Source organism: Chryseobacterium sp. MYb328 (assembly GCF_037572595.1).
GTDB lineage: Bacteria > Bacteroidota > Bacteroidia > Flavobacteriales > Weeksellaceae > Chryseobacterium > Chryseobacterium pennae.
In genome coordinates this window covers 57,672-173,014 of sequence record NZ_JBBGZQ010000007.1, presented here as the reverse complement: position 1 = coordinate 173,014, position 115,343 = coordinate 57,672, and the positions used below count along the sequence as shown (strand labels likewise).

108 protein-coding genes and 2 tRNA genes (1 of these 110 only partly in view) are annotated in these 115,343 nt (G+C 35.3%); 71 read left to right on the top strand and 39 right to left on the bottom strand.

What is annotated here, in order from left to right:
- From WH267_RS09695 to WH267_RS25135, 3 genes are all read left to right on the top strand, one after another.
- A protein-coding gene (locus WH267_RS09695) for a UxaA family hydrolase (RefSeq protein WP_340007764.1) crosses the window boundary here: on the top strand, positions 1-1,540 show its 3' portion. Its footprint begins 74 nt before the window's first position; 1,540 of the gene's 1,614 nt are visible here — the last part of the coding sequence; its start codon lies off the left edge, out of view; the stop codon is at positions 1,538-1,540.
- 214 nt (positions 1,541-1,754) lie between these two features.
- The gene (locus WH267_RS09690) at positions 1,755-1,898 is read left to right on the top strand and encodes a bacteriocin-like protein (RefSeq protein ID WP_340007762.1); all 144 of its coding nucleotides are present in this window, start codon (positions 1,755-1,757) and stop codon (positions 1,896-1,898) included.
- Between the two features lie 16 nt (positions 1,899-1,914).
- Positions 1,915-2,073: a bacteriocin-like protein gene (locus tag WH267_RS25135; protein WP_445223265.1), complete on the top strand. Its 159-nt coding sequence runs from the start codon at positions 1,915-1,917 to the stop codon at positions 2,071-2,073.
- Positions 2,074-2,136: 63 nt separating this feature from the next.
- On the opposite strand, the gene WH267_RS09685 is transcribed toward WH267_RS25135, so the two are convergent.
- Positions 2,137-3,165 carry a LacI family DNA-binding transcriptional regulator gene (locus WH267_RS09685; RefSeq protein WP_123319284.1) on the bottom strand — a complete coding sequence of 343 codons (1,029 nt, stop codon included), beginning with the start codon at positions 3,163-3,165 and terminating at the stop codon, positions 2,137-2,139.
- A gap of 574 nt (positions 3,166-3,739) precedes the next feature.
- Here WH267_RS09685 and WH267_RS09680 point away from each other — a divergent pair.
- From WH267_RS09680 to WH267_RS09665, 4 genes are all read left to right on the top strand, one after another.
- The gene (locus tag WH267_RS09680; protein WP_340007760.1) at positions 3,740-6,529 is read left to right on the top strand and encodes a SusC/RagA family TonB-linked outer membrane protein; all 2,790 of its coding nucleotides are present in this window, start codon (positions 3,740-3,742) and stop codon (positions 6,527-6,529) included.
- A gap of 10 nt (positions 6,530-6,539) precedes the next feature.
- A complete protein-coding gene (locus WH267_RS09675; RefSeq protein ID WP_340007758.1) occupies positions 6,540-7,955 on the top strand; it encodes a RagB/SusD family nutrient uptake outer membrane protein in 1,416 nt (471 codons plus the stop codon).
- Positions 7,956-8,027: 72 nt separating this feature from the next.
- On the top strand, positions 8,028-9,194 hold the full coding sequence (locus tag WH267_RS09670; RefSeq protein ID WP_340007756.1) for a cytochrome-c peroxidase: 1,167 nt from the start codon (positions 8,028-8,030) through the stop codon (positions 9,192-9,194).
- A gap of 93 nt (positions 9,195-9,287) precedes the next feature.
- Positions 9,288-9,533, top strand: coding sequence for an Lrp/AsnC ligand binding domain-containing protein (locus WH267_RS09665; RefSeq protein WP_340007754.1), 246 nt, complete (start codon positions 9,288-9,290; stop codon positions 9,531-9,533).
- A 123-nt stretch (positions 9,534-9,656) separates the two neighbouring features.
- Here WH267_RS09665 and WH267_RS09660 read toward each other — a convergent pair whose 3' ends face one another.
- Complete coding sequence (locus WH267_RS09660) at positions 9,657-10,409, bottom strand: SDR family NAD(P)-dependent oxidoreductase (RefSeq protein ID WP_340007752.1); 753 nt, start codon at positions 10,407-10,409, stop codon at positions 9,657-9,659.
- 190 nt (positions 10,410-10,599) lie between these two features.
- Positions 10,600-11,511 (bottom strand): helix-turn-helix domain-containing protein, encoded by a 912-nt coding sequence (locus WH267_RS09655; RefSeq protein WP_340007750.1) that lies wholly within the window; start codon positions 11,509-11,511, stop codon positions 10,600-10,602.
- Between the two features lie 974 nt (positions 11,512-12,485).
- Between WH267_RS09655 and WH267_RS09650 the strand changes: the two genes are divergently transcribed.
- The 6 genes from WH267_RS09650 to WH267_RS09625 are packed head-to-tail and all read left to right on the top strand — an operon-like array spanning position 12,486 to position 19,753.
- Positions 12,486-13,862, top strand: coding sequence for a TolC family protein (locus WH267_RS09650; protein WP_340007748.1), 1,377 nt, complete (start codon positions 12,486-12,488; stop codon positions 13,860-13,862).
- Positions 13,863-13,871: 9 nt separating this feature from the next.
- Positions 13,872-17,042 carry an efflux RND transporter permease subunit gene (locus WH267_RS09645; protein ID WP_340007746.1) on the top strand — a complete coding sequence of 1,057 codons (3,171 nt, stop codon included), beginning with the start codon at positions 13,872-13,874 and terminating at the stop codon, positions 17,040-17,042.
- 2 nt (positions 17,043-17,044) lie between these two features.
- Positions 17,045-18,142 carry an efflux RND transporter periplasmic adaptor subunit gene (locus WH267_RS09640; protein ID WP_123319276.1) on the top strand — a complete coding sequence of 366 codons (1,098 nt, stop codon included), beginning with the start codon at positions 17,045-17,047 and terminating at the stop codon, positions 18,140-18,142.
- A gap of 15 nt (positions 18,143-18,157) precedes the next feature.
- The gene (locus WH267_RS09635) at positions 18,158-18,694 is read left to right on the top strand and encodes a TlpA family protein disulfide reductase (protein ID WP_340007744.1); all 537 of its coding nucleotides are present in this window, start codon (positions 18,158-18,160) and stop codon (positions 18,692-18,694) included.
- 5 nt (positions 18,695-18,699) lie between these two features.
- The gene (locus WH267_RS09630) at positions 18,700-19,296 is read left to right on the top strand and encodes a TlpA family protein disulfide reductase (protein WP_340007742.1); all 597 of its coding nucleotides are present in this window, start codon (positions 18,700-18,702) and stop codon (positions 19,294-19,296) included.
- Between the two features lies 1 nt (position 19,297).
- The gene (locus WH267_RS09625; protein WP_340007740.1) at positions 19,298-19,753 is read left to right on the top strand and encodes a DsrE family protein; all 456 of its coding nucleotides are present in this window, start codon (positions 19,298-19,300) and stop codon (positions 19,751-19,753) included.
- Positions 19,754-19,860: 107 nt separating this feature from the next.
- On the opposite strand, the gene WH267_RS09620 is transcribed toward WH267_RS09625, so the two are convergent.
- Together WH267_RS09620 and WH267_RS09615 are read right to left on the bottom strand one after the other, a co-directional pair.
- A complete protein-coding gene (locus WH267_RS09620; RefSeq protein WP_340007811.1) occupies positions 19,861-20,472 on the bottom strand; it encodes a flavin monoamine oxidase family protein in 612 nt (203 codons plus the stop codon).
- 41 nt (positions 20,473-20,513) lie between these two features.
- A complete protein-coding gene (locus tag WH267_RS09615; RefSeq protein WP_340007738.1) occupies positions 20,514-20,918 on the bottom strand; it encodes an FAD-dependent oxidoreductase in 405 nt (134 codons plus the stop codon).
- Between the two features lie 164 nt (positions 20,919-21,082).
- On the opposite strand from WH267_RS09615, the gene WH267_RS09610 reads away from it, so the two are divergent.
- From WH267_RS09610 to WH267_RS09580, 7 genes are all read left to right on the top strand, one after another.
- On the top strand, positions 21,083-21,979 hold the full coding sequence (locus tag WH267_RS09610; protein WP_340007736.1) for an AraC family transcriptional regulator: 897 nt from the start codon (positions 21,083-21,085) through the stop codon (positions 21,977-21,979).
- Between the two features lie 79 nt (positions 21,980-22,058).
- Positions 22,059-22,346 (top strand): hypothetical protein, encoded by a 288-nt coding sequence (locus WH267_RS09605; protein WP_340007734.1) that lies wholly within the window; start codon positions 22,059-22,061, stop codon positions 22,344-22,346.
- A gap of 54 nt (positions 22,347-22,400) precedes the next feature.
- Complete coding sequence (locus tag WH267_RS09600; protein ID WP_340007732.1) at positions 22,401-23,441, top strand: NAD(P)-dependent alcohol dehydrogenase; 1,041 nt, start codon at positions 22,401-22,403, stop codon at positions 23,439-23,441.
- A 2-nt stretch (positions 23,442-23,443) separates the two neighbouring features.
- Positions 23,444-24,007 (top strand): thioredoxin family protein, encoded by a 564-nt coding sequence (locus tag WH267_RS09595; protein ID WP_340007730.1) that lies wholly within the window; start codon positions 23,444-23,446, stop codon positions 24,005-24,007.
- 15 nt (positions 24,008-24,022) lie between these two features.
- Positions 24,023-24,415, top strand: coding sequence for an OsmC family protein (locus tag WH267_RS09590; protein WP_340007728.1), 393 nt, complete (start codon positions 24,023-24,025; stop codon positions 24,413-24,415).
- Positions 24,416-24,443: 28 nt separating this feature from the next.
- A complete protein-coding gene (locus WH267_RS09585) occupies positions 24,444-24,746 on the top strand; it encodes a thioredoxin family protein (protein WP_340007726.1) in 303 nt (100 codons plus the stop codon).
- A gap of 238 nt (positions 24,747-24,984) precedes the next feature.
- A complete protein-coding gene (locus WH267_RS09580; protein WP_340007724.1) occupies positions 24,985-25,266 on the top strand; it encodes a hypothetical protein in 282 nt (93 codons plus the stop codon).
- A gap of 116 nt (positions 25,267-25,382) precedes the next feature.
- On the opposite strand, the gene WH267_RS09575 is transcribed toward WH267_RS09580, so the two are convergent.
- Positions 25,383-25,751 (bottom strand): hypothetical protein, encoded by a 369-nt coding sequence (locus WH267_RS09575; RefSeq protein ID WP_340007722.1) that lies wholly within the window; start codon positions 25,749-25,751, stop codon positions 25,383-25,385.
- Between the two features lie 417 nt (positions 25,752-26,168).
- Between WH267_RS09575 and WH267_RS09570 the strand changes: the two genes are divergently transcribed.
- The 3 genes from WH267_RS09570 to WH267_RS09560 all read left to right on the top strand — a co-directional run bounded on the left by WH267_RS09570 (position 26,169) and on the right by WH267_RS09560 (position 28,868).
- Positions 26,169-27,047, top strand: a complete 879-nt coding sequence (locus WH267_RS09570; RefSeq protein ID WP_340007720.1) for a phosphatidylserine decarboxylase — start codon at positions 26,169-26,171, stop codon at positions 27,045-27,047.
- Between the two features lie 436 nt (positions 27,048-27,483).
- Entirely contained in the window at positions 27,484-28,050 is a 567-nt protein-coding gene (locus tag WH267_RS09565) for a Crp/Fnr family transcriptional regulator (RefSeq protein ID WP_340007718.1), read from the top strand.
- 77 nt (positions 28,051-28,127) lie between these two features.
- A complete protein-coding gene (locus tag WH267_RS09560; protein WP_340007716.1) occupies positions 28,128-28,868 on the top strand; it encodes an SDR family oxidoreductase in 741 nt (246 codons plus the stop codon).
- A 90-nt stretch (positions 28,869-28,958) separates the two neighbouring features.
- Here WH267_RS09560 and WH267_RS09555 read toward each other — a convergent pair whose 3' ends face one another.
- From WH267_RS09555 to WH267_RS09530, 6 genes are all read right to left on the bottom strand, one after another.
- On the bottom strand, positions 28,959-29,141 hold the full coding sequence (locus tag WH267_RS09555) for a hypothetical protein (protein WP_340007714.1): 183 nt from the start codon (positions 29,139-29,141) through the stop codon (positions 28,959-28,961).
- Between the two features lie 70 nt (positions 29,142-29,211).
- Positions 29,212-30,267, bottom strand: coding sequence for an ATP-grasp domain-containing protein (locus WH267_RS09550; protein WP_340007712.1), 1,056 nt, complete (start codon positions 30,265-30,267; stop codon positions 29,212-29,214).
- Positions 30,268-30,527: 260 nt separating this feature from the next.
- Positions 30,528-30,602: transfer RNA gene (locus tag WH267_RS09545), tRNA-Arg, on the bottom strand.
- A gap of 462 nt (positions 30,603-31,064) precedes the next feature.
- A complete protein-coding gene (locus tag WH267_RS09540; RefSeq protein ID WP_340007710.1) occupies positions 31,065-31,838 on the bottom strand; it encodes an alpha/beta hydrolase family protein in 774 nt (257 codons plus the stop codon).
- A gap of 394 nt (positions 31,839-32,232) precedes the next feature.
- A complete protein-coding gene (uvrA, locus tag WH267_RS09535) occupies positions 32,233-35,025 on the bottom strand; it encodes an excinuclease ABC subunit UvrA (protein ID WP_340007708.1) in 2,793 nt (930 codons plus the stop codon).
- A 7-nt stretch (positions 35,026-35,032) separates the two neighbouring features.
- A complete protein-coding gene (locus WH267_RS09530) occupies positions 35,033-35,173 on the bottom strand; it encodes a hypothetical protein (RefSeq protein ID WP_340007707.1) in 141 nt (46 codons plus the stop codon).
- Between the two features lie 488 nt (positions 35,174-35,661).
- Between WH267_RS09530 and WH267_RS09525 the strand changes: the two genes are divergently transcribed.
- Together WH267_RS09525 and WH267_RS09520 are read left to right on the top strand one after the other, a co-directional pair.
- Positions 35,662-37,473, top strand: coding sequence for a TonB-dependent receptor plug domain-containing protein (locus WH267_RS09525; protein WP_340007705.1), 1,812 nt, complete (start codon positions 35,662-35,664; stop codon positions 37,471-37,473).
- A gap of 71 nt (positions 37,474-37,544) precedes the next feature.
- Entirely contained in the window at positions 37,545-38,261 is a 717-nt protein-coding gene (locus WH267_RS09520; RefSeq protein WP_115968804.1) for a DUF2490 domain-containing protein, read from the top strand.
- Here the strand turns inward: WH267_RS09520 and WH267_RS09515 are convergent.
- The 11 genes from WH267_RS09515 to WH267_RS09465 form a co-directional block, all read right to left on the bottom strand.
- Positions 38,258-38,704: a phosphohydrolase gene (locus tag WH267_RS09515; protein WP_165852161.1), complete on the bottom strand. Its 447-nt coding sequence runs from the start codon at positions 38,702-38,704 to the stop codon at positions 38,258-38,260. The two genes, WH267_RS09520 and WH267_RS09515, sit on opposite strands and share 4 nt — an antisense overlap.
- 81 nt (positions 38,705-38,785) lie before the next feature.
- Positions 38,786-39,121 (bottom strand): YegP family protein, encoded by a 336-nt coding sequence (locus WH267_RS09510; protein ID WP_340007701.1) that lies wholly within the window; start codon positions 39,119-39,121, stop codon positions 38,786-38,788.
- Between the two features lie 167 nt (positions 39,122-39,288).
- Positions 39,289-39,744, bottom strand: coding sequence for a hypothetical protein (locus tag WH267_RS09505; protein WP_340007699.1), 456 nt, complete (start codon positions 39,742-39,744; stop codon positions 39,289-39,291).
- Between the two features lie 198 nt (positions 39,745-39,942).
- The gene (locus tag WH267_RS09500; protein WP_115968800.1) at positions 39,943-41,718 is read right to left on the bottom strand and encodes an acyl-CoA dehydrogenase family protein; all 1,776 of its coding nucleotides are present in this window, start codon (positions 41,716-41,718) and stop codon (positions 39,943-39,945) included.
- A gap of 44 nt (positions 41,719-41,762) precedes the next feature.
- On the bottom strand, positions 41,763-42,941 hold the full coding sequence (locus WH267_RS09495) for an acetyl-CoA C-acyltransferase (RefSeq protein ID WP_340007694.1): 1,179 nt from the start codon (positions 42,939-42,941) through the stop codon (positions 41,763-41,765).
- Positions 42,942-43,053: 112 nt separating this feature from the next.
- A complete protein-coding gene (gene tnpA / locus WH267_RS09490) occupies positions 43,054-43,518 on the bottom strand; it encodes an IS200/IS605 family transposase (protein ID WP_340007692.1) in 465 nt (154 codons plus the stop codon).
- Positions 43,519-43,606: 88 nt separating this feature from the next.
- Positions 43,607-46,000, bottom strand: a complete 2,394-nt coding sequence (locus WH267_RS09485) for a 3-hydroxyacyl-CoA dehydrogenase/enoyl-CoA hydratase family protein (RefSeq protein ID WP_115968798.1) — start codon at positions 45,998-46,000, stop codon at positions 43,607-43,609.
- A 53-nt stretch (positions 46,001-46,053) separates the two neighbouring features.
- Entirely contained in the window at positions 46,054-46,506 is a 453-nt protein-coding gene (locus tag WH267_RS09480; RefSeq protein WP_045502437.1) for a MarR family winged helix-turn-helix transcriptional regulator, read from the bottom strand.
- 165 nt (positions 46,507-46,671) lie between these two features.
- Positions 46,672-47,595, bottom strand: coding sequence for an ABC transporter ATP-binding protein (locus tag WH267_RS09475; RefSeq protein WP_340007688.1), 924 nt, complete (start codon positions 47,593-47,595; stop codon positions 46,672-46,674).
- Positions 47,596-48,121: 526 nt separating this feature from the next.
- The gene (locus tag WH267_RS09470) at positions 48,122-49,093 is read right to left on the bottom strand and encodes an iron ABC transporter permease (protein WP_340007685.1); all 972 of its coding nucleotides are present in this window, start codon (positions 49,091-49,093) and stop codon (positions 48,122-48,124) included.
- A 20-nt stretch (positions 49,094-49,113) separates the two neighbouring features.
- Positions 49,114-49,677 carry a TlpA family protein disulfide reductase gene (locus tag WH267_RS09465; RefSeq protein WP_340007682.1) on the bottom strand — a complete coding sequence of 188 codons (564 nt, stop codon included), beginning with the start codon at positions 49,675-49,677 and terminating at the stop codon, positions 49,114-49,116.
- A gap of 32 nt (positions 49,678-49,709) precedes the next feature.
- Here WH267_RS09465 and WH267_RS09460 point away from each other — a divergent pair, with 32 nt between their 5' ends.
- Positions 49,710-50,834, top strand: coding sequence for a ferredoxin--NADP reductase (locus WH267_RS09460; protein ID WP_340007680.1), 1,125 nt, complete (start codon positions 49,710-49,712; stop codon positions 50,832-50,834).
- A gap of 56 nt (positions 50,835-50,890) precedes the next feature.
- The gene (locus WH267_RS09455; RefSeq protein WP_394337811.1) at positions 50,891-51,448 is read left to right on the top strand and encodes a SanA/YdcF family protein; all 558 of its coding nucleotides are present in this window, start codon (positions 50,891-50,893) and stop codon (positions 51,446-51,448) included.
- Here the strand turns inward: WH267_RS09455 and tamL are convergent.
- On the bottom strand, positions 51,445-54,045 hold the full coding sequence (gene tamL, locus WH267_RS09450; protein WP_340007676.1) for a translocation and assembly module lipoprotein TamL: 2,601 nt from the start codon (positions 54,043-54,045) through the stop codon (positions 51,445-51,447). The two genes, WH267_RS09455 and tamL, sit on opposite strands and share 4 nt — an antisense overlap.
- Here tamL and WH267_RS09445 point away from each other — a divergent pair.
- Positions 54,031-54,756, top strand: coding sequence for a TrmH family RNA methyltransferase (locus WH267_RS09445; RefSeq protein ID WP_123319261.1), 726 nt, complete (start codon positions 54,031-54,033; stop codon positions 54,754-54,756). The two genes, tamL and WH267_RS09445, sit on opposite strands and share 15 nt — an antisense overlap.
- A 69-nt stretch (positions 54,757-54,825) precedes the next feature.
- On the opposite strand, the gene WH267_RS09440 is transcribed toward WH267_RS09445, so the two are convergent.
- The 5 genes from WH267_RS09440 to porQ form a co-directional block, all read right to left on the bottom strand.
- A complete protein-coding gene (locus WH267_RS09440) occupies positions 54,826-55,323 on the bottom strand; it encodes a phosphoribosyl-ATP pyrophosphatase (protein WP_115968789.1) in 498 nt (165 codons plus the stop codon).
- Positions 55,316-55,636, bottom strand: coding sequence for a phage holin family protein (locus WH267_RS09435; RefSeq protein ID WP_045496351.1), 321 nt, complete (start codon positions 55,634-55,636; stop codon positions 55,316-55,318). Before WH267_RS09435 ends, WH267_RS09440 begins: the two co-directional genes overlap by 8 nt.
- Positions 55,637-55,716: 80 nt before the next feature.
- Positions 55,717-56,067 carry a YtxH domain-containing protein gene (locus WH267_RS09430; RefSeq protein WP_115968788.1) on the bottom strand — a complete coding sequence of 117 codons (351 nt, stop codon included), beginning with the start codon at positions 56,065-56,067 and terminating at the stop codon, positions 55,717-55,719.
- A gap of 95 nt (positions 56,068-56,162) precedes the next feature.
- The gene (cmk, locus tag WH267_RS09425) at positions 56,163-56,837 is read right to left on the bottom strand and encodes a (d)CMP kinase (RefSeq protein ID WP_115968787.1); all 675 of its coding nucleotides are present in this window, start codon (positions 56,835-56,837) and stop codon (positions 56,163-56,165) included.
- 73 nt (positions 56,838-56,910) lie between these two features.
- The gene (gene porQ, locus WH267_RS09420; protein WP_115968786.1) at positions 56,911-57,903 is read right to left on the bottom strand and encodes a type IX secretion system protein PorQ; all 993 of its coding nucleotides are present in this window, start codon (positions 57,901-57,903) and stop codon (positions 56,911-56,913) included.
- Between the two features lie 168 nt (positions 57,904-58,071).
- On the opposite strand from porQ, the gene pyrH reads away from it, so the two are divergent.
- From pyrH to WH267_RS09405, 3 genes are all read left to right on the top strand, one after another.
- On the top strand, positions 58,072-58,779 hold the full coding sequence (gene pyrH / locus WH267_RS09415) for a UMP kinase (RefSeq protein ID WP_045496358.1): 708 nt from the start codon (positions 58,072-58,074) through the stop codon (positions 58,777-58,779).
- Between the two features lie 135 nt (positions 58,780-58,914).
- Positions 58,915-59,469: a ribosome recycling factor gene (gene frr / locus WH267_RS09410; RefSeq protein WP_115968785.1), complete on the top strand. Its 555-nt coding sequence runs from the start codon at positions 58,915-58,917 to the stop codon at positions 59,467-59,469.
- A gap of 195 nt (positions 59,470-59,664) precedes the next feature.
- The gene (locus WH267_RS09405; protein WP_340007661.1) at positions 59,665-60,726 is read left to right on the top strand and encodes a 3-oxoacyl-ACP synthase III family protein; all 1,062 of its coding nucleotides are present in this window, start codon (positions 59,665-59,667) and stop codon (positions 60,724-60,726) included.
- Between the two features lie 50 nt (positions 60,727-60,776).
- Here the strand turns inward: WH267_RS09405 and WH267_RS09400 are convergent, their stop codons facing one another.
- From WH267_RS09400 to WH267_RS09385, 4 genes are all read right to left on the bottom strand, one after another.
- The gene (locus tag WH267_RS09400; RefSeq protein ID WP_340007659.1) at positions 60,777-61,574 is read right to left on the bottom strand and encodes a hypothetical protein; all 798 of its coding nucleotides are present in this window, start codon (positions 61,572-61,574) and stop codon (positions 60,777-60,779) included.
- Between the two features lie 343 nt (positions 61,575-61,917).
- Positions 61,918-63,375, bottom strand: coding sequence for an LptF/LptG family permease (locus WH267_RS09395; protein WP_123319256.1), 1,458 nt, complete (start codon positions 63,373-63,375; stop codon positions 61,918-61,920).
- 108 nt (positions 63,376-63,483) lie between these two features.
- The gene (locus WH267_RS09390) at positions 63,484-64,131 is read right to left on the bottom strand and encodes a LolA family protein (protein ID WP_115968781.1); all 648 of its coding nucleotides are present in this window, start codon (positions 64,129-64,131) and stop codon (positions 63,484-63,486) included.
- Positions 64,132-64,198: 67 nt separating this feature from the next.
- The gene (locus WH267_RS09385) at positions 64,199-66,787 is read right to left on the bottom strand and encodes an FtsK/SpoIIIE family DNA translocase (protein WP_340007655.1); all 2,589 of its coding nucleotides are present in this window, start codon (positions 66,785-66,787) and stop codon (positions 64,199-64,201) included.
- 659 nt (positions 66,788-67,446) lie between these two features.
- Between WH267_RS09385 and WH267_RS09380 the strand changes: the two genes are divergently transcribed.
- The 16 genes from WH267_RS09380 (at position 67,447) to WH267_RS09305 (ending at position 87,782) form a co-directional block, all read left to right on the top strand.
- On the top strand, positions 67,447-68,091 hold the full coding sequence (locus WH267_RS09380) for a cysteine hydrolase family protein (protein ID WP_340007654.1): 645 nt from the start codon (positions 67,447-67,449) through the stop codon (positions 68,089-68,091).
- A gap of 64 nt (positions 68,092-68,155) precedes the next feature.
- Positions 68,156-68,743, top strand: coding sequence for a Crp/Fnr family transcriptional regulator (locus WH267_RS09375; RefSeq protein WP_340007652.1), 588 nt, complete (start codon positions 68,156-68,158; stop codon positions 68,741-68,743).
- 396 nt (positions 68,744-69,139) lie between these two features.
- The gene (ccsA, locus tag WH267_RS09370) at positions 69,140-72,421 is read left to right on the top strand and encodes a cytochrome c biogenesis protein CcsA (RefSeq protein WP_340007650.1); all 3,282 of its coding nucleotides are present in this window, start codon (positions 69,140-69,142) and stop codon (positions 72,419-72,421) included.
- 440 nt (positions 72,422-72,861) lie between these two features.
- Positions 72,862-73,728, top strand: coding sequence for an SPFH domain-containing protein (locus WH267_RS09365; protein WP_123319251.1), 867 nt, complete (start codon positions 72,862-72,864; stop codon positions 73,726-73,728).
- An 83-nt stretch (positions 73,729-73,811) separates the two neighbouring features.
- Positions 73,812-74,000, top strand: a complete 189-nt coding sequence (locus tag WH267_RS09360) for an Arc family DNA binding domain-containing protein (RefSeq protein WP_340007647.1) — start codon at positions 73,812-73,814, stop codon at positions 73,998-74,000.
- 165 nt (positions 74,001-74,165) lie between these two features.
- Entirely contained in the window at positions 74,166-75,548 is a 1,383-nt protein-coding gene (locus WH267_RS09355; protein ID WP_340007644.1) for a T9SS type A sorting domain-containing protein, read from the top strand.
- A 339-nt stretch (positions 75,549-75,887) separates the two neighbouring features.
- Entirely contained in the window at positions 75,888-77,438 is a 1,551-nt protein-coding gene (gene amaB, locus WH267_RS09350) for an L-piperidine-6-carboxylate dehydrogenase (protein WP_115968772.1), read from the top strand.
- A 112-nt stretch (positions 77,439-77,550) separates the two neighbouring features.
- Positions 77,551-78,876: an L-lysine 6-transaminase gene (gene lat / locus WH267_RS09345; RefSeq protein WP_340007642.1), complete on the top strand. Its 1,326-nt coding sequence runs from the start codon at positions 77,551-77,553 to the stop codon at positions 78,874-78,876.
- A gap of 63 nt (positions 78,877-78,939) precedes the next feature.
- Positions 78,940-79,167, top strand: a complete 228-nt coding sequence (locus WH267_RS09340; protein WP_123319247.1) for a DUF2007 domain-containing protein — start codon at positions 78,940-78,942, stop codon at positions 79,165-79,167.
- Positions 79,168-79,605: 438 nt separating this feature from the next.
- Entirely contained in the window at positions 79,606-80,118 is a 513-nt protein-coding gene (locus WH267_RS09335) for a GNAT family N-acetyltransferase (RefSeq protein ID WP_115968770.1), read from the top strand.
- Between the two features lie 116 nt (positions 80,119-80,234).
- The gene (locus tag WH267_RS09330; protein WP_115968769.1) at positions 80,235-80,690 is read left to right on the top strand and encodes a transcriptional regulator; all 456 of its coding nucleotides are present in this window, start codon (positions 80,235-80,237) and stop codon (positions 80,688-80,690) included.
- A 1-nt stretch (position 80,691) separates the two neighbouring features.
- Positions 80,692-81,879 carry an efflux RND transporter periplasmic adaptor subunit gene (locus WH267_RS09325; protein WP_115968768.1) on the top strand — a complete coding sequence of 396 codons (1,188 nt, stop codon included), beginning with the start codon at positions 80,692-80,694 and terminating at the stop codon, positions 81,877-81,879.
- Complete coding sequence (locus WH267_RS09320; RefSeq protein ID WP_340007637.1) at positions 81,879-85,025, top strand: efflux RND transporter permease subunit; 3,147 nt, start codon at positions 81,879-81,881, stop codon at positions 85,023-85,025. The genes WH267_RS09325 and WH267_RS09320 overlap by 1 nt, the downstream gene beginning before the upstream one ends.
- 75 nt (positions 85,026-85,100) lie before the next feature.
- Positions 85,101-86,516, top strand: a complete 1,416-nt coding sequence (locus tag WH267_RS09315; protein ID WP_340007635.1) for an efflux transporter outer membrane subunit — start codon at positions 85,101-85,103, stop codon at positions 86,514-86,516.
- A 295-nt stretch (positions 86,517-86,811) separates the two neighbouring features.
- Complete coding sequence (locus tag WH267_RS09310; protein ID WP_340007632.1) at positions 86,812-87,300, top strand: GNAT family N-acetyltransferase; 489 nt, start codon at positions 86,812-86,814, stop codon at positions 87,298-87,300.
- Positions 87,301-87,302: 2 nt separating this feature from the next.
- Positions 87,303-87,782 (top strand): MarR family winged helix-turn-helix transcriptional regulator, encoded by a 480-nt coding sequence (locus tag WH267_RS09305; protein ID WP_340007630.1) that lies wholly within the window; start codon positions 87,303-87,305, stop codon positions 87,780-87,782.
- A gap of 137 nt (positions 87,783-87,919) precedes the next feature.
- Here WH267_RS09305 and WH267_RS09300 read toward each other — a convergent pair whose 3' ends face one another.
- A complete protein-coding gene (locus WH267_RS09300) occupies positions 87,920-88,891 on the bottom strand; it encodes a hypothetical protein (RefSeq protein ID WP_340007628.1) in 972 nt (323 codons plus the stop codon).
- Between the two features lie 250 nt (positions 88,892-89,141).
- Between WH267_RS09300 and WH267_RS09295 the strand changes: the two genes are divergently transcribed.
- Positions 89,142-89,504 (top strand): hypothetical protein, encoded by a 363-nt coding sequence (locus tag WH267_RS09295; RefSeq protein WP_340007626.1) that lies wholly within the window; start codon positions 89,142-89,144, stop codon positions 89,502-89,504.
- A gap of 126 nt (positions 89,505-89,630) precedes the next feature.
- On the opposite strand, the gene WH267_RS09290 is transcribed toward WH267_RS09295, so the two are convergent.
- On the bottom strand, positions 89,631-92,240 hold the full coding sequence (locus WH267_RS09290; RefSeq protein WP_340007624.1) for a TonB-dependent receptor: 2,610 nt from the start codon (positions 92,238-92,240) through the stop codon (positions 89,631-89,633).
- 505 nt (positions 92,241-92,745) lie between these two features.
- Here WH267_RS09290 and WH267_RS09285 point away from each other — a divergent pair.
- The 9 genes from WH267_RS09285 (at position 92,746) to WH267_RS25130 (ending at position 100,743) form a co-directional block, all read left to right on the top strand.
- Positions 92,746-93,567, top strand: a complete 822-nt coding sequence (locus tag WH267_RS09285; RefSeq protein ID WP_340007622.1) for a hypothetical protein — start codon at positions 92,746-92,748, stop codon at positions 93,565-93,567.
- A 105-nt stretch (positions 93,568-93,672) separates the two neighbouring features.
- Positions 93,673-93,746 (top strand) — tRNA-Ala (locus tag WH267_RS09280).
- Between the two features lie 534 nt (positions 93,747-94,280).
- Positions 94,281-95,354: a hypothetical protein gene (locus WH267_RS09275; protein ID WP_340007620.1), complete on the top strand. Its 1,074-nt coding sequence runs from the start codon at positions 94,281-94,283 to the stop codon at positions 95,352-95,354.
- A 30-nt stretch (positions 95,355-95,384) separates the two neighbouring features.
- Positions 95,385-95,888 (top strand): DUF4280 domain-containing protein, encoded by a 504-nt coding sequence (locus tag WH267_RS09270; RefSeq protein WP_340007618.1) that lies wholly within the window; start codon positions 95,385-95,387, stop codon positions 95,886-95,888.
- Between the two features lie 10 nt (positions 95,889-95,898).
- Complete coding sequence (locus WH267_RS09265; protein WP_340007615.1) at positions 95,899-98,688, top strand: hypothetical protein; 2,790 nt, start codon at positions 95,899-95,901, stop codon at positions 98,686-98,688.
- Positions 98,688-99,671 (top strand): hypothetical protein, encoded by a 984-nt coding sequence (locus WH267_RS09260; RefSeq protein WP_340007613.1) that lies wholly within the window; start codon positions 98,688-98,690, stop codon positions 99,669-99,671. Before WH267_RS09265 ends, WH267_RS09260 begins: the two co-directional genes overlap by 1 nt.
- 34 nt (positions 99,672-99,705) lie before the next feature.
- A complete protein-coding gene (locus WH267_RS09255; protein WP_340007611.1) occupies positions 99,706-100,227 on the top strand; it encodes a hypothetical protein in 522 nt (173 codons plus the stop codon).
- A 22-nt stretch (positions 100,228-100,249) separates the two neighbouring features.
- Positions 100,250-100,513 (top strand): DUF6882 domain-containing protein, encoded by a 264-nt coding sequence (locus tag WH267_RS09250; protein ID WP_115968753.1) that lies wholly within the window; start codon positions 100,250-100,252, stop codon positions 100,511-100,513.
- Positions 100,477-100,743 (top strand): SH3 domain-containing protein, encoded by a 267-nt coding sequence (locus tag WH267_RS25130; RefSeq protein ID WP_115969160.1) that lies wholly within the window; start codon positions 100,477-100,479, stop codon positions 100,741-100,743. The genes WH267_RS09250 and WH267_RS25130 overlap by 37 nt, the downstream gene beginning before the upstream one ends.
- A 32-nt stretch (positions 100,744-100,775) precedes the next feature.
- Here the strand turns inward: WH267_RS25130 and WH267_RS09245 are convergent, their stop codons facing one another.
- Positions 100,776-100,994: a glyceraldehyde-3-phosphate dehydrogenase gene (locus WH267_RS09245; protein ID WP_115968752.1), complete on the bottom strand. Its 219-nt coding sequence runs from the start codon at positions 100,992-100,994 to the stop codon at positions 100,776-100,778.
- Positions 100,995-101,272: 278 nt separating this feature from the next.
- Between WH267_RS09245 and yddG the strand changes: the two genes are divergently transcribed.
- Both yddG and WH267_RS09235 read left to right on the top strand, forming a co-directional pair.
- A complete protein-coding gene (gene yddG, locus WH267_RS09240) occupies positions 101,273-101,773 on the top strand; it encodes an aromatic amino acid DMT transporter YddG (protein ID WP_340007608.1) in 501 nt (166 codons plus the stop codon).
- Positions 101,767-102,156, top strand: coding sequence for an EamA family transporter (locus tag WH267_RS09235; protein ID WP_340007606.1), 390 nt, complete (start codon positions 101,767-101,769; stop codon positions 102,154-102,156). The genes yddG and WH267_RS09235 overlap by 7 nt, the downstream gene beginning before the upstream one ends.
- A 232-nt stretch (positions 102,157-102,388) precedes the next feature.
- Here the strand turns inward: WH267_RS09235 and WH267_RS09230 are convergent, their stop codons facing one another.
- Entirely contained in the window at positions 102,389-103,072 is a 684-nt protein-coding gene (locus WH267_RS09230) for a hypothetical protein (RefSeq protein ID WP_340007604.1), read from the bottom strand.
- Positions 103,073-103,461: 389 nt separating this feature from the next.
- Here WH267_RS09230 and WH267_RS09225 point away from each other — a divergent pair, with 389 nt between their 5' ends.
- On the top strand, positions 103,462-103,830 hold the full coding sequence (locus WH267_RS09225; protein WP_115968748.1) for a hypothetical protein: 369 nt from the start codon (positions 103,462-103,464) through the stop codon (positions 103,828-103,830).
- A 35-nt stretch (positions 103,831-103,865) separates the two neighbouring features.
- Here WH267_RS09225 and WH267_RS09220 read toward each other — a convergent pair whose 3' ends face one another.
- A complete protein-coding gene (locus WH267_RS09220; protein ID WP_340007597.1) occupies positions 103,866-104,501 on the bottom strand; it encodes a hypothetical protein in 636 nt (211 codons plus the stop codon).
- Between the two features lie 152 nt (positions 104,502-104,653).
- Between WH267_RS09220 and WH267_RS09215 the strand changes: the two genes are divergently transcribed.
- The 3 genes from WH267_RS09215 to WH267_RS09205 all read left to right on the top strand — a co-directional run bounded on the left by WH267_RS09215 (position 104,654) and on the right by WH267_RS09205 (position 106,051).
- Positions 104,654-105,226 carry a C40 family peptidase gene (locus WH267_RS09215; protein WP_340007595.1) on the top strand — a complete coding sequence of 191 codons (573 nt, stop codon included), beginning with the start codon at positions 104,654-104,656 and terminating at the stop codon, positions 105,224-105,226.
- An 8-nt stretch (positions 105,227-105,234) separates the two neighbouring features.
- Positions 105,235-105,561: a LytR/AlgR family response regulator transcription factor gene (locus WH267_RS09210; protein ID WP_340007593.1), complete on the top strand. Its 327-nt coding sequence runs from the start codon at positions 105,235-105,237 to the stop codon at positions 105,559-105,561.
- Positions 105,562-105,673: 112 nt separating this feature from the next.
- Positions 105,674-106,051, top strand: coding sequence for a DUF2255 family protein (locus WH267_RS09205; RefSeq protein ID WP_340007591.1), 378 nt, complete (start codon positions 105,674-105,676; stop codon positions 106,049-106,051).
- 236 nt (positions 106,052-106,287) lie between these two features.
- Here WH267_RS09205 and WH267_RS09200 read toward each other — a convergent pair whose 3' ends face one another.
- Positions 106,288-107,475: an MFS transporter gene (locus WH267_RS09200; protein WP_340007589.1), complete on the bottom strand. Its 1,188-nt coding sequence runs from the start codon at positions 107,473-107,475 to the stop codon at positions 106,288-106,290.
- An 88-nt stretch (positions 107,476-107,563) separates the two neighbouring features.
- Here WH267_RS09200 and WH267_RS09195 point away from each other — a divergent pair, with 88 nt between their 5' ends.
- From WH267_RS09195 to hisG, 8 genes are all read left to right on the top strand, one after another.
- Entirely contained in the window at positions 107,564-108,412 is an 849-nt protein-coding gene (locus tag WH267_RS09195; protein ID WP_340007587.1) for an AraC family transcriptional regulator, read from the top strand.
- A gap of 203 nt (positions 108,413-108,615) precedes the next feature.
- A complete protein-coding gene (locus tag WH267_RS09190; RefSeq protein ID WP_115968742.1) occupies positions 108,616-109,227 on the top strand; it encodes a methyltransferase family protein in 612 nt (203 codons plus the stop codon).
- A gap of 83 nt (positions 109,228-109,310) precedes the next feature.
- Complete coding sequence (locus tag WH267_RS09185) at positions 109,311-110,123, top strand: 2,3,4,5-tetrahydropyridine-2,6-dicarboxylate N-succinyltransferase (RefSeq protein ID WP_340007583.1); 813 nt, start codon at positions 109,311-109,313, stop codon at positions 110,121-110,123.
- A 31-nt stretch (positions 110,124-110,154) separates the two neighbouring features.
- Complete coding sequence (locus WH267_RS09180) at positions 110,155-111,324, top strand: glycosyltransferase family 87 protein (RefSeq protein ID WP_340007581.1); 1,170 nt, start codon at positions 110,155-110,157, stop codon at positions 111,322-111,324.
- 3 nt (positions 111,325-111,327) lie between these two features.
- A complete protein-coding gene (locus WH267_RS09175) occupies positions 111,328-112,257 on the top strand; it encodes a glycosyltransferase family 2 protein (protein WP_123319228.1) in 930 nt (309 codons plus the stop codon).
- The gene (locus WH267_RS09170) at positions 112,258-113,034 is read left to right on the top strand and encodes a polysaccharide deacetylase family protein (protein ID WP_340007578.1); all 777 of its coding nucleotides are present in this window, start codon (positions 112,258-112,260) and stop codon (positions 113,032-113,034) included.
- Positions 113,031-114,128 carry a glycosyltransferase family 4 protein gene (locus WH267_RS09165; protein ID WP_340007576.1) on the top strand — a complete coding sequence of 366 codons (1,098 nt, stop codon included), beginning with the start codon at positions 113,031-113,033 and terminating at the stop codon, positions 114,126-114,128. The genes WH267_RS09170 and WH267_RS09165 overlap by 4 nt, the downstream gene beginning before the upstream one ends.
- Before the next feature lie 249 nt (positions 114,129-114,377).
- Complete coding sequence (gene hisG, locus WH267_RS09160) at positions 114,378-115,235, top strand: ATP phosphoribosyltransferase (protein WP_123319225.1); 858 nt, start codon at positions 114,378-114,380, stop codon at positions 115,233-115,235.
- Positions 115,236-115,343 lie beyond the last annotated feature (108 nt).

The following is a 115,343-nucleotide window of genomic DNA, read 5'->3' as shown; positions in this document are numbered from 1 at the left end:
AACGGTTATGCTGGGTGATCTTACCTATGAGATGATAAAAGATACAAAGGCCAAGCATAAGTTCGTTACAGAAGATCTTTCAACAGGAGATTCCATTATTATGTATGGTGTTTTGGTTGGAAAAGCCAGTCAATCCATCCAAAAAGGAGAGGTGATTACCACTGAGAATGTAAAACACCAAAGCGCAAAAGTTGAAGGTAAAACAGGAACTATTTCCTGGGTTGCTCCCAATGTAGATCAGTGGAAAGACAGAACTTTCATGGGCTATCACAGAGAAGACGGACAGGTGGGAACAGAAAATGTATGGTTGTTTTTTCCTTTGGTTTTTTGCGAAAACAGAAATGTAGAGATTTTAAAAGAGGTTTTTGAGAAAGAACTTTTATTTGAAAAAGTAACAAAACATCAGCTGTTGCTGAGATCTCTGATCAATAACGCAGAGGAAGAAGTTGTAACTGAAGAAGATCAAAACTCAAGAGTTTTCAAAAATATTGATGTTAAGTTCATTACCCACCAGGGAGGTTGTGGCGGCATTCGTCAGGATGCTGAAGCCTTGGGGCGTTTATTGGCAGGATATGTTAATAACCCGAATGTTGCCGGAGCGACCGTTTTAAGCCTTGGATGTCAGAATCTGCAGGTTCAGATTTTTAAAGATGCCCTTGAAAAGATCAGTCCCAACCACAAAAAACCGATTATCGTTTATGAACAGCAGAAGTCGGGAACAGTGGACGAAATGCTGAGCGGAATCATTAAGGATTCCTATGAAGCCATTAAAAAAGCCAATGAAATTCAAAGAAAACCGGCATCCATTTCAAAGCTTGTATTAGGATTGGAATGCGGCGGTTCAGATGGGTTTTCAGGAATTTCTGCCAATCCTGTTTTAGGCCGTTTGTCAGATCTAGTGGCAGGAATCGGAGGAGCAACTATTCTTTCAGAATTCCCGGAATTGTGTGGGGTAGAGCAGGAATTGGTAAACCGTTGTGTCAATGAAAAAGATGCAGAACGATTTTTACAGTTGATGAAAGACTTTGAAGAATCAGTCGTTGCTTCAGGATCTGGTTTTGATATGAATCCGTCACCGGGGAATATTAAAGATGGATTAATTACCGATGCCATGAAGTCTGCAGGAGCGGCTAAAAAAGGAGGTTCATCGCCCATCAATGATGTCCTTGATTTTACGGAATACATTCAGAAACATGGATTGAATTTATTATGCACACCAGGAAACGATGTAGAATGTACCACTGCTTTGGTAGGTTCAGGCTCCAATGTTGTGTTATTTACAACAGGTCTTGGAACGCCTACCGGAAATCCTGTAGTTCCTGTAGTAAAAATATCATCAAATACTTCTCTTTCTGAGAAAATGCCGGATATTATTGATTTTAATACGGGAGATATCATCACCGGAGAAAAAACGATTGATCAAAAAGCAGAAGAACTGCTGGAATTTATTATCAAAATAGCCAGCGGAGAAATAAAAACCAAAGCTGCTATTTTAAAACAAAATGATTTTATCCCCTGGAGAAGAGGAGTGAGCTTATAAGAACATGTTTTTTTAATTATAATTTTAATTAGGATTGAAAATGCTTTCTGCGTAATGTAGGAAGCATTTTCTTTTAATTTTACATTTGTTTGTTTTTCTAATAATAAAGATTACTTTCCTGTAATTTCACAGATGTAAAATAAATATTTTATAATAGTTGTATAAATTTTGATGATAATTTATTAATTTCGAATACATCTAAATCTAAATTATTATGAAAAATTTAAAGAAAATCGAAAAACAGGAATTAAAAACAATCAAAGGTGGTATCGACTGTAGAGGCGGCCAATTATGCCTGATTGGAGGAAAATGGCAATGTATGCCTTATGACGGATGTGGTGGTGGAAACCAACCTTAAGTTTTAACTCTAATACATGAACTTGACAATGAAAAATTCCAAAAAAATTTTAAGAGATCAGCTAAAGAGTATTAACGGAGGAGCGTTAAGCTGTTCTGAAGCATGTTGCCCACCTCCGGGGATCAAAAAATGCCCTTGGGTAATTTGTATAATACCTTGTGAGATATTAAGTTAAAGGACTTAATTTTATTAATAAAGCCCTGTAATTCAAATGATTTACAGGGTTGTGTATTAATGGTTATTTTCTTTTCGAAGACTTTCTGATATGAAGTTGTGGGGTAAGCACCACTTTTTTCTCGATGGAAACTCCTGACCCATTTTCCTTTACACTTTCCAGAAATACCTGCCCCGCCATTTTTCCCATCAAAACCGGAGTCTGATCTACCGAACTGATTGGAAGCTCCATAAACTGGGTAAAGGGTTCATTGGAAAAACCGATAATAGCAACTTCCTGAGGAATCTTAATATTTCTTTTTTTCAATTCCTGACAAGCACCTAAGGCGGCAAAATCACTCGAAGAGAAGATGGCGTCGGGAACAGATTTTTTACTCCAAAGTTTTTTGATTGCTTCCGTTCCTTCCTCAATGGAACTGCCTGTAGAAATGATATTATCTTCTTTTACAGAAAGATGGTGATCTGCTAAGGCTTGTTTATAGCCATTAAGACGATTCTGATAAATTTCAAGATTAAGATCTCCCGCAAAATGACAGATATTCTTATATCCTTCTTTGATCAGGTGTTCCGTAGCCATATAGCCGGCACGATAATCATCAATAGTCACTGTGCTGACACCTGCAATATCTTTTTTACGGTCAAAAAAGATAATAGGAGTATTGGAGGTATCAAGAATACTTTGGATATGACTGATATCTGTGGTGGTTTTGGATACCGACATGAAAATACCATCTACCTGAGCATTCAGTAAAGTATTAAGCTGTCGTTTTTCAATGTTGACATCTTCGTGGCTCTGGCAAATGATAACATGATAACCAAGGGAGGAGAGTTCTTCTTCAATTCCCCGTATGACCGATGAAAAGAAGTTGGTATTGATGTAAGGAACAATAATCCCAACGTTTTTAGTTTCACCACTTTTCAAGGCTTTAGCAAGGTTATTTTGCTTATAGTTCATTTCCTTGGCCGTTTTGCGGACCAGCTCTTTGGTAGCCTCACTTATTCTCGGATGGTCATTCAATGCTCTCGAAACAGTTGCCACACTTACGTTGAGCTTATTGGAAATATCATAAATGGTGGCATTTTTTTTATTCATACCTTTTTTTCTGAGCGTTTTTAAGATGTCTGAATAAGCAGACGTTATTGACGTAAATTTAATCAAATTATGGCTATTTGAAAGGAAAATAGATGTATTTTATATCATTTCCATAGATATTAATTCAATAGGTTGCTTTGAATGCTCTCAAATGATTGTTTTTATAGTGATTGGCTCTTTTTGGAAGTACTGATTACTTTAAATGAATACTATAAATGGGATTTTCTGTTATTCTTATTTGAATGTAAATATCTTATTTTTCAAACTGAAACTGAGAGTTAAAACAAATACAAAATAGGGATGATTTTTACAAGGAATTCATTGAAAATTCAACAATCGTTGAATTATGTTGATTATTTTTTCAGTAAAAATTAAAAATGGATTCTTTTCTTTTGTTTTAATTATTTAAATTTGCAATTATTTTTATTAATTCTAATTAAGGTTTTTATGAAGGTGGGTATTAAATGATGCATTTATCAGCTAGCTATTCCTGCGGTATGAACCAGGTTTTCTGTTAAATAATAGTGTTTGTAAACCTTTTTTCTCTAATCTAAATTATTCTATTTCAACAATAATGAATAAATCTGTCGCAAGTATTCTGATGATTTGCGGGGCTATTCTTGTCAATGCCCAAACTTTATCAGAGGCCAAAAAAGATTCACTGGAAGCGCAATCGATTGCAGAAGTTATCGTAACCTCCTCTTACGGAACTAAAAAGCTTAAGGAAGAAGTTGTAGGGTCTATTGTTACCCTCACAGAAAAGGATATCAGTACTTCCCAATCTTATGAAAGTATTGATAAGATGATTGCCGGAATGGCTCCGGGAGTACAGATTGTTAATAATACGGAGCTGGCAAAGCCCGTTAATATTAATATCCGGGGTTTGGGGTCTTTGGTTCCGCTTTCGGCTGTATTCGGAACTTCTACACAACCCCTTATCGTGATAGATGGTGTGATCATGAGGGAAGACAATCCTTTTGCCCAGACTTACTTTAATGGTGCTGAGTCTAATTCTGAAATGAATATCAATCCTCTGGCCAGGCTTAATACGGATAATATTGAAAGTATTAATATCCTGAAAGATGCTGCTGCAGTAGCGCTTTACGGGGCTGAATCTGCTAATGGAGTAATATTAATTACTACCAAAAAAGGGAGAAGAGGAAAACCGGTTTATTCATTTACTACCCAATATGGAGTTTCTCAGAGTATCAACAAAATCAAATACCTGAGCGGACAGCAATATGCTCAGCTTTATAATGATTATACAAAAAATCTTCCCAAACCCGTAGCCTATCCATGGAATGGAGTAGATGTCAACTGGTTTGATGTAATGAACCGCAATGGTGATTTTTACAGGACAAATTTTACTACCAGCGGAGGCGGACAATATTTCACTTACCGTGTGGGATTGGATTATTCAAATAATAATGAATCCAAGGTCATGAATTCATTGGAGAAAAAAGGGATAGATGCTACCATTGGTTTTAATTATAAAAAATTAAACATCAGCCTTTATGCGGCTTATAATAATTTATATAAGGAGCAGCCTAATACTTATTTTAATTTTATTCTGGCTCCTGATAAAGCCATCTATGATGAAGATGGAAGCTTCAGGCCTACAGGTACTTCAGGGATTGCCAATCCTCTTGCTGCAGCTACCCAAAATGTGATCAATGTCAAAAATAATTCTTTGCTTTCAAGTTTAAATATCAGCTATGAAATTGTAAAAGGATTAAAGCTGAGCACCCTTTTCGGAATTGATATCTCGGATAAAAAAAATACAGATTGGAAATCCGGGTTGAATGAAAGCGGATCTACTAAAACAAGCTTTGGAAAAAGCCGTATCAATACTTCTGACAGTAAAAAATGGAACTGGAGCAGCCATTTGTACTACGAAAAGACTTTCTGGGAAAAACATCATGCAGACTTGCTGGTGGGAATGGAGCTTCGTCATACAAAAGATTATAAAGAAGCGATCCTCGGAAGTAATTTTAAGGAGTATGCTACATACCAGGATCCTTATAATGCTTTGGGCGGAACTACTTTCAGAGCCCTCACCCAGGAAGATAGCGGAAGAAGTTTCTTTTCTCAACTGAATTATGATTTTAATAAAAAATATTTTCTTTCTGCCAGTGTAAGGAGAGATGAAAGTTCTGCTTTTGGAAAAGATGTAAATGCTTCTATAAATGGAGGGATTGGTGCTTCATGGCTTATTTCTAAAGAGCGTTTTTTAGAGAATAGCTCGATAGTAAGTTTTCTGAGGCTTAGAGCATCTTGGGGAATTACAGGAAATTCCAGAATTGGAAGTTACCGCTCATCAGGGCTTTATACCGTTGCAGGAAACGGGTTTACTTATGACTATGATTATGCATATCCTGAAGTGACTTCGCCGCAGAACCGCGAGCTAACCTGGGAAAAAAACGAAAAATATAACCTGGGAATTGATTTTAGTTTATTTAAAAAAATAGATTTCACTATAGAACTTTTCAGGAATAATATTTCAGATATGATAGTATCCAGAGATGTTCCTATTGAAACCGGCTATAAGTCTGCAGAAATTAATGGTGCTGAAATGTATAATCAGGGTGTTGAAGTGTCTATGCGGGGAAACTGGTTTAATAAAAAGAATTTTACATGGAACAGCAGTTTCAATATTGCTACTGTAAAAAACAGAGTAACCGCTCTTTTTGGACTGGAAGAAAAATTTTCAACCGCTGCCTATGCCCGTGCCCAGAAAATTGGAACTCCAACTTCAGCGATATGGGGATATGAATGGCTGGGAGTAAATCCCGCAAATGGTCTTGATCAATTTATGGTAAAAGGAGTTCCTATGGATTCAGGAGAGTTTACTCCTCTGGATGCCACCAATTATACCATCATAGGTGATACCCAGCCTGACTTTACCGGTGGTTTAAGTAATACCATCCGATACAAAAATCTGAGTCTTTCATTCTTAGTGAATTTTGAATGGGGTGGAAATGTGCTGATTAACAGTGATCTGATTGATAAATATACTATTCTTATTAACCGTAATGTAAGTGTTAATGCGTTGGACTACTGGCAGGCTCCAGGAGATATGGCCTCCAACAGAAAGCCTACGAATAAACCTTCGATGTCGAATAATAGCAAATATGTGTATGACAACAGCTATATCAAGCTTCAGAATATTAACCTTAATTATAAACTGCCTTTACATAAGATCAAAAACAGTTTTATCAAAAGTGCAAGTATATTTTTAGACTGTACCAATGTATTGTACTGGTATAAAGAAAAATCTCCGACCGGGAAAAACGGGATCAGGGAGTTCAGATATATGTATCCTGAAATGAGAACTTTCAGCTTTGGTTTTAAAGCAAATTTTTAAAAGTAAGCAAATGAAAAAAGTAATTATACTATCAATAGCACTGTTTTCTGTGGTTTCATGCAGAGACTTTCTTGAACACGAACCGGTAGAGGCTATTTCTATCAACACACAGCTCGCCACAAAAAAAGGAGTTCTGGAAGCTTTGAATGGAGCTTACAATAAACTTCGAGATAATCACTTTTCAGAAGTGGCATATACTTACGGAGACCTTCAGTCCGGTAATCTAAAGTATCCTCCTAATACATCAGGTGCGATCTCGATCCCAACGAGAGTTGATAATCTTTATCAGTTTGATGATCAGCCTTCAGCGAGTAAACTGAAGGACTATTATACCAATTCTTATCAGATCATTAATAATCTTAACCTTATATTAGAATATGTGGACAGGCTTACCGATGCTACTTCTTCAGAAATTAACGGGATTAAAGCTGAGGCACTGGCTTTAAGAGCTTTTGTCCATTTCCAGTTATTAAAATATTACGCACAAAATTATACTTATACTTCTGATGCTTCTCATCTGGGAATTGTTTACAATATTGCTCCTCTGAAAGTTGGAGTTGATTTTCCAGGCCGAAGAACTACTGCGGAAACTTTTGATTTACTGGAAAAAGATATCACAAATGCTTTATCATTAATACAGAATCAGCATGCTATTCCGGCAGGGGAGAATGTCAATTTTATGAATCCGCTTGCTGTAAAAACTCTTGCTGCTGAAATCGCATTGTGGAAAAATGATTGGTCTGGAGCTTATAAGTATGCGGGCGAAATTATTACAGGGTCTGGGCTGGCTCTTACTCCACAGAACGAACTGGTTTCAAAATGGGCCCTTCCCGAATCCATCTGGTATTTTGCAAATACAGCTGAAAATGAAACTCCGGTAGCGAATTTATACAATTTTAAAAAAGCTACTAACAGATCTTCGTATGTGACTTCTGAAGATGTTTATACACTTTATGCTTCCAATGATCTGAGAAAGCAGCTTTTCGAAATCCAAAATCTAAAAACATCCATAACAGGGGGAACACAGCCCAATCTTCCTTACTATTTTACGAAAAAGTATAAAATTCAAAACTTTAGTCTCGTCTATCGTTTGAGTCTCCTGTATTTTATCCGTGCAGAAGCCGCTCTTCATTTAGGAAATACACAACAGGCCTTACAAGATATAAATGCCATCAGGAACAGAGCAGGATTAGCGTCATTAACTCAGGTCTCCATGGATATTGTACTGGAAGAAAAAAGAAAAGAATTTGTTTTTGAAAATCAATACTTTTTTGATCTGATGAGAAACCATAAAAATATTATACGGAATAATGGATGTATTTCAAATAACTGCAGTCCGTCATATCCCAACAATAAATTTGTTCTTCCCATTCCTCAGGAGTCGGTGGTCATCAATAGTAATATGAAGCAGAATCCTGGATATTAAAATCTGAATCGTTTCTAAGTAAATATAAACCCTTTTAAAAATAATGATTGTATATCATAACAGTACGGAGTAATGAAGAATGTAATAAGTTGGATTTTTGTTTTTTTTGTGACCGTTTTTTTGTTCAATAACTGTCTGAGTACGGGAGTTAATAAGGAAATCAATGATAAGACTTCTCTGATGGCGAAACTCAGAAAGCTATACTCATCAGGGGATATTTCGAGATGGCCCAAACCGCAATTGAGTTCTGAAGCAGTTCCTTATTTTATGGAAATAGGCCATTTACCCGAAGTACAGTTCCCGGAAGATAACCCTTATTCTACAGAAAAAGTACTTTTAGGAAAAACACTATTCTATGATCCCCGTCTTTCAGGATCTAACCAGATTGCCTGTGCATCGTGCCATGATCCTGAATTGGGTTGGTCGGATAACCGTACTTTTTCTTTTGGTCATGATCGCCAGCTGGGTTCAAGAAATGCCATGAGTATCTTAAATATTGCCTATGCTAAAACTTTATTTTGGGATGGGCGTGCAGGGTCTTTAGAGGAACAGTCACATATGCCGATTCAGGATAAGAAAGAAATGAATGAACATATTGATCTTGCTACAGAAAAGATTGCCAATATCAAAGGATATGCCAGCCTTTTCGAAAAAGCTTTTGGTGATAAAGCAGTGACAAAGGATAAAATAGCAAAAGCAATAGCAACATTTGAGAGAACGGTTAAAAGTCCCTCAAGTAAATTTGATCAGTTTATTGAGGGGAAATCAGATGTTTTTACAGATAATGAAGTAATGGGTTTACATCTTTTCAGAACCAAAGCCCAATGTATAAACTGTCATAATTCTGGATATTTTTCAAATAATCGATTTGAAAATATTGGAACATCACTCCTGGGTTCCAAGCAGGAAGATCTTGGAAGATATTTGATAACAAAGGATGTTACAGATGCCGGAAAATTCAGAGTGCAGTCATTAAGAGAAGTTACCAGAACAGGTCCATGGATGCACAACGGTGCTTTTATGACAATGGCCGATGTGATTCATTTCTATAATAAGGGAAACCCGGAGCCTCCTAAAAAGCGTTCCACAATACATGAAAATGTGCCATTAAATTCTCAGAAATCCCCAATGCTGAAACCATTGAATCTTACCAATGAAGAAGTGGCTCAGCTGGAAGCATTTCTGGGAACACTCAATACTAAAAATCAAAGGATAACTCCCCCTAAATTACCTGAATAATCATTCATATGTTCTATCAATAATAAAAAATACACTGCGATTATTGGTGCAAAACTGATTAATAAACAGCTGACTGTTTTTGCACAGATTCAGTTGAAAGAACATCAGCAGAAAGCTCTGTTTTCATTCATGAATGAAGCTTCAAAAATTTCTGAAGTGATGGAATGCTACCATATGACTGGAGCTTTTGATATTCTGTTGAAAGTTTGCGTGAAAGATATGGAAGAATATACGGCTGTCATTTCGAATAAACTTTCAAATCTTCCTTTCGTTGGAACCATTCAAAGTGTTTTTGTACTTACAGAGGCGAAGCGTGAACTGGGATATGATATACAGTGATATAAGTGTAGATTTTACTGATTCCAAAGCAGAGCTTTTTATTGTAATAGGTAAAATTAGAAATAGAAAAAGTTACTGACTCAAAAGATCAGTAACTTTAATGAATAATTTAGAATACAACAATTAGTTCCTTCCGGCCATTACACCTCCATCAATATCCCAAATTGCGCCAGTAACCCAGCTTGATTCATCGGAAAGTAAGAAAGTAATTGTTTTTGCAATATCTTCAGCAGTTCCCACACGACCGATAGGGTGGAAGTCATTAAATCCTTGTAGTGATTCTGTAATTTTATCTTTTTCAATAAATGATCCATAAATTGGAGTTACTACTACGGCAGGAGACACAGCATTTACACGAATTTTAGAATCTGCCAATTCCATTGCCAAATGCTGAGTCAGACTGTGCAAACCCGCTTTTGCCATTGAATAAGCGGATGAAGGGGTAGCCTTGATAGCCTGCTTAGCCCACATTGATCCAATATTCACAATAGAACCACCACCGTTTTCTTTCATCACTTGAGCCGCAGCTTGCGTAATAAAGAAAAATGCTTTGTTAAAATCATGGTAAATGTCATAATCTTCTTCAGTATGCTCTAGGAATGATTTAGGCTTGAAATAACCCGCAGCATTCACCAAATATTCTAAATTTGGTAGTTCAGTTGCAAGAATTGTAGTGAATTTTCTAACTTCTTCCAACTTAGAAAGGTCAACAGGATAAACTTTTACACTTCCTTTTACACTTAGTTCTTTGGCTACTTCATCAAGATTATCACCACCTCTTGCAATAATTGCAACCTCTACACCTTGTTCTAATAAACGTTCTGCAGTTGCTTTACCCATACCTGTAGAACCTCCTACGATTAATGCTTGTTTCATTTTTTATATGTATTTAGTTAATATAACTGACGAGAATCTATAAATTTTAGATTGTCATTATTTACATTGCAAAATTGCTACAATAGGGTAAGCTAAAAAATGGGCGGATTGGAAAAAGATTGGTAGAAATAGGAAGCGGTTATTTCTTTTGAGTAAGGTCGTTTGTTAATTATATTGTATAAGGGGAATGTTAGAGAATCGATTTCTTAAAGTCAGAAGGAGATTGATGAACATGTTTTTTAAAATATTTTACGAAATAAGAAGGATCCTCAAATCCTAAATGATCAGCAATCTGACTGACGTTGAGATCAGAATGTAAAAGCATACGTTGTGCTTCGAGTATCATCCTTTCTTGTATCATTTGAGATGGTGTTTTATTCAAAAAATTATTTGTTAAATCAGACAGGGTTCTGGATGAAAAATTCATTATCGAGGCATATTCGGAAACAGGTAATCCCTTTTTGTAATTTTCGTCGATCAAGTTGATGAAACGCATGAGCTGCATCCTTTTTTCATCTGTATGAAAAGGGAAGTCAGAATTATTGAGCTCAAATTCATTTTTTCTTCGCTGCACCTGTATCAGGAAAGATTTGAGATATAATCTCAGTAATTCTTCACGTCCGAAATAGTCACCATTTTCTTCATTATTTGCAAGTTCTTGTTGCATCAGGCTTAAATACAAATCTAATGTAACTACGATGTGATCTCCAATACAACAAGACGGTATTTGATAGGGATTATTAAATAAACTGCATTTCAGGAAAAACTCTACTTCACTGTCTTTCTGTATTATAAATGATTCATTGAAATGGAGTAAAATGCCTTCATAATCCGTGCATTCATCAAAATAATGCACCTGATCCCGTGCAATAAAGAAAATTGAATTGTCAATAACATCATATTCCTTAAAATCCACAAAATGCCTTCCGTTACCTTTTTTAAACCAAATAATTTGGTAATAGCTGTGAATATGTGCCTTACTTGCATGTTCGCCGTGTTTTTGCAGGTAATTTTGCAGGTCATACATAGCAAACTGAGGTTTAGTAGGTTGATGGGCATTCAGATGATACTCCTTGATAGCATTGATACCTTTTCTTGACATGATAACTTTCTAAATTTTTTATGATCAAAAATAAGCTTAAATATAAACAGATTTGCGTAAAAAACGTAATCTTAAATTTACCATAAAAATTCAGAATAATGAAGTTTGCAATTGCTAAATATTAATGAAATTACAATCTTAAAAATAATAATATAATGGATACAGTTCGAGTGTTGATAATAGGAATAGGGGGGGTATTTTGGAGGGCATCTGGTTGATAATCAGGAGAAAAGTATTATAGAGAATGCTGCTAAAGAATTGTGTCATGTGGGAAACAGCATTGACCAATCCATTGCTAGAAGATATGAGTTCTTTTACAGTACAGAATAATATGCTGACGATTGGTCTGTTGTAACTCATGCAATTTACAATATTATATATAAAAGCTAGTAGAAAAAACTTTCTATAGGAATAGATTTATAAATTCTGTTAACATCTTTGATATTGTTATTTAAAAATTATACTTTTGTTCGATGAGTCTTAAGAATTTGAATACAGATCAATTCACGAAAAACCTGCTTGCAGTTTTTTTTGCATTCTGTATTATTATTTCTTCCTGTGCGATTAAGAATAGTATCAAACAATTTTTAAATTTCGATACACCGACTCACTCTCATATAAATTCAGCTTCCAAAGGTAAATTTTACTCACTTTCTTCATCTTTAAAATGTAAATTTTGTAAAGAGAAAGAGGTTTTAGTTAAAGACCATAGCATAAAGGATTTTTCTTTATCAGATGCACAGGAGCTGATAGCCTTTACTTTTATTGTTCTGTGTGGTGCTTTTTTATTAGTAAAAGTCTCAGAACATCCTTTTTACAATACTTCTAAAATACGGGGAAGACTACCTATTTTCCTACAATACCGAAAACTTATCATTTGATTCAGCAGTACACGTATTGAGTTACGTGATCTACTGATTTTACAAAAGAAATATTAATACTACCAATGTCTTTGGTAGTCAATAATCTATATAATGATAAGAAAAACATTTTTAGTCATCCTGTACGGATGGCTAATGCTGAGCTGTCTAAATTTATATGGACAGCAGGTATCATTGCTCCGTGATATCTGGTCAGAAACAGAGAAAAACTATTCCGGAGTTCTGGCTTCCAAATCTGCGGTTGAGTCTTCTGAAATCAATGAAGCGGTTGTTAAAAGTAATGCTTTACCACAGATCAAAGCTCAATTTCAGAATACTTATGGAACGTTCGAAGGAAGTAATGGAGCTTCCTTTCCGCAGCAGGGATTTTTTACTGTAAGCGGAAGCAGAGTAGGCTCTGATGGTTCCGCGTTATCAGCAAACACTTTTGCTTCGATGGTCACAGAATATGAGATTTATAATTTTGGCAGACAAAAAACTGATGAAAAAGCAGCTTCTTTATTAACTTCAAAGGCGAAGACCAATCAAAGTGCCTACTTGCTTCGTCTTAAAAAAACAGTTTTCGAAAAATACCTGGATGCTGTATTTGCCGTTTCAAAACTTCATTGGGCAGATAAAAATACAATCAGAATACAGAAAATTCATAGACTCAACAGTGCGCTTTCCCGTTCAGGTTTAAGACCGGAAGCGGACAGCGTTTTAACCTATTCTTCATACCTTCAGGCTGCTGCGGTGCGGGATAATACTGGTGGGCTGATGCTATCTGCAGTAGAAAAACTAAAAGAGTTTTATCCAGAGAAGATAGATGGAGCACAATTAGCAGCGACTCATTTCCTTGATCCTGTTCTTTTATCTGAAATAAAACTTGGTGGAAATTTATCTCATCCCTTTATCGAAACACTTCAATTTGAAGCTGACTATTTTGAGAAGAAGGCAGAGAGTCAAAGAAGGTCTTCACTGCCATCCATTAAAGCTTTGGCAGGCTATGCCTATCGAGGATCAGGTATCAATAATCAAGGATATTCCTCAGGCAATTGGATCGACGGATTTTCAAATCCCGCCAATAACTTTTTGGTAGGTTTAGGGGTTACTTGGAATTTGACCAGTGTATACACCAATAATAAGAAAGCTGATGCTTTAAGAAAAGAATCTCAACGGTTCGCTTATCTGGAAGAACAATCTAAAAGGGCTATCCAGGTTGAAACCAGTGCTCTGGAGAAAACTATTTCTGCACAATTTGATGAGCTTGGCAAGCAGGCTGAAGCCGTTAAAAAAGCAGAGTCAGCTTACGAAATGTATTTCGCCAGATACAAAAGTGGACTAATAGGTTTAACTGAACTTCTTCAGATCCAGCAGATATTGGAAACAGCAGAAAATAATCAGATCAATGCTGCTAAAGACTATTGGAAGCAGGTGATTAACCTTGCCGAGATGACTACTGATTTCGATTATCTATTTAATAATCTCTAAAAAATAAATATGAATCTTATACGGTTTGCTTTAAGAAAACCGATAGCGATAATGGTATTAGTACTGGCTATTGGAATTATTTCTTTCAGCGCAATAAAAAAAATAAAAGTTGATATTTTCCCTGAGGTCGAATTGCCTTCAATGTATATTGCAATGCCTTACGGAGGATTATCACCCCAATATATGGATGGCTTTATGGCCAATGAATTTCAGAAAGTTCTTTTATTCGTTGGAGGTGTTAAAAATATAGACTTCAAAAGTGTTCAGGGATTAACCCTGATGAAACTTACTTTTTATCCCGGAACAGATATGGCGCAGGCTGCTGGAGAAGTATCGACGCAGGTTTCCAGAGCGATGGGGTTTCTGCCTTCAGGAGCGGTTCCTCCGATGGTGGTGCGTTTTGATGGAAATTCACTTCCTGTCGGTCAACTCGTATTTGAGAGTGATAATCATTCCGTTACAGAACTGCAGACAATGGTCTTAACTAAAATCAGGCCTATGTTCGTAGAAATTCCGGGGATCACTGCTCCTGCACCTTTTGGAGGAAATATCAGATCCATAGTAATCAATATTGATCCTCAAACAATGCAGAGTAACGGTTTGAGTCCTGAAGAAATTACAATGGCAATCACAAAAAACAATCATCCTTCACCAGCTGGAAATATAAGAATTGGAGAGACTAATTATATGGCGCCAGTCAATTCTATAGCAAAAGATCCTTCTGAGTTTTTAAATATTCCTATTAAAACTGAAAATGGAAGAACTTTATACGTGGGTGATGTTGCCAATGTGCAGGATGCAGCGGATCAGACTGTAGGTTATGCTTTGATTAATGGAAAGCGTTCTGTATATCTGCCAATTATCAAAAAATCAGATGCATCGACTTTATCCGCTGTTGAAAATCTTAAAAAAGCACTCCCTAAATTGAAAGATCAGCTTCCTGATGATGTGAATGTAAGATATGAATTTGACCAGTCAAAGTATATCGAAAGGTCTCTATCTAATCTAATTCACGAAGGGGTTTTAGGAGCATTGTTCACAGGATTGGTCATTATTCTGTTTCTTGGTGACTTAAGAGGTGCTTTAATTGTTGTATTTACTATTCCGATTGCTGTGCTGGCTGCTGTAAGTGTACTTTATTTTTCAGGCTATACCATCAATATTATGACATTAAGTGGGTTAGCCTTGTCGATTGGGATTCTTGTGGATGAAGCAACAGTTACCATCGAAAATATTCACCAGCATATGGAAATGCGGAAAACTAAACCACAGGCTATTTTAGATGCTGTTCTGGAAATATCCGTTCCTAAGTTATTGATTCTGCTTTGTATTTTGGCGGTGCTGACCCCAGCATTTATAATGACCGGAATTCCGAAAGATATGTTTCTGCCTCTTTCATTAGCAGTTGCTTTTGCAATGATTGCTTCATTTTTGGCTTCACAGACCTTCGTACCTATCCTGGCTAATTGGATGATGAAAAATACACATTTAAAAAAGCACGCTGGCAAGGACAGAAGCTTTTTTTACAAATTCAGAACAGGTTATACTCACTCAATGAGAAGATGGTCTGCAAAAAGTTTAATGCTGTTCTCAGGCTATATTTTGGTGAGTGGATTGGTAATTTTTTTATTAATGAAATCAACAGGAACGGATATAATGCCTGTTTCTGAGTCGGGAGATTTTCAAATCAGAATTGATGCTCCTGAAGGAAGCAGGCTTGAGAAAACTGAAGATCTGATTAAAAATATATTAGCTGATATCACAGAAATAGTCCCTAAAGATGCCATCGATATCAGTTCGGCTTATGTCGGTTTACAACCTGCAGGTTCTCCCATTAACCCTATCTTTTTGTTTACCAATGCAACGCATCAGGCTGTTTTACAGGTGGCTATTAAAAGGGAATTGTATGATGGCTCTATGGAAGATCTCAAAGAAAAGATCCGTAGAAATATTGCAAAAAAATATCCTGAAGCTAAAATTAATTTTGAACCAATGGAACTGACGGAGAAAATCATAGGGCAGGGCTCCATGACTCCACTGGAAATAAAAGTGGGTGCGGCTAATCTAAAACTCGCAGTCCAGCATGCCAATAAAATAAAACAAAATCTTAGTGATGTTCCTTTTTTGAGAGATGTAAGAATTGCTGAACCGCTTCAATATCCAACCTTACAAATCAATGTAGATCGAAATTTAGCAGCTCAATTTGGAATCACTATGCAGGATGTTACCAGAAGTCTTGTGACAGCAACGTCATCGACCAGATATACCGATAAAAATCTGTGGGTTGATCCAAAGTCAGGTTTGGTATTTCAGACTCAGGTTCAGATTCCTGAGGGGATTATGAATTCTGAAGAAATGCTTAAATCACTGCCTCTAAAAAAAGACAGTCCAAGACCGGTGCTTGAGGATATTGCGACCATCAAGAAAGTTACGGCCCCTGCGCAGGTAAATAGAAAAGGTCCGATGAGGTATGTTACGATTTTGGGAAACACCTATAAGAAAGATTTTGGATCGGCTTCCAAGGCTGTCAAACAGGCTATTGAAAAAGCGGGGAAACCGCAGAAAGGTGTTTCTGTATGGACAGAAGGAAATCTTCAGCTGCTTGACGATACCTTATCAAGCTTAGGTATTGGTTTGGTCGCAGCAGTATTGGCTATTTATCTGATGCTGGCTGCATTTTACCAGTCGTTTAAAGTTCCTTTGGTGATTTTGTCTGTGATTCCTTCTGTACTTGCGGGAAGTATGATTTTGATATTTATAACGGGAAGTACTTTAAATCTTCAGTCTTATATGGGAATTATTATGTCTATCGGAGTGTCGGTTTCCAATGCCGTTTTGCTGGTCAATCAAGCTGAATTCTATAGAAAACATTACAAATTAAACTCAGTACATTCTGCACGAATGGCAGCAGCATCAAGACTTAGACCTGTTCTGATGACTGCATTGGCTATGCTGGCAGGAATGATTCCGATGGCAATTGGTCTTGGTGAAGGTTCTGAACAGGTGGCACCGTTAGGTAGAGCGGTAATTGGGGGAATCATTGCTTCAACCATTACTATTTTGATGTTTATTCCTCACTTCTTCTCAGGCGTAATGTCAAAAACAACGCTTATCAGTCCTTCACTTGATCCTGAAGATAAGGAAAGCAAATATTATGTACAATCAAACTCCTCATTATAATTATGAATACAAACGAAATCAAATATTTAAAGTATATAAAATTAAGTCTTTTTGCCTCTGTTTTTTTAGTATCTGTCGGATGCTCAAAACAGGAAATAGAAAAACAGGCTAAGTCATCAGATAAACCAAAAGTCTCCTATGAAACTGTAAATGTCAAAGAAATGAATCCTGATTTTACGATTTCAGTTCCGGGCGAACTGAAACCTTATGAATCAGCTCAGCTATTTGCAAAAGTTCAAGGTTTTATAAAGAAAATCTATGTGGATAGAGGATCAATGGTAAAGAAAGGACAGTTATTAGCGATCCTTGAAGCTCCTGAAATGAATCAGGATTATCTTGCTGATAAATCTTCTCAACAGAAGATGTACACGGACTTTCTTTATAACAAACAGGCTTATGAGAGATTAATGGATGCGGCAAAAACCAAAGGGGCAGTTGCTGATATTGAATTGGATCGTGCTAAAAGCCTAATGGAAAGTTCCAGATCAGCTTATGAATCGTCTAAAGCAGGAGCGGGAAGGAGTTCTCAAATGAACGAATACTTGCGTATTACAGCGCCATTTAATGGAGTGATCACGGAAAGAAATCTTTCAGCTGGAGCTTTAACAGGACCGAATACAGGCATTCCTATTTTTAAAATTGCACAAAAAGAAAAGCTTCGTTTGACCGTCTCTGTACCGGAAAAGTATGCTTCTTCAATCAGTCAGTCAACAAAAATAAATTTTACAGTTAATTCGATTCCGGGGCAATCTTTTGCGGCAAATCTTTCTCGTGATTCTCACCTTATCGACGCTGAGAACAGGGCATTAACGGTAGAATTTGATGTTGAAAATAATCCACTGCTTAAAGGAGGAGAATATGCGCAGGTAAAGTTGAATCTTAAAAGAAATATTCAGACACTTTTTGTACCTGAAAAGAGTATTATTCAGTCACAGCAGGGCGTTTTTGTTTTGTCATTAAATGATAATGAAATCAAAAAGATTCCAGTAAAAGAAGGAATTACGTCCGAAAATATGACAGAAGTTTTCGGTGATCTGTCGGTTAATGATAAAGTACTTAAAAAACCTTCAGAAGAAATTAAAGAAGGAAAAATTAATTAATAAAAATATTTCACAATGAAACAAACAATAAAATTAAATACATTCTTAATCTTTGGTTTTATATTCTTTCAAAATTTCGTTTTTGCGAATGAAAACGAATTGAAAAATAATGATGGAAGTTCAGAAACAGTATCATCCATAACAGGTGATGATCTTATTTTTGTTAATGAAAAAAGAGAAAAAATAGCGTTAAGCGATCTGAAAGGTAAAGTCGTTTTTGTCAATTTTTGGGCGACTTGGTGTCGGCCTTGTGTAGAAGAAATGGGATCTATTAACGAGCTTAAGAAAAAACTTAAAGATAAAGACATCGTTTTTGTAATGCTGAATATTGAAGGCGATTTGGAAAAAGCCAAAAATTTTATAGCGCAACGAAAATTGGATCTATCTGTGTATGTTGTTGGAAAAACTATTTCGCCAGACTTGTTTAAAAATGTAGTGCCTACAACTTTGATTTATAATAAAAAAGGTCAATTGGAGGGAAATATTCAGGGAATGACAGATTTTAATGATCCTAAAATTTATGAAGCCTTAAAACAATTATTAGAAAAGTAGAACTTATGGAAAATTTGAAAAACTGGATCAAGAAAAATTGGTCTATTTCTTTACTGGTTTTGATATTTGTTGTACTTCTTGTGAATAAAGATGCAAAAGCCTGGCTAATGCGTCAGGTAGCTTCTACCGGAGTGCTGAATTCGAAATTTACTGAAACTAAAGAAGAGAATTCAATCTTTAGCGAGGAGGAAAACATCAGTTTTACAGTAAGAAAAGAAGATGGAACAGTTGTTAATACTACAGATTTGAAGGGTAAAGTTGTGTTTATCAATTTCTGGGCATCGTGGTGTCCGCCTTGTCGGGCAGAGTTTCCATCTATTCAGTCTTTTTATGAAAAGTATAAGACAAATCCTGATATTGTATTTCTAACAGTGAATTTGGATGATAATCCTGAACTAGGTAAAATCTACCTTCAAGATAAAGGTTTTACCGTTCCTTTTTTAGTTCCCAATGGTGAAATACCCAATCAGTACTTTAGTGGATCACTTCCAACAACAGTAGTATTGGATAAAAGCGGACAAATCCAACTTCATCATCAGGGATTGGCTGATTACAGTAAGGAGTCTTTTTATGAAAAGATTGATGAACTTTTAAAAAAGTAATATGAGAAAGGGTATCAAAATAGCAATGCTGATTTTAGCATTGGTTGCGGTTAAAATCAATGCACAAAAATCAAGTATGGAAGAATTTAAAATCGCTAAAGCAAATCGAAAATCATATCAGGCAATGTATGTGATCAACGAATCAGATAAGACTAAAATGTATGCTGTCATCAGAAACATTGGAAACGTTCTTGAAGATCCACGCCTGAAAGGTAAACTTAAAATCGTCTTACTGGCTTTTGGGGGCGGAGTAGAAATTTTCAAAAAAAATAACGCTTACTCATCTCAGTTGTTGTCCCTTAAAGAGAAAGGTGTCATTTTTTTACAATGTGAGAATACCTTACAAGAAAGGCATATTTCCAAAGAGGAATTGTATGATTTTATACATTATACACCCTCCGGAAACGGTGAAATTATTCTTAGGAAGTATGAAGGCTGGGCTATTGTGAAGCCATAATATATTGTATCATAAGAAAAGCCTTTCACTCGAAAGGCTTTCTTTTGTAATATTAGATACTGTCATTTTAATTTTATTGCAAGTATTTCGCTTAATCATACATTAGTCTACTTTATCAAATTGTTTTTGGTGTTTTTTGCAGAAATCACAGCTCCCTCCATGTATCCCGAAAATTCAGGAGATGTTTCTGTATTAGAAAAGAAAAGTTTGTCATTTAGATATCCGAACTGAAGGAGCGGGTGTCCATTGTTTTGGTGCGGTCTGGTGATCATCTGTTTACTGCCCAAGATATATTCATCAGTCCATACTTTATCATAATAGCTGACAGGTTGTAATGCTTTTTCACCCAAAAGGTCGGCCAGTTGTTTTAAGGCAAATTCTTTTCTTACTTCTTGAGAATATGAGGCTGATCCACCATTTAGAAACCCTGTAAAACCGAACTTGCTCTCTTCAAAATTGGTATGGTCATACATTTCAACAATTATTCCGGCATGGCTGTAAAGCATTCCTGAAAATCCTTCCTGACGCCAAAATGGTTCAGAATATTCTATTGCAAATTTGATGGCTCCTGACATCCATGTCTGAACAGTAGGTAACAGGGTCTGTATCTCATGAGGCAGGTGAGGAGGGAAAGAAATTGAGTTGCCAGCAAGCTGTGGAGGTATAGAAATGATGACCTGATCGGCAATAAATTGATCGTTATTTTCTGTTTTAACCAGGAGCTGGTCTCCGTCTTCTTCAATATCAGTAACCTTGCAATTCAGATGTATTTGGTCCTATGTAAAGTTTCTTCTAAAGTCTCAATCAGTTTTTGTGTTCCGCCCACAATTCTATAAGAAGGTGTTTGAGATTCCGGAACAAAAAATTTCTGAGGAGGTTCAAAAGATTTTGTTTGAAATAATGAAATTCCATTAGAAAATTGCGGATACTTCTTTAATCCCAACTCTTCAATCAATGAAAAAAGATGGGTGTGCATCTCGGAAAACCAAGTGGCTCCAAGTTCCAACGGAGTTTCAAGCTGTCCTTTAACCGTTTGGATTCTTCCACCTAATCTTGGTGAAGCTTCCAAAATTACCGAATCTATATTGTGCTTTGATAAATAGTAAGCTGTCGTTAATGCGGATAAACCACCGCCGATAATAACAATTTTTTTGTCTTTTTGCATGATTACAAAATTCGAAATATCCTCTTTTTTAATGAAGGTACAAATGTGAAAAAAAATGGTAATATTAGGAACGTGCTTACTTTTATTTATTTTAAATACTTATTTTTAATAGTTGAAACTATTATGTTAGATCATTGTGTTTTACACAAAATATCAACGATCATATGAGGACAAAAGCAAAGGAAATTAATGAATATCATTTGAGTGAATTAGAGAATGGAAAACCACAATTTAATGTATATGATTTGAATGAATATCAGAAAAAAAACAATTGCCAAAATACCAAGCCGCACATCCATAGTTTTTACCAGATTATTTGGTTTAAGAAAGGGGTCGGAAAACATTTTGTTGATTTTAAAGCTTATGATGTTCATGATAATGCTATATTTTTTATTGCCAAAAATCAGGTACATTATTTTGATGAAAATCCCAATTATGAGGGTGTGCTTTTACACTTTAATGAATCTTTTCTTGTACAGAATGATGATGAAGTGGAATTTTTTTTAAAATGCAATATGTTTAACAGTCCCTTTCAGCAGCCTTCCTGTTGTATTGGAAATAACATCACTCCTGATCTGGAAGTTTATCTTTCTATTATAAAAAAAGAACTACAGAATATTAATCCATTCGGAAAAAATGAACTGCTAAGATCTGTTCTTAAAATGTTTCTCATACAGGTTCAGCGTTGTAAGAATGAATTTGGTAAGGACAAGCAGGACATTGATCCTACGCAAAATGAAAAAAGATTGCAACTGTTAAAATTTGTGACCATATTGGATGAAAACTTCAAAAAAGGTTTTACTGTTGCAGAATATGCCGACCTTATGTCTGTTTCTACCCGAACTTTATTAGACATCACCAATCATTTTTTAGGTAAAACCCCATCACAGATGATACAGGAGAAAATTATACTTGAAGCAAAAAGGCTATTGTTACATTCCACTTTAAATGTAGCACAGGTAGGTTATCGTCTCGGATTTGAAGATCCTTCCTATTTTGTAAAATACTTCAAAAGGCACAGTCAGCAGTCTCCTTTAGAATTCAGAAAATCAATTTCGTAAAATTACCATTTCTATTCCTATACTGCCATTTTTTACAAACGTTATTATAGAGACCTTTGTCCTACCAATACAATTAATTATGGCAAACGCTTATTTAGAGATCACATTAAAGATCGATGATGCAGACAGACCAAGTGCTGCAGGAGTTTATAATCAGTACAAAGCTCCCTTTTTAGATACAGTAATAGGAGCGAAATCAAAAGAACTTTTGATAAGTGAAGAAAAGGTTCAGGTTCTTCATGGGTTTGATTCGGTGGAAGATGCCAAAGGCTATCTGTCTACTGATCTTTTCAACAATGATGTGGTGGTTGCTTTAAAACCATATTTAAAAGCAGATCCTATCATTGACATTTACAGTGTTCTTTAACCATTTGTTTTACACGTGCTGTCTTTTAAGGCAGCACTTTTAAAATAACGTATTATGATTTCAGCAAAAGGTTACGCTGCTCATACTCACGAGTCAGCTTTAGAATTATACTCTTTTGAACGGAAGGATCCGGGAGAATATGAAGTATTGATTGATATAATATATTGTGGTGTTTGTCATGCGGACTTTCATCAAAGTAAAAATGAATACGGAAATACAAAATATCCGTTTGTTCCTGGCCACGAGATTGTTGGCAGGATACGAAGCATTGGAGAAAAAGTATCAAAGTTTAAAGAAAATGAATTGGTAGGCGTTGGATATTTTATTTTATCCTGCGGGTATTGCCAAAGCTGTATAGGTCAGGAACAACAGTTTTGTGAAAATGGTATTACACCTACTCAGAATGGAAAACTTCAAGATGGTACATTCACAAAAGGAGGGTACTCTGACTGTATTGTTGTAAATGAAAATTATATCGTAAGTGTTCCTGAAACTTTAAACCAACCAGGAGCTGCTCCTCTTCTTTGTGCAGGAATTACAACGTACTCGTCATTGAAATACAATCAAATTGTTGCTGGACATAAAGTAGCGATCTTAGGCCTTGGAGGTCTGGGACATATGGCCGTTAAATTTGCCACGTCTTTCGGGGCTGATGTTACCGTTTTAAGTAGTTCTGCCGCTAAAGAGGACGATGCAAAAAAGCTGGGAGCTCATCATTTTGTTAATACTTCTGATAAGGAGCATTTTACAACGTTAGTAAATACCTTCGACTTTATCGTGGATGCTGTTTCGGCAAAACATGACTACAATAGGTATCTGAATTTACTGAAAAAGGATGGAATAATGATTCTGCTGGGGGTTCCTCCCGAACCTTCAACACTTCATGCACATTCGCTTACAGGGAAACGCAGAAAAATTACAGGGTCATTTATCGGCGGTATTGAAGAGACCCAAGAAATGCTCTATTACTGTGCAAAGCATCAGATTACGGCTGATGTGGAACTTATCAGACCTAATGAAATTAATATCGCTTTTGAACGTATGATAAAAGGAGATGTTAGGTATCGATTTACCATTGATATGCAAAAACTATAATAATGAATTATACCGATTATAAGCAGCTCTTTACAAAAGTGTTGGAAAATGAAAATCCAGAGTACCCTTATGATGATGCAAAATATTTAAATTATACAAAACTCAATTGGTCACGCACGAAAAGATGGGATAAGCAGCTTAGGTTAGATGATACTGTTATGACAGCTTTGGAAAATATCACAGAGTCTCAGCACTGGATCATCATTACTGAACCGTGGTGCGGTGATGCTGCTCATATTATCCCGTTTTTAATCCAGATGAGTGAAAAAAATACTTTAATCACTTATGAGATTCAGCAGCGGGATTCAGAACCATTTCTTATCGATAATTATCTGACCAATAATACTAAGAGTATTCCAAAACTAATAGCCAAAAATATACATGGTGATGATCTTTTTGTTTGGGGGCCAAGACCCCATGCTGCACAGAAAGTAATGGATGAGATGAAAGCAAAGAATGCTGATTTTGAAACCACAAAAATCTCCTTACAAAATTGGTATAATGAAGATAAGGGCAGATCGTTGATTTTAGAACTCTCAGAAATTTTGAACAAATTATTAAAATGAAAACAATTAAAAAAAATGGAAACATTTATTGAAACAAAATATTTTGGTAACAATCAATCTGCGATTGTATCACCTTTGAATACAGAATTGCTTAACGCAGATTCAGAAAAATTCAGACCTATTGACTTTTTGATCGGGGGCTATGGAAGTTGTATGATGAATATTATGGATAAGATTGCAGGTGAATCGGGCTTTAGCCTTTCTGAAGCAAGAACTGAAATCAGTTATGAACCTTTGCCGGACATGAGCAGGCTGAAAATAATTAATATAAAATGTTACATACAAAAGGATGATTATTCTGATGAACAAAAACATGTATTGGAGACTGCTGCTACAAAGATGTGTCCCGTAGGTAACAGCTTGAATCCGGAAATCGAGAGAACTTACCATTTTATTTACGGAAACTAATACAATATAAAAATATAAATTGTTAGATATGAATTTAGACGAGATTATAAAATCCGATAAACCGACATTAGTTAATTTTCATGCGACATGGTGTATGCCTTGTATTATGATGAAACCACAGTTGGAAGAAGTTATAGAAGCTGTAGGAGATCAGATTCAGTATGAAAGAATCGATATTGATCAAAATCACGAATTAGCTTCTCAACTACAGATCAGAAGTGTTCCGACAACAATGATATTTCAGAATAATGAATTGAAATGGAGAGAATCAGGTATTTATTCATCAGAATCCTTAATTAAAATTTTAAGTGATATGCTTATATCTGATTAATTTTTGCCTTTATTATGATTCTGCAAGGCTGTCTATTTAGACAGCCTTTTTATTATTAGTTGATATTAATTTTTCTAAGTTGATATGTCTTAATTATCTTTTTTATAATATAAATTACCGTAAATAATGTTAGTGACATTATTAATATCCTTGTCGTAAAATATACCGGTGTTTGCTTGTGAAGTATCATTGGAAGAATTGCCATTGCGTACGCAGGCGGTAATTTTAGATTTATCAAATGAAGGAAAAAGGTGATAAGGATAAAGCTTGCTGCAGCACTTATTATAATGTGGTGGTTAAAAAAATTGTAACAATTAAAACCGATCATCGAAGCCACGGACATAGCAAAAATCTGAATAATCAGCGCAGTAATTGTGTAGGAAGCTTTAGTCATGTTCTCAAATGCGATGACTATAATTGGAGGTATTGCTGCCATTTCCATGTGGTTGTAAGCATCGCAAAATATAAACCAAACTATGGTAATAATAAGATAGATAATAAGATGAGAAGATTCCGTTGAAGATGATTTGTCGGTAATATTTACAGTATTATTTTTTCTATTGATAAAAATAGAAAAACCCAAAATAAAAGTAAAAAAGAAAATGGAGGCTAAGAATTCCCAAGATGTACAGTTGGTTATGATGGTAGCAGTCCAGTAGCAAGTGCAGGAGCCAGGAAATTATTTGCAATTTTTAAAACGGTTAATACCAGAAGTAGGGAGATTATAAGCTTCATTAACATTGAAATATCTAAAACATTGATACCAAAGCCAATTATTGCAGTAATCGATGGTAAGTAGAATAGATGCCACGGCTTTCTCCGCCAATCGTCTTTCAAGTAAATGAAAGAGCCAATGGATAATGCTGCCATTTCTGGAAGTATAATTTCTTTGTTTTTCAAAAAGAATGAAGATCCCAGCATCAAAAATATTAAGCTCAAGGCTTTTATGTATTTTACTAACTGCTCTTTATAAGTATCAGGAATTTTATATTTGATAAATAACATTATAATATTTTAAAGTATTTCAACTGTTTCAGTAAGTGAAAAATATTATTTAAAACCTACTATTTTGTTAATACAAAATTATTGAATAATCCGACTGCTATCTATTACAAGGTCATTACATCATTAAGTAACTATTTTTCAATATTAATGATTTTGTTGTTTAAGTAGTTGTAAAACAATATATTGTGTTTTAGTGGTTACACTAATAAACGGGTAAGGTTACCACAAGTATTCATAATATTACCATAATTTGGATTCCTGATAAAAAGTCAGAATTTGTGCTGAATGTGTAAATAACATTAAGTCAATGCTTTAATTTATACATTAGAGGTCCCTAGCTTACTCTTAACTTATAATAATTGCTAATTTTACGTATCAAAATTCATGTTTTCGAATAGAAACAATGACTAAATAAATATGGAAATAAAATATATTGTAAGAAAAACAGGACAAATTCAAAGTGAAGTGCCACCAGCAGAAAAGATGCTTAAATTTTTATACCATCATCCTTTCGGCAGAACAGCTATTCTTCCATTGGTTAAGCAAAAAATTGTTTCGGATTGGTATGGCAGAAAAATGTATAAAAAATCATCTGTAAAGAAGATTAAAAGTTTTGTAGATACACTGAAAATTGATATGTCTGAGTCCGAAAAAGATATGGATGACTTTTCCTCGTTCAATGATTTTATTTTCAGAAGGCTGAAAACAGGAGCACGAACTATTGAAGATGGGCTTGTCTCTCCAGGCGATGGGAAAATCATTGCTTTTGAAAACGTGGCAGATATACGTGAATTCTATATCAAAGGACAGCCTTTTACATTAGAAGGTTTTCTTAGAAATAAGGAATTAGCATGCTCTTTTGAAAACTCATCTATTTTTATTTTAAGGCTTGCTCCTAATGATTATCACCGCTTTCATTTTCCCTATGACGGAATCCCATCGGAACCTGTAAAGATAAAAGGACATTACATGTCAGTATCACCGTATGCCTTAATTAAAGATTTTGGAAGAGTTTTTTGCGAAAATAAAAGGGAATATACCATTTTGTCAACAGCTCAGAAAGGTCAAATACTGATTTCTGCTGTGGGAGCAACCATGTTTGGAAGTATTATGAATACTTTTGACCCATACACAAAAATCTCAAAAGGGCAGGAGATGGGATATTTTGCATTTGGAGGGTCAACAATCGTGATGCTTATAGAAAAAGATCATATAACGATCGATCAAGATATTATTCAAAATACAAAAAAGGGATTTGAAACCTATGTTAAAATGGGGGAAAGAATTGCTCTGTAAATTTTTTACATGGTCTCCAAGGATAGGTATTATCTAGTCTTGATCGTTATAATATTGTAAATGAAGTTTTGATAAAAAAAGGCGCCCTTTGACTGTTTTTGCTAAGACGAGAGTATCTTCAATCACTTTTATTGATGATTTGGTTCGATTGAGCCAACTTAGACAAGAATTGTAAAGCTCATTTTGATATAATATTTTTTTATAGTTAAGGTTTCTACTAATTTTGCTTTACGAATTTATAATAATCAGCTCTAGTATTAATAGAAATAGAGATTCTATCCCATCATCACTCTCAATAGTATTTAATCCTAAATGTAGGAGAAATTGCTTTAAATTCGCCTGTCTCTTAACATTGTAAGGAATTGATATTTAAAATCCAATACTTCTTTTACCAAATGGTAAATTATAAACAAAGTCATTTTATTATTTTGCAACCATGAAAGAACTGATAGAATACATATTGCTATTTGGAACTTTAAACCAACAGCAAATTAATCTTATCACAGATAAAGTCATAGAAGTTGAACTTCGCAGAGATGAATACTTTTCGGAAGCGGGAAGCATTTCAAAACAAGTCGGATTTATTGTGGAAGGAGTTGTTCGAGGTTGTTATTACAACAATAAGGGTGAAGAAATTACAAGGTGCTTTATACCGGAAAATAATTTAGTTGTTGATTATGCAAGCTTTGAATCAAGTTCGGAATCTGTTGCATACTTGCAAGCAAGTACTGATTGTAAGCTTATCGTATTTTCAAAACAACTTTGGGACGAATTGTCTTTAACAATCATTGGCTGGGATAACATAAAAAACAAAATGATTCAAAAATGTATGTACCAATTATTTAATAAGAATCCTATGATTTCAGATGATGCTACGTCACGCTATCTGGAATTTTTAGATAATTATCCATCCCTTGTTAACCGTGTTGCTCTTTCTCATATTGCATCATATTTGGGAGTTACTCAACAATCATTGAGCAGAATACGAAAAAATATTCGCTAAAATCACTTTTTACCAAATGGTAAATATCTTTATTTCCAATAGATTCATCTTTGTATGGTAATTTTAAAATAAAGAAAATGAAATCAGCATTTATAACAGGAGCAAACAAAGGTATTGGGTTGGAAACTGCCAGACAGTTACTGCAAAAAGGATTTTATGTTTACATTGGTAGTAGAAATTTAGAAAACGGTAAACAAGCTGTTGAAAAGCTTGCTTCTGAAGGATTAGTTAATGCCGAGGCAATTCAGCTCGACGTTACTGATGATGATTCGGTGAGAAATGCACGAATTGAAATCGGTAAGAAAACCGATGTTTTGGATATATTAATTAATAATGCGGGAATTAATGCTGATGGTATTGCAGAAGATGCGAAAGCAGCAAGCATAGAGAATTTCAAAAAGATCTACGAAACCAATGTATATGGAGTAGTGCGAGTAACAACCGCATTCGTTGACATATTAAAAAAATCGCAGGAGCCACGTATCGTAAATGTAAGTTCAAATATGGGCTCTTTAGCTCTTCATAGCGACCCTAATTCTCCAAACTACGGCTATAAAGCTTTTTGTGCATATTCTTCTTCTAAATCGGCTTTGAATATGTATACTATACATTTAGCATATGAACTTCGTGATACACCATTTAAAGTAAATGCTATTTGTCCGGGCCTTACAAAAACCGATCATACTAAATTTTTTGGCGGAGATGTTGAGATTGCAGGACAAAGAATAGTAAAGTACGCTTTATTAGATAGAGAGGGAGTGACAGGTAAATTCATCAGTGAGGAATTAAATCCGGAAACAGGCGAAATTCCTTGGTAACAAATAATAAAAAAAAGTCGCCTTACCTGAGGGCCAGACGACTTTTTTGCATTTCAAACTATTGATCTTGATATACTTTAATTTACAATCTTAACTGTTTATCTTTTTCTTAATAAAAGATACCAATTCTTGAACTTCCACTCCGGAAATAGAATGTCCCATTCCTTTATAAACGTGAAATTCATTATTATAATGATGAGTATCAAGCCATTTTTTTGTGAAACACAGCTTGTCAGAAAAAAAATAGAGTAAAGTATATAGAAAATTTTTCATAAATTTTTGTCATATGATTAAATGAAAAAGACTTTTTTAGATAATAAAAAACACTTTTGGTGATTCTAAATTATGAAATACTCCATTTTTGATTCAGCATATTTAAAATCAAATCATCGAAAGTCCAACCTATTTTTCTTGCAGCAATAGCTGTCAAACTATCCTGATCTTGCCTTTGGGGACGAGAGGGACCTGTCATATTAGGTTTCATATTTAAATCAAATAAAAGAAAGTCCCCGTTGGAATTTGCCCTGCAATCAATACGTATAGGTGCTTTTGCACAGACGATACCTGCTGCTTTTTCACATTCTAAGATTGCTTTTTGAATCGTTGTCGTATTTATTTCTATGTCAGTCAAAACAGCACTGTTATTAATTACTGCTACAGTTCCGTTGTATGGGGCAATCCCATTTTGGTGATTGAATCTTTTCACTGGCGGAAGAGACCAGTGCCTATCTTTTATTATAGTTTTATTATTGATTAAATATTCTCCAGGTGGCATAACTGTAATAGTGATTTCTTCACCTTGAAGAAACTCTTCTAAATATAAAGCATTACCATACTGATGAGTATCAAACATATTTTTGATAACTAAGCTTAATGAAGGTTCATCATTCACGCGAGAAACTCCCTGGCTTCCTCTTCCGCGGATAGGTTTTGTAACTACAGGGAAAGGAAAGGCTAAAGCAAAATCATTATAATTGTCTTGCGTAATCAGTATAGATTTTGGAATTGCTATTTGATGTTCTCTTAGTAAGATATTGGTTTGCCATTTGTCATCAAATTTCTCTGCATCTGCAGGTATTTGTCCAACAACCGAAATACCTTCAGAAATAAACTTTTCGATTGGATGATGTGTAAAGAGGACTGTATTCAACCACAATATATTAGCTCCTTTTTCTATCGCTTTCTCAATACCTTCTTTAGTATCGGGGAAAACCCAGTCAAGATCATTTTCTACCTTTGGATTCTCAACAGACGTGATGACATTAATGCCCGAATTACGCAAAGAGTATGCAATATCGGCTCCGCTGTCAGAATATCCGCTTGGTTTCATAGGTTTTTTAATACCATCTATCACAGGTGGATCCTGTGCCTGGTATAAGATTGCAACATTTTTACTCATCTTGGTTATTTATAGTGTATAAATACTGATACAAATTTATTAACTCTAACAGTACTAATGGATGAGTTATTTAAAATTTAAGACATTTTTAAGTTGTCAAAATGGATAATTAAAGTTTTAAATAAATTTATGCTGGAAAAGCTGCCAGACAGCTTAACTTTTAATAGACCGTCCAACATTCCGAACGGTACTTTATTTTCATCGACATCATAAGTGATACCGGGTAAGAATGCCCGATCAAAAAAGCCTTTGAATTTTGCTGGTAACCCTACCAAGAATCGAACTTGGATCTAAAGTTTAGGAAACTTTTGTTCTATCCATTGAACTATAAGGCCTTTTGAAAAATAAAAATACAAATTATTCTTGTATGTATTTTAAATCAATACGTTAGTTTTCCATCATACATTATACAAATGTTTGTATGTGTTTTTTTAAGATTTTGAGATTGAATAGGTGGGTGGCTTTTGGTATTTGGAATCTCTAGAATAAAAGAATCTGCCCTTTAGAGGCAGATTCAGTAGATAAGACATCTCATTTTTTTAATTAGACAACAATAAAAAAGCACAGCCGACAATGCTGTGCTTAAATTTTTATTTCAAATTTAATTGCAATTTCAAGAGTAGTAAGAAAAGCAAATAAAGTTTCCACTTCGATGTTTATTACATAGTAAATGTAGTAATATTTTTAATACGAAATGTGAATTTAATGTTAAAATTCACAAGTTATCCACAATTTGTTGTGGATAAGTCTGGGATTGTTCTCTCATTATTCTTTCAGAAGAAAAGAAATCTCTACAATTACTGTTCATTCAGGTATTTCATCACAAAATCATTCAATATTTTCTTCTCTTCATCACTGCCTTTATTATCCATATGACTATGATTGATAGTGGTTGGCTGTATCGTCATGTGATATTTTTTCTGTTCTTCTTCTGTAGGTAAAACCCCTTCATCAGCAGGATAATCATTGGAACGTAACGAATAGATTTTAGGTATACTTGTCCTCGGAAGGAACATCCTCCGGTTATCCATCGCAATGATTTTATAAACCAGATTAGGGTGCTGATTTCCAAATAAAGCCACCATATCGCCACCATTGGAATGCCCAATTAAAGTCAGGTGCTTATAATCCAGATTCGGTTTTGTTTTTTTAAGCTCATTCAATACATATAATATATTGTCGGACCCATTTTGCCAGAAAGGTCTTCTTACCATTTGGAGGTTGCCTTCCACAGGCAGGGGAGCGTCTGTGGTCTGCTCATGCTGAATACTCACTGTGAAATACCCTTTTGAAGCCAGCTTTTCCGTTAAATAAGAATACACAAAATAATCTCCACCTTTATTGAAGCCATACCCATGATTAAAGATAATCACTTGCTGATTCTGAATTTTCTTATTGGTTTTAGGCAGATAATATGCCACCGGAATCTTACGGTTTCTGCTTGGGTCAAGTAAAGTTAATGTATCCCGATTCACTTCATATTCATTATTTGAAGTTATATTTTTCTTTACAGAGCAGTTGAGAAGGAATAAAAGAGAGGATAAGGGAATGAAGCTTTTGATATATTTCATCTTAAAACAGGCTATATAGTTTCTATAGATTTTGATTAAAAAAAAGCAGTGGTTTTCTTTTTTCTAAGATAAAACTTTTCATCTATAATGATCGTATTCATTTTGAAATACACAGAAATGTCAGGTAATTCTGGCTTTTGATGCTATAAGTAGAAAGAATTTATTTGCCAAAAGATCGTCACGAATTCATGAATATTCTTATTTATTATACATAAAACTTATCTGCCTGTATGATTTAAAAAATAATTTAATTTATAGTATAAATAGGGCTTTTATACAAGCCCATAATATAAAAGCCGCTAAAAATATTCGTGCATTCGTTACAAATAAAGAATACATTTAATTCCCGAGCCTTAAAATCAAAACAGAGAGCTCAACGGCTCTCTGTCTGTATTTATTGTTCAAGTTTTTCCTTGATGTATTTTGCAGTATAAGATTTTTTATTTTTCGTCAGATCTTCAGGAGTTCCGGCAAAAACAACCTCACCACCATATTTTCCGGCTTCCGGACCAATATCAATGATATAGTCTGCACATTTGATAATATCCGGCTGGTGTTCAATAACAATCACCGAATGTCCAAGGTCTATCAGTGCCTGTAATGATTTCAACAGCTTTTGAATATCGTGGAAATGGAGACCTGTAGAAGGTTCATCGAAGATAAATAATGTTTTATCTGTAGTAACCCCTTTTACAAGGAATGAAGCCAGTTTCACACGCTGTGCCTCACCACCGGAAAGGGTAGAAGAGCTTTGTCCTAACTGTAAGTAGCCCAATCCGACTTCCTGTAAAGGTCTCAGTTTGGTAACGATCTTTTCTTCATTATTATCTTTAAAGAATTCCAACGCTTCATCTACAGTCATGTGAAGAATGTCTGAGATACTTTTTTCATCAAACTTTACTTCAAGAATTTCACTTTTGAATCGGGTTCCTTTACAAACTTCACATTCAAGTTCAATATCAGCCATAAACTGCATGGAAACATTGATCACTCCTTCACCCTTACATTCATCACATCTTCCGCCATCTACGTTGAAAGAGAAGTGTTTCGGTTTGTAGCCCATCATTTTAGCCACTTTCTGCTTGGCAAAAAGATCACGGATGTCATCATAAGCTTTCAGATAGGTTACAGGGTTTGAACGTGACGATTTTCCTATTGGATTTTGATCAATCAGTTCAATATTTTTAATAAGTTTCTTCGGGAATTCTACAGAATCATAATCTCCTTTTTTACCACCCATTCCCAGCTGGATCTGAATGTCATTGGTAAGGATTTCCTTCATCAGAGTTGACTTTCCACTTCCTGAAACTCCTGAAATAACAACCAGACTTTCCAAAGGAAGATCTACATCAATGTTTTTAAGGTTATTTTGGCGTGCTCCTTTAATGTGAATCCATTCTTTTGCTTTTCTACGTTTCTTCGGAACTTCTATTTCCAGTCTTCCTGTAAGGTATTCTGAAGTAAGGGTATTGGCTTTTTTAAGATCTTTATAATCTCCTGCAAATACAAGTTCTCCTCCCAGATAACCTGCTTCCGGGCCGATATCAATAATATAATCTGCAGCACGCATGACATCTTCATCATGTTCCACCACAATGACAGTATTTCCCAGGTCACGAAGATTTTTTAATACTCCGATGAGGTTTTCCGTATCCTTGGAATGCAATCCAATGGAAGGCTCATCTAATATATAAATGGAACCTACCAAAGAACTTCCCAGACTGGTGGCCAGGTTAATCCTCTGACTTTCCCCTCCGGAAAGGGTATTGGAGGTTCTGTTTAATGTTAAATATCCTAAACCTACTTTTAATAAAAACTCCAGGCGGGTTGTAATTTCGTACAATAGTCTCTTGGCAACTTCCTTATCGTGATCAGACAGTTGTAAACTGTTGATTAGTGGTGACAGTTCATCTAAAGGAAGTTCAATCATGGACTGAATATTATATCCGTCTACTTTTACCCAGCCTGTTTCTTCACGCAGTCTCAGTCCTTCACACGTTGGACAAAGCGTTTTTCCTCTGTAACGGGAAAGCATCACCCTGTACTGAATTTTATAAAGATTTTCTTCAAGCATTTTGAAGAAATTGTTGAGACATGGGAAATTACTTTTACCATCACCTTTCCAAAGGAAATTTTTCTGTTCTTTGGTCAATTGATGGTAAGGCTTATGAATAGGGAAGTCCCCGGCCTTTTTGATAAAATCTTTTTTCCATTCGCTCATGGTTTCTCCCCTCCAGCAGACGACAGCGTCTTCGTAGATGGATAATGTTTTATTAGGAACCACAAGATCTTCATCTATTCCGATTACTTTTCCGTAACCTTCGCAGGCAGGGCAAGCTCCATACGGATTATTGAAACTGAAAAAATGGACATTCGGTTCAAGGAATTCCATACCGTCCAATTCAAATTTATTGGAAAATTCTTTTACCTTTTCGGTATCTGTATTTTTTAGAGAACAGTAGCCGCGGCCTTCATAAAATGCCATCTGAATAGAATCTGCCAGTCGCTGTAAAAAGCTCTCATCTTCCTCGTATGAAAAACGGTCGATCACAAGATTGATCTTCATGCCTTTTTCCGGAGCAAATCCAAAACTTTCAAGATCTTCAATTCCAGCTACATTTCCATTGATCTCAAGTCTTGTAAAACCTGCCAGTTTTAAAATATTTAAGGTTTCCTTAAAATTGTCAGCATCATATTCCAGAGGAGCGGTCAATAAAAAGGAAGTATCTTTTTTAGAGGCTTTAATAAAATCAACCACATCGGAAACTGAATCTTTTTTTACTTCTTCTCCGGAAACAGGAGAAAATGTTTTCCCGATCCTTGCAAATAAAAGCTTCATATAATCATAGATCTCCGTAGAGGTTCCTACGGTAGAACGTGGATTGGATGAAATTACTTTCTGTTGGATGGCAATAGATGGTGCAAGCCCTTTAATATCATCCACTTTAGGCTTTTCTAATTTTCCCAGGAACTGGCGGGCATAAGAGCTCAAACTTTCTACATATCTTCTTTGTCCTTCTGCATAGATGGTATCAAAAGCCAGGGATGACTTTCCACTTCCTGATACTCCTGTAATAACAATCAATTTATTTTTTGGGATCAGGACATCTATATGTTTCAGATTGTTAAGATGAGCATTCTTAACGAAAATCTGTTTTTTAATATCTATTTCTGTAGTATCAGCCATATTTTGTTTATTCATAAAAGCAACTGTACAGCGTTGTAAGCAGCCAGTCTAATGGTGTTTCCGGAACATTCCGGATGTCATCAATTGAACTTTCAAATTTGTTTTCTGATTCATCAGCCAGAGGCAAGGCATTAGAAATGCTGCTCAAAATGCAGTTGAAAAAGAAGACTTCTGTCGAAAAATTAAGACCCACAAAATTACGAAATTTTTAGCGAAAATTATAAGCTTTTCCTATGACTAAAATTGTATATAAAAAAACAAAAATTGGTGTTTTGATACCACAATATTGTACTCCAAAAAAGAATATTTAAGAAGTTTTTTGTGGAATTATTCTGTATTTACCTTTTATTTTTATTGAATTTCAAACAGTTTCACCTGCTTTAATATGTTTTTTTATTCAGGTATTGTTTTATGTTTTAAAATTATTTAAAATTGTATTCATAAATATGTAATATAGAAATGAGAAAATTATTCAGAGATCTAGTTACACATTTAATGAGAAAAAGATAGAATTACCCCTCACAAAAAACATAGACGCAGCATTCAGCCGCGTCTTTTTTATGACAAGTATCATTTGCCTGTCTTCATGAACTCCCTTACTTTTGATCCTTGTTAAAAGAAACTACGGAAACGATTATGATCAAAAAGATAGGAAGTGTTTTTTTTCTGGGATTTCTGCTTTGGGCACAGGCACAGGAAAAGACTACAGATATTGAAAACATAGAATTTCAGGGGAAATTTATCTCCACACCTTATAAAAGTGCTAACCAGAATATCACTGTTATTACAAAAGAAGATATTGCCAATGCTCCATCTAAAAGTATTGATGAAATTCTTCAGCAGGTTCCGGGTATGGATATCAGAAGGAGAGGATCCAATGGAGTTCAGAGTGATATCAGTTTCCGTGGAAGTTCCTTTGAACAGGTTCTGTTATTATTGAACGGAGTAAGAATCAATGATTCTCAAACAGGTCACAATTCCATGAACATTCCGGTAGATCTGGAAGATGTGGAAAAAATTGAGATTATAAAAGGTCCTGCAGCAAGACGTTTTGGGCAAAATGCTTATGCAGGCGTCATTAATGTGATTACTAAGCCCGGAATAGGGAAGAAGGTTAAAATAAGTGCTGAAGGCGGTGATTATGGTTCCTATGGTTTAGGCTTTAATGCTCAGCTGGGAAATGAGAAATTTGCGAATACCCTTCAGGCCAATACTTCAGGATCAGAAGGGTATATGTATAATACCGATTACGAGATCAGAAACGTATTCTATCAGGGAAAACTGAATATTAAAAACGGAGATCTGAGACTTCAGGCCGGTTTTTCAGAAAAAAAATTCGGTGCTAATGGATTTTATGCTTCCAAAAATGCTGTAGACCAGTATGAAGAAATGCAGGCTTCTATTGTGAGTATTGCTCATCAGCAGACATTCGGAAAGCTAAAGATTAATTCTAACATATACTGGAGAAGAGGGCAGGACATGTATCTTTATACCAGACAGAATCCTAAGGGTTATAGGAATATGCATATAGGAAATAATGTGGGTGGTGAAGTGAATTCCAGTTATCAGTGGGGATTGGGAACTACCGGAGTAGGTGTAGAACTGAGAAAGGAATTTTTGGTGAGCAGCAATTTAGGAAATCCGAACCGTTTTGTTTCCCAGGTTTTCTTTGAACACCATTTTTCTTTATTAGATAAAAAACTGAACATTACCCCAGGAATCTCGTGGGCTAATTATTCTAAGGAAGGAAATTTCTTTTATCCGGGACTGGATGTAGGTTATAATTTCAATCCTAACAATAAAATATACGGAAATATTGCAAAAGTACACCGTATACCTACTTTTACAGATCTTTATTATGTAAGTCCACAGGAGCGCGGAAACCCGAATCTGCTGCCTGAAAATGGCGTTTCATCCGAGGTGGGATACCAATATCAGGATCAAAAGATTTTAGCTAAAATCAGTGGGTTTTTGAGAGATTCAAAGAATTCTATTGATTGGGTTAAAAAAGATATCAATGATAAGACATGGGCTGCCGAAAATGTGGGGAACATTAAAATCAAAGGAATAGAAGCAGAAGTAAACTACAAAATGAACAATTGGCTGAAGCTGATGGCAGGGTATACCTATATTGATGGTAAGTTTCAGAAATCCAATGAATTTGTTTCAAAATATATTATGGATAATCTGAGACACCAGTTCATCGGTAAAATGGAAACAAAATTCCTTGGTTCTTTCACGAATGAGGTTGTTTATCGATACAATCAGAGACAGAGTTTAGGCAGCTATCAGCTTGTGGATGATAAATTAAGCTTTAGCAGAAAAGACTATTCTGTTTATGTTCTGGTAAATAATATTACCAATACGAAATATACGGAAGCTTTTGGAGTGGAAATGCCACAAAGATGGTTCCATATTGGTTTTTCATATACAATTAATATGAAGTAAGTGTTAATTCAATATTAATGAAAGTTAATATTAATAAATTGTTAAAAAAATTACATTTGCAAAAATTTTTTATGAAACGTTTTTTAGGTTTAGGTCTACTTCTTAGTCTTTCTTTCTTTAAAGCTCAGGAACATATTTCCAGCTTCAATGCAGTGACTTTAACCTATAAGTTTCATCCCAAGTTTTTCTTATATGGAGAAGGCCAATTGCGAGGTAACGAGGAATATTCGTATCCGGATTATTATGAAATAAAAGGAGGGGTAGGATATAATCTTACCAAGAATCACAAACCATTTGTGGGACTTGGAAGATATGTTAACTATAAAGATCATAAATTAAGCAGGGAAGAATTCAGGGTATGGCTTCAGGATGTCATTGACATTAAAAAAGGCATCGTGAAATTTGAAAACCGTTTCCGTGTGGAAAAAAGCTGGTTTTATGAGCCTCAAAGCGATAATACTTCTCAAAGGATGCGTTACCGTTACCGTCTGAATGTAAGCGTACCTTTAAATTCCAAAACTATAGAGAAAGGAACTGTTTTTGCCAATGCTTATGATGAGATTTTCTTCGTAACCCCGATGAAGCCTACTTTTGCCAGAAACAGAGTCTATGGTGGTTTCGGCTATCAGATCGATGATTATTTTGGAATAGCAACCGGATATCTTTGGCAACGTGAATTTGAAGCAAAAGGAAATAAAAATTTACATTTTATTTATCTGGCTCTGAATATCAACATTGATGATACCGGTCATCATGTAAAAACGTATGATTTCCCAGGTGCAGATTAATACTTCTCCACCAGATAACGATAAGCTTTAAGATATTTATTAAACCTTTTAATGTCCTTAGGAGTAAGCTCTCGGTTTACTCTTCTAAGGTCCATATTATCACGCAGATCGTTTATCTTTACGGCAACAGAAAGCAGAGATCTTTCTGTTCGTTTAATGAAATCATCATAATCTTCTTCCGGATCAAACTTGGTAAGGCAGCTGATTGCAAAGATCATGTATTCCGGAAATCCTTCGCTTCTTAAATAATCCAGACTGAATTCCACCGGATGATCTTCTACAACATCATGTAATACCCCAACAATTTTTTCATCGATTGTTTTACCGTATTCCATTACACGCATTACATGTCCTATATAAGGAGCATGGTATTTGTCCGTTTGTCCTTTATGAGCCTTATCGGCAATCTTTATTGCTTTATTTAGTAATTCTTCTTTTGTCATCTTTTCTATGAAAATAGAGTACAAAAATAAAAAATGCCTTAAAAAAATAAGACATTTTTATTGAGATTATTTAAGATTATTCTACAAATCTGTTTGATCCTCCACAGAAGCGCTGGGAGCATTGTTTTTTACAGATTCTATCCCGTTTTCCATGCCGTTATCCGTTTCATACATCTGGCTTGTTCCAATGATCTGCCCATTTCCAGCCTTAAGATTAAAGTAACATCTTCCATCTCTGGCGGTATTCCTTTCATATTTGGCATCTTCCTGTGAATTGGTTTTTACAGAATTGATTCCGTTTTCGCAGGATGGTTTTGTACCGTATCCCTGACTTGTTAAGATGACCTGACCGTTTCCGGCCTTAAGGTTGAATTGAAAATCGCCATTGGCTCTTTTAGAAATAATAAATTTTCCCATAGGTTTGTATTTTGAATTAATGGTGTTTAGTTATAATAAAATTAGGAAAAAAATATTAAATCATCTGTTATTCAGTCTGTAATTGATTTATTAAAACTGTACTTTTTTATAAATATTTATAAAACATTTTTTCTGATAAAAAGAATGGAGTAATTACATATCAGATTTTAATGAATATTTAATCTTGAAATAGAAATGATTTTTCTGTCCGGAGCCAGTCTAAATTCAAAATAATCATCTTCATTATTTTTTAAATCTTCAAAAAACATATCCTTCGATTGTAATTTGTCTGTAAAATATTTGAAATTTGTTGATAGTTGCAGCTCTTTATTTACTGATGATACACATTGAATGCTATACATGGCTTCACAATGTTCATTATTACCACTGATATCACTTACTGATGCTGTTCCGATAAGTATAGATGCACACCGGAACTCCAATAGACTGTTTTCAGCATCTTTTTTTATATGTATATTGGTTGCATATACAATGGTTTCGTTGTTATTTATCTTTTCACAGGCGCATATCCCTGTCTGAGGATTCGATTTATTGATGCTTTTTGATTCCTTACAGTTACAGGCTGAAATTAGGAGAGCGGCGATGAGAAGAGTTGTTTTCATAATTAATGACTGTGGATAAAAACCTGGTTATAGGAAAACTATATTTAAATATACATAGAATAAATCATTTTGAAGGTTAAAGAACAATCGTTAAAATATGAATGTGAGTGATGGTCTATAAGCATTATGTAATCGAATTTTAAACGAAAAAACGCCCCAAAAATGGGACGTTTTGAAATCAAATTTATGTTATAAAGACTAATAAGCTCCTTTATCAATATAGTGAGCAGCCACTTTTTCAGTTAGTGCTACTACATTTGGATTGTTAGTGTATTTTGTAAATCTTCTTAATCCGGAAAGCATCATTCTCTGTTCATCTCCTTCAGCGAAAGAAATAATTCCTTCTTTAGCTGCTACGGTGATTTTCTCAACAGCTTTGTAAAGGTTCAATTGAGCCATAGCTGCTTCTACAGAATCAGGAGAGAAGTGTTTCTCAGCTCTTAATACTGTAGATTCTGCCATATAGATCTGGTTTAGGATTTCAGAAGCATTCAACAATAAGTGCTGCTGTTTTTCAATATCCATCATATATTTTTGAAGAGCTGCTCCGGAAACCATAAGGAATACTTTCTTAAGGTTAGCGATGATTGCTTTTTCCTCACTCATGAATGCTGAATAATCTGGAACTTCAAATGAAGGAATACCCATCAATTCTTTGCTGATTGCCATTGCAGGGGATAAAAGGTCTAATTCACCTTTCATTGCTCTCTTAATAAGCATTCCTACTGCTAATAATCTGTTGATCTCGTTAGTCCCTTCATAGATTCTTGAAATTCTAGAATCTCTCCATGCAGCTTCCATCGGAGTATCTTCAGAGAATCCCATTCCTCCATACACCTGGATACCTTCATCAGCAGTATGCTGTGCAAGATCAGAAACAAATACTTTAAGGATAGAACATTCTACAGCGAATTCTTCAACACCTTTAAGCTCTGCAGCCTGGTGGTCCATTCCGCCTGCTACCAATTCGTCAATTTTATCCTGAACATTTTTCGCTGCTCTGTAAGAACCGGCTTCACTTACGAAAACTCCGGTTGCCATTTCAGCAATCTTCTTTCTGATTGCTCCAAAAGTGGCGATAGAAACTCCAAACTGCTTTCTTTCGTTAGAATATTGGATAGAGTGGTTTAAGATTCTTCTTTGTGCATCTAAACAAGCTGCTGCTAATTTGATACGGCCTACGTTCAATGCATTTAAAGCGATTTTGAAACCATTGTTTCTTTCTCCTAAAAGATTCTCTACAGGAACTTTCATGTCATTGAAGAAAACCTGACGCGTTGAAGATGCACGAATACCCAATTTGTGCTCTTCTTCACCGAAAGTTAAGCTTTCAGGGTTTTCCAATTCAGAACGGTTGATTACAAAACCGGTGATGTTTTTATCATCATCAATTTTTGCAAATAAAGTGAATGTATCAGCAAAACCTGCATTTGATATCCACATTTTCTGTCCGTTGATGATATAATGTTTTCCATCTTCAGAAAGCTTAGCTCTTGTTTTTCCAGAGTTCGCATCTGAACCTGCATCAGGCTCAGTTAAGCAATAAGCTCCGAATTTTGTTCCTGTTGCTAAGTCCGGAAGATATTTTTTCTTTTGCTCTTCAGTTCCGTAAAGGACGATAGGCAGGGTTCCAATTCCGGTGTGCGCTCCATAAGCTGTTGCCAATGATCCTGTAGTTCCTGAAATGTAATCACAAGCCAGCATCGTTGTTACAAAGCCCATTCCAAGACCTCCGTACTCTTCAGGAACTGCAATTCCCAGCATTCCCATATCACCAAGCTTACGCATTGTTTCTTCAGTAAACGCGTAATCTTTCTTTTCGAAACGCTCTCTTTGAGGCACCACCTCTCTATCTATAAATTCCTTCGCTGAATCACGAAGCATTTTTTGTTCTTCATTCAGTTCTTCAATACTGAAAATTTCGTTTGCAGGAATTTCCTTGATTAGGAATTCACCTCCTTTTAATGTAGCCATATATTATTTTATTTTTTTATTATTTTTTGAGACTATTCATCTATTTATAGTAGTTCAAAAATACTTGCTGCTCCTTGCCCTGTTCCCACGCACATCGAAACCATTCCGTATTTGTTACCACGTCTTCTCATTTCGTCAAGAAGTTGAACTGTTAGTTTAGTTCCTGTACATCCTAGTGGGTGACCAAGAGCGATGGCTCCTCCGTTTACGTTTAAGATATCAGGATTTAAGCCTAATTCTTTTTTGATAGCCACTGATTGTGATGCAAATGCTTCGTTTAGTTCGATCAAATCGATATCCTTTAGTTCAAGACCTGCCTGTTTTAATGCTTTTGGAATAGCATAAACGGGTCCCATACCCATAATTCTTGGTTCAAGACCGGCAGCAGCATAGGCTACTAATCTTGCTTCAGGTTGAAGACCTAATTCTTTTACCATTTCTTCGCTCATAACCATAACGAAAGCAGCTCCATCACTCATCTGAGAAGAGTTTCCGGCAGTTACACTTCCTCCGTTAGCGAAAACAGGTCTAAGCTTAGACAAACCAGCAAGAGAAGTATCTGCTCTTGGACCTTCATCCACAGAGAAATCAAATTTCTTAGTCTGAATCTTCTGGTTTTCATCAAGGAAATTATACTCTACAGGGATTGGAACAATCTGATTGGCAAATTTACCTTCCTGATTTGCTTTTAAAGCTTTCATGTGGGACTCAAAAGCAAACTGGTCCTGTTCTTCTCTTGTAATATTATACTGTTTTGCTACCTCTTCTGCAGTATAACCCATTCCCCAGTAATAATCAGGGTTTGTTTTAGCGATATCTGTTTCAGGAACCGGCTTATAACCTCCCATCGGGATATAGGACATAGATTCTGTACCACCAGCGATGATACAATCTGCCATACCAGCCTGAATTTTTGCAGAAGCAATGGCAATAGCCTCACTTCCTGATGCGCAGTATCTGTTTACGGTTACTCCCGGAACTTTATCTGTATTTAAACCCATTAAGGAAATTAAACGGGCAACGTTTAATCCTTGCTCTGCCTCAGGCATTGCATTTCCTACAATAAGGTCATCAATTCTGTTTTTATCTAATTGCGGAAGCTCAGCCATTAATTTTTCAATAACGGTAGCTGCCATTACGTCAGGACGTGTAAAACGCAGGGAACCTTTTGGTGCTTTTCCTACTGCTGATCTGAATCCTTTTACGATGTATGCTGTTTTCATTTTTTGTTTAATTAAATTGTTTTTGAAAGATTTTTGCCTCATAGAGGTAAACTGTTCATAGATATTTGGTTATGCTTTTTTGCAATCTGTGGAGCTCCGTAGGAGCGACCTGTTAATCTTCAATCCATTCAAATAGATATTTTGGATCATATTCAATTTCAAATTTTGACATCAAATCCAGATATTCTTCTCTAAAAGTTTTCTTTTTATGATGTTCCTCCTGGTTTAAAATATATTTCACCACTGGATCAACACTACTTTTAGAATAAGAGAAGGCTCCGTATCCTTCCTGCCAATTGAATTTTCCATTTATCCATCCTTTTTCATTGATGAATTTTGAAGACCCAGCTTTAATATCTCTTACTAAATCTGAAACTGACTGTGTCGGATTCATACTTATGAGAATGTGCACATGGTCTGGCATTGCAAAAACTGCGAATAATTTTTGATTTCTATTGGAAACGATACCTGTAATCAATTTATGTAATTCTTCTCTGTTTTCTTTTGAAATCAGGTTTTGTCTTCCTTTGACTGCAAAGACAATTTGAATATAAATCTGTGTATAGGTATTGGCCATAAAATCTAACAGGTCGCCTCTACAAGGCTCTCTAATCTTTTAAAATTATTCAATAGCTATTAACAGTTCGCTCCTACGGAGCTCCCCGTTAGTTTCTTAATGGCTTCCCATTCTGTAGCATATACTGAATTCTCTCTAAAGTTTTTCTTTCACCACAAAGCTGAAGGAATGTTTCTCTTTCAAGATTCAATAAGTATTGCTCAGTAACCACTGTTGGCTCAGATAAGTTTCCACCTACCAATACATTAGCTAACTTATCAGCAATTTTCTTATCATGTTCAGAGATGTATTTTCCTGTTAACATCTGGTCTGTTCCTACATAGAACATTCCTAATGCATCTCTACCTAAAACTTTCACTTTTTGTTCGATAGGCTGAGTATATCCCTGTTCAGCTAATAGTTTTGCCACCTTTTTAGCTTCGGCAATCTGTCTGTTTTTGCTTACAGAAACAATGTCTTTTCCTTTTTCAAGGATTCCCATATCATAAGCTTCATATGCTGAAGTAGCTACTTTACCCATAGCGATATTCATGAAAGCATCACGAAGCCTGTTGTTTTTAACATCATCGCTGTGGAATTCTCTGGAAGTTCTTAAGGCAAGTTCTTTAGTACCACCACCACCAGGAATTACGCCCACTCCGGTTTCAACCAGTCCGATGTAAGTTTCTGCTGCGGCAACCACTCTGTCTGCATGCATTGTCATTTCGCATCCACCTCCTAAGGTCATTCCGTGAGGAGCAACTACTACAGGAATAGAAGAGTAACGCACTCGCATCATCGATTTCTGGAAATAAGCAATGGCCATATTCAAATCATCCCAATCCTGCTCAATAGCCATCATAAGAATCATGGCAAGGTTAGCTCCTACAGAGAAGTTTGCGCCTTGGTTTCCTACTACTAATCCGTCATATTCTTTTTCTGCTAAGTCAATAGCTCTGTTTAATCCATCTAAAACTTCACCTCCTAAAGAGTTCATTTTTGAACGGATCTCAAAGTTGATGATACCATCACCTAAATCAAGAATGGCTGAACCTGAATTACTCCAAAGTGTTTTATTTTTTCTGATATTATCAAGAATAATGAAAGCATCCTGTCCAGGAATTTTGTTATATTCTCCTGAATTTTTGTCAACATAAATACTCTGTCCTTCATCGTTAACTTTGTAGAATGTTTCTACATTTTTAACCCAGTCAGAAACTTCATATCCGGCATCTTTAGCCAATTCAATACCTTTCTGAACACCTACAGCATCCCAGATTTCAAATGGACCATTTTCCCATCCGAAACCAGCTCTCATAGCGTCGTCAATTTTGTAAACTTCGTCAGAAATTTCAGGAACTTTATGAGAAACATAAGCGAATAATGCGCCTAATGATTTTCTGTAAAGTTCACCAGCTTTATCTTTACCACCGATCAATACTTTGAATCTGTCGATTGGCTTATCAATAGCTTTTGTTAATTCTAATGTAGGGAATGAAGATTTTCCTTGAAGCTCATATTCTAATGTGTCAAGGTTTAATCCGTGAATTTCAGATTTACCTTCTGCGTTTTTCACTTTTTTATAGAATCCCTGTTCTGTTTTTGAACCTAACCATTTATTATCCATCATTTTCTGGATATAAGCAGGAAGAGCAAATACATCGTTAAAGTCATTCGCTTCAGCACCGCTTTGACGAACACCGTTGGCTACCATTACCAAAGTATCAAGACCTACAACATCAGCAGTTCTGAAAGTTGCAGATTTTGGACGACCAATTACCGGACCTGTTAATTTATCAACATCAGAAACGGTAAGTCCTAGTTTCTGTACATTGTGAAGAAGATCCATCATAGAGAATACCCCAATTCTGTTTGCAATAAATGCAGGAGTATCTTTTGCTAAAACGGTTGTTTTACCTAAGAATTTAGCACCATAGTTCATATAGAAGTCTATGATTTCCGGGTCTGTATCGTTTGTTGGAATAATCTCAAGAAGAGGAAGATATCTTACCGGGTTGAAGAAGTGAGTTCCTGCAAAGTATTTTTTGAAATCTTCGCTTCTTCCTTCTGTCAAGAAGTGGATTGGAATCCCTGAAGTATTGGAAGAAATTAGTGTTCCCGGTTTTCTGAACTGTTCAATTTTTTCGTATACAGACTTTTTAATGTCAAGTCTTTCTACTACTACTTCAATAATCCAGTCTGTATTTTTAATTTTTGGTAAATCATCATCGAAGTTTCCGACTTTGATTCTATCTGCAAACTTTGGTGAATAAAGAAGTGCAGGGCTTGCTTTTTTCAGTTTTTCGAAGTTTTCGGTAGCAATTCTGTTTCTTACTGCCTTATCTTCTTTAGTCAAACCTTTTTTCTGTTCAGCTTCAGACAATTCAAAAGGTACAATATCCAAAAGTGACACTTCCACACCAATGTTGGCGAAGTGAGCTGCGATACCGCTACCCATAATTCCTGAACCAAGAACCGTTACATGTTTGATTCTTCTTTTCATATCTATTTTTTTATTATTTATAAGGTTACATGAACCATACAGTTCATGATAATTTATTTTCTGTTATTGAGGAGTTCATTTGCAATCTTCATAATCTCAGTCATCACATCTTTAAAAGTATCCATCTTTTCCGGGCTGATCTTTTCCATTACTTTTTTATTGAAATTGACAACAACTTCCTTAGACATATTTCTGGAGTTTAAGCCTTTGTCTGTAAGTTTGATAATCACCTCTCTTTTATCTGTGGTGGTTTTCTCCTTATAGATGTATCCGTTATCTTCCAGAAGTTTAATGATTCTCGTTAGGGAAGTGGGTTCTATGGCCATTTTAGGTCCAAGATTCGTACTTCGCGTTCCTTCTTTGGGATCAATTTTAAGAAGGGTAAGTGCTTGTACTGCCGTGGAATCATGTTCTTGAGCCAATTCTGTGTACATTTTAGAAACAGCCAACCAGGTCTGTTTTAAAATTAAATCTACGTTTTCTATTTTTTCCTTATTATTATCCATCATTTTTGCGCCAATGGTTTTACCCAAATTTAGTAAATATTATGCATGCATAGTATTTGTTAACGTTAAATTTTGTTAATAATCTGATAATAAATGAGTTAAATTGTATGATTTGCATAATACTATGCATGCATAGTATATGAAATAAGTAAAGAAAACTATTGATTAGTAAATGTTTCCAATGAAATTTATGATTTCTTCAAAGGATTCGCATTGTTGTTTCAACGAATCGTTAGTAATTACCCAAAAGCCATCCTGAAATTCAAAATTAAGAGAAGAAAGGTCTTTTGAGAAGTTTTTTTGAAGCAAAGAATAGAGCATTTCCTTCTGAACCTGTGGTGCAGAGATATTTGGTGGAATAAAACTCTCGTTCATTTGAAATAATGAGGCATTGGTGAGTTCATTATGCTGAAGTAATATATCTTCCACAATTCCTGAATGAAGCTGTGAATCTTTTACATACCATATTTTATCTGCAAATTCCTTAGCCAGGCGCCAGTCGTGTGAAGAAAACAGAATAAGTTTATTCTGTTCCTTGGCCAGTCTCCTTAAAGTTTTAAGGATAATAATCTTATTTTTTTCATCCAAATGGGTGGTAGGCTCATCCAGAATAATGACAGGGGAGTTCTGGGTGATGGCACGTCCGATAAATGCTTTCTGAAGGTTTCCATCCGAAAGATTCTTAAGGAGCGTATATTTATATTGTTCAAGATCCAGTTCTTCAATAATATGGGCTATCTCTTCACGATCTTCCTTTTTTAATTCAAAATAAAAAGGGTAGTAGATGTATTTTCCCAACGAAATAAGATCCTCAACTGTATAATGCTGTGGAACAACAGACTTTGAAAACACAATAGCAATATTCTCTGCAATTTCTTTTACAGACAGTTTTTTTACATTCTTGCTATTAATTAAGATTTCTCCACCCAATAATGAAATCTGGTGAAGAATAGATTTGATTAAAGTTGTTTTTCCAACTCCGTTATTTCCAATCAACAAGCAGACATCACCAAGTTTCAATCCTGCATTGGCATTTGAAATTAATGTTTTATTGTATCCTATGTTAGCTTGTTTGATCTGTAGGTGCATGTTTAAAAAGAAAGGAGAGTTAAAAAAATAATAAAAGGAAGAATGCTAAATAAGAAATATAGAAGTTTATTTTTATTGATTTTCCATAAACTATAGCCTCCTAAAATGAGAGACCCCAAAAAAAGGCAGGGAAAAGCAACCATCAGCCACCAGTTATGGCCCCAAGAATAAATCCAATGTAATTCTTCATTCATTCTGAACATTTTAGAATACTCCAAAAAAGCAAAACTTATTGCAAACAAAGCTATGTGTGCAATAATCAATTGTTTTTGGGATATTCTAATTTTCATAGTTTGAATTACTATTGGGGATTTAATAACTGAGTTTGTTTTTCAGGCTATTTTCGTCATGCTAAAAGTATCTCTCCAAAGTGTAGTTTAGATTCCTATGGAAATGACATAAAGTGAAAAATTTTACCATTATTAATAAATATTTAGAAAGGTATGAAATTATTCGTAAACATCTCCAAGCGATTTAAAGCTATGTACAGATAGAAAAACTTGCGTCTTCGCGTTTCCAACAAAAATCACACTTTATTCTGCTTCAAAAGCATGAGTAAAATCACAGGAATTCCAAAAACAGAACTTATCACATTCAATGGGATCTGCGTTTTTTCTGCAATCACAGAGAAGATCAGCATAACCAACATTCCCAGAAACATATTCAAGATCCATTGCTGCCATAATTTTGCAGGATTGTAAATCAATCGGCAAAAGTGAGGAACAATTATCCCAATAAAAAGAATAGGCCCTAAAAAAGCAGTAATAGAGGCAGAAAGTAGGGACGAGGCTACGATGATTAGAAGTTTTAAATGCTTCAGATTAACTCCTAAACTTTGTGCATATGAAGTTCCCAATGAATTTCCAATTAATGGTTTTATAGATTTAAAACAGAAAAATAATCCTATCAATACTAAAGCTGATAAAACATAGATCTGATTCCTCGTTACCATATTATTAGCTCCGAAAGACCATAAAATATAGTTTTTCAGACTTTGATTCTCTGCATAAAACTGTAACAGGGAAACGATGGCTCCGGCAAAAGCAGACACCAGAAATCCGAAAATAATCAGGTAAGATTTATCCTGAAATTTATTGGACATGGATAACAGAACGAGCATCAATAACAAACTTCCTCCAATAGCTGATAGACTAAGAAAACTGTTTTGCAGAAATTCAGGAAGCAGAATATTATGAGAGAAGAAAATATAAAATGCCACCGATAGGCTGGCTACAGAGGTGATGCCTAGAATATCAGGTCCGGCTAATGGATTTTGAAAATATTCCTGCATCAGAAATCCGGAGGTAGGAATTGAAATTCCAGCCAATAGCATAACAAAAACTCTGTTAATACGAATTTCAGCAATTTGACTTTGGGAAGAATCCTGAAAGAAATCCTGAAGGCTTAAGCTTAAAAATCCTGTGTTCAGATTAACAATTGCGCCTCCAATGATTGCAATAGTTAACAATAAACACAGGACCTTAAATCTTTTTGACATGATTCAGAAAGATGTATATTTTATTTTAGAAAAGCATTGATTTTAGAGTTCAATACTTCTTCGGTCATCATACCAAGATATTCATCCGTTTGACTTCCTTTTCTCATAAAGGTAAAAGGAATTGAACCACCATCCCATTGTTTAAAGTTTTTGGAAAAGAAATTCGGATCTAATTTTTGTCCATCCAGCAGAATAACATTGGCTCCAAGATTATGCTCTGCTACAAAATCTTTCACTGCAGTATCCCATTCTGCTTTGTCATCAAGGTTTACAAAGGTGAATTTTACAGGCTTGTCTTTTAATTCCTCCATTTTATTTTTAAAACTTGGAATTTCTCTGATACAAGGACCACACCATGTTGCAAAGAAATTGGTAACATATAAAGTGTCATTATTTTTAGCTAAATGCTGACCTACATTTTCAGGAGAAAGTTCTTTGGGAATATACGTACTTACCTGATCTGCTGTGTTTGGATTTGCAGTAACTGAATCCGTAACAGGAGTGTTGTCTTCAGCTTTTGAAGTTTCTTTTTTACAGCTGTAAAGAGCTGTCAGGATCAACGTGGATAAAATTATCTTCTTCATAAATTATTTTTTATCTATTTTTGAATTGAAGTATGGAACAACAAATCTATAAAGGGAAACTGATACAGTTTCATCCGTTAAAAATAGCGAAAAAGGTAGAGCTGACCAAAAATACTTTTTCTCTGGAGCTCGATATTCCGGAGAATCTGAAAGAAAATTTCAAGTTTGATGCCGGGCAGTTCGTTAGTGTAAAATTCCTATCGCATGGAAAAGAAGTTATTAATGATTATTCAATGACTTCGGCTCCTTATGAAGGGAAAATATGTTTGGGAATAAAGGTTAATTCTCCTGATGGAGCTACTTCTCAGCTGTTTCAAAACTATGGGGAAGGGGATGAATTAATGATAAGTGAACCCGCAGGCAGATTTACTATAGTATCTAAGCCCAACGAATTCAGAACTATAGTTGCTTTTGCTGCCGGTATTGGAATTACTCCTATCTTAAGTCATTTTAAGAATATCCTTCATAACGAACCGAGAACAAGACTGTTTTTATTCTTTGGGAATAAAAGTTCAGATGATCTCATCTACAGAGATCAGTTGGATAATCTTGCCAGAACCTGTGGAGACAGACTTCAGATTTTTTACTTCTTTTCTCAGGAGAAAACAGCTGATCAGTTTTTCTATGGCAGATTAGATGAAAAGAAATTAAACTTAATTATCAATCAGATCCTTCACCTGGATGATACAGATGAAGAATCTACGATCTGGGATGCTGTAGACGAAGTTCTAATCTGTGGAAAAGGGGAAATGATTAAAACGTTGGCAAACGCCTGCTATCATCACGGAATTCCAAAAAGAAATATTCATTTTGAGCTTTTTGAAGAATATAATGATGATATTTATCCTGTAGAAAAAGAATTTCCGCTTATTGAAAATATAGAGGTAGAATTTACGATGCTCGGAAAAAAATATACAACCCAACTTCCTGATAATAAGGATAGAATTCTGCAGCAACTTTTGCTTCAGAAATTTCCGGTTCCTTACTCATGCAAATCCGGAATCTGCGGAAGTTGTGAATGTTCTTTGGATGAAGGAGAAGTGGAACTGCTGGAAAATGAATATCTTACCGAAAAAGAAGAAGGACAGGGGCATATATTAGCTTGCATGTCAATAGTGAAAAGTAAAAAAATAAAGCTTAACTTTGATCTTAGTTGAGAATTATTAGGAACATATTTAACCTGGGATTTGTATCATTAGAATTGGGGATTTTAATGATATGCTTCTGTAATGTGTGGGTTTTCGGACTCACCAACGGCCGTACTTATACCAAAATTTCAAAAATTCCACCAAGAGAAATTGCATTGGTATTGGGAACCTCTCCAAAGATGAGATCAGGTCTTTCCAACCCATATTTTACGAAAAGGATGGATGCTGCAGCTCTTCTTTACCATCATGGAAAGATCAAGAAAATTATTGTAAGCGGTGAAAAAAGTAAAGGTTATAATGAGCCTGCTGCCATGAAGAATTATCTGGTCTACCAGGAGGGAGTTCCTGGAGATATTATTATTGAAGATCCGAAAGGCTTTAATACCTATAAAAGTATTCTTCGCTGTAAAGATGTTTATAAGAAGAAAAACGTCATTATTGTTTCCCAGGGATACCATAATCTTCGGGCCTTATTTTTTGCAAGAAATAATGATATGAATGCTTTGGGGTTTGATGCACAGGATGTAACGAAGCCTGAAAGTTTCTACAGAAATCAGGCGAGGGAAGTCCTCGCCCGTGTTATTGCTGTAGTATATTTTATTCTTGGAGTTTCTCCGGATTAGAAAGGATATCCGAAGGCAAAGTTAACAGTAGGTTTGAAAGGCTGCAGTGTTTTGAATCTCCAACGGTCTCCTTCGGGCTTGTTTGGATCAAAGATCTTATAGGCAAGGTCTATTCTCAAAGTAATATAGGCTACATTTACTCTTATCCCAAATCCACTACCAATACCCATTTGGCTCAGGAATTTATTGAATTTAAACTGATCCTCATGAGCATCATTGTGATTTCGAAGGCTCCAGGTATTCCCTATATCTGTAAAAATGGCTCCTTCATACATGTTATTAAATGGAATTCTGTATTCTATATTGGTTGTCAGTTTTACATCATTGGTCATGTATGCACGTACTCTTTCGTCCACCTGAGAGTCAGCAGGACCTAATCCTCCGAATGCTACCCAGGCTCTGATATCATTGGAACCACCATTGAAATAAGACTTGATAATAGGCATATCTTTAGAGTTTCCATATGGAATACCCACTCCAATAAACTGTCGAAGAACTAACGTCTGGTTACCATTGAATTTAAAATATTTTCTTGTGTCAATGTCGAATTTTACGAATTGGGCATAAGGAATTCCAAAGATGGTTTTCTGAGGTGCTGTAACCAGTCCTCCATCATTACTTTTCTTATTGAACAAACTTAAAATATTACCACCAAGTTCTACTTTACCATTAAAATAAAATGCATTAGGATAATCTTTTTTACCAATTTCGTTGTAAACAAAATTATAGATCATGGAAGAAATAAAGACATCTTCCGTCTGTCTTTCTTTGTTAATAAGAGTTCCTCTGAATGTTGTAAAGAGATCCTGACCCTGCTGATTAAGACCATCCTGATATCCTTTATTATTAAGGATTTCTTCAGTGACAGCATCCCCTGTAAGTTTCCCTGATTTATAATCAGTTCCAATGTTGGGGTAATTAGCAAAATAGTCATTAAATATTTCGTCCCTTACCACTCCATCATTAACGAAATAATCATAATAAGCATTCTTATTTTTCGTTAAACTGATCTGGGTATTGAAGAGGGTAAGTTTATGATACACCTGTTCATTTACTGTGGCCTGATAATTTAATCCCGTATTAAAGTTAACCCTTCCCAATCCAATATTATTCTGGATAGATGCTCCCAACAAAATAGATGAAGTAGGGGTATATCTTTTGGGGATGAATTTATAATAATTAAATGGTAATAGTAATCTCGGAAAGTTTAGTGATGCCTGAGCGGATATTTCATACGCCAATACTCTCTTATCATTATTTTCTGTACTTGCAATAGATCCAAATGTGCCGGAAAGACTTGTAGAAAGGTTTTCTGCCCCTTTGAAAATATTTCGGGTAGTAAGGTCCACAGAAGGAGAGATTCCCAGATTCAGGATCTGAGAATAATTAAGATCTGTTCCTACTTTAAGTTCATACTTAGGAAGTGGTTTCAGTATATATAAAACATCTACAATACTGTCATTAGGGGAAGTGATACCTCCCTGTCTTAAAGAGTCTCTTGCCTTTACGATACTGAAATTGTTCATGGTCATAAGATTTCTCTTAGTCACATCCAGTTTTTGCTGATCATAAGGCTGCTTACTGTCTACAATGATGGTTTTCCATAATGATGATGTTTTGTATTTATCATTCATTTTATGGAACCTTATTCTTCTTAAGCTGTCTTTAACGGTATTCTTAGGAAAATCGCTGGCTTCATCTACGATCGCAACATCAATATTTCCAAAAGTGGCTTTCTTATAAGGGCGATCTAAAGAATCTTTATGAATTTCCAAAGTGACAGGAACCTGTTTTTTACTTTTTAAAGAATCTGCAACAAAATAAACCTCGTCATTCGTATTGTTGAATTTATAATATCCGGACTCTCTCATCAGGTCTGTAATTCTTGTTACCTCTTTTTCAAGAACAGTCTGATCAAGAACCTGTCCTGATCTTATAAGGGTTTTATTCAGATGATAGTTATAGACCTGTTTTATCCCCTGATCAGGAATATTAAAAAAATAATCTTTAATATAGGTAGGATCATTGTGTTTTATAAAATACTTTACTGCTGCTTTCTTGGAAGCTGAGTCTATATCATGTCTGTATTTTACTTCTGAATCCCAAAAGCCCCGGTACGTAAGCCTTTTTTTAATAGATTCTATACTTTTTTCGCTTCTGGTCTGATCTAAAATGACAGGCGGAGAGCCCCAGCTATGCAATAAACGGTCGAAGAAAAGGTTTTTTCCGACACTGCTTTTCATATTATACCTGATAAATAATGAGTCTCTCAGTTTCTGATCTCTCATTTCACGGGGATACGTCATATATTCATTAAGGATCGTATCGTATTTTGGATTGGCCATGTTATAAAACATAAGACCTAACGGCATGAAAAGAAATTGCTTTTTATTGGGCTTCTGCTGAACGTAATCTTTTAATTCTTCATCAAAAAATTCTTTCTTATCCTCGAACTCAAAGTTGTTCTTAGTAAGCAGATATCCACCATCCGGAACTTTTTTTGTGGTACTACACGCATAAAGGAGACCAACAAATGTTGCAAATGAGATAATTTTATAATATTTTTGAGGAGAATTCTTATAATGCTTACAGCTCATACAATAAAAGTTTTACAATCTTTAGATAAAAAGAAGTTCAGACAAAAATACAATTTGTTTTTGGTTGAAGGTAATAAAATCATTTGTGAACTTTTCAATTCTAACTTTAAAGTTAAAGAAATATTATCAACCGATCCACAAAAATTGGACCGTACTGATATCCCTATTACTCATATCTCTGAAAATGAGTTAAAAAAAATCAGCTTTCTTAAAACCCCAAAAGATTCTGTTGCCGTGTGTTATCTGGATCAACAGGAAACCTGGGCGGATAAGAAAGTACAATTGGTTTTGGATGGGATTCAGGATCCCGGTAATTTGGGAACGATTATCCGGTTGGCAGACTGGTTTGGAATAGAACAGATTATCTGTAGTGAAGATACAGTGGATTTTTATAATCCAAAGGTAATTCAGGCAACGATGGGATCTTTTACAAGAGTAAACATCGTTTATACAGATCTTGTGGAATATCTTTCTAAGACAGAAAACGTAAATATCGGAACAGATATGGATGGAGAAAACATCTATACATTTGAAAAACCTGAAAAAATCAACCTGATTCTAGGCAACGAAGGAAACGGAATGAGACCGGAAACGGAAAAGCTTTTGCAGAAATGTATCAGTATTCCAAGGTTTGGAAAATCCCAGTCTACAGAAAGCCTGAATGTATCAATGGCTGCCGGGATTATTTTAGGACAGTTATTTTCGAAATAAAGAAGTACAGCAAAAAAAATCAGGGCTTAGGGAGTGAAAATTATTTTCTGCATCCTAAGCCCTGATTTCTTATATTAATTGTTCCATACTGGAAACACTTTTATTTTTCTGATATACTTCCAATTTTTTTCTTACATATTTAAGGGCAATAGGAGCGAGGTAGATCAATGCGGCTCCTACCAGCTTATTCTTCCAATTAGAACTTTTCATATTCTTTTTGGCGTAGTTACCAACGATAGCGGTAACGCCCAACTTGATAATGCCGTCTGCAATATTTCCCTTGAAGGCTGTATTCGCAAGTCCCACAGCTGTATTTTTACTGATGAAAAGATCTTTAACCTCTGAAGTAAGCTGCTTAGCAATGACATCCTTTCTCAGAACTACTTTTTCATCGCCGTCTTCGTCTACTTTTTCCTGAAGATACTGATCACTTAAGCCATTGGTAAATGCACTAAGGCTCTCTTTTGTATTTTTAAAAGTAAGAAGATTTTCCAGATCATTAATTTCACCTTGAAGCAGTTTTTTCTTTCTTCTTAATTCTACGATACTTTCATATTTTCTACTCATGGCTTGAATGATTTAAAAATTTAATAACCTGGTCTGCAACAGTATTCACAATCTTGTTTTTGAATGCAATGACAAAAGCCATTACTACAGCATAGAATGCTGCAACAATTAAGAATCCGTAGGAGTAATTATCCAATGCTTTACCAATAAGAAAAGCGATTCCAAAATTGAAAAGGATAATAAAAAAAGCAAAAGCAACAAGCAGTACTACAAAGTAGGTAATGAGCCCGGCAGAAAGAGAAGATTTTTCTGTAGCTTCTATTTTAAGAAGGTCTATTCTCTTCGAGGCGTATTCTTTAATAGTTTCTATCATTGTTTTTTTTTAAAGTTACAAAAAAAGGAACTTTCGCACAAAAGTTCCTTTCTGTAATTTACTTAAAAAAGATAAATTACTTATGATTTAAGATCATTCAGTTCTGCTTCTACATCTTTTACTACATCTGCAGTTTTAGAAACAATCTGATCTTTGTATTTATCATACCCATCTTTCATAGTATGTGCTACGTTGTTTGCTGTTTCTTTAAAAGTAGAAGAAATATTGCCATATTGGTCTTTCACTTTTTCAGAAACCTCTCCGTATTTGTCTTTTGCCTGATCTTTTAGATCATTTGCTTTGGTTTTGATCTTTTTTCTAGTTTCTTTACCTTCTTCAGGTGCATATAGCATTCCTAAGATTACACCTGCTGCAGCACCTGCAAGAAGTCCCGCCAATATACCTGCTGTATTTTTTCCGTTTTTAGACATTTTAAGTTTTTTAATAGTTAATAATAGATTAGTTTTTACACTGGTAAAACTTGCAATTTGTATACCAAAGGAGGCTTTGTGCCTATTAAAAATTGTTAAATCTTTTTGATATAAGAAAGGATCAGCTCAATGGTTTCTTCTTTAGTAAGCTCAGAGTTGTCGATCACGATGGCATCGTCAGCCTGCTTCAAAGGTGCTATTTCACGCTCACTGTCGATTTTATCTCTTTCAATAAGGTTTTGTTTTACCTGTTCTTTATCAGCTTCTATTCCAAGGCCTTTTAGTTCAAGAAATCTTCTGTTGGTTCTTTCATCAATGCTGGCAGTAAGGAAGAACTTATAGTCAGCATTTGGCAGAACTACTGTCCCTATGTCACGTCCATCCATGATGACACCGCCTTTTTCTGCCAAAGAACGTTGAGACTGCAATAAAAAATCTCTTACTTCCTTTTGCTTGGCCACCAGGCTTACATTATCTGAAACCTGATGAGTTCGGATTTCCATAGAGATATCCGTATTATTAAGGTAAAGAATGAGTGTTCCGTCGTTATTTTTAAATTCAAGATGGACCTGATCCAAAGATGAAAATAAAGTTTTCAGGTCAATTTCGCTTTTTTCATTCAGACAGTGTTGCAGAGCAAACCAGGTAACTCCTCTGTAAAGTGCTCCTGTATCCATGTGAATAAGTCCTAGCTTATCAGCAATGATTTTGGAGATAGAACTTTTTCCGGTAGACGAGTACCCATCGATAGCTATTACAGGTTTTTTCATACTGCAAATTTCAAGATTTTTTTTAGAAAATCAAGAATTAATAAGAAATTTTAAGAGGGTTTTATGAATTTTTTTATTCTCCTCTGTGGCTGGAAAGGTCCATGGAAATCCCTATCTGATTGACGTTCGAGGAGTTGTGATATCTTACGTGAGCATAATCTATACGGAATTTTGAAATCTTGATTCCAAACCCTCCCGAAAGTCCTGAAAAGTTTCTCTGATCTGCTACAGCAAGCTCATTTCCTCTTCTCACATTATATCCCAGTCTGATATTAAAGTTTTTTTCCGGGAATAATTCTGCTCCTAAAGAGAAGTGATCGGCAATTTTTCTTCCTGCATTCACTTTCTGACCATCCTTATTATATTCAGATGAAATATTAAACTCCTGAAGATCGTGTGCCGTAATGGTAATGGCAAGAGGGAAGTTCTTTAATATTCTGGTATATCCTACATCTACTCTGAATGGCAGATTTTCACGGGTTCCGTTGAATGATTTAAGCTGGAAACCGAAGTTTCTCAGTACAAGGGAAAGAACTTCTTTGTTCTTTTTATTATGATACGTAATTCCGGCAGTTCCTGAGATTGCGGAAGAAGTATAGTTGTCTATTTTTGAGGTAACGAAGTTTAATCCTCCGCCAATGGTCCAGTCTTCTTCAAACTGGTAAGCATATCCGGCACCGACAGCTACATCCGAAGCTTTATATTCTCCATCCTGGAAACCGCTTTCATCTGTTCTGGGAATACTTCCATAGCTCATATACCTTGCATTGATGGTGGCCATATGTCCATTTTCAAAGTCTTTGGCATAAGCAATGGTTCCGTATTTGGAGTCGGCAAGATAAGCAGTAGCATTTACAGAAAGCTGCTTGTCTGAATCTTTATTTAACAGGGCCGGGTTTGCAATAGCAAAGGAAACATCATAATCTCTTATCGAAATTGCATCTCCACCCAAGGCAGCCTGTCTTGCAGATACAGGTACATTTAAGAACGGATACACATTTGTTCCTGTTTGCGCATAAGAAACAATTCCTGATAGAAATAATGAAAAAATGATAATTTTCTTCAACTCAATTTATAATTAATGCAAAAATAATCCTTTTTCGTACTTTTCAAAATATTTCTTACATTATTTCTAATTAAATATTTTTCTTTTACCAATATTTTTAATGATTATATTTGCAAAATCAAATTTTGGGGAAACCCACTCTAATAAATAGCTTATTAAAAATAAAAGATGAAATATAAAAGAATCCTTCTAAAACTTAGCGGTGAGGCCTTAATGGGGAACAGACAATACGGTATTGACAACGAAAGACTGCAGGAATATGCTGCCGAGATTAAAAAAGTAGTTGAAAAGGGCTGTGAAGTAGCGATCGTCATTGGAGGAGGAAATATTTTCCGTGGTGTTGCAGGTGCTGCAAAAGGAATGGACAGAGTACAGGGAGACTACATGGGAATGTTAGCCACTGTAATTAATGGTATGGCACTGCAGGGAGCATTAGAGGATGCCGGGATCAAAACAAGACTTCAGTCTGCGATAGAAATGGATAAAGTGGCTGAACCTTTCATCAAAAGAAGAGCGGTAAGACACCTTGAGAAAGGAAGAGTAGTGATCTTCGGTGCAGGTACAGGAAACCCTTATTTTACAACAGATACTGCTGCAACATTGAGAGCGATCGAAATTGGGGCAGATGTAATTCTTAAAGGAACAAGAGTAGACGGAATCTATGACAGTGATCCTGAGAAAAATGCTGATGCAGTAAAATATAATTCATTATCTTTCGATGAAGTATTTGAGAAAAATCTTAAGGTAATGGATATGACTGCCTTTACTTTGAGCCACGAGAATAAGTTACCTATCATTGTATTCGATATGAATAAAGATGGGAATTTAGTGAAAATTGTGGATGGAGAAAACGTAGGTACTTTAGTTGATTTGTAATCAAGTAGATGACAGGTAGCCGATAACAGCTTAAGAGGTTAATATTACTCATTGCTCATTACCGATTACGCGTCATTTATCTTTTATCAATCATCATTTATCATAATGTGCAATTTATCAAACTTTAATATAATAATGGAAGAATTAGATCTAATATTAGAATCTGTAAAACATGACATGGATGGAGCGGTAAAGCACCTTGACCATGCATTTCAAAGAATTAGAGCAGGGCGTGCTTCTACAGCAATGGTTCAGGATGTAATGGTTGAATACTATGGAGCAATGACTCCAATCAACCAGGTTGCCAATGTTTCTGTTCCAGATGCAATGACCATCTCTATTCAACCTTGGGACAGAACAGCAATCAATGCAATTGAGAAAGCGATCATTAACTCAAACCTAGGTTTTGCACCTTCTAATAACGGAGAAAATATTATTCTTAATGTACCGCCTTTAACGGAGGAAAGAAGAAAAGAATTAGCAAAACAAGCTAAGGTAGAAGCTGAGAATACTAAAGTAACAATAAGGAATGCAAGACAGGATGGTTTGAAAGAACTTAAGAAACTGGAAGGTATTTCTGAAGATGTTGTAAAAGGTGTGGAAGAAGAAATCCAGACGTATACAGATAAGTATGTAAAGCTTTGCGATGAGCATCTTAAAACAAAAGAAGCTGAAATTATGAAAGTATAATTTTCAGCTATTGAAAATAAAAAAAGAGGATTCCGGTTTTGGAATCCTCTTTTTTGCTTTTTTTAGAAATTTTGCGGATAAATTATTGAAAATTTTAGCATATTAAGTCGGTCTGTTATACTAATTAGTAAGTATTATCGTTATATTTAACGAATTATTCCTGAGGAGTTGTAGAGCAGGATAAATAACATAAAGATGATGACCAGAATTATTGGCGTGGGGAACTATATCCCATCTGAAATGATAACCAATTTATTTTTTGACAAGCATATTTTTCTCAATGAAGAAGGAGCTTTATTAAAAGAAAATAATGCTTCAATAACAGAGAAATTAAAGAAAATCACAGGCATTGAAGAAAGAAGATATGCACATAGTACACAAGTAACTTCAGATTTAGGACTTATTGCAGCTCAGGCAGCTATAGAAAATGCAGGGATAGATCCTGAAACACTGGACTATATTATATTTGCCCATAATTTTGGAGATGTCCGTTTTGGAACTATCCAGTCTGATACGGTACCCAGCCTTGCTGCCCGGGTGAAGCATTTATTGGGAATAAAAAACAATTTCTGTGTTGCATATGATGTTTTATTTGGATGTCCCGGTTGGATTGAGGGAATAATACAAGCCAATGCATTTATTAAGGCAGGTATTGCCAAGCGTTGCCTGGTAATTGGAGCTGAGACACTTTCCCGTGTTGTGGATATTCATGACAGAGATAGTATGATTTATGCTGACGGTGCAGGAGCAGCTGTTTTGGAAGTTAATACTGATGATGAATCTGGAATAAAATCTCATTTATCTGCATCTTTTACTTTTAATGAAAAGGATTATTTATATTTTGGAAAATCTTATAACAATGAGAAGTGTCCGGATACCCGATATATTAAAATGGATGGGAGGAAAATATATGAATTTGCACTTGTAAATGTTCCTGAGGCAATGAAAAAGTGTCTGGATAATAGTGGATACTCAATCAATGAATTGGATAAAATTATTATTCATCAGGCCAATGAAAAAATGGATGAAGCCATTGTGAGCAGATTTTATCAATTGTATAATGTTCCTGTTCCTGAAAATATCATGCCTATGGTGATTCATAAACTGGGTAATAGCAGTGTGGCAACCATTCCTTCTTTACTGGCCATGATTTTGAAAGGAGAATTGGAACAGCATGAGCTTAAAAAGAATGATGTTGTTTTATTTGCTTCGGTAGGTGCCGGGATGAATATTAACGCCTTTGTATATCAATTTTAAATAAAAAAGAGACTCCAAGCCGGAGTCTCTTCTTATATATCACTGGTAATTTATTTACAGTTTTCATTATAATCTGTAATAACCTCATCTACAATTTGCGGAATGTTTGATATCACATCATCAATCTGGCTTTTGATCAGTTTACCCAGACCGGATCTTTTCTTTTCATCATTCTTCAGAGAAGTATAAGCGCCACTGGTCATTTTGCCTTTTGCATAGCTGCAGTCTGCGATGATGATTTTAGCTTTGGCAAAAGTAAATTCTTCAATTTTTCCCCCTTTTTTACTGTAGATATAAGACGGGTTTTCCCTCATTCTCTTGGTTTCCGCATCGGCTGCAACCATCTGGCTGGTTCCGGCTGAGAAAGTAGTAGGGTAGCCGTATAGTTTATATACCTTGATCTTCCCGTCTTTTACAATTTCAGCGAATTGATTGCTTTTTGTAAGGTTATTAAAGGCTTTTATATTGCCGCTTAAGCCTCCTGTTGCAGTATTGAAGCCTTCTTTGGTATTGGTATACTTAATATTTTCAAAGTGTCTTTCATTATTGCTTTCATCAATGGAAACATACTCTTTGATATCATCAGTATCCAGTGTTTTGAATTTTTGTTTTTTCTTGGATTTGTCGATGTCAGAAACCGAAATGAATTTTACTTTTTTCTGATTATTCCAGGGGTAAATGGCATCTCCGTTCAGTCTTACAATTCCTTCGATTTTTTTACCGTTTTTGTCGATGATATACCCATATTTTTCATCTCCTCTTAATTCATAATCCGTATTGTTGTCTTCCTGTGCGTAAGCGTTAAAGGAAACCAATGCAAACAGGCCTAAGGCCAGTACTTTTCTCATGTAATTACAGTTTTATTTTTTGCAAATATAATCTTTTTGGTATAGTAAGGAAGCAGGAAGATGGAGGGGATTGCAGTTTACTTTAGGTAAGAAATCTGATGATATGAACTCTGGAGGTGGTTATTGGTTTGCGGATAACCGGAGCCTGTTTTAAGATAAAAAAGGAGAAGAAGAGTATTTTTGAAATGGAATAAAAAGCTTAACTGTAGTAATTTTATATAGCCGTATTTTACGACTTGTTTTAATTATACGTGAGTGAGTAACTTCCAGCCTCCTGCTTCTCTCTTCCATCTTTCAAAAAACAAAAAGACCCGGAAAATCCGGGCCTTTTTGTTTTTTGAAATTATTGATATCTCTTATGTTCTTTACTTTTAGAGAATCTTTTTGTAATTGGTTTAAACAGGGCTTTATATTTTTCTGCATCAAATAATTGTGAATCTGTAAGCGCTTTGAAGGTCATCCAGATCCCAAACGGAAGAAGAATGAAATTAGGAAGCCATGCTGCTAAATAAGGGTTCATTTTACCACTCCAGGACATGTTTTCTACTCCAACATTGATGACGTAGAAAATGATAAAGATAACAATAGCTATAATAACCGGAAGACCCATACCTCCTTTTCGGATAATAGATCCTAAACTTGCTCCAATCAGGAAGAAAATAAGACAGGTTACCGAATAAGAAATGTATCTCTGCTGGTAAATAACAATCTTACTGAAGTATTTCACATTGGTACTGAATTCATTCTTTTTTGATTCCAGTGTGGATTTCAGGGTTTCAAGCCTGTTGTAAGAATTATAGATCAGTTCTAGTTTTTTATCACTTTTTACTGTATCCAGTTTTATTTGCGATTTTGCTGCTACTTTAGGTTTGTTATCCTGATCCATATAACCTACCACAGTATTGGTCTGGTTTAATACATCTCCTCCGACATTTTTAAAGAACAGCGCATTTTCTTTCTTACTGGTTGCAATGGTTGAGTTAAGCTCATTATAGGTTTGGAAACGGTAATCATCTGTAATCTGTTCCTTTTCGATTGCTTTATTGATGAGTTCACTGATGTCAAAGTGATTCACTAATGTATCAAACTTGATGGCCTGATCAGGCTGTTTTAGTCTTGCTAATTCACCTTTTCCGGCAAAGGCATCTTCAAATACATATCCGTTGTAAAGGATCAGTTTCAGGTAATTCTTATTGGTAGCCGGAACAAATTTTCCTTTTTCAGCTACAACAGATTGCTGGTTTTCGTAAGTATTGGCTTTTTTGTGAACAAATACTCCTTCAATATTTTCTCCATTCTCTCCATAGATCTTATCAAATTTTACCATATATCCTGGGATCTGGTCAATGAACTGCCCGGGAGTAAAGTTGATGGCCGGTTTCGTTTGAGCAATATTAAAAAGCATGTTTTTGGCCTTTCTCTGAAAATCCGGAATAATGTTATTGGAGAAAAAAAACAGCATGATAGCAAGAATGGTTGTGATTCCCAGCAAAGGAGCCATTACCCGGGTAAGGGGAATTCCTGCAGCTTTCATGGCAGCCAGCTCATAGCGTTCTCCAAATTCTCCGAATGACATGATACTCGCCAAAAGGATGGTAAGTGGAAGAACCATACTGATAACGTTTACCCCAAGGTAAAAAAGAAGTTTAAGGATTTGCCAGTAGCTCAATCCTTTTCCCATAAACTGTCCTAATTGAACCCAGATAATGTTTACAATGAAAATGAAAAACAATACGCTGAATATAAAGAAAAACGGTCCAAAGAAGGTTTTTATGATATATCTGTCTAGTATTTTTAACATGTGCCAAAATTAATCAAAAAGCCGCAAACTTGCGGCTTTTATATTTTGTTATTTTTTTTCTGAAGCGAAATTATGAAAAGGTAGATTCACCCTTTTGATATTCAGCTTTTAAAGTTCTGTAATTATATAGTTTTTAAACTTATTCTTATCAAAGACAAACATATTAGGATCCAGATTCTGGTTTTCCTTGTATTCTTTAATAGCAATTACTGCAACATCTTTGTTGTTTCCATACTGTTCCAGTTTTACCATTTGTTTTTTTGCAGAGTCTACAAAAAGATATACAAATTGAATTCCGTTTGCCTTTACAGGAGTCAGTTTAATGAAATCTGTACTTACACCATTTACTGTCTTCTTACCGTTATAAGTTACGTTGTATTCGTTTCTGTAGGTCGTAAGATAATTAATAGGGGAGAACATGGTCGTACTTCCGTTAGGTTTTGCGATGGTTACTTCCATATCATCAGCATTGATGTTATAGATTTTATTTCCATCGAAGATCTGTTCTGTATCCATGATCTTCAGCTTATATTTATCTCCTGCAGTATAGTAGATACCAGGCTCTGTTTTGTTAACCTGTCCGTTAAGTCCTGTTCCAAAAGAAAATTTGAAGTAAGAATTCTTTTTAGAATTGTAATTGGCTGTAATGTCATCCAATATCTTTTTAGCTTTTGCGTCTATTTTCTGAGCATTGGCCATACCTACTGCACCTACCACAAAACTTCCCAATATAACTTTTGAAATAATATTCTTCATTTTTCTTATTTAATAATCTTTAGATAATTTTAAATTTTCAAGGGCAAAGCTTTTTGCTTTTTTCCCTTTAACTACGCAGATCTTCCAAAAACTGTTCCAAAGAATGAAGATCACTAATAAGAACTTCTCTTGCTTTAGCTCCGTTAAAGCCTCCTACGATACCACTTGCCTCCAGTTGATCCATAATTCTTCCGGCCCTGTTGTAGCCCAGTTTCAATTGTCTCTGAAGCATTGAAGTAGATCCCTGTTGGGTAGAAACAATGATTCTTGCAGCTTCTTCAAATAATGCATCCTTTTCATTAGGATCAAAAGAACCTACAGAAGAGCTGTTAGCATCTTCTGAAACATATTCCGGCAGAAGTAAGGCAGATGAATATCCTTTCTGTTCTCCAATGAACTCTGCAAGTCTTTCTACTTCCGGAGTATCTACAAAAGCACACTGAAGTCTTAAGATTTCATTACCATTGAAGTAAAGCATATCTCCTTTACCAATCAATTGATCTGCTCCCGGAGAATCAAGGATCGTTCTTGAATCCACACTTGAGATTACTCTGAAGGCAGCTCTTGCAGGGAAGTTGGCCTTGATCATACCCGTAATTACGTTTACAGATGGTCTCTGTGTAGCAACAATAAGGTGAATTCCTACGGCTCTGGCAAGCTGTGCCAGTCTCGCAATTGGTAATTCCACCTCTTTTCCAGCGGTCATGATCAAATCTGCAAACTCATCTACTACTAATACGATATAAGGAAGGAAACGGTGTCCGTTTTCAGGGTTTAATTTTCTTTCTGCGAACTTCTTGTTGTATTCTTTCAGGTTTTTACAGAAAGCATTTTTAAGCAAGTCGTATCTGGTGTCCATTTCAATACAAAGAGAGTTCAGGGTATTGATTACTTTATTGGTATCCGTAATGATAGCTTCTTCTGCATCTGGTAATTTTGCCAGATAATGTCTTTCTATTTTTGAATATAAAGAAAGTTCCACCTTTTTAGGGTCAACCATTACGAATTTCAGTTCGCTTGGGTGCTTCTTGTAGAGTAGGGAAGTAAGGATCGCATTAATCCCGACAGATTTACCCTGCCCTGTTGCTCCTGCCATCAGTAAGTGAGGCATTTTTGAAAGGTCAGCCATAAAGATCTCGTTGGAAATCGTCTTTCCGAAAACCACCGGAAGATCCATGTCTGTATTCTGGAATTTATGAGACCCAATCACGGAACGCATAGAAACCATAGTAGGATTTTTTCTTGGTACTTCAATCCCAATTGTTCCTTTTCCTGGCATCGGAGCAATAATTCTGATTCCCAAAGCAGAAAGATTCAATGCAATATCATCCTGTAGTTTTTTAATAGCCGCTACACGGATTCCTGCTTCCGGTACAATTTCGTATAAAGTAACAGTGGGGCCAATAGTTGCCTTGATCTCTGCAATTCCTACGTTGAAGTTCTTCAGAAGTCCAACGATTTTGTTTTTATTTTCTTCTAATTCTTCCTTGTTGATAGAAATTTCTTCGTTCCCGTAATCTTTCAGTAGTTCAACAGGTGGCATCTGGAAATTAGGAAGATCCAATTTGTGGTCATATAAACCATGTTTTTCTACCAGCTCCTGAGATTTTTTGTCAGAATCATCCAAAATATCAATTACTGGTGCTACCTCTACATTAAACTTAATGTTTTCTGCTGGAACAGGTGTTACGGGAACTACTGGTACTGGAGCAGGAACAGGAATAGAAGGTGTGATGTCAAAAGCATCCTCCGGGCTTGAAACCGGAATTGTCGGTTTTGTAGAAAGGTTTAAGCTGACAGGCTCAGAAACTTCCTTAGGTTCATTATCAAATGAAGTATGATTAGGAGTTGTAATTGTTTCTATAGAACTTGCCGGCTGAATTTCCGGGAACCCTTTTGGTACATTTACAGGCTCTTTAACTTTACTGATCGGATTATTATTTGTAATATCGCTTACTGTAACATTGGGAGCTTCTGCTTCCTCAATTTCAGTTTCGTCTCCTTCTTCTTTTAATTCTTCATCAGCTTTAAAGTCCTCATCAGAATCTGGCATCATGGATCTTACTTTTTCGATGGTATTTTCATTAATCTTAGTCAGTTTTGCCTTGATTGAACTTGGACGAAGATTAAATTCAAGAATGAAATATAACAGGATGCTGGCCGCCAATACAGTCCATAGACCTACAGATCCGATAATGGCATTTAGGTAATCCATAATCTGGTATCCGTAAACGCCTCCCAAAACTCCTTGTCCTTTGGTAAGTGCACCCATAAAGATAGGCAACCAACAAATGAAAAACAGGGAATGGCCAATCGTTTTCCATGGCTTAAACATCTTCTTTTTAAGGATCATAGTTCCCACAACAAGAAATAAAAATGCTATAATGAATGAAGCTATCCCAATGCTTTCAAATATGAAAATATTTCCAAACCAATCTCCGGCTTTACCGAAAATGTTTGAAGATTTTATACTCTTGTCCAGCATAGTTCCTGCCTGGCTTTGGTCTGCTTTCCAGTTCATTAAATAGGAAATGAATGATAAAGCGAGTACAGCGGAGAACAGTATAAAAGTAAGCCCGAAAAATATGCGTGGCTTAGATAAAATTCTGCCTTTTTCAGGCGATTCAGTCGGTTTTTTTTGTGTCTTTTTATCCATAAATATCAATGTGGCAAATTTAATGTTTTTTCAATACTAAAAAGAATCTTTTTTCTTCAAAAAACATTTTGTAATGCCCACTTTTTACTACTATTATTTAAAGTTGATTAAAAAATATTTTGTGTTATAAATATTGTCTGAAATAAAAATAGGGTTATTTTTTTTGTTTATCCAAATACAGAGCTGTTAAATTATATTAATTGATCTGTATTTCTTTATAATTTTTCAAAAAAACGTGGAGCATAACTTTAAATTCTGCAAAAAACATTGATTATTTAAGCCATGATGTCATCTTAAATTGAAAAAAGTATTTCCTATATTCGTGATCTGCATAAAATTAAGTACTTTTTAGAACCTATTATTTCATTGCTTTAACAGGTGTTGTAGATGAAGAAAAGTTAACGGTATCAATTTTTCACTTTTCATTAATTTCTATATTCAACCCCTCTTAGCGACTTGGCAACTATCAGGAACTTATGATACAGTGAGTAAAACTATAGCTGTATTTGATGGGTTGAAATGGAGTTATTGGAAATAAAATAAATTTGAAACCGGAGGGCCTTCCTTCGGTTTTTATTTTGTAATCAGTGAGTTTTTTTGAACTAGTTCAAAGGTTAGAAGCTTTAGGACTGATAATTTTGTCATATAAAATTTAAGCAATGAAAAATCTATTGAAAAGCACGCTGACTTTATGTCTGGCTCTATTATCACTGATATCAATGAACGCACAACAAAAAAGAAAAATGGAAAACACTGCATTATTAATTATCGACGTACAAAACGATTACTTTCCAGGAGGAAAAATGACATTGGAAGGAGCTGAACAAGCTGGTAAAAACGCTCAACAGGTTTTGGAATATTTCAGGAAAAACGATCTTCCCGTTATTCATATTCGTCATATTTCAACAAACGAAGGCGCTGCTTTCTTTTTACCGGGAACCTCAGGAGCAGAAATACATGCATTGGTTTCCCCTTCGATTGGTGAGAAAGTGATTGAAAAACATTTTCCAAATAGTTTCAGAGATACTGATCTGTTGAAATATCTGCAATCAGAAAAAATTAAAAATCTGGTTATTGCAGGGATGATGACGGACGTCTGTGTAGAATCTACAACAAGAGCATCTTTTGATTTGGGTTTCAACAATATCATTATTGGTGATGCTACTGCTACAAGAGACAGGGAGCTTAATGGGCAGGTTGTAAAAGCATCAGAGGTACAGAAATCTTTTCTGGCTGGTATATCCGCATTGGGCAACCTTTACGCCAGTGTTGTCAATACACAGGATTTTGTAAAAGGAAAATAACGCTTGTCTGCTTTATGAATGAATAAAGATATCAGTAATATTGGTATCTTTATTTTTGTTAAATATGATCATGTTCAATCTGCTTTATAAAAATATCAGCCGGTATATTCATCTTTCAGAGGAAGAATTCAGTTATTTTTCTGCTCCTTTCCAGTTGAAAAATTTCAAAAAAAAGGAAGTGGTTTTGAAGGAAGGTGATTACTGTCTCTTTGAAGGCTTCGTTCTGGATGGATGTTTTAAAATCTATTACCTGAACGAAAGCGGATTTGAACAGACTCTTTATTTTGCTGTAGAAGGATGGTGGATTACTGATATTGATAGTCTGATTAATGATGTTCCAAGTATTTTGAATATCGAAGCCCTTATGGACAGCAAGGTATTGATGATCTCAAAGAAAGATAAGACTGAACTTTATGAAACGATGCCTCAGACTGAAAAACTCTTTAGAATGATGAATCAGCAGGCTTCGGTAGCATTGCAGAGAAGAATCCTTTCTTTAACAGGAAAAACAGCAGATAAGCGTTACCTTGAATTTCTACAAAAATATCCCGGACTTGAGCAGAAACTTACCCAACAACAGGTTGCCTCTTATCTTGGAATTACGCATGAGTTTTTAAGCAAAATAAGGAAAAGAATATCTCTGGAAAAATAGATGAGTAATTATTTATTATAAGATATTGCTTATCAGTTATTTGTCGTCTTTTAGGTTACGCGTTTTAAATTAGTCTTTCCTAAAAAGCTAAATGAAACGATTTTTTAACTCAAAAAAATTAGTTCAGAATCATTATGAGTCAAAAAAGATATACTTTATTGCTTGTCCTGATTTTTCTTAAATAAAGGCTTAGAAATAGAAGTCTTCAATCGCTGATATAGGCATTATAAATCTTTATTTTTTCGGTTTTAAAAATTGATTTTTTCATAATAACTCTAATATTATTAAGAACGATTCAAAATAACAAAAACAGCGATCAAAATGACAAAAAACAGCTTTTTTTCAGCTCTTTATGGTTTATCATCCTTATTTTTGCATGTCAAGTATATATAAATCATGAAGAAGCTCCAGGATATTATTATCTCAACCAGGACAATGGCTGTATTGTTACTGGTGTACGCATTCGCAATGGCCTATGCAACGTTCTTAGAAAACGACTACGGAACTCCTACAGCAAAAGCATTAATTTATGAGGCAAAATGGTTTGAACTCATTATGGTGCTGCTTATCGTTAACTTCATAGGGAATATCGGAAGATACAGACTGTGGAAAAAGGATAAATGGCCGGTTTTGGTTTTTCACCTTGCCTTTATTTTCATTTTTATTGGTGGTGCCATCACAAGATATATCAGTTTTGAGGGGCAAATGCACATCAGAGAAGGGGAAACGTCCAATGAAATTGTAACGGATAAAAACTTCCTTAAAATCCAGATCGAGGAAAAAGGAGATGTCCTTAACTATCAGGATATTCCTTATTTGATGTCTCCACTTCACAAAGATCTTAATGCCACTTACGATTTCCACGGAAAAGAAGTGAAGATCTTTGCAAAAGAATATATTCAAAGAAAAAAAGACAGCTTACTGGCTGAACCTAACGGAACTGAATATCTTCACCTGGTTTCAACAGGAAAAACCGGAAGACAGAACATCTATATCAAAGCCGGTGATACAAAATCCATTAACGGAACTTTGGTAACCTTTAACAGACCCATTGACGGAGCTGTTGAATTCAAAAATGAAGGTGGTAAATTATTCATCAAGACTCCGGTGGATGCAAGCTACATGACTATGGCAACGCAGGCTACCGGAAATACTGCAAAAGATGTGTTTCAACCTTTAGTATTGAGAAGTTTATATAGCATCAATGAACTAAAACTTGTAGTACCTGAAGGTCTTAAAAAGGGTAAACTGATGGCTATTGAAGGTGATAGAAAGAAGGACGCTAGTGTTCCTGACATGCTTCAGATCGAGCTTCAAGGTCCAAAAACAAAGCAGTTGGTTGATCTTTCTGTAGAAAGAGGAAATCCAAATGCTTATAAGCAAATCACGATGGACGGATTAAACATCATGGTTGGATACGGTCCAAAAGTATACAACACGCCATTTGCCTTGAAACTGGATGATTTCGTAATGGAAACATATCCGGGAAGTAGTTCTCCAAGTGCTTATGAAAGCCACATCAAAATTGTAGACGAAGGAAAAGAAACGCCTTATAAAATCTATATGAACCACGTTCTAAACTATAAAGGATACCGTTTCTTCCAGTCAAGCTTTGACCCGGACAGAATGGGAACAGTATTATCTGTAAACCACGATTTTTGGGGAACTTTAGTTTCTTATATCGGGTATGGATTATTATTCTTAGGAATGTTTGTGATCTTCTTCTGGAAAGGAACACACTTCTGGAAATTAAATAAAATGCTGAAAGACGTTAATAAGAAGAAAGCAGCAGCAGTACTTTTATTATTCTTAAGCTTTGGGCTGAATGCTCAAAAAATCGAAACGCATGGAACTACTGACGGAAGCAGAGAACATGTACACGTAGAAGGTGATGGGCATACGCATGCAGCACCTGCTCCTCAAGCTCAAACTCAAACATCTCAGGATAGCGAGATAAGACAAAACTCATTAGCTTCTCCAATGGGGAAAATGAGAACCATTTCAGCTGATGAAATCATTGGTAAAAATAAGATCAGCAAAGAACACGCAGAGAAATTCGGTTACCTTTTGGTTCAGAACTTCGAAGGAAGGATCATTCCAATGAACACGCAGGCTTTAGAGGTTTTAAGAAAACTTTACAAGCGTGATCGTTTCAAAGGAACAGACGGGAAGTCTCTGGATGCTAACCAATGGTTCCTATCTATCAATACAGATACAGAAAGCTGGACATCAGTTCCTTTAATCAAGGTTGATGAAAAAGGAGGAAAAGCACTTCTTGAAAAAACAAAAGCTAATGAAGAAGGATATACTTCTCTATTGAATTTATTCCCTGTAGATAAGAGAACAGGAATGTTAACTTATATCCTGGAAGGAGACTATAATACAGCTTTTGCCAAGAAACCGGGAGACCAGTCTGAATACGATAAACAGGTAATTAAACTTAATGAAAGAGTTCAGATTTTCAATGAATTTTTCAGTGGTCAGTTCTTAAGAATTGTTCCTGTGAAAAATGATGCGAATCACACTTGGCATTCTTGGCTGGATCAGAAATTTGAACCGGACATGGAATCTCAGCAGGTAATGGGACCTTATTTTTCACAAGTAATCGGATCTCAAAGATCCGGTGATTGGAGTAAAGCAGATGCTGAATTGGTAAAACTTTCAGACTATCAGAAGAAATGGGGGAAAGCAGTAATTCCTGATCAATCCAAAGTAGACCTTGAAGTATTTATGAATACTGCGGATATCAATTTTAAACTATTGATTTTCTATACCATCATCGGTGGACTTCTTTTACTGCTTGGATTTGTAGAATTATTCAAACCGAATAGAGTATTAAATAAAGTAATTAAAGTAATTATTGCAATTGGTTTAATTGGATATTTATTTCACTTCTTAGGACTGGTAGCAAGATGGTATATTTCAGGGCACGCTCCTTGGAGTAACGGATATGAAGCTATTATCTTTATTTCGTGGGTAGGGATTACGGCAGGTCTAGTACTTTATAGAAATGCTAACGCATTGATTCCTGCATCCGGATTTATGGTAGCTGTTATCATGATGGGGTTTGCACACGGAGGTTCAGCCCTTGATCCACAGATTACACCACTTGTCCCGGTATTGAAATCTTACTGGTTGATTGTTCACGTAGCAATTATCACATCAAGTTATGGATTCTTTGCTCTGTCGATGATTATTGCTGTGCTATCTTTAGTGTTCTACATCATTTCAAACAAAGAAACATATAAAATTCACCATGATACAACATTGAAAGAGCTTGTAATTGTTTCTGAAATGTCATTAACGGTAGGTCTTTTTGCCTTAACGGTAGGGAACTTCCTTGGAGGGATCTGGGCCAACGAATCATGGGGGAGATACTGGAGCTGGGACCCAAAAGAAACCTGGGCTTTCATTTCCATTATGGTATACGCTTTTGTATTGCACATGAGATTAGTTCCAGGATTAAGAAGCAGATGGGCATTCCACGTAGCAACTATGTTTGCTTTCTGTTCAATGGTAATGACCTATTTTGGGGTAAATTACTACCTGAGCGGACTTCACTCTTATGCAGCAGGTGATCCGGTACCAGTACCAGCTTGGGTATACATCGGAATCGCAACAATGATTACTTTAGCAGCTGTATCTTATTTCAAGTTTAAAGTTTTAACGAAGAAGTAATCTTTTTCAACATATTATTCAAAATCCCGGAAGTCACTTTCCGGGATTTTTTTGCATAAAAGATGGAAGTATAACTGTTCTTTTATGTAGATAATGAAAATACTTTAAAGATTTATTTTAACGCGATGTTTGCAAGGTTAAATATATAGTATGGTTAGTTTTTCGATCGCAGCGGTACTCCGTTCAGCAAAAAGCGTCCTTAACTGGGTGAAACGCCTTTGTGAACCTTTTCATTATGGACTTTGCGAAAAACTCGTGAGCTTAGCGTTTATATTTTTTGCTCTCGGTTCATAATTGTAAAAAAAATTATAATCGTGTACTTTATACCTTGAGCATTGGATCTCACGCTCATCAAAAAAAAACAAAAATTTATCATTCAGAATCCAAAATTTACTGCTAACTTTATGATATCAAAATAATATCAAATTAAAAATTCAATCATGGAAAAAACATTAAAACCCATGTCGGGTTATATTACATTAGTGATCTGTCTGGTACTCTTTGTTGCTGCATTGTACCTCTTTATCAGTGGAGTAGATCAGAGTATTACATTTGTTGTCCTAGCAATGCTTTGCTTCCTGCTTTCATGTTTTTTTTTAAAAGGGTTAATGATTATTCAGCCTAACCATTCAAGGGTATTAAACTTCTTTGGAAAGTATGTGGGAACAGTAAAAGATAACGGATTGTTTTTTATTAATCCATTGTACTCCTCTCAGAAAATGTCATTACGTTCAGAAAACTTACAAGGGCAGACTCTGAAAGTAAATGATAAGATGGGGAATCCTATCGAAATTGCTGTGGTAATGGTATGGAAGGTAGGAGATACTTATAAAGCTGCTTTTGATGTTGAACGGTATTCTGATTTTGTAAGAATGCAGAGTGAAGCGGCAGTGCGTCATTTGGCGATGAGCTTTCCTTATGATAATTTAGAAGATGACCACGCACCTATTACTTTAAGAGAAGGAGGTGATAAAATCAATTCTATTTTGGAACAGGAACTTACAGACCGCCTTTCAAAAGCAGGAATTGTGATTCAGGAGGCAAGAATTTCACACTTGGCATATGCCTCTGAGATTGCCGGAGCTATGCTTCAGAGACAGCAGGCTACTGCTATTGTAGCAGCCAGAACGAAGATCGTGGAAGGAGCTGTCGGAATGGTAGATCTTGCGTTGAAAAAGCTTTCAGAAGACAATATCGTTGAGCTTGATGATGAAAGAAAAGCAGCGATGGTAAGCAACCTGATGGTGGTTCTTTGCGGTGAAAAAGCAGCGACTCCTATATTGAATGCAGGTACACTGTATAATTAGTAACAATGAATAAATTCCAGATTTATAAAGAAACGATGAGTCTGGAATATAACCCATGCATCTTGCATTATAAACAAGAATAAATGAAATCAGAAAAAGCTCAGAACACTTCGGAAAATAAAGGCAAGAAATCCTTTGTTTTAAGGATGGATGAGTCTACTTATAAACTCCTCGAAAAATGGGCCAATGATGAATTCAGAAGTGTGAATGGTCAGATTGAATATCTCCTGCATCAAAGCCTTGTTAATTCCGGGAGAAAAAAGAAGGAATAAGTTATAAATAACCAGCTTGAAATTAAAAATCCGTCTTCATGTTTTTGTAAGGCGGATTTTTTATTTTTTTTTGAAAAATATCTTAGAAAAGCCTTTAATTTCGGTAATTATCCGAAGTGTTTCAAAATATTGACTCTATAAACTTATCTTTGCAAAAAAAATATTTTGAAAAAAACACTAATAACCCTAACTGTCATTCTTGGGCAGCTATCTTCATCACAATGCTTTAAAGAATTCAGTCCTTCTAAAACTGGAAGGTTTACAGCAGGTATAAAAACTGATGGTACACTATGGACATGGGGAGAAGTGGGGTATGGGGCACTTGGAAATAATTTACAAACATCTTCCCCAACACAGATCACTTCATCTACCTGGAAGAATTTTTCATTGGGAAGGCATCATACATTAGCTATTAAATCTGATGGTACTCTTTGGGCTTGGGGATTAAATAACTATAAACAAATAGGTAATGGGACAAATGTGAACCAACCTGTTCCTGTACAAATTGGGACAGACAGTGATTGGAGTTTTGTAATGACCAGTGAATATTCTTCTTTTGCTATTAAAACAAACGGTGAGCTTTGGTCCTGGGGAAGCAATGGTAATTATGGTTTGGGATTAGGAACTAAGACTGAAGTGTCCGTACCGACTAGGGTTGGTACAGATACGGATTGGAAGAAACTTTCAGGTGGTGGTAGCCATACAATTGCTCTTAAAAATAATGGAAGTATTTGGGGATGGGGTCTCAATGCATCAGGGCAGGTAGGTGCTGGAAATACGTTTGTAAAAACTCCTATTCAGATTGGTACAGATACAAATTGGAGAGATATATCCGTAGGATATAAAAGTTCTTTTGGAATAAAAAATGATAATACTATTTGGGCCTGGGGAGATAACTATGGTGGCCAAATGGGAAATGGTGGATGGGGTGCTCAGATTTATACCCCAACTCAGGTAGGTACCGATAATAATTGGAAAACTATCAAAGCTGGTGGCTATCAGGTTGTTGCTTTGAAATATGATAATACTCTATGGGGATGGGGATCAAATGGGTTGTCAGAATTAGGAGGGTATCATGGAACTTTGAATTATAAAACTCCGATCAGGATTGGTTTGGATTCTGACTGGAAAAACGTCTACCCAGGGTATGCTGCAACATATGCTGAGAAAAATGACAATACCATGTGGGTAACAGGAGATCAGTGTTGTAATGAATTTGGAAGCAACTTCTCAAGCGGAAAGCACTATCCTTTGGCAATTATTCCAGGATACTGTGCAGAATCTGTACTTGCTACATCAGATTTGCCTAAGAAAAATGATATCATTGCTTTTTATCCTAACCCGGTAAGAGATATACTTAATATCTCTTTAGATTCAAAAATGGAAGGAGTTGAAGTATATGAAATGAGTGGTAAAAAGATTAAAGACTATGCTGATGTGAATAGTTTTCAGTTAAAAATTAGCTTTTCTGAACTGCTTCCTGCTACATATATTGTTAAAATTAAAACAAAAAATGAAGTGAGGACTGTTAAAATAGTCAAAGAATAAGTTTGAATCCATATTCTACAAAAAGAAAGCAGAGAAAATTTTTCTCTGCTTTTTTATTTTATACAACTCTGAAGTGTGTCTGCTCCAAAGTAGAAGATTACGAGCCAAATCAAGCCTTTAATGGTAAAAAAAGCAAACCCTGCCCATCCCATGCGCTTGAACCACTTTTTAAACTTTGAGTTATTTTCTTGTGAATTTTCCATTGGTGACTGTCAAAAAGATTACCCTACAAAGATAAGCATGTTTATAATTAGTCCAAATAAATAACATATTAAAAAATTAAAGTTTTGAGGTTCGCATAATATTTTTATCTTTAGAGAGAACGAAAAGTAAGATTTTATGTCAAAAAAAGTAAAGGATTTCGGAATCGAAAAAACACTCAAAAACCTTGGTATTAAAGAAGAAAATAAAGGTACTTCAGTGGGCGGGAAATATTTCGCTTCAGGAAAGACGATAGAAAGCGTATCTCCTGCAGACGGGAAATTAATTGCAAAAGTAAAGACTTCCGGAGAAAGTGATTATGACAAAGTAATTGAAACGGCTCAGAAGGCATTTCAGGAATTCAGGCTGATCCCGGCTCCTAAAAGAGGAGAGATCGTAAGACAGCTTGGATTAAAATTAAGAGAATATAAAGACGATCTTGGAAAACTGGTTTCCTATGAAATGGGTAAATCTTTGCAGGAAGGGCTTGGAGAAGTACAGGAAATGATTGATATCTGTGATTTTGCAGTAGGTCTTTCAAGACAGCTTCAGGGATATACAATGCATTCCGAAAGACCTGGTCACAGAATGTATGAACAATACCATCCGCTTGGGGTAGTAGGAATCATTACTGCATTCAACTTCCCGGTAGCAGTTTGGTCCTGGAACACAGCTTTAGCTTGGATCTGTGGTAATGTTACGATCTGGAAGCCATCAGAAAAAACTCCACTTTGTGCCATTGCATGTCAGAATATTATGAACGAAGTTTTGAAAGAAAACAATCTTTCAGAAGGAATTTCAAGTGTATTGGTAGCTGACCACGAAATCGGACAAAAACTGGTAGATGATAAGAGAGTTGCTTTGGTATCTTTCACAGGGTCTACAAGAGTAGGAAGAATGGTTTCTTCTAAAGTAGCAGAAAGATTCGGGAAATCTATCCTTGAATTAGGAGGAAACAACGCAATTATCATTACTAAAGAAGCAGATCTTAATATGTCCATCATCGGAGCAGTCTTCGGAGCTGTGGGAACTGCAGGACAAAGATGTACTTCTACAAGAAGACTGATTATCCACGAAGATGTATATGATGAAGTGAAAACAAGATTGGTAAAAGCTTATGGTCAGCTGAAAATCGGAAATCCATTGGATGAGAATAACCATGTAGGACCGCTAATTGATGTTGATGCTGTAAACCAATACGAAGAATCTATCAAGAAATGTAAAAAAGAAGGTGGAAAATTCGTTGTTGAAGGCGGTGTTCTTTCAGGAAAAGATTATGAATCCGGATGCTATGTGAAGCCTTGTGTTGCTGAAGTGAAAAACTCTTATGAGATTGTTCAGCACGAAACTTTTGCACCGATTTTATACTTAATCAAATACAAGACATTAGAAGAGGCAATTGCTATTCAGAATGATGTTCCACAGGGACTATCTTCTGCTATCATGACTCAAAACCTTAGAGAAGCAGAATTATTCCTTTCTCATGCAGGTTCAGATTGTGGTATTGCGAACGTCAATATTGGTACTTCAGGTGCTGAGATCGGAGGAGCTTTCGGTGGTGAAAAAGAAACCGGAGGTGGAAGAGAGTCTGGTTCAGATGCATGGAAGTATTATATGAGAAGACAAACCAATACTATAAATTACACTGCACAACTTCCTTTAGCACAGGGAATTAAATTTGATTTATAAAAGCTTTACTTAAAGCAAAAAAAAAACAATAAAAACTTAATAACCTGAATGATTAAATGCTCAGCCTTTGATCGTTTAATCATTCACTTATTAAATCACACAACAATTTATTATGGAACACACATTAGATATACAAGCAAATAAAGTAAAAGAAACAGTTGGAAAACACGTGTTGGCAGACGGTTTCGATTTCGTGATGGACATTGAAAAATCTCACGGATCATGGCTTTATGATAAACTTACAGACAGAGAATACCTGGATATGTTCTCTATGTTTGCATCAGCTTCCATCGGGTACAACCACCCGTATCTTGTAGAAAGATCAGAATGGTTGGGGAGAATGGCTGTCAACAAACCAACATTGGCAGACGTTTATTCAGAAGAATATGCTCACTTTTTAGAAGTATTTGAAAGAGTGGTTATTCCAGAAGAATTACAGTATGCTTTTTTTATTGAAGGTGGAACTTTAGGTGTTGAAAATGCATTGAAGGCTTGTTTCGACTGGAAAACACGCAAAAACTTCGAAAAAGGACTTGAGACTGAAGCAGGAATCTGTATTCATTTCAAGCAGGCTTTCCACGGAAGAAGTGGGTATACTTTAAGCTTGACAAATACTTCAGATCCTAGGAAATATCAATATTTCCCAATGTTTAAGTGGCCAAGAATTTTAAATCCAAAATTATCATTCCCGATTACAGAAGAGAATCTCGCAGAAACAATCAAGAACGAGCAGTTAGCCTTAGTTCAGATTGAAGAAGCTATTCTGATGAACCCTGATAAAGTAGCTTGTATCATCATTGAGCCCATCCAGGCAGAAGGTGGTGACAACCATTTCAGAGATGAATTCTTGTTAGGCTTAAGAAAAATCTGTGATGACAATGAAATCTTACTTATTTTTGATGAAGTTCAGACAGGTATTGCCATTACAGGTAAAATGTGGGCATTCCAACACTTTACAGCTAAGCCTGATATCATTTCTTTCGGTAAAAAAGCCCAGGTTTGTGGAGTATTGGCTAACAAAGAAAAATTTGATGAAGTTCCAAACAACGTTTTCAGAGAAAGCTCAAGAATCAATTCTACATTTGGGGGTAACTTTATCGATATGCTTCGTTTCCAACTGGTAATGGAAGTTATTGAAAAAGAGAATCTTGTTGAAAATGCAAGAGTTGTAGGGGATTTCCTATTAGAGAGCTTAAAAGCAATGGCAGATAAGTATCCTTCAAAGATTTCCAATGCAAGAGGTAAAGGGCTGATGTGTGCTATTGATCTTCCATCCGGAGCAGACAGAAACAAGATGATGAACGAACTTTTCAATGACGGATTGATCATTCTTCCGTGTGGAGATCAGTCTTTACGTTTCAGACCGCATCTGAATGTTACCAAAGAAGAAATCCAACTGGCACTTGACAAAATTGAAAATAATATTAACAAAATTTAAAAACAAAGATTTGTAATTTTCAAAAAAACATTGTACATTTAGATACTCAAACAATTAGAATATATGGAAAGAAGTACGAGAGTGTCAGTTTATGAAAGTGATAACCCTTCAGAAATTCAGTTGGTTAAATCTAAATTGGATGATGCACAAATTACAAACACCGTTGAAAACAACTATCTTACATTTACCACAACACCTACTGCAACATCGCTAAAGGTAATGGTGGATCTGGAAGATGAGAAGAAAGCATTTGATATTATTGATGCATATCTTCAACAAAGTGAAAATTAATAAAACAATTTCATAATTTTAAATTTTACTACTTCGAACCGAAAATTAATACTTAATTAATTTTCGGTTTTTTAATTAAACAAATCATTAAATATTAAAAAATTAAATGTTTAAAAGGTGACTTAAAAAATCATTATTATAAAGAAGAACTAAAGTCCGGATAAACAGGAGTTTATATTGGTCTGATTTAAATTTAACACAAAGTTTTAGTAACTCTATATTATATTTTTAAGGAAGCAAAGACGGAATCAATGAAATTGATTCTCATTAAGCAACTGCAGAACGATGTAGCTTCTTCAACTTTGCTTACTTAAAATCTTAAGCTTCATAAATAAAACCTTTGCGTCAATAAAATCAGACTTTAGCTCACAGTAAAAAAGATAAATGATTCTGATTTCAGTCTTTTAAACTCTATATTTTTTAATCAAAATCAACAACATGAATCCAGAAATCAAACTAAGAAAATCGGAAATTGAAGACAGAGATATTATTTGGGAAATCATCCAGCAATCCATTGAAAGAAGAAGGCAGGATGGAAGTACACAGTGGCAGAATGGCTATCCTAATCTTGGAACAGTAGAAAGTGATATTGCGAAAGGGTTCGGATATGTGCTTACCGTAGATGGGGAAATTGCAGTATATGCTGCTTTGCTCCTTAATGATGAGCCGGCATATAGTAAAATTGAAGGAGCCTGGTTAAGTAATGGAGAGTTTGTAGTTGTACATCGTGTAGCGATTGATGAAAAATTTGCAGGCCAGGGGATGACTAAAAAACTTTTCGATCATATTGAAGATTTTACTAGAGATAATGGAATTCAGAGTATTAAGGTAGATACCAACTATGATAATATAGCCATGCTGAAAATTCTTGAAAGCAAAGGATATTCTTATTGTGGTGAAGTGGTTTTGGCAGATGGATTAAGGAAAGCTTACGAGAAGATTATAATTTAAGCCAAAAGTTAAATCAAGTTTCATTGAATTTTTAAAACGCTGTGTATTTATAATCTCTATCAGCTTTGTTCGTTTGGTTCTGAACTAATTTTTACTTTTGTTAAAATTTTTATATTATGCACCAAAGTATAGAAATTGATGAAAAAATTTTTCAGGATGCCGTAAAGTTTTATGGCACTGTGTTCAGCTTACCCCCTTTAGCTTCAAAAATCTATTCCTACCTTCTTTTCGATTATGAGAAAGTAGGAATTACTTTTGACGAGTTTGTGGAAGTGCTCTCTGCGAGCAAAAGTTCTGTTTCTACAAGTATTTCACTACTGCTCAATGCTCAGCTTATTGTAGATCATAGTAAGATGGATGAACGGAAACGGTATTTTTTCATCAATGATGAATATAAGAAAATCAGATTTGAGAAAATTGTCCAAAAAATGCAGGACGAATTAAGACTATTAGATGATTTAAACAATTTTAAAAAAAGTAAAGACGATGGATACAACGAAAGAATAGAAGTTTACAAAGCACTCTTAAATAAAAACATAGAAAATATTCAGGAATCTCTTAATAAACTATAAAATGAATAATAAGCTAGTTATACTTTCAATTGCAGCGCTTTCTCTCACAGCCTGCAAAAAAGAAGCTCCGAAACAGGATGGTGCCAAGCCGTACCCTGTTGTTTCTGTGGAGTCAAAAAATATAGTAGGTTATCAGACGTTTCCGGCTACCATTCAAGGTAGAGTAAACAATGATGTACGTGCTAAAATACAGGGATATATTACCCAGTTATTGGTAGATGAAGGACAGTATGTTACAAAAGGACAGCCTTTGTTCCGTCTGGAGACCAATATCCTTACCGAAAATGCTGCCGCTTCCAAGGCCGGAATCGGAGCAGCTGAATCCAGTATTGCCGCTGCACAGGCATCTGTAAATGCTGCACAGGTAGAAGTAAATAAACTGAAACCTCTGGTTCAGAAAAACATTATCAGTAATGTACAGTTACAGTCTGCTCAGGCACAGTTAGCTCAGGCTCAGGCACAGTTACAGCAGGCACATGCTGCCAAAAGACAGGCTGAAGCCAATTATAAAGGGGTAGAAGCAAATATTGAATATTCCATCATTCGTGCACCTATTTCAGGGGTTGTTGGAAGACTTCCATTAAAAGTGGGAAGTTTGGTAGGACCATCTGATCAGACCCCTCTAACAACAATTTCTGATACTTCTGAAATCTTTGCTTACTTTGCGATGAATGAAAAAGAGTATTTTGATTTCCTTGAAAAATCTCCAGGTGCTTCTATGCCTGAGAAAATCAAAAACTTACCAATGGTTGAACTTCAGTTAGCCAACGGAAGTCTTTATCCTGAAAAAGGAAGAATTGAAGCCATTACCGGTCAGATTGATCCTACCACGGGAACCATTCAGTTCAGAGTAGCCTTCACCAATGCTCAAAAATTATTAAGCAATGGTAACAGTGGAACCATCAGATTCCCTCAGAGTTATGATAATGTTCTTGTAGTTCCTGAAAGTGCTACTTATGAGCAACAAGGTATTGTATATGTATACAAAATTGAAAAAGGAGATACAGCGAGAAACGTTGTTGTTAATGTTATTGACAGAATCGACAATTTAGCGCTTATCAAATCAGGAGTTAATAAAGGAGAAAGAGTTGTCGCAGCAGGTATCGGAGGATTAAAACCGGGAACAGCAGTGAAGCCGAAACCAATCAAAATGGATAGTCTTGTTCAATCAATAAAACCGAAATTCTAATGATAAAAAACTTTATTAACAGACCGGTTTTATCTACCGTAATCTCAATCTTGATTGTGATTCTCGGTGTGCTAGGGCTGATCTCGTTACCGGTTACACAGTATCCGGATATTGCGCCACCCACAGTAAGCGTTTCTGCAAACTATACAGGGGCCAATGCGGAAACTGTAATGAAAAGTGTGGTAGTTCCTTTGGAAGAGCAGATCAACGGGGTGGAAGGAATGGATTATATCACTTCCTCTGCAGGAAATGACGGTTCTGCTCAGATCCAGGTTTTCTTTAAACAAGGAATAGATCCGGATATTGCAGCGGTAAACGTACAAAACCGTGTGGCCAGAGCTACTCCTTTGCTGCCATCCGAAGTGACGCGTTCAGGGGTTGTTACGCAAAAACAGCAGACCAGCGCCCTGATGTATATGTCTTTCTATTCTGAAAATAAAGATCTTGATGATGTGTATCTTCAGAATTTTTTGAATATCAATATTATTCCAAACCTGAAAAGGGTAAATGGTGTAGGGGATGCCAATGTTTTCGGAGGTAAAAACTATTCCATGAGAATTTGGCTGGATCCTGCAAAAATGGCTGCCTACGGGGTAACTCCTACGGATGTTACCAATGCTATTAATGAGCAGAGTAGAGAAGCAGCAGCAGGTTCAATTGGTCAGAACAGTGGAAGTTCTTTTGAGTATATCATCAAATATGTAGGTAAATTCAATGATAAAGAACAGTACGATAATATCATCATCAAATCTCTGGCAAACGGGCAAAACCTGATGCTGAAAGACGTTGCTAAAGTAGAATTGGCAGGCCAGTCTTATACAGGGGTCGGAGAGAACGGAAACAATCCTTCTATCAGTATGGGGATCTTCCAGACGCCGGGTTCCAATGCACAGGAGATTATTAAAAATATCAAAACATATCTGAAATCAGCAGAAGGTACTTTCCCTAAAGGGATTAAATATACTTTCAACTTTGATACCAACGAATTCCTAGAAGCTTCTATTGAAAAGGTAGTACATACGCTGATTGAAGCTTTCATTCTGGTATTTATTGTTGTATATATTTTCCTTCAGGACTTCAGATCTACTCTGATTCCGGCCATTGCGGTTCCGGTATCCATTGTAGGGGCATTCTTCTTCCTGAATTTATTTGGATATTCATTAAACCTGTTAACCTTATTTGCATTGGTACTGGCGATTGGTATTGTGGTGGATGACGCCATTGTCGTCGTCGAGGCTGTTCATGCGAAGATGGAGCATGGTATTTCAGATGCTAAAAAAGCAACGGTGGAAGCTATGGATGAGATTACAGGGGCTATTATTTCTATTACTTTGGTAATGGCAGCAGTATTTATCCCAGTGACATTTATTACAGGTCCTACAGGGGTATTCTACCAACAGTTTGGGATTACGCTGATCATCGCGATCATCATTTCTGCTATTAATGCATTAACGTTGAGTCCTGTTTTATGTTCATTATTCCTGAAGCCTCACGCAGAGCATCATGCAGAGTATAAGAACCTAAACCTGTTACAGAAGTTTTTCTATAAGTTTAATATTGCTTTTAAAACAACAACTGAGCGTTACGGTAGAGGATTTGTATTCCTGTTGAGACATAAATGGGTAACCCTTGTTATTTTCGCAATTACGGGAGGTATCTTATTCTGGGCAAGCAGCAGTATGAAAAAAGGTTTTGTACCTACAGAAGACAGAGGAATTATCTTTACCGATGTTCAGCTTCCTCCGGGTGCTTCTATGGAAAGAACGTATAACGCATTGAAAACACTTCAGGCTAAAGCAATGAAAGTTCCGGGAGTGCAGAATGTAACGATATCCACCGGTAGAGGATTCTTATCCGGAAACGGAAGTAACAATGGTCTTGCCTTTGTGAAACTGAAACCATTCGAAGAAAGAAAAAAAGACGGCCAGACGTCTGAAGATATCACCAAAAAACTATTTGGAATCGTAGGAGCTGTTCCTGATGCTAAAGTAGTATTCTTTCAACCGCCAAGTGTACCTGGATTTGGTAGCAGTGCAGGTTTTGAAATGGTATTGCTGGACAAATCAGGTGGAGAATATGTTGACCTGGATAATAAAACCAATGAATTCATCGGAAAATTGATGGAAAGACCGGAAATTCAGTTTGCACAGACTTCATTCAATACAAAATATCCTCAGTATCAGATGGAAATTAACGTTCCTCTGAGCAAGCAGCTTGGAGTTTCTGTAAATGACATTTTGGCTACCATGCAAGGGTATATTGGAGGTGTTTATACGGCTGACTTTACCAAGTATGGAAAACAGTTCAGGGTAATGGTTCAGGCACTTCCTGAAAACAGAAAAAACATCGAGAATCTTAACCAGCTCTATATCAGAACAGGTTCAGGGATCATGTCTCCGATTTCACAGTTTGTAACTCTGAAAAAAGCATACGGACCACAATCTGTAAGTCGTTATAACCTATTTACTTCAGTGAAGGTGACAGGAGCCAACTCTGACGGTTACAGTTCCGGGGATGCTATTGCCGCAGTACAGCAGGTAGCTCATGAAACCCTGAATCAAAACTACGCAGTAGAATTTACCGGATTAACCAGAGAAGAATTAAATTCAGGATCTCAGACCCTTCTGATTTTCGGACTAAGTTTGGTCTTTGTTTACTTTATCCTTTCTGCACAGTATGAAAGTTATATCCTTCCGCTTATCGTTGTTATCTCTCTTCCTCTTGGGGTAATGGGAGCTTACTTCGGGCAGAAGATTATGGGCTTGGAAAATAATATTTACTTCCAGATTGCCCTGATCATGCTCGTCGGATTGTTGGCAAAAAATGCGATCCTTATTGTCGAATTTGCTGTTCAGAGAAGACATCATGGGGAAACCATTGTCATGTCTGCCATCAATGCAGCAAAAGCGAGAGTAAGACCCATTCTGATGACTTCATTTGCTTTTATCTTCGGTCTGTTACCATTAGTGCTGGCAAGTGGAATTGGAGCTGTAGGAAACAGATCCATTGCAACAGGAGCAGCCATAGGATTGTTGATAGGTACTGTTTTAGGACTTTTTGTAATTCCGGTATTGTATGTGATTTTTGAAAGCATACAGGAGAAAATTAAGCCTATTAAAAAAGAAGATATCAATTTAGCAGAGTAAATTAATTTAGTTTAAGGTTTTGGAGTTAAAGTTAATACTGAAAACCGGAAACCTTAAACTTTTAAATTTCAAATAATGAAAAGTTTAATAAACATCATAAAAGGAATAACTTTCTCAGCAATTATGCTGGGAGCCATCACGTCCTGCATGGCCAGAAAGGAATACGAAAGGCCGAAGAACGTTGTTGACGAAAAGCTTTTCCGTACAGATATGCTTCCTTCAGACAGTACCAGTATTGCGAATGTTTCATGGAAAGAAATCTTCACAGATCCGATACTTCAGGGACATATTTCAAAAGCTTTAGATAATAATCTGGATATTAGGATTGCTTTACAGAGTATCAATTCTGCAGATGCCTATCTTAAGCAAAGTAAGGCTGCGTATGCTCCAACACTTTCAGTTGGACCTAATTATACTTTCCAGACCCAGTCTATCAATACTCAGTTTGGGCAGATCATTGGAGAAAGAAGATATGTCAATCAGTTTGATATTACCGCCACCTTAGGTTGGGAAGCAGATATCTGGGGGAAAATGAAAGCGCAGGAAAAAGCACAGATCGCTGCATATTTTGGAACGGTTGCTGCTCATAAAGCAGTAAAAAGTAGTCTTGTTTCTTCCATTGCTTCTGCATATTACCAGTTACTGACATTTGATGCTCAGAAAAAGATCATTACGGAAACAATTGCTATTCGTGAGAAGAACCTGGAAACAACAAAGGCATTAAAATCTTCCGGAAGCCTTACAGAAGTTGCTGTACAACAGAGTGAAGCACTTGTTTTCAATGCAAAATCGTTATTGATTGATATCGATACTCAGATTCAATTGCTTGAAAATACCATGAGTCTTTTGATGGGAGAACCATCACATACTATCGAAAGGTCTACATTGGAAGGGCAGAACCTTCCCATTGATCTGAAGCTGGGATATCCTGCTCAATTGCTGGCTAACCGTCCGGATGTCATGAGAGCGGAATACAGCTTAATGAATGCATTTGAGTTGACCAATGTTGCAAAAGCTCAGTTTTATCCAACATTGAAGCTTACAGGAACAGGCGGACTTCAGTCTGTAGATATCGATCACCTGTTCAACGTAAACTCATTGTTTGCAAATGTAGTGGCAGGATTGGCACAGCCTATTCTGAACAAAAGAACTATCAAGACCAACTATGATGTGAGTCTTGCTAATCAGGAGACCGCATATCTGAACTTCAGAAAAACAGTTCTTACTGCAGGAAAAGAAGTTTCTGACGCTATCAGAGTGTTCTCTGTTCAGGATTCATTTATTAATTTAAAACAAAAAGAACTGGATGCCTACAAAAAATCAGTAGATTATTCTCAGGAATTGGTTAACTACGGGATGGCCAATTATCTTGAAGTTCTAAATGCCAGTGTAAATTCATTGAATGCTGAACTTAATATATCCAATGCAAGATATAACAAAATGAAGGCTGCCGTTGAGCTGTATCAGGCTCTAGGCGGAGGCTGGAAGTAGAAAAGCTATTTGCAGTAAATAATATAAACGTGTGTCAGTAATGGCATACGTTTTTTATTTTAATAAGCTTACAAAATAATAGAAAAATGCTTTTCGAATTGGAATAACAAAATATTCTGTTAGTTGTGATGGCTTATTGGTTTCTTCAACCTTCATTGGTAAAAAGAACAAATACAACTTCCATCCTCCAGCTCCCAGCCTCCTTTTAATTTCCGTTAAATTTGTTATAAAAATAAATTTCCATTTGTATATATGTATTTAACTACGTAGTTTTATACCTTAAAAATCAAACACTATGAAATTACAGATAGAACCCATAGGAAATGCTTATTCAGAGCAGGCCATTGACCTGATTTTGACAATTCAGCAACAAGAGTTCAATATTCCGATTACGGTAGATGACCAGCCGGATCTGAAGCAGATTGAAAGTTTTTATCATGAAGCAGGTGGAAATTTCTGGGGAGCTTTTATAGAGGGTGAGCTAGTAGGATCTATTGCGTTGGTAAAATTCGATGAAAAAGCAGGAGCGATAAGAAAGATGTTCGTTAAAAAAGAATTCAGAGGAAAGGAACTGAATATTGCCCAGATCTTACTGGAGATTTTAATTACTTTCTGCCGTGAAAACGAAATTGATGATATATATTTAGGAACTATATCTGTATTGAAAGCAGCTCAACGTTTTTATGAAAGAAATGATTTTGTGAAGATCAAAAAAGAAAACCTTCCGGAACGTTTTCCATTAATGAGCGCCGATGATATTTTTTACCACATACATATAGACTGAATATGAATGTTATCAACGAAGCAGGAATTCTTGCCATATCCACCAGACTCCATCGCCTCAGTGAACAGCTGAGAAAAGATGGTGCCTTAATCTATAAAGCCTTTGGAATTGATTTCGAACTCAAATGGTTCCCTGTAATTTATACCATTTATCAAAAGGAATTAGCAAGTGTAGTAGAAATCGCGAATGAAATAGGATATACCCATCCATCAACCATAACCCTTCTTAAGGAACTGGAAAAACAGGAACTGATAGAATGGAGGAAAGATAGGCAGGATGAACGCAAAAGACTATTTATGCTGACCGCTAAAGGCAAAGAGCTTATCGAAAAAATGAAACCGGTATGGGAGCTGATGTCTCAGATATTGGGGGATATTGCTGATAATCAAAATAACCTTTTGGCAGCTATTGATGAAGCTGAGACTAAAATTATCAATCAATCTTTTTATCAGCGGGCTTTACAGCTTAAGAACTCAAAATAGAAGATAATTAAGGAGCAAAGGTAGAATCACATTGTCTTATAGTATTTTCCTTGGAAAGAAATCACTGGTGAATTAGAATTTAAAAGGAAAAATACCAATTTCCTGATCTTTCAGACAATTTAATTCTTATGTCTGATTTAGTAAAAGCTATAGGAGATCTTTAGATTGCGGTCCTGAAAGTATTGAATCATGTTCATATCTTTGGATTTTCGTTCTATTGAGGTCAGAAAGCCTTTTTCATCGTAGATCATCTCCAGCTCACTTACTTTTTGTCCACCCCATAGATCTTCCAAAAGAATCAGATTCTTATCAGTATTATAAGTGTATTTTTCGGTTTTAGAGTCAGAGCTAGATGGAACCTCAGCCAGCTGGGACAAAAGACCCTCTTTGAATTGATATATTTCCGAAGGGGTTTTCTTGGGTTCACAGCCGTTATGAAGAAATAAGCCTGCGGGATGTCCATTCAAATAATAATATGTTTTTTTTTGATGACAGAAATCCGAATTTTCACTATTTTTTTGAAAATTAAAATATTCCGTACGCTCTTCTGCCTCAAATTTATCTTCGGTGTAATAACGGTATTGCCAGGAAGAAAATGCATTTTCAGCCATCATTTTTTTCCAAAGATTTTCATTAGGTAAAGAGCCCTTCAGAATCATTTTATCTACACCGGGAACAGGCTCTCCCTGCCAATCATTATGCTGTGATCTGTTGGGCATTTGAGAGTTTAGTGAAAAGATTCTGATAGTATTAATTTTGTTTTTATTATCGTACTGATAGCTGTTGATTGTGACGATGCCATTCCAATAATCTATTCTTGCTTTTTTACCAATCAATCCGTTTGTATTATAATAATATCTGGCATAAAAGGCGGTATCTGTTTTTTCTTTATTGTAACGTAAGGTTATCATACTCTCTATAAATCCATTTGGGTTGAAATTATAGAGATACCTGGTGCCGGCTTGTTCATCACTTTTAAGCAGTATGCTTTTTACTTTATTGCTCTTCATAAAAGCAGGGTTGAAAGGAAAAACCGTCTTTGTAAAATAATCGTCATCTTCAAAAGGAGAAACCTTGTAAAATGGGACAATCTGTGCTTTACAGACCATGATACCGCAAATTAAAATGAGGCTTAAAAAGGGAGTGAATTTATATGTTGGGTATATCATGATTTTTATTTAAAACGTTGGTGAAATTCAAACATATTACATCCGGCATTAAATTCAAATATAATAAAATTGAGGGCTATTCATTGTAATTTTTAATTAAAAGAGGGAGCAAATAGTTCAACTCTGGTGAATTTTTATTTTATTTGAAAAGAATACCTGTGTGTAAATTATTTAATTAAAAAAAATCGAAATGAGTTACAATATTCAAATATTCAGAATTGAAACCAAAGAACGGGAACAAAAACTAGATCTTGATGATTTTTTTGAAACGGATGAAAATCTGGTTCCATTTACTGACCAACAATTTAAAGACCTGAAGGAAAGGCTTCTGCAATATGGATACAACCTGACTTCGGAAACGGATAAGGAGCTTCATTTTAACCATGATGATGAAGATTATGGAATGGTATTATTAACATCCAATGGGGTTTATTTTAATACCGGCTGGAATAGAAATTCAATCTTTGAAACGGGAATGGTTGCTTCAGAATTTACTGATTCAGGAGAGTTTGCCAAGTATGACCCGCAAAATGATGGGTGGGAAGAAGTATAGGTGACGGAATTCCATATATGAGTGTTTTCTTACATAATTTTAAAATAGGAGAGAGGAAGATCTATTTTACAAGAAAAGAACCCACCAATATTGGCGGGTTCTTTTTTGTATTATTCAGATGATTGATTAGAATCTGAAAGTAGCCGCAACGGACCACGTTCTTCCGAATCCTAAGAATCCTGTATTAGCATCTGCAACACCCTGATAAACTCTTCCTGCTTCCTGGTATGTTTTTCCGGCACCCGGACCATTGGCAATTTTATCTGTAGCATGAATATTAGAACTTAGTTCAGAAATATAATATTTATTGAATAAGTTATATACATTCGCTCTTAATGTTAAAGACTTTTTCTGACCGATTTCGAATTTGTAACTAGCTCCTACATCAAACAGGTTGTAACTAGGTAATTTTACAATTCCTCTTTCTCTGTCTGCTTCTGTAAGGAAGTTGATAGGGTTGAACTGTGCATACAGCTTGTCATAGTATTCCCAGTTTGCATCAATACTGAATGCTTTGGTAATATTATAGTCAACTCCTAAACTTGCTGTTGTTTGTGCTGCATCTCCGACTTTCAGATCTTTAATATTGATCATCCCTGTTGCTCCGGCAACTTCCTGATTGCTTTGAACATCAAGAATATTGAAATTAGCGTTTCCTTTGTATTTCCAGTTTCCTAAAGATACCATCCCTCTTACCCTAAGATTTGAAAAAGGTCTTGCTTTCGCTTCCAATTCAATACCCTGGTGAAGCTGTCCAACATTCAGAGCATTATAGAAATAAGCATTTCCTTGCTTTAACTGAGAGAACTTAGCAACATCAGCAGCACCTGCATTAAAGCCTCTTGAGATGAATCTGTCATCCCATTGCGTTCTGTAGGCATTGATATTAACATCTATATAACGGGATTTGAAACCATATCCTAATTCCACAGAGAAGATTCTTTCATTCTTCGCATCGTTGTAGATGTTCTGGTTGGAAGGGAATAAAGCATTGAATAGTGGCTGTCTGGATATAACCCCTGTATTAAAGAATACATTATGGTGATCATCAATATTATAGTTAGCACCTCCTTTTACAATATAACCCGTTTTGTGATACCATTTGGTCTCCTGGTTTTCCGGAGTATATAGCATATAGTCTCTTCTTTTGTAATACTGCTCAGACACAGATCCTTGAACAGATGCACTTAGCTTTTCAGAGCTATATTCAATCATTCCATAAAGACCTGCCCATTTTACAAGTCCTTCGTTGTAGATAGATACCTTTTGAGTATTTCCGGTTTTTGTTAGAGGTTCAGGTTTTACGGCACGGTCTACATAATACCCGTTTGGAGCGTTTACTGTATTCTTCACAAATAAAGCATCAGATCCCAGCATATCAGTCACAATATCATAAAGACCTCCTTTATATGTTTTAAGATCAAGACCTCCGTTAAAAGTCCAGTTGTTTTTTTTGTAATTAAGGTCAGCGATTACACCATACCAGTCATGAGAATTAATACTCTGCTTTCTTACAATACCACTGGTTCCGTTTAAAGTAGATACATATTGACCGTTATAATCAGCAGGAGAACCCGCAGGAGCTAAAAATGTTCCTTTCTGGAAGGTATTACCATTATAGTCTGTTACTGCGCCACCTCTGTTATAGCGGTAGATCATATCCCAGTTGATTGTGCCATCTCCACCTGCACCATAATTCATGAAATTCATGGTCTGATCTTTAGCATTTTTAATAGAACCGTTAAGTCCGGTACCACCGCCACCGCGTCCCCATGATCCGTAAAGAACTGTTGATAGTTTTAGATTATCATTAATATTCCAGTCCCAGTTCAATGATGCAATAGGCTTATGATAGAAGTTAGGCGCTAAATTGAATTGAGAACCATTCAGCATACCTGTCTGTGGATTGTATCTTGTTCCGTAAGTTTCAAACTGCTGTAAAGTAGCTACATTTGCACCCGTTGCAGAAGATCTTCTTGTATCGTGTACCTGCGGGGCACCGGTTGCAATTAAATTGAATGCATGTTTTTCATTCGGCTTAAATCCTGTTGAGAAAAACCATGAATATCCTTCCCCTTTAGTCCCGTTGATGTAACCATCACCTTGCCAACGCGAAAGTAATACGGTAGTTCCCCATTTGTTTTTCAACCCGGAAGAGTACATTGCTGAAAGTCTGGAGTAGTTATCGTTACCTGCTTCTGCCTTGATCATGGCTTTCTGCTCAGAATCGGTAGCTTTGGTTACGATATTGATCGTTCCTCCTACAGAAGGAACTACAAATTTAGAAGCACCCAAACCTCTCTGAATCTGAATAGAGCTGGCAATGTCAGCCAATCCAGTCCAGTTAGACCAGTACACAGTACCTCCCTGCATGTCATTAACAGGCTGTCCGTTGATGATCACAGCAATATTGGCACCATCAAATCCTCTCATGTTAATTCTGCTGTCTCCAAATCCGCCACCTACTTTGGTAACGTATACCGAAGGCGTAGATTTCATAATTTCAGGGAATTCTCTGTTTCCCAGTTTCTCCTGAATTTCAGCTGCCTTGATGTTGGAAACTGCAACAGGTGTTTTTCTCTCTTTGGCTGTTTGGGAAAGGTTTCTACCCACCAACATCACCTCATCAATAGATTTAGATTTTTCTAAAGAATCCTTCGTACTCTGCCCATAATACAAGGCGGCCGTTGGTAATACAAGCGCTATAAGTAAGCGCTTTTTCAAAATAATGCTCATGAAATAAACTAGCGTATTTGATTTTAAGGCTGCAAAGATGATTATTTATTTTTGAATTGAGTATTAAATGTTTTTTAAGCAATTTTGTAAACGTCGAAGAATGAGCGTGATCGCTCGCTATTTTATGATATGTTAACTTTATTTAACAGTTTAATTTGTAGATTGTTATATCAATAATTTTAACCGAAATGAGTCTGTTTTGATGATAATATAAACATTTATTTGATAAAAAATATTGAGAAATATCATTATTTTTATACAAAATATAGATTTTTTTTAATATTAAGTCTATATGTAGAGAATTATTGTATTTAATTCATGTAATATAATCTAACTTATATTCAAATGGTAAAGAATAAAGCTTTTATAATACTCCAATGGAGGATTGATATACTATAAAAGATAGAATCTTTCGAAAATTTGATACCTTTATTGCAAAGATTCAGATTCATAGTAGGTATCTTGAACTGATTGAGTATTTCTTTCAAAAATATAAACAATAGTTATGCTACCACTTACAGAGATATCAGAATGGGAAAAATTAAAGAGTGCATTTAATAATTCAGAAGAGATCCCTGAATTAATCCAAAAGCTATCCGAAACATTTGATATTGACCTGATGATTGAAATTACTACAGAATATATCAGCCATCAGATGAGTCTGTATGAAGTGACATTTGCTGCCTTTCCCTATCTTATAGAATTGATTGAAAAGACAGAAGATCATGAATTTAAGATTGAAACTTTTCTTTATACATTGGCAATCTTTTCAGAATATAATGGTGATGGAGAAATGGATTTTATTCTTTTGCATAGTAAATGTGATCCAAAAAAAATTATAGAGATAAAAAATGCATTTAAGCATTCCTTTGATAAATTAAAGCAGATAGCTGTTCCGCTGGAATTTGATATCCTGAAAAAAGACGAATATGATAAAAGGCACTTTCTGATTGCCTTAGCTGTTTCCAACAGAATATCTGAAGTATCATCCGTTCTATGGCGATACAGTGAAAACGAAGAATATGTATGTAATTGTCCAAGCTGTGGTGAATCTTTAACCTTATGGAACGAAAATAATATCCTTGTTCAGTACAAAGAGGATCCTGTTTTCGTAAAAGATCAGAAGAAATATCCTGTTGTTCCCGCAACTCTTCCAAAAAAAGAATACTCTCCAACAATCTCCCCAGAAAAGAACTACCAATGGCTCAGTTATTATATTGATAAACTGGAAGTGGAATCACTCAGAATGATCATCAACTATCTATTTGGGAAAACAATTTGTGGATACTGTAATACGGAATTTGAAATTTTTGAGAATATTGAATAGTGTTTTTGTGTGATGATACTTGCTGTAAGCTCTTTTTTAATAAAATTTTCAACAAAACATTTGCAAATATCATTTAAATACTTACTTTTGTACCGCTTCAAAAATGGGGGATTGGCGCAGTTGGCTAGCGCGTTTGACTGGCAGTCAAAAGGTCACGGGTTCGAATCCCGTATTCTCCACTTTTTATATCAAAGAGTTGTAATTCAAAGGATTGCAACTCTTTTTTTGTTTAACTTTTAGGGACAAAAACTGGAATCAGTGGAGCTTATTGGAATCAGGCGCAAAGTTTGAAGATTAGAAAAAGTTTCGTAGATATGCATTCGCCTAGAAAGAATCAATGAAATTGATTCCATTCTTTGCTCCCTTACAATATCAGATAAAGTGCTAAAACTTTGCGTCAAATTAAATTGAAACAATATATCCCTCCAACTTTTGAGATTGATTTCAAAGAATGAAATCGATTGAATAATTTAGATTCATCCTAATAAACCGGCTATATTCCTAGCTTTTCTTCATCCCTTGAAACTCTGAATGTTTCAAATTTTCACCATCAATTACCACAAATAGAATAAGTGTTGAAATAATATCTGTTTAGCCGGAAACAATCAAACATTAAAAAATAACAGGAAAATATTAATTCAAAGAATGGTGAAAATACCTATGTTTTTATTGAGCAATTTTATTTATTATTGCATCATAAAAACACAGATTCAATGATCATTTATTACGTGAAATCAGGGCAGTCCCTTATTGACGTCAGTAATACGTTGCTGCTGGAAAACCTTGAATATTTAAGGGAATATCATAATCAACATTGTTCTCTATCAGAACGGTTTGAGGGTGATATTGTCCCGGGAATGAAACTTTATATTCCATCATTACAGGAAATCCGCGAGATCAACGGGAAGATCAGAGCTGAGAACAAAAGCTTTTATGACTTTCCTGTTAATGGGAAATTCCCTTTTGACTTTAAATTTTGGACGGGCATTTATCAGATTACTCAGACTATCTTTTCTGATGATACAATTCTTACAAAGTATGAGAACAAGGTCAGATTAGATTTTGATGGAATTAAAAATGGGTATTATCACTTTCTCTTTTCAGCATTTGACTTTAGAAAAAATGAGAACATTTCAGATACCAAAGTGGACACCCTTGCAAAAATGTGCATAGAGGTTATATATCCAATCCGATACATTATAGATCCTGAAGGGAAACTTATTGATATAGTACTGACAAAGAAAACAGAAGATATTGTTTCTGAATTGGATTCCATAAAGAACTTTTTCCCAGATCAGTATTCCTCTGATTATATTGAAAAGATGAAAGAAACTGTAAAAAATACCGGAATCATTTCACACAAGTTTAAAAATACACTGTTAAACTCTTTCTTATTTGGGGCATTTTACAGAATAAGACTAGCAGACTGGACTGATTCAAAAGCTTATTATGATTTTTATCCCTGGATTTTTGATGCTAAGCCGATACGATTTGAATTCCAAAATACATTATTAGCTAAAGATATCTTAGATGATGAAAGGGTTAAAATTCAGCAGAAAGGGATTTCTTCTGATCATCGAAGCTTAGAAGAATTATATTTTACAGATTCTGAATATAATGATAAAGCTGAAATAACAGAAAAGTCTATAGACTGTGAACATTTTGCTGAATACTTTTTTAAAAGAGAAAATTGGTCACCCTATAAGATAGAAGCAAGATTTCAATGTTTTGGGGATGAAAGCACTGAAAGAGAGGATTTTTTATTAGAAAGAATTACAGATAATTAATACATTTTAAAAACACCAAAATCACAAACGATGTCAGAAAATACTTCCCCTCACGATGGTAAATATTTCGTGATCCAAAAAGGAAAAGCCCAATGCAACCAAGGGAATCAGTTTCCTCAGTTTAAAGTAACCTCACACCAAAAGCATTATTGGAATAATAAAGATGGTCACGCATATTATTTAGCCGTTACAGAAGATGATGTACAGTTTACACCACCTGGGGCCAGCTTTGGACAATGTAAGCTGAAGCCAAGTTCAGGAGGTTATCTTCCCTGTGCTTTTGCTCCGGCAGGAAAATGGCAAAAGCCCTATGAGAAGACAAAAGTCATGAACAAAAGTTGTATTACAGAACTTTCTGAATTGATGTGTACAACAGGAGGAAAAATTACAATAAAAGAACATGGGCAAACTGCGGAGATAACCCAGCAGAATGTTAGGAATGCAGATCCAAAACAGCAACAGAATATAAATCTGTTGCTTGACTACAAAGAATTTCAGGATGAACAGGAAGAAGATGTAAACATCTGCAAATAAACACACAAATATGGGAAAATTAACAATTATTGGAAACGATAAACCTGTGATAGGAAAACAGGAAATGTATTCTGTTTCTTCAGTAAATGACTGGCTGAATCCTTTACAACCTATTAAAAATCCATTGCAAGTTCAAAAAACGCATTGGGAAGTTATGGTACAAACCAAAACAGGTTGGAGAAAAGGCGGAAGCGATAAAGAAGGTCAAATGGTTCCTTATATTTTTGGACAGAAGAGTTTATTTCATAAGGGAATAAAGATCATTGTACGTCAGGGTGAAGACTATGGAGAACTGATTGTACATCCACAGCGTGCTAAAGAACCTAAAATAACCAGGGTGGAACTTCTGGATGCTAACTATAAACCTATTCCAAAAGGTAAAAAGTTAAGCTATAAAGACACCATTATTGCAAGGGCATATTGTGTAGAAATGTTTGAGATGAATATTGCTTTTACTCTTTGGGAAGATGATGCTCAGGGAGAAGGACACGATCCCACAATAAATGCGTTGAACAAAATTAATCCCGTCCCTGTTCTTAGCAGAGTGAATGAAAAAGGAATGGCAGAAGCTGTTTTCAGATTACCTTTTTACACAATGGCTGTATTGATTGCCAATTCACGCACTGCATCAGGTGATAAAAACGAAGGACCCACCCACGAATATTATGTAACTGCTGATGTGGTTAGTAAACATATACAAAAAGCAAGTCCTAATATTAATGTAGTTAACCCAACTCATAATCCAGAACCTCCAAGAAAAAGAGAGGTTCCTAAAAAACAAACTCCCTCACCACCAAAACCTAAAACAACTCCAGCTCCAGAGAAGCCAAAACCTAAACCTGATGGGAATTCAGCAAAGTTCCCAGTCACCACAGGCGGAAAAAAGAGTGATGATCCACAAGGAAAGATCCTGAGTGCTGAATTTGTTGATAAAGCTGGAAACAGACTTCATTCCTCGAAAGTAGGAACAACCGTATTCATGAAGATTACAGCAAAGGATATGAAGAATAAAAAAGTGAAGGTGAAAATATGGGAGGAAGACAATATCAGATGGACTAATGATCCGATTTTTGAGAAAGATTATGAATTGCTTTATGACAAAAATTTCATCTGGATTGTTTTAACAAAAAAAATGTTTATCGAAGGCAATGATGGCGGTAGTGATAGCGCAAAACAGAATTATTTTATAGAAGTATTACACAATGATACTTCTGTAAAATCGGCAGTGATGCCTGTGAGTATAGATGCAACTCCTACTGAAGTGCCGAGTGGGAATAGTGCAACGATGGTGAAAGAACCGAAGCAAGGGAAAACTCCTTCTAGTTGTGTTTGTAAAGAGCAATATAAAGACTTGATTTGGGGAGGAAAAGTAAGTTGTGAGTTTAGGAAGAAAGTTGTACAAATCTGCTCTGAACTATGGGGAGAAAGCAGAAAAATGGAAATGGCCAACGGTTTAATGGCCGTGATGAAAGTAGAGACTTGGGGAAGCTTTAAAGCCCATCATAGAGAAGGATATAAGTCAGCAAATGATAACCCTAAAGAATTAACAATAAGCAGTTTCCATAAAGAGAGTGCAAAGTCATCAAGAGCGGTTGGATTAATTCAGTTCACACAAGATGCTTTAGAGGGAATGGGTGAATTTCCTAAATCTACAACAGCTACAAAGGGAACGCAACTAAGATATGATAATTTAAATAAATTGAAACTGAGCTATGCCCAAATGGGGGAAATTAAACAATTAGATAAAGTGAAAAAGTATTTTGAACCTGCTAAGAACAAAATAAAGACTCCAGAGGATATTTATTTGCAGGTTTTTGCTCCTGATGGAGTTGGTAAAAATGATAATTACTTATTATACTCTAAAGGCACGGATGAATATACTAACAATAGAAGTGTAGATAAAAATGATGATGGAATACAAAGGAAAGAAATTTTGGAAAGATATTATGATAGTAAAAATGAAGGGGGAAACTATAAAGCTATAGACTTTTCATGTGGTATTGATAGAAACGAAAAAAATGATATTAAATCAACTGATATTGTAACCTATCATATATATTCAACTGGAATAATTGAGAAATTTATACCTAAGAAAGTCAAATCAGGATATGAAAATAAATATAAGTATATATATCATGATTCAACTGATAAGGAACATGAAATATGCATAGTTGATTGGCACAAAACAAAAGAAAAAAGTGTTGGTCAAGTATATAAAACCAAACCTACTCACGCTAAAATTCTTGAAGATAAAAATGTTTCAGAAGGTAATACTTCACGAAGAGTTAAATATATTAATGGAGATATTGCAGAATATGGCAGCCATCCAAAAAAAGGAATTATTTGGCTTCTTTATTCTGCTGGAAAAAACGATGTTGAACTAGTTAGAATGCCAGATACTTTAAATTATTCAAATGGTGATGTTAGGATTTCGTATATATTTAATAAAACCCAAAGAAAATTTACTGGAGCAAATGCATTTGCTGGATTTATTGGGTATCTTGCAAGATCAGGATATAAGGTAACCACTTCAGGAAGTTGTTTTTCAGAAGGGTCAAGTTTTCCAAGTCAGGAACATTGTAATGGTAGAAGTGTTGATACTTTCTATCTAGGAAATATTATTCAAGACCAAAAAGTAATTGACAGTGCAATATTCTTTCATTTTACTGAAGTTTTAAAGGGAGTAAATGAGTATTGTAAAAAATTAAAAAGGGCAGGAAATGGTGGAACGTTGCATAATTCGCACTTGCATTCTGGAAACTTTAATAACAGTTCGATAAAAATAATAAAAGAAAAATAATGAAATATTTAGTAATTCTAATGTGTTTTTTTACTACGTTTTCTTGTAAAAAAATAACCAATAAATCGGATAAAATAAATAATTCCAATCAAGCTTCTATAAATAATCAATGGAATGGTGATAAGCTGATATCTGATTTAGATTTTGTAAGCCAGATAAATACTTCTTGTCTGCTAACATCATCTTATTTTAATCGTTCAGAAGAAAAAGTTAAACAGGATGATTTAAAATGTGTATTATCTAAAATTAATTTTGACTATTCAAAATTAGACTCACTTAAAGGAAAAAGAATTATTGGAAACCTTAATAATGCTTTGGAATTGTACATTGAAAAAACAACTCCAAGAAATCTTGAAAATGCAGATATTTATAATCAGGTGACCCTATTCATAAAAAAAGATAAAATAATAATGGATTCAATTGTTATTTATGAATCAATAAATTATATTGAAGCCCTTACTGTAAAACAGCTTTATTACTATATAGATAATAATAAAATTTTTCTACTTAATTTATCAGAAGATGAATCTGGCTCAATTGTGAAAGATTGGTCTGAATATTATATAAATGAATCTGGGAAAATTAAATTAGTAAAAAATAAAAAGACTGATAATACAAAAATAGAAAAAAAGCCATCTCAAATAGAAAATGCTGAAACAACGAAAAATACAAACTTAATAGGTAGTTTTAAAATTTATGCAGATGCAATAAGTAACAATACCAAAGAAAAAGTTTCTTTAGGATATTTTATTACAATTAAATCTTTAACCAAAGCTGTTTTAAGTATTGATGCTAAATATTCAGAAGATTATGGTTGTGAAGGTGAGTACAGATTGATAGATGAAAAAAGTATTCTACATGCTAAAGGAAAATGTGATCAGGATGATGTAGATGATTTTTATCTTAAATACGATAATGGAAAATGTTTTATTAGAAGTAAGCGCTTTATTAATCAGGATTGGCTAGAGCTTATAAGAGAATAAAATTGGGTTAATAATAAAACCTTAAAATAAAGTAATGAAATATTTAATCTATTTATTAATCAGTACTTTTTCAATATTTAGTTGTCAAAAAAATAACAAGAAAGAAGGTCTTCAATCATCTGAAAAACTCCCAACAGAGTTAAAAAATCATGTAGTAGTTAAAAAAGAAAAAGTAGAAGATTTATCTAAGAATTCAATGATAACACAAAAAATAAATTGGGATGGTATTTACTGGCTTTATCCTTATAAGATTGACAGCGAAAAACAAGGAAACTACTACATAAATATTTCTAAGGATAATAATGAATTTGGATTTAGTGGAGATATTCAATTTAATTATAAAATTAACTACAAATCCACAGACAATAAGTTATATATTTTTGATAATAATCAATCTGCTATAGATCTTTTAGCGGTTATTTACAAAGAGAAAGATAAGTATTATATAAAAAGTGATTTGATAAAAATGGAACGTACCGATTTAAAAGAAACTAAAAATGGCTATCCAATACGTTGGGCAAAATCGAGTGATGATGTTCCAGACACTCCCCAGTAATTAAGAGAATAGTAAACACAAAATGAATTACGAACAATACAACAAGCAAAGTTTTGATAATTTAATTCAGATTCAAGAGAAGTTCAAAGAAACTTTTGAAGTTGATTCGTATGCAAACTGGTTTTATGACGATGAAACAGAACTTTTAAGGTTATACAACAATGATGAAGATGAGATATATTTTAAATATGTTTCTGTAGGAACTTACTCTTTAAAATCAGAAACATGGATGTGGAGCTGGTTTAATAAATATTCCATTTTAATCAAAATATTCAAAACACATTAAAAGGATATATAATTAATTCCGAAAAAACAGCCAGCCAGTCTTCAGCTATCATAATTGACCTAGATGGTTATACCAATTTAAGAAAAGATAAAAACACATCTTCAGAGATTTTACAAAAAATAAAATCAGGAGAACATATAGAAGTTTTAGATAATGCAAGAGATTGGTTCTTAGTAAAGACTAAAGAAGAAAAAGAAGGGTATATTCATAAGAGCAGGCTCAAAAAATAAAGCCCCTTAAATAGAGGCATTTATTAGAATATTTAAGGGGTAACTTTATCAATGATTGTAATAAAACTATTCTTCAAAAGTTCCGAGGGGTAAATGAGTTGTTCTCCTTTATCGTTTCTTACAACTATAGCTGCCTGTTCATTGTTTAAACATCTGTCAATCTGTTCCTGCATTTCATTAAGCCTTCCGGGAGCCACATCCAATATATATTTTCCTGTAACATGGGTTATCTGAACGAGTTTTTCTTTCATGATTAAAAATTTAATTCTTTCAAAGATAACTTTTTTCCCTTAACTAAAGGGGCATCATTGGAGTAGAAATGGATTAAAAATAACAAACAGAAACTGACAGATCATTTTTACTTTTTTGTAGTTTTATGAAGGTAATCCTTTTTGCCTGTGCTTATAGGATATAATAAAAAAGAAATTTAGCGTGATTCTGTTCATACTGAAGAAATAAAGTAATTGGAAATCGTTAATTTTGAGGACGACTGAGGACGTATTCAATTATAAAAAAACAAAAACATTTTATGAGCCAACAGACCAAAGCCACAGCTATCGGATTTTGTGCTATTTTACTGTGGGCCTCCATTGTGGGGCTTATCAAAGAAGTAAGTCATTCCTTTGGAGCGACAGTAGGTGCAGCCTTAATTTATACTGTGGCTTCTATATTTTTACTTTTCACTATGAAATGGATTCCGTTATCAAAATTTCCAAAAAAATATTTGATATATGGAGGGCTGCTTATGGTTTCATATGAGCTTTGTCTGGCCCTTTCTATAGGATATTCTAATAATAGTAAACAGGCTATTGAAGTCGGAATGGTCAATTATCTTTGGCCAACATTCACCATGGTGGCTACTATTCTTTTTGCCAATAAAAAAGCCAACTGGCTGATTGTCCCCGGAATTGTTCTTTCTATGTTGGGAATCGTCTGGGTATTGGGTGGTGAGCAGGGACTGGATATTAGTCAAATGTTTGCTAATATAGAAACCAATCCGCTGAGTTATGGGCTGCTTATTGCGTGGTAACCGTTCGTATCGCAAATGGAGTAAACGGAATAACATTATTTTTTATGATGGTAGCTGTTGCTTTATGGATAAAATATTTAATAATAGGTGATTCAGTGAATATAGAAATTAATTTTTCTTCAATTGTATACCTCTTGCTTGCCGCATGTGCAATGGGATTTGGATATGCGGCCTGGAATATCGGAATTCTTGGTGGAAATGTTACGATTTTAACGGGGGCATCCTATTTTATTCCGGTTTTGTCTTCGGTACTGTCGTCAGTCCTTTTATCTACATCATTAGGATTGTCTTTCTGGCAGGGAGCTTTAATGGTTTGTGCAGGCTCCGTACTTTGCTGGCTGGCAACAAAAAAATCTACTGTCAAGAATTATAGCAGTTCTTAACCCTATCGCACAAGCTGAATATTTTCGATTTCCTTATTCATAAGGATAAGATTTAAGTCTTCATCGTAATCAGCATTCCATGTAGTTAATTTGCATAATTAATCTAATTGTATTTTATAGGTGAAATTGAATGCATAATGGTTTAATAAAACATAATTTTATTTAATAAAAGAAACCCCAGAGAAAGAATGATTTTCTCTGGGGTATATATTAGTTTACACTGAATCCTTTACTATAAACTTTTTGAACGAGCTATAGAAAGAAGGTATACCAGGTGGGCATACATGTTTCTTTTTACAGATTCTATTTTTATATCTCCGGTTGTCTGGTTAATGGTTGTTATCAGATCCGTATTACACTGCCCGTTAAAGTTTCCGCTTCCTAAATAATTTACAGAATTAGCACCCGGATAGGAGATTCTCGGATAGTCTGGTGCCGTTTGGTTAGCCACAGCAGTAGCATTTGAAAACCCTTTATTATCAACATATCGAGCAGACCATGAACCTAAGAATTGTCCGTTACTTGTATTAATGCCCTGTACCACTACAACTTGCGTGTCTACGGGATTGCTAAATCCTGCGCAAGAGGTATAATGATTCAAAGAAACAGTACAGGAAGAAGCATTGTCTCCAGGTTGAAAGCATTTTCCTTCATATACGGTGAATCTTTGCTCAGTAGATGACATGGAAGTATTTAATAAAGCCTTAGGAGAAAAAATCTCTTCAGGAGAAATTAGCATCAGAACCCCCTGTGCATTAGCAGCAACAATTTTATTTTCAGGATTTGAAAGTCCTCTTACTCTTACCGACCCGTTAACGTCCAACGTGTTTGTAGGAGATGTTGTATTGATTCCTACTTGTGCACTTGCGAAACTACAAAAAGCAAATGCTGACAAAAAAATAGTCTTTGTTTTCATGGTATTATTTAAATACGTTAAAATTTTTCACTAAGGTAAGAAATATGTATGAATAGAGTATAAAAAACTAAATAAAAATCTTTTATATCTAAATTTATATTACAATATATGTTTATTGATGAAAATTTTAAATAAAGGCTTTTGAACAATAACTCAAAAATTTAGCTTCTCTGTTTTGTTTGAAAAATATTTGTATTTTAGCCAAAATATGTTGTTTTTTAATAAACATATTGTCTCCTGATTAGAATTCAGATAATTTGAATGAAAAAATTAGTAGATTTGCACGGAATAAAAAATAATAAATATTAAGCTCATTCTCTGGAACAAAGTGTGTTTAATGCAATGTAATAGAGAATAACAGGATTTTAGGTTATAAAACTACTGAAACTATGAAGAAACTTTTTTTACTTTTACTAACGGCATTTTTATTTATCGGTTGCAGCTCTGATGATGACACTATCTATGATTATGTAGGAACATGGTCCGGAACATACGAAGGTGGTGATAAAGGAGTGTGGAATTTTGTAGTGGATAAATCAGGAAAAGTATCAGGAACGATGCACTCCGAAGTTAGTAATGACAATTATAATATTTCAGGTAATCTGAGTAATACAGGAGATCTGATTGGAACAGTAGGTCTTCCGTCAAAAGGAGAATTCAAAGGAAAACTTAATCCGGATAAAAAAGGAAACGGAAGTTGGTCAAATACCCTGCCAACTCCGGCACAATACGGAACCTGGAAAGGAGACAAAAAATAACAGAAAAAAGCCTGCAAAACTGCAGGCTTTTTTATTTATACAAATCCCATCCGGGAAATTTCACCATTTTCATTTTTCAGTATTATAAAATAAAGTATAAAACCATCCTGTGAAAAATACTTTTTAAAAGCTATCTGATGCTGGCCCAAAATGAGGTCTTCTTCAGTTTTCTCAACAGTATAATTCTCTGAATTCAACTTTATGGTAATGATTATCGCTTTTCCTGCCTCAGCATTTTCTTTTATACGCAGAGTGTAATCCTGACGTTGAACTTCTAAGGCTACATTTTTTATTTCTCCAAACTGAAAATTTGTAAGGAGTTTCTTTCCTTCTTCAGTTTTAAGTCCGTTCTCAACGGTCCGTTTTCCTTTCTCAGAAATAGCATCCAAATCCTTTATTTCAGTCATCAGTTTTGCAAATTTCTGGTAGAGTAGGGTATCACCTGTTTCTTTCAGGTAAAGATCTATGCTTTTTCTGATGATCTTTCCCATTTTTGAACAATGTCCGAATTCAGAACTGTTCTGTCTTACCTTTTCATAAGACGGATCCTTTTTAAAGGCCGTTTTATTGAACCCGCTTTTCTTCCGAACCACATTTTTTCCATTCAGAGTATAAAAAACCAGGTCACCCACAGCTCCTTTGATCTTAATTAAACTTTCATATGTTGCCATATTCCAAAATTGAACTCAAATATAGCAATAAATAACGGAATTTCAAACTTTAACATATATTTATAATATAGTTGTAGTATAGTTATATTATAATTAAAATATAAAATGTATATTTGTACATCAATCGTTAATCAAGTAAAAATCAGACGAATATGGGATCAGGATTATTTGAAAAAAAATTGAGCATAAAGCAGCTTTCTGTATTGCTGATTGCATCTGCTTTTGTAGTGTCCTGTGGAAGCTCAAAAAAAGTATCTTCCAGCAGGAAATCAGGTTCTAAAACGGTGGTGAAATCCGAAAATCTAAGGAAGCTGGATTCTAAATTTGATGGAAATGTTTCAAGATCCATTAATGATGTATTAAGAGATGCTGAAAAATACCTTGGAACTCCGTACAGATTTGGGGGGAATACCTCTTCAGGTTTTGACTGTTCAGGATTTACCGTAAAGGTTTTTGAAGAAAACGAATTTAACCTTCCAAGAAGATCTTCTGATCAGGCTGAAACAGGAAGAAATATTGATATTAGAGATGTGAAGCCCGGAGATTTGTTGTTTTTTGCAACAGCAGGCGGAAGCAGGGTTTCCCATGTAGGAATTGTTCATGATATTGGCCCGGACGGAGAAGTGAAATTCATCCATGCTTCCACTTCAAAAGGAGTTGTTATTTCATCCCTCAACGAAAAATATTGGAATAAAGCTTACCTTCATGCCCAAAGAGTTTTATAATAGTTTCCATGGAGAACCGGACATTTGCTTTTATCAAAACAGACAAAAAACTGGTAAAGCTTTTTTTTAAAGATATCATTGTCATCAAAGGCCTTGGAAACTATGTCGAAGTTCATACCATAGACGAGAAAAGATATATTTATTATCGGACACTTAAAGACCTTATTGAAAGCCTGCCGGATGAATTCATGCGAGTTCATAACTCATATATTGTGAACCTTACTAATATTGATTCTTTTGAGGATAATCAGCTTGTATGTGGGAATTTAAAAATTACCGTTGCCAAAAGCTATAAAGATTGCCTCCTCAATACCATCAGTAAAATGATGCTTTAAAAATCAATCTGCATATACAAATATACCATACACATCTTATTTCTATCCCTCTGTATAAAAAGTTTTTATTCAATACTTACTAATCATAGTTTTACAGAAACTTATTAGCAAAATGAATAAAAACAAAGCACTGGATTATATTAAAACTAATAATCTTATCGGAATAAAAGCAGGATCAGAAAGACCTGATTTTTTGGAGATCTGGATGGTCGTAGTTCAAAACCGAATTTTTGCCAGATCATGGGGGCTGGCTGAGAGAAGCTGGTATAATACTTTCTTGAAAAGTTCAGTAGGGCAGATCAAATGTGATGATGAAATATATACCATTAAAGCAATAGTTTCTGAAGATATAGAGCAATTAACCGACAAGATTAACCATGCTTACCTTACAAAATATAATTTCGGAAGAAACCGAAAATATGCAATGGGAATCATTGAAGAAAAACATATTGAGAGGACGATGGAGTTTATTATTGATGATGTAAAATAAAGAGAATCTAAATATTTCACAATAGCATGTAAATCAATAGGATAGATAATAGCTCTGTAGGGTCGAAGTTTAATCCGTTCTGAGAATGATTTATCACATTCAATAGGAACGGACTTTAGTCCATGTAATCAATAAAACAAATCAATTCCATTGGCTTTAGCCAAAACATAACAAAAAAAAGCAACTCTTTCCGGAGAGGAGTTGCTTTCATTTGTAAAATAAGCTCTTTGTATAGATTAAGTTTGCTCACAAGCAGAAGTTACAAGTTTGTTTTGTTCGGTTTTTTCCTTTTCTAAAATGTCTTTTGGGAAAGAAAAGAAACTTAGTAAGAATGTAGCTGTAAGAAGTAGAACACTTACCGAAAGGACATACTGAACTCCATAATAAGCACTGACTATTCCTCCAAGAAAGGCACCTAGTGAAATTCCAATATTAAAAGAAGATGTAAGTAAGCTGTTCACAAATTCCAGAGCATGATGAGGAATGTTTTGCGTGGTTCGGATATTTGAAACCAAAAAACCTCCTGTATGAATCATTCCCCAGAAAGACACAATGATAACCATCGGAATAAAAACTCCACCCATGAAGTAAGCCAGAACCTGTACTGAAATCAGCAGGAGTAAAAACAACCTTGTGGTGAGTCTTACATTTCTGCTTAAAGCTATTCCCATAAGCCAGTTGCCGAGAGTTCCCATTCCTCCGAAAAGAAGAAGCATAATGCTGATCTGGGCTCCATTCATTCTGGTGATTTCTTCCAGATAAGCAGTAAGATAAGTGTAACTGGAGAACATAGCGGCTAAAGTACCAATAGTAGAAATAAGATTCATCCACAAGAAAGGATTTTTCAATATGGTTAATTGATTCTGTCCGGATTTTTCTTTTTCTGCAGGTATAGAGGGAATAAAAACCAATAACCCGATAAATGCAATTAAGCTGATGCCACTGCTCAGAAAAAATGAAGCTTTCCAATCGTGAAAGAGGTCAGCTGCATAGGTCGTCATCGGAATACCGAGAACTGTGGCAAGACTCAGTCCCAGCATGACGGTAGAAACTCCTTTTGCACCCTTTTCCTTAAATGCAATAGCAATGGAAATATTCCAGAAAAGTGGATGTAATATTGCTGGTAATATTCGGGCAATCATAAGCATCGTAAAGTTTGTAGAAAAAGCAGATATAATATTGGATAGTACAAATATGCTCATTACAAGGCATAGGAGAAACTTACGGTTTATTTTGCTGGTGAAAGAGGTGATAAAAGGAGAAGACACAGCGACAGTAATGGCAAAAGCGCTCAATAACCATCCAGCTGTATCAATTGATACCCCAAATTGTCTGCTGATGGTAGGAAGAATACCTACAACACCAAATTCAGTAGTAATAATGCCAAAAGCTCCAAGCGCCAGGACATAGATTGATCTTTTCATTGATTTTAAAAATTTTGATGTAGCAAATTTGGACAGAAAAAATGTAAAAAATCAGTATATTTTAATGATAAATAAGTACTTTTACCACATGAAAAGAGAGAATATAGATCAATTGGTTAAAGTTGAATATTATGAAACTGAAAATTGCCCCTTAAAAGGTATTCAATTCTCTTTTTTTCAGATTATATATGTCATTTCCGGAAAAGGTTCTTGTGTAATCAATAACAATATTGCTTCTTATACTAAAGGGAGCCTGTTATTACTGACACCTGAAGATAAACATCACTTGGAAATTAAAGAAAGAACAGAGCTTTTACTCGTAAAGTTCAGTGAGCGTTATGTAAAAGATTATAAATGGAATAACATTAATTCAATAGGATGCCTGCTGTATGGAGCATCTTATCTTTCCGGATGTATTTTGCAGAATAAACCGGATGTTGTTCTGGTGGAATCAATTGCTTCTTCACTTCTTCAGGGGATTCATCATCCGGATATTTATCAGGAAGAACTGACGCTGCATTATGTGAATGCTTTAATTGTGATTGCTGCAAGAAATATATCAAAAATGCGGATTGAACATGTGGCTTCCAACACTGATAAAAGAATTGTTGAAATCATTGATTATATTCAAGGTAATATTCACGATCCGGCCCTTTTAAAAGTCTCTGTAATCGCTCAGAAATTTGGGTTGTCTGAAACTTATCTCGGCAGCTACTTTAAAAATCACAGCGGAGAAACCATTACCCACTATATTCTGAATTATAAATTGAGACTAATTGAACACCGTCTTCTTTTCAGTGATATGAGAGTTAATGAGATTGTTACTGAATTCGGTTTTTCCGATGAAAGTCATCTGAATAAATTTTTTAAAAAGCAGCATAACATGAGCTTGACAGAGTTTAAAAAGCGCAAGTCTATATCTAAATCTAAGGTTTAAATAAACGTATTTAATGTATTGTAATATAATTTTTTAGTTTGTATTATTAAAAGCTGTATTTAGCCCAAATTCAATACATGCGGCTATTGTACAAAATGTACCGGATTGTGCCGGATAAAAGGTTGCAATGATTATTTCTGTACAGTAATTATTGCAATAGTATTGCATGGTAAAATCCTTGAAATTTGTCACAAAAACAAACCATGACAGATTTTATCAGATTCTTTATCCCTATTTATTTTATCCTGTTTTTTTTAGTTTCATTTCTCGGAATCAGCATTGCTGTAGCTAAAAAAATAGGGAAGAACCCCAATGTTTTACCAAAAGATGATTCTGCTTATGCATTGGTAGGATTGTATTTTAAGCTTGTTTTAATGGGTTTATTCATGTATACGTCACTGCTTTTATTATTTCCGGATATAATAATGGATGCGTTCAAAATATCTGTTTTAGATTCTGATGTATTTCAGTATATCGGCATTGCATTAATGATATTTTCTTTTATATGGGTGATTGTGGCTCAGCTTTATATGAAGGATTCATGGCGAATCGGGATTGATGATAAGTTGAAAACTAAGCTCATCACCAATGGTGTATTTTCCTTTTCCAGAAACCCTGTCTTTTTAGGAATGACAGTAAGTCTTATAGGATTCTTCCTCCTTCTTCCTACAATGATTTCTCTGATATTTTTCTTGACAGGAAATATTTTGATACAGGTTCAGATACGCCTTGAAGAGGATCATTTATTAAAACAACACGGAGAAACCTATGAGACTTATAAAAAGAGGGTTGGACGTATGCTGAGTCTTTATTAAAAGCATAAACTTAAAAATCGTTTTGCTGAACTTTTTTGTATCTTTGGCGGGTATAATTTTTCAAACTAATTTAAATAAGAAACATGTCGTTACAACAAACTATTGAAAACATCTGGGATAATAGAGAGCTATTACAAAATGAAGACAGCCAGAAAGCGATCAGAGAGGTTATTTCTTTATTAGATTCCGGAGAACTTCGTGTAGCTGAACCTACGGAAAACGGTTGGCAGGTAAATGAATGGGTGAAGAAAGCAGTAGTAATGTATTTCCCGATCCAGAAAATGGAAACTATTGAAGTGGGTCCGTTTGAATTCCATGACAAGATTCCTTTAAAGAAAAATTATGCGGAAAAAGGAGTAAGAGTAGTTCCTCATGCCATTGCGAGAGAAGGTTCTTTCGTAGCTTCAGGAGTAATTATGATGCCGTCTTATGTAAACATTGGGGCTTATGTAGATTCAGGAACAATGGTAGATACTTGGGCTACAGTTGGAAGCTGTGCACAGATCGGTAAAAACGTTCACCTGAGTGGTGGTGTAGGAATCGGTGGTGTACTTGAGCCATTACAGGCTGCTCCGGTAATCATTGAAGATGACTGTTTCATCGGTTCGAGATGTATCGTTGTAGAAGGAGTACATGTAGAAAGAGAAGCGGTATTGGGAGCAAATGTTGTATTAACGGCTTCTACAAAAATCATTGATGTAACAGGAAGTGAGCCAATCGAAATTAAAGGAAGAGTTCCTGCCCGTTCTGTAGTAATTCCTGGAAGCTATACAAAACAGTATCCTGCGGGAGAATATCATGTTCCATGTGCATTGATCATTGGTCAGAGAAAAGAATCTACAGATAAAAAGACATCTCTTAATGATGCTTTGAGGGAGAATAATGTAGCTGTTTAAGATTAAGTTTTTAAACTAATACCAACCTATTTTGAAAGAAAAATTTCTTAACATACTTTTAAACCCTAAATATATATTTGGGGTTTATATTATTGTAGCCATAGCTACTGCACTTTCTAAATTTTCCAGAGGATATCAGGCAATTAATAACTATTTGATTTTCAAAGGAGTATTTTTCAATACTCTTGATGAGAAAAATCTGTATTTACAGTATCCTGAGCGTTATTCTGATATGAATCATTATGGCATTTTTTTCAGTTTACTGATCGCTCCTTTTGCGGTAATGCCTGACTGGATGGGAATTGCCTTATGGAATGTCGCCAACACAGCCATTTTCCTGTATGCGATTCATAAGCTTCCATTTTCAGATCCTAAGAAGGCACTTTTTGCCTTGTTATGTCTGCAGGAATACATTACTGCTGCTGTAAGTTTACAGTTCAATATTGCTTTAGTAGGGCTTTTAATGTTATCTGCCATATTTATTTATGAAAGAAAAGAAGTACAGTCTGCTACAGCCATTGTGATTGGGATTTTTGTAAAACTTTACGGAATTGTAGGGTTATCTCAGTTTTTCTTTATCAGAAACAAGGTTAAATTTATTCTTTCGGGAATTGTCATTGCCGCAGTATGTTTATGTATTCCGATGATCTATTCCAGTCCGCAGTTCGTGATTCAGAGTTATTCTGACTGGGCAACATCTCTGATTTCAAAAAACAATGATAATCAGGTGTTGGGAAATATGCAGGATATATCACTGATGGGGTTTGTAAGAAGAATTCTGGGGGATGCGTCCATTTCAAATCTTACCTTTTTAGCTTTTGGTGTTCCTTTATTTGCATTGCCGTATATCAGAATAAAGCAGTATAAGAACTATGCATTTCAGTTGATGATTCTGGCTTCTACATTACTCTTTTTAGTATTGTTCAGTTCAGGTTCAGAATCACCAACGTATATTATTGCGGTGGCAGGAGTAATGATATGGTTTACTCTTCAGAAAGAAAAAACACCATTCATTATTGGATTACTGGTGTTTGTCATCATTCTGACCTGTTTTTCACCATCGGATTTATTCCCGAAATTTATCAAGCAAAATTATATCATTAAATATTCTTTGAAAGCCGTACCTTGTATCATCGTTTGGTTGAGAGTTATTTACGAATTAATAACCAAAGATTTCGAAAAGGATTACACTTTAAATTAAGGTATGAAGAAAATTTCTATTGTCATTCCTGCTCATAATGAAGAAGGCAACGTTGCTTTAGTTCATGAAAAAATAAAAGAAGTTTTTTCAGAACTGGAGAATTATGATTTTGAAATCATCTTTGTGAATGATGGAAGCAGAGACAATACACAAGAGAAGTTGGAAGAACTGTCCGGCAAATATGAAGAAGTAAAATTTATTGAATTCTCCAGAAACTTCGGGCATCAGCCAGCTGTAAAAGCAGGAATGGATTGTGCAGATGGAAACGCCGTTATTTCAATGGATGGCGATCTTCAGCATCCTCCTGAGCTGATCCCTGAAATGATTCAGAAGTGGGAAGAGGGGTATGACATTGTGTATACGGTAAGAACCTATCCCAAACAGATTTCTTATTTTAAAAGGAAGACTTCTGATGTGTTCTATAAGCTTTTGTCCAGTCTTTCAGATGTGAACCTTACCAAAGGAGGCGGATCTGATTTCAGACTGATGGATGCCAATGCAGTAGAGGCGATGAGAAGCTTTAAAGAAGATGACCTGTTCCTGAGAGGTCTAACCAGCTGGATGGGCTACAAACAAATCGGAATCGATTTTACAGCAGGAGAAAGAATAGCAGGAGAGAGCAGTTATAACCTGAAAAAAATGCTCAAATTTGCTTTTACAGGAATTACTGCATTTAGTGTAAAACCGCTTTATTTAGCAGCTTATCTGGGCTTTTTATTCTCAGTACTTTCAGTAATTGGATATCTTGCCTATGTTATTCATTCATTTGTGGTGCATACTGAGATCTCAGGCTGGGCATCGTTAATTATGACCATTGTGTTCTTTGGGGGGCTTCAGTTGATTATCCTGGGAATCATTGGTATCTATTTAGGTAAGATCTTTAAACAGGTTAAAGAAAGACCTAATTATATTATAAAAAACAAAAATTTTTAAATGGTTTTATTAAGTTTTGATATCGAGGAGTTCGACATGCCTTTAGAATATAAAGGAGAAATTTCTTTCGATAAACAAATCTCTATATCTCAGCACGGACTTGAAAATATTTTAAATATTCTAAAAAAATACGGAGCAAAAGCGACCTTTTTTTCTACTGTAGTCTTTGCTGAAAACAGTAAACATCTTATTGAAAGGTTGCTTAATGAAGGGCACGAACTGGCTTCTCATACCTGGTTTCATTCAGAATTTGAAAATAAACACCTGAAAGAATCAAGAGAAAGACTGGAAGAATTATTTTCCACAAAAGTGACCGGATTAAGAATGCCGAGAATGATGCCGGTAGATGAAAAAGAAGTGGAGAAGGCAGGGTATTCATACAATTCATCCGTTAATCCTACGTTTTTACCTGGAAGGTATAATAATCTTAAAGTACCAAGAACTTACTTCAAAGAAGGAAATGTAATGCAGGTTCCTGCATCTGTATCGCCTAATTTCAGAATTCCTTTATTCTGGCTAAGCTTTCACAACTTTCCTTTAGCTTTCTATAAAAAGCTAGCTGCTGATGTTTTGAAAAAAGATAACTATCTGAATATTTACTTCCATCCGTGGGAGTTTTCATCTATTAAGGATGAAGCATTTAAACTGCCTGGCTTTACCGTGAAAAATTCCGGACAGGATATGGTGGAAAGATTTGATACCTTTGTAGGATGGCTTAAAGAAAAAGGTCATACTTTTGGTACTTTTCAGGAATTTCAAAAACAGATACACGCATGAAAATTGCTTTTGACGCAAAACGTTTTTTCCATAACACCTCCGGACTGGGCAATTATTCAAGAGATCTGGTAAGGATTCTTTCTCAATATGAGCCGGATAATGAATATCTATTGCTCAACAAAAATAAATCTGAACGGGGGAAAGATATTCTTGACCGCCCTAATGTTAAGTTTGTGGAAACCTCAAAAGGAAACTTTTCACGCCAGCTTAAAATGGGAAAAGATGCCCAGAAACTAGGAGCAGATATTTACCATGGTCTATCCGGTGAATTACCTTTGAAATGGGATCAGAAACCTATTAAAAAAATCGTTACCATCCATGATCTGATCTTTGTGAGATATCCGCAGTATTACTCCTTTTTTGACCGTAAAATTCACTTTTGGAAGTTTAAAAAGGCTGCTGAAATGGCAGATAAGATCATTGCAATTTCAGAACAGACCAAAAGAGATATTATTGAGTTTTTAAAAGTTCCTGAAAGCAAGATTGAAGTCATTTATCAGGGCTGTCATAAAGCGTTTAAAGAACAACAGTCTTCCGAACAGATTCAAGCAGCCAAAGATAAATTTAATCTTCCGGAAAGGTTTATTCTGAATGTAGGAACCATTGAAGACCGCAAGAACCTTCTGAATGTTGTAAAAGCGATCAGAGATACAGGAATTCCGCTGGTAGTCGTAGGAAAGAAGACCAAATATTATCAGAAAATAGAAAGCTTTCTGAAGAAAAACAAAATGGAAAAGCAAGTACATTTTCTGGAAGGAGTTTCTATGGATGAATTGGCTGTAATCTACAAACTTGCTAATATTTTTGTATATCCAAGTTTCTTTGAAGGCTTCGGAATTCCCGTGATAGAGGCGCTTTTTTCAAAAACAGTAGTGGTAACAAGCAATACAAGCTGTCTTCCGGAAGCAGGGGGGAAAGATTCCGTCTATATTGATCCTAAAAATGATCTTGATATCAAGGCCAAGATAAAATTTTTGTGGGAAAATGAATCTGAAAGAAAACGCCGTGAGGAAAAGGGTTTTGAGTTTGTTCAGAAGTTCAATGATGAGCCCATTGCAAAAGATCTGATGAATCTTTATCAAAAAATTATCTGAAAAAACTTTGCATTTTAAAAATAAATCCTACATTTGCATCATAATTCAATACAATGAAACCAATAATTTTAGCATTACATCATTATTATCATCATCTCTGTTAGGCGGAATTGATTGATATATGTTTGTGCTAAAATCAAAAATATTAAAAAAACCGTCTGAGTAAGTAGACGGTTTTTTTGTTTCCTGAATTCTCCTCAGAAATTTCAACAGATCAGCTTTTATTTACTCAGACTCAAAAAAGACGAAATGAGTAAATTAAAAATTGCGATTCAGAAAAGTGGCCGTTTATATGAAGAATCCCTGCAGCTTCTCAAAGACTGTGGAATCTTTGTCAACAACGGAAAAGATCAGCTTAAAGTTTCAGTAGACAGCTTCCCGATGGAAATCATGTATCTCCGGAATTCAGATATTCCTCAATACCTGGAAGACGGAGTGGTGGATGTTGCCATCGTGGGCGAAAATCTTTTAATTGAAAAACAGAAAAAGATTCAGATTGTTGAGAAACTGGGTTTTTCAAAATGCCGTGTTTCCATTGCGGTTCCCAAAGAAATTGAAACTGATGATCCGGCTTACTTTCAAGGCAGAAAAATAGCCACCTCTTATCCTAACACCCTTAAGAATTTTTTAGAAACAAAAGGAATCACATCAGATATTCACGTGATTTCCGGTTCTGTAGAAATTGCTCCAAACATTGGGCTTGCAGACGGAATCTGTGATATTGTAAGCTCCGGAAGTACCTTATTCAAAAACGGATTGAGGGAAACCGTTACTTTATTGAAATCAGAAGCTGTTTTGGCTCAAACACCACAGCTGTCATCCGAAAAAGCTGCTATTCTCAATAAATTTCTTTTCAGAATTCAAGCCGTTTTAAAAGCAAAGAATTCAAAATACATCCTGATGAATGTTCCCAATGATAAGATCCAAAAGGTAGCAGATGTACTTCCGGTACTGAAAAGCCCTACTGTAATTCCATTGGCTGAAGAAGGCTGGAGCAGTATTCATTCTGTGATTGATCAGGAAAGATTCTGGGAAGTTATTGATGAACTGAAAGAAAACGGAGCTCAGGATATTCTCATCATTCCTATTGATAAAATGGTCATGTAAAGTACAAAATAATGAACTGTTAAGAAAAGAAGAGAAAAGAAAAATTAAGATAAGTTAAGTTTGAAAATACCTTCAATTATCGTTTTAATCATTCTTAGCTGCTTAAAA

Coding starts and splice junctions, on each gene's coding strand:
- WH267_RS09690 (WP_340007762.1), top strand. CDS start 1,755: ATGAAAAATTTAAAGAAAATCGAAAAACAGGAATTAAAAACAATCAAA.
- WH267_RS25135 (WP_445223265.1), top strand. CDS start 1,915: ATGAACTTGACAATGAAAAATTCCAAAAAAATTTTAAGAGATCAGCTA.
- WH267_RS09685 (WP_123319284.1), bottom strand. CDS start 3,165: ATGAATAAAAAAAATGCCACCATTTATGATATTTCCAATAAGCTCAAC.
- WH267_RS09680 (WP_340007760.1), top strand. CDS start 3,740: ATGAATAAATCTGTCGCAAGTATTCTGATGATTTGCGGGGCTATTCTT.
- WH267_RS09675 (WP_340007758.1), top strand. CDS start 6,540: ATGAAAAAAGTAATTATACTATCAATAGCACTGTTTTCTGTGGTTTCA.
- WH267_RS09670 (WP_340007756.1), top strand. CDS start 8,028: ATGAAGAATGTAATAAGTTGGATTTTTGTTTTTTTTGTGACCGTTTTT.
- WH267_RS09660 (WP_340007752.1), bottom strand. CDS start 10,409: ATGAAACAAGCATTAATCGTAGGAGGTTCTACAGGTATGGGTAAAGCA.
- WH267_RS09655 (WP_340007750.1), bottom strand. CDS start 11,511: ATGTCAAGAAAAGGTATCAATGCTATCAAGGAGTATCATCTGAATGCC.
- WH267_RS09650 (WP_340007748.1), top strand. CDS start 12,486: ATGATAAGAAAAACATTTTTAGTCATCCTGTACGGATGGCTAATGCTG.
- WH267_RS09645 (WP_340007746.1), top strand. CDS start 13,872: ATGAATCTTATACGGTTTGCTTTAAGAAAACCGATAGCGATAATGGTA.
- WH267_RS09640 (WP_123319276.1), top strand. CDS start 17,045: ATGAATACAAACGAAATCAAATATTTAAAGTATATAAAATTAAGTCTT.
- WH267_RS09635 (WP_340007744.1), top strand. CDS start 18,158: ATGAAACAAACAATAAAATTAAATACATTCTTAATCTTTGGTTTTATA.
- WH267_RS09630 (WP_340007742.1), top strand. CDS start 18,700: ATGGAAAATTTGAAAAACTGGATCAAGAAAAATTGGTCTATTTCTTTA.
- WH267_RS09625 (WP_340007740.1), top strand. CDS start 19,298: ATGAGAAAGGGTATCAAAATAGCAATGCTGATTTTAGCATTGGTTGCG.
- WH267_RS09615 (WP_340007738.1), bottom strand. CDS start 20,918: ATGCAAAAAGACAAAAAAATTGTTATTATCGGCGGTGGTTTATCCGCA.
- WH267_RS09610 (WP_340007736.1), top strand. CDS start 21,083: ATGAGGACAAAAGCAAAGGAAATTAATGAATATCATTTGAGTGAATTA.
- WH267_RS09605 (WP_340007734.1), top strand. CDS start 22,059: ATGGCAAACGCTTATTTAGAGATCACATTAAAGATCGATGATGCAGAC.
- WH267_RS09600 (WP_340007732.1), top strand. CDS start 22,401: ATGATTTCAGCAAAAGGTTACGCTGCTCATACTCACGAGTCAGCTTTA.
- WH267_RS09595 (WP_340007730.1), top strand. CDS start 23,444: ATGAATTATACCGATTATAAGCAGCTCTTTACAAAAGTGTTGGAAAAT.
- WH267_RS09590 (WP_340007728.1), top strand. CDS start 24,023: ATGGAAACATTTATTGAAACAAAATATTTTGGTAACAATCAATCTGCG.
- WH267_RS09585 (WP_340007726.1), top strand. CDS start 24,444: ATGAATTTAGACGAGATTATAAAATCCGATAAACCGACATTAGTTAAT.
- WH267_RS09580 (WP_340007724.1), top strand. CDS start 24,985: ATGAAGGAAAAAGGTGATAAGGATAAAGCTTGCTGCAGCACTTATTAT.
- WH267_RS09575 (WP_340007722.1), bottom strand. CDS start 25,751: ATGTTATTTATCAAATATAAAATTCCTGATACTTATAAAGAGCAGTTA.
- WH267_RS09570 (WP_340007720.1), top strand. CDS start 26,169: ATGGAAATAAAATATATTGTAAGAAAAACAGGACAAATTCAAAGTGAA.
- WH267_RS09565 (WP_340007718.1), top strand. CDS start 27,484: ATGAAAGAACTGATAGAATACATATTGCTATTTGGAACTTTAAACCAA.
- WH267_RS09560 (WP_340007716.1), top strand. CDS start 28,128: ATGAAATCAGCATTTATAACAGGAGCAAACAAAGGTATTGGGTTGGAA.
- WH267_RS09555 (WP_340007714.1), bottom strand. CDS start 29,141: ATGAAAAATTTTCTATATACTTTACTCTATTTTTTTTCTGACAAGCTG.
- WH267_RS09550 (WP_340007712.1), bottom strand. CDS start 30,267: ATGAGTAAAAATGTTGCAATCTTATACCAGGCACAGGATCCACCTGTG.
- WH267_RS09540 (WP_340007710.1), bottom strand. CDS start 31,838: ATGAAATATATCAAAAGCTTCATTCCCTTATCCTCTCTTTTATTCCTT.
- uvrA (WP_340007708.1), bottom strand. CDS start 35,025: ATGGCTGATACTACAGAAATAGATATTAAAAAACAGATTTTCGTTAAG.
- WH267_RS09525 (WP_340007705.1), top strand. CDS start 35,662: ATGATCAAAAAGATAGGAAGTGTTTTTTTTCTGGGATTTCTGCTTTGG.
- WH267_RS09520 (WP_115968804.1), top strand. CDS start 37,545: ATGAAACGTTTTTTAGGTTTAGGTCTACTTCTTAGTCTTTCTTTCTTT.
- WH267_RS09515 (WP_165852161.1), bottom strand. CDS start 38,704: ATGACAAAAGAAGAATTACTAAATAAAGCAATAAAGATTGCCGATAAG.
- WH267_RS09510 (WP_340007701.1), bottom strand. CDS start 39,121: ATGGGAAAATTTATTATTTCTAAAAGAGCCAATGGCGATTTTCAATTC.
- WH267_RS09505 (WP_340007699.1), bottom strand. CDS start 39,744: ATGAAAACAACTCTTCTCATCGCCGCTCTCCTAATTTCAGCCTGTAAC.
- WH267_RS09500 (WP_115968800.1), bottom strand. CDS start 41,718: ATGGCTACATTAAAAGGAGGTGAATTCCTAATCAAGGAAATTCCTGCA.
- WH267_RS09495 (WP_340007694.1), bottom strand. CDS start 42,941: ATGAAAACAGCATACATCGTAAAAGGATTCAGATCAGCAGTAGGAAAA.
- tnpA (WP_340007692.1), bottom strand. CDS start 43,518: ATGGCCAATACCTATACACAGATTTATATTCAAATTGTCTTTGCAGTC.
- WH267_RS09485 (WP_115968798.1), bottom strand. CDS start 46,000: ATGAAAAGAAGAATCAAACATGTAACGGTTCTTGGTTCAGGAATTATG.
- WH267_RS09480 (WP_045502437.1), bottom strand. CDS start 46,506: ATGGATAATAATAAGGAAAAAATAGAAAACGTAGATTTAATTTTAAAA.
- WH267_RS09475 (WP_340007688.1), bottom strand. CDS start 47,595: ATGCACCTACAGATCAAACAAGCTAACATAGGATACAATAAAACATTA.
- WH267_RS09470 (WP_340007685.1), bottom strand. CDS start 49,093: ATGTCAAAAAGATTTAAGGTCCTGTGTTTATTGTTAACTATTGCAATC.
- WH267_RS09465 (WP_340007682.1), bottom strand. CDS start 49,677: ATGAAGAAGATAATTTTATCCACGTTGATCCTGACAGCTCTTTACAGC.
- WH267_RS09460 (WP_340007680.1), top strand. CDS start 49,710: ATGGAACAACAAATCTATAAAGGGAAACTGATACAGTTTCATCCGTTA.
- WH267_RS09455 (WP_394337811.1), top strand. CDS start 50,891: ATGATATGCTTCTGTAATGTGTGGGTTTTCGGACTCACCAACGGCCGT.
- WH267_RS09445 (WP_123319261.1), top strand. CDS start 54,031: ATGCTTACAGCTCATACAATAAAAGTTTTACAATCTTTAGATAAAAAG.
- tamL (WP_340007676.1), bottom strand. CDS start 54,045: ATGAGCTGTAAGCATTATAAGAATTCTCCTCAAAAATATTATAAAATT.
- WH267_RS09440 (WP_115968789.1), bottom strand. CDS start 55,323: ATGAGTAGAAAATATGAAAGTATCGTAGAATTAAGAAGAAAGAAAAAA.
- WH267_RS09435 (WP_045496351.1), bottom strand. CDS start 55,636: ATGATAGAAACTATTAAAGAATACGCCTCGAAGAGAATAGACCTTCTT.
- WH267_RS09430 (WP_115968788.1), bottom strand. CDS start 56,067: ATGTCTAAAAACGGAAAAAATACAGCAGGTATATTGGCGGGACTTCTT.
- cmk (WP_115968787.1), bottom strand. CDS start 56,837: ATGAAAAAACCTGTAATAGCTATCGATGGGTACTCGTCTACCGGAAAA.
- pyrH (WP_045496358.1), top strand. CDS start 58,072: ATGAAATATAAAAGAATCCTTCTAAAACTTAGCGGTGAGGCCTTAATG.
- frr (WP_115968785.1), top strand. CDS start 58,915: ATGGAAGAATTAGATCTAATATTAGAATCTGTAAAACATGACATGGAT.
- WH267_RS09405 (WP_340007661.1), top strand. CDS start 59,665: ATGATGACCAGAATTATTGGCGTGGGGAACTATATCCCATCTGAAATG.
- WH267_RS09400 (WP_340007659.1), bottom strand. CDS start 61,574: ATGAGAAAAGTACTGGCCTTAGGCCTGTTTGCATTGGTTTCCTTTAAC.
- WH267_RS09395 (WP_123319256.1), bottom strand. CDS start 63,375: ATGTTAAAAATACTAGACAGATATATCATAAAAACCTTCTTTGGACCG.
- WH267_RS09390 (WP_115968781.1), bottom strand. CDS start 64,131: ATGAAGAATATTATTTCAAAAGTTATATTGGGAAGTTTTGTGGTAGGT.
- WH267_RS09385 (WP_340007655.1), bottom strand. CDS start 66,787: ATGGATAAAAAGACACAAAAAAAACCGACTGAATCGCCTGAAAAAGGC.
- WH267_RS09380 (WP_340007654.1), top strand. CDS start 67,447: ATGAAAAATCTATTGAAAAGCACGCTGACTTTATGTCTGGCTCTATTA.
- WH267_RS09375 (WP_340007652.1), top strand. CDS start 68,156: ATGATCATGTTCAATCTGCTTTATAAAAATATCAGCCGGTATATTCAT.
- ccsA (WP_340007650.1), top strand. CDS start 69,140: ATGAAGAAGCTCCAGGATATTATTATCTCAACCAGGACAATGGCTGTA.
- WH267_RS09365 (WP_123319251.1), top strand. CDS start 72,862: ATGGAAAAAACATTAAAACCCATGTCGGGTTATATTACATTAGTGATC.
- WH267_RS09360 (WP_340007647.1), top strand. CDS start 73,812: ATGAAATCAGAAAAAGCTCAGAACACTTCGGAAAATAAAGGCAAGAAA.
- amaB (WP_115968772.1), top strand. CDS start 75,888: ATGTCAAAAAAAGTAAAGGATTTCGGAATCGAAAAAACACTCAAAAAC.
- lat (WP_340007642.1), top strand. CDS start 77,551: ATGGAACACACATTAGATATACAAGCAAATAAAGTAAAAGAAACAGTT.
- WH267_RS09340 (WP_123319247.1), top strand. CDS start 78,940: ATGGAAAGAAGTACGAGAGTGTCAGTTTATGAAAGTGATAACCCTTCA.
- WH267_RS09335 (WP_115968770.1), top strand. CDS start 79,606: ATGAATCCAGAAATCAAACTAAGAAAATCGGAAATTGAAGACAGAGAT.
- WH267_RS09330 (WP_115968769.1), top strand. CDS start 80,235: ATGCACCAAAGTATAGAAATTGATGAAAAAATTTTTCAGGATGCCGTA.
- WH267_RS09325 (WP_115968768.1), top strand. CDS start 80,692: ATGAATAATAAGCTAGTTATACTTTCAATTGCAGCGCTTTCTCTCACA.
- WH267_RS09320 (WP_340007637.1), top strand. CDS start 81,879: ATGATAAAAAACTTTATTAACAGACCGGTTTTATCTACCGTAATCTCA.
- WH267_RS09315 (WP_340007635.1), top strand. CDS start 85,101: ATGAAAAGTTTAATAAACATCATAAAAGGAATAACTTTCTCAGCAATT.
- WH267_RS09310 (WP_340007632.1), top strand. CDS start 86,812: ATGAAATTACAGATAGAACCCATAGGAAATGCTTATTCAGAGCAGGCC.
- WH267_RS09305 (WP_340007630.1), top strand. CDS start 87,303: ATGAATGTTATCAACGAAGCAGGAATTCTTGCCATATCCACCAGACTC.
- WH267_RS09300 (WP_340007628.1), bottom strand. CDS start 88,891: ATGGTCTGTAAAGCACAGATTGTCCCATTTTACAAGGTTTCTCCTTTT.
- WH267_RS09295 (WP_340007626.1), top strand. CDS start 89,142: ATGAGTTACAATATTCAAATATTCAGAATTGAAACCAAAGAACGGGAA.
- WH267_RS09290 (WP_340007624.1), bottom strand. CDS start 92,240: ATGAGCATTATTTTGAAAAAGCGCTTACTTATAGCGCTTGTATTACCA.
- WH267_RS09285 (WP_340007622.1), top strand. CDS start 92,746: ATGCTACCACTTACAGAGATATCAGAATGGGAAAAATTAAAGAGTGCA.
- WH267_RS09275 (WP_340007620.1), top strand. CDS start 94,281: ATGATCATTTATTACGTGAAATCAGGGCAGTCCCTTATTGACGTCAGT.
- WH267_RS09270 (WP_340007618.1), top strand. CDS start 95,385: ATGTCAGAAAATACTTCCCCTCACGATGGTAAATATTTCGTGATCCAA.
- WH267_RS09265 (WP_340007615.1), top strand. CDS start 95,899: ATGGGAAAATTAACAATTATTGGAAACGATAAACCTGTGATAGGAAAA.
- WH267_RS09260 (WP_340007613.1), top strand. CDS start 98,688: ATGAAATATTTAGTAATTCTAATGTGTTTTTTTACTACGTTTTCTTGT.
- WH267_RS09255 (WP_340007611.1), top strand. CDS start 99,706: ATGAAATATTTAATCTATTTATTAATCAGTACTTTTTCAATATTTAGT.
- WH267_RS09250 (WP_115968753.1), top strand. CDS start 100,250: ATGAATTACGAACAATACAACAAGCAAAGTTTTGATAATTTAATTCAG.
- WH267_RS09245 (WP_115968752.1), bottom strand. CDS start 100,994: ATGAAAGAAAAACTCGTTCAGATAACCCATGTTACAGGAAAATATATA.
- yddG (WP_340007608.1), top strand. CDS start 101,273: ATGAGCCAACAGACCAAAGCCACAGCTATCGGATTTTGTGCTATTTTA.
- WH267_RS09230 (WP_340007604.1), bottom strand. CDS start 103,072: ATGAAAACAAAGACTATTTTTTTGTCAGCATTTGCTTTTTGTAGTTTC.
- WH267_RS09225 (WP_115968748.1), top strand. CDS start 103,462: ATGAAGAAACTTTTTTTACTTTTACTAACGGCATTTTTATTTATCGGT.
- WH267_RS09220 (WP_340007597.1), bottom strand. CDS start 104,501: ATGGCAACATATGAAAGTTTAATTAAGATCAAAGGAGCTGTGGGTGAC.
- WH267_RS09215 (WP_340007595.1), top strand. CDS start 104,654: ATGGGATCAGGATTATTTGAAAAAAAATTGAGCATAAAGCAGCTTTCT.
- WH267_RS09210 (WP_340007593.1), top strand. CDS start 105,235: ATGGAGAACCGGACATTTGCTTTTATCAAAACAGACAAAAAACTGGTA.
- WH267_RS09205 (WP_340007591.1), top strand. CDS start 105,674: ATGAATAAAAACAAAGCACTGGATTATATTAAAACTAATAATCTTATC.
- WH267_RS09200 (WP_340007589.1), bottom strand. CDS start 107,475: ATGAAAAGATCAATCTATGTCCTGGCGCTTGGAGCTTTTGGCATTATT.
- WH267_RS09195 (WP_340007587.1), top strand. CDS start 107,564: ATGAAAAGAGAGAATATAGATCAATTGGTTAAAGTTGAATATTATGAA.
- WH267_RS09190 (WP_115968742.1), top strand. CDS start 108,616: ATGACAGATTTTATCAGATTCTTTATCCCTATTTATTTTATCCTGTTT.
- WH267_RS09185 (WP_340007583.1), top strand. CDS start 109,311: ATGTCGTTACAACAAACTATTGAAAACATCTGGGATAATAGAGAGCTA.
- WH267_RS09175 (WP_123319228.1), top strand. CDS start 111,328: ATGAAGAAAATTTCTATTGTCATTCCTGCTCATAATGAAGAAGGCAAC.
- WH267_RS09170 (WP_340007578.1), top strand. CDS start 112,258: ATGGTTTTATTAAGTTTTGATATCGAGGAGTTCGACATGCCTTTAGAA.
- WH267_RS09165 (WP_340007576.1), top strand. CDS start 113,031: ATGAAAATTGCTTTTGACGCAAAACGTTTTTTCCATAACACCTCCGGA.
- hisG (WP_123319225.1), top strand. CDS start 114,378: ATGAGTAAATTAAAAATTGCGATTCAGAAAAGTGGCCGTTTATATGAA.